The organism is Enterococcus sp. DIV2371 (genome assembly GCF_050498525.1).
Lineage (GTDB): Bacteria > Bacillota > Bacilli > Lactobacillales > Enterococcaceae > Enterococcus_B > Enterococcus_B mangumiae.
In genome coordinates, this window is the sequence record NZ_JBIPAJ010000001.1 from 1 (window position 1) to 115,343 (window position 115,343).

Below are 115,343 nucleotides of genomic sequence, written 5' to 3' on the forward strand. Positions count from 1 at the left end.
ATGGTATCCCTCGATGCTTTATGGACAGAATTAAAAACGACTTATCAAAAAGAACTGTCGCCAGCAAGTTACAATACTTGGATCGAGACAGCACAACCTAAATCATTAGAACAAAGCCAATTAGTGGTAACTGTTCCAAGTAAGATCCATAAGGAATATTGGGAAAAAAATCTCGCGACAAAGATTGTTGAGGTCGGCTACATGTTAACGGGAAAAGAAATCATTCCACGTTTTGTGACCGGTGAAGAAGCGGAACAAGAAGAAGTAGAAGAAATCAAAACAATGAAAGTTCCCCCCATCACACCAATCAAAAAAGCGATGTTGAATCCTAAGTATACCTTCGACACATTTGTGATCGGGAAAGGCAACCAGATGGCACATGCTGCTGCTTTGGTCGTCGCGGAAGACCCTGGTTCCATCTATAATCCATTGTTCTTCTATGGAGGCGTCGGACTTGGTAAGACTCACTTGATGCACGCGATTGGTCATCAAATGTTGTTGAGTCAGCCAAATGCAAAAGTCAAATATGTCAGCAGTGAAACGTTTGCCAATGATTTTATCAATTCGATCCAAAACAAAACGGCCGAAGAATTCCGCCAAGAATATCGTAATGTGGACTTACTATTAGTCGATGATATTCAATTTTTTGCTGAGAAAGAAGCGACTCAGGAAGAATTTTTCCATACATTCAATGCGCTTTACAATGAAGGAAAACAAATCGTATTAACAAGTGATCGTTTACCAAACGAGATCCCTAAATTGCAAGAACGACTCGTTTCTCGCTTTGCTTGGGGACTTTCAGTAGATATTACGCCGCCGGATCTAGAAACAAGAACAGCTATTTTAAGAAAAAAAGCCGCAGCAGAGCGCCTAGAGATCCCCGACGATACATTAAGTTATATTGCCGGACAGATCGATTCCAACATTCGTGAACTCGAAGGCGCACTTGTACGTGTCCAAGCGTTTGCTACGATGAATAGTGAAGATATATCAACTAGTTTAGCTGCTGATGCACTTAAAACATTGAAATCTGGTAAAGGCCATCCGCAACTCTCGATTTTGCAGATCCAAGAGGAAGTTGCGAAGTACTACCATATCCAATTAAAAGATCTAAAAGGAAAGAAACGCGTCAAATCGATCGTTGTCCCTCGTCAAATCGCAATGTACTTGGCTCGGGAATTGACTGATAGCTCTCTTCCTAAAATCGGCGCTGAATTTGGCGGTAAAGACCATACCACAGTCATCCATGCGCACGAAAAAATCCAGCAGCTGATCGATTCAAGTGTCAGCATGCAAAATGAAGTGTCAGAAATCAAAAATTTCTTATTAAATTAAAACAGATGCTCGATAGAAAGAAAAAATGTATTGTGGATAAAAACAGAAATCATTCAAAAGTTATACACATATTTTCCACAGCTGTTTTTTCTTTTCTCTTCTAGCATTTTTATAGTTTTCCACAGTATCAACAGTACCTAATACTTTTATTACTTTATTTAACTAATAATAAAATAAATATACGGCAAAGGAGATCCACAATGAAAGTAACCTTAAACCGCGCAACATTTATGCAAGAACTGCAAACTGTTCAGCGTGCGATTTCAAGCAAAACGACAATCCCTATTTTGACTGGGGTAAAAATCACCCTTAATCAAGAAGGTCTGACTTTGACAGGAAGTAATGCAGATATTTCGATTGAAACATTTCTATCTGTTGAAAATGAAAAAGCGCAAATGCAAATCGAAGCAACTGGAGCGATCGTCCTACAAGCTCGTTTCTTCAGTGAAATCATTCGTCGATTGCCCGAAGAAACTTTTACACTAGAAGTATTAGAAAACAAACAAGTAGCCATCACTTCAGGCAAAGCAAATTTCCTAGTCAATGGGTTAGATGCAGATAACTATCCTCATCTTCCTGTTGTTGAAAGCCATAACCAAATGAAATTACCTGTCCACGTCTTGACAAAATTGATCAATGAAACCGTGTTTGCCGTTTCTCAACATGAAAGTCGTCCGATCCTTACCGGTGTTCATTTCATTTTGAAAGACAACTCATTATTGGCAGTAGCAACTGACTCTCATCGTTTGAGCCAACGAGTGATCCCGATCGAACAATCCGCTGATCAATTTGATATCGTGATCCCTGGAAAAAGTTTGACTGAATTATCTCGTTCTTTGACAAATGAAGAAGAAATCGTCGAAATCAGTATTATGGAAAACCAAGTACTATTCAAAACGGAAAATATGTATTTTTATTCACGTCTGTTAGAAGGAAACTATCCTGACACGAATCGTTTGATTCCTTCAAGCTTCAATACAGAAGTTGAATTTTCTGTCCCAAGCTTTTTAGCAGCGATTGAGCGTGCTTCTTTGCTATCACATGAAGGCCGTAACAATATCGTTCGCTTATCGATCCAGCCTGATTCGGTTGTTCTCTATGGAAACTCTCCTGAAATCGGGAAAGTAGAAGAAAGCTTGAACTATACGACTAGCACGGGTGATCCATTGGATATTTCATTCAACCCAGACTATATGAAAGCCGCATTACGTGCATTTGGTGACATGAGTATCAAAGTGAAATTCATTTCTGCCATTCGTCCATTTACGTTAGAACCGACAGAAGATGGGGTCCAATTTATCCAATTGATCACCCCTGTACGTACAAACTAAAATTATCATTGAAAATAAACTGAAAAAATAATCCATTTTTAACAGAAGGCCCTAAAATCAATTTTAAGGCTTTCTGTTTCTTTTTGTTTAAAACACCTTTTTTCATTTAAATCCGCTCATATGGAAAAATATATGGATAAATTTGTTTTCTTGCGAAAAAAAGGGTATAATAAAGTATACTTTTAATAATGAAAATGAGGGATGAAGAGTGAAACAACAAGTCATTCTAAAAACTGAGTTTATGACGTTGGGTCAAATGCTTAAAGAAGTCACAGTCATCGGCAGTGGCGGACAAGCAAAATGGTATTTAGCAGAAAACACGGTTTTGGTTGATGGCGAGCCAGAAAATCGTCGTGGACGAAAGCTTTATCCCGGTATGATGATCGAAGTTCCAGAAGCAGGAACTTTTTTTATGGTAAAAAAAGGGAATAACGATAATGAGGCTGAATAAGCTGCACCTCAAAAATTATCGGAACTATCAAGAGTTACAGATTGATTTTTCCAAAAATCTCGTCATTTTTTTAGGGGAAAATGCCCAAGGAAAGACGAATCTTTTGGAAAGTATTTATGTGCTTGCAATGACAAGAAGCCACCGGACGAATAGTGAACAAGAATTGATTGGATGGAACGACGAACAGTCGATGATTCAAGGGGAGATCACACGAGGGACCTCTAAGATCCCTTTAGAGATCCAATTGTCTAAAAAAGGCCGCAAAACAAAGATCAATCATATCGAACAAAAGAAACTAAGTAGTTACGTTGGACAATTGAATGTCATCTTATTTGCTCCTGAGGATCTATCTTTAGTCAAAGGAAGCCCACAGATCCGACGCAAATTTTTAGATATGGAATTAGGTCAGATCAACCCGATCTATCTGTATGATCTTGTCCAATATCAAGCGATCTTAAAACAAAGAAATCAATATTTGAAACAATTGAATGAGAAAAAACAAACGGATTTACTTTATCTAGATATTTTATCCGAACAACTAGCAGAATTTGGCAGCAAAGTTTTAAAGGCAAGGGCGCAATTTATCAAGCGTTTAGAATATTGGGCAAATTCTTTGCATCAACAAATCACGCATCAAAGAGAACAGTTGGCAATCGAATATGTCACGTCCCTCTCTTCTTTAGACACTCTGACAGTTCAAGAGATCCAATCACAATTTTTAACGTTGCTCGAACAAAATAAAAAGAAAGATCTCTTTCGAGGGACAACAACTGTCGGTCCTCATCGAGATGACCTTTCTTTTTTTGTCAATGAAAAAAACGTACAAAATTTTGGTTCCCAAGGCCAACAACGAACGACAGCATTAAGTGTCAAATTAGCAGAAATCGATTTGATCAAAGAAGAAACAGGCGAATATCCGATTCTATTACTAGATGATGTGATGAGTGAGTTAGATGATCAACGTCAACTCCATTTGCTAGAAACGATCGAAGGGAAAGTCCAAACGTTCTTAACGACCACCACCCTTGATCACGTTAAAAATAAAATGACTGTTGAACCTGAGATTTTTTATGTTCAGCAGGGGGAAATAAAAGGAGAATAATCATACATGACAGAAGAAAGAAGTTTAGTCGAGCGCGCAAAAGAATATGATGCCAGTCAGATTCAAGTGCTTGAAGGTCTTGAAGCCGTTCGAAAACGTCCGGGAATGTACATTGGTTCAACAAGTTCAGAAGGACTCCACCACTTAGTTTGGGAAATCGTCGACAATTCGATCGATGAAGTCTTGGCAGGATTTGCGACAAAGATCCAAGTGATCATTGAAGAAGACAACAGTATCACTGTAGTCGATGATGGTCGTGGGATTCCGGTCGATATCCAAGCGAAGACTGGTCGCCCAGCTGTTGAGACTGTCTTCACTGTCTTACATGCAGGTGGTAAATTTGGCGGAGGCGGCTACAAAGTATCCGGTGGTCTGCATGGGGTTGGATCTTCCGTTGTTAATGCATTATCGACATTGTTAGATGTCAAAGTCTACAAAGACGGCAAGATTTACTATCAAGAGTATCGTCGTGGTGCAGTCGTCGATGATTTAAAAGTCATCGGTGACACTGATTTGAGCGGAACGACTGTCCATTTTATCCCAGATCCAGAAATTTTTACGGAAACGACAACTTTCGATTTCAACAAATTAGCGACTCGTATTCGTGAGTTAGCTTTCTTGAATCGTGGCATGAAAATCTCGATTGAAGATCGTCGCGAAGAAACGCCTGTCTTGAAAGAATACCACTATGACGGCGGAATCAAGAGTTATGTCGAATATTTAAATGCAAGTAAAACAGTCATCTTCCCTGAACCTGTTTATTTAGAAGGGGAGCAACAAGAAATCACTGTTGAAGTTTCGATGCAATATACAGATGGTTATCATTCCAATATCATGAGTTTTGCCAACAATATCCATACGTATGAAGGCGGAACCCATGAATCAGGATTTAAGACAGCTTTGACACGTGTCATCAATGATTACGCGCGTAAGCAAAAATTGATGAAAGAAAATGATGATAATTTGACGGGTGAAGATGTCCGTGAGGGATTGACAGCAGTCATTTCGATCAAGCATCCAGATCCGCAGTTTGAAGGACAAACGAAGACAAAACTAGGAAATTCAGAAGTACGTACCGTTACTGATCGTTTGTTCAGTGAGCATTTTATGAAGTTCTTATTGGAAAATCCAAGTGTCGGCCGTCAAATCGTCGAAAAAGGCCTACTTGCTTCTAGAGCCCGCTTAGCAGCGAAACGTGCGCGTGAAGTGACTCGAAGAAAAGGCGCACTAGAAATCAGTAATTTACCTGGTAAATTAGCCGATTGCTCAAGTAATGATCCGGAAAAATGCGAATTATTCATCGTCGAAGGAGATTCTGCCGGCGGTTCAGCGAAACAAGGACGAAGCCGTGAATTCCAAGCGATTTTACCGATTCGTGGGAAAATCTTGAACGTGGAAAAAGCAAGTATGGATAAAATTTTAGCGAACGAAGAAATTCGCTCATTGTTTACAGCGATGGGAACAGGTTTTGGTGAAGATTTTGACGTGTCTAAGGCACGATATCATAAATTAGTTATCATGACCGATGCCGATGTCGATGGTGCGCACATCCGTACGTTGCTATTGACACTCTTTTATCGTTACATGCGCCCAATCGTGGAGGCTGGCTATGTTTATATCGCGCAACCACCACTATACGGTGTCAAACAAGGAAAGAAAATCACGTATGTCCAACCAGGGAAAAATGCAGAAGAAGATTTGAGAAAAGTCATCGAATCACTACCAGCAACACCAAAACCAAGTGTCCAACGATACAAAGGGCTTGGTGAAATGGATGATCATCAACTATGGGAAACGACAATGGACCCAAGCAAACGGATGATGGCTCGTGTCAGCGTTGATGATGCGATTGCTGCCGATGAAGTATTTGAAATGTTGATGGGCGATCGAGTGGAACCTCGTCGTGCATTTATTGAAGAAAATGCGCATTATGTTAAAAATCTAGATATTTGATCATGAAGGAGGAAGAAAAATGAGTGAAGAAATCAGAGAAAACATCCATGATGTCAATCTAACCAGCGAAATGAAAGACTCCTTCATTGATTACGCCATGAGTGTCATCGTTGCTCGGGCTTTACCAGATGTTAGAGATGGATTGAAACCAGTTCACCGCCGTATTTTATACGGCATGAACGAACTCGGTGTCACACCGGATAAAGCGCACAAGAAATCAGCCAGAATCGTTGGGGACGTTATGGGTAAATACCATCCCCACGGTGATAGTGCGATCTATGAATCAATGGTCCGTATGGCACAGCCATTTAGTTACCGTTACATGTTAGTTGACGGTCATGGAAACTTTGGCTCAGTGGATGGCGATGGCGCAGCTGCGATGCGTTATACCGAAGCAAGAATGAGTAAGATCGCGACAGAAATGTTACGAGATATCAATAAAAACACCGTTGATTTCCAAAGCAACTATGATGATACGGAAAAAGAACCGGTTGTTTTACCGGCACGTTTCCCTAACTTATTAGTCAATGGTACGACAGGGATCGCGGTTGGGATGGCGACGAATATCCCGCCACATAACCTGACAGAAGTGGTAGCAGCGATTGATCTATTGATGGAAAATCCCGATGTCACAACAAATGAATTGATGGAAGTCTTACCTGGACCTGATTTTCCTACAGGCGGATTAGTGATGGGTAAATCTGGTATTCGTCGTGCGTACGAAACGGGTAAAGGTTCGATCACTGTTCGCGCAAAAGTAGAAATCACAGAAATGCCAAACGGAAAAGAGCGGATCTTAGTCACTGAATTGCCTTATATGGTCAATAAAGCGAAATTGATCGAGCGAATTTCAGAATTGCACCGTGATAAACGAATCGAAGGTATCACTGATCTAAGAGACGAGTCTTCTCGTGAAGGAATGCGTATCGTGATCGATGTACGTCGAGATGCAAGTGCTTCTGTCATTTTAAACAATCTCTACAAACTGACATCCTTGCAAAACTCATTTGGTTTCAATATGTTAGCGATTGAAAAAGGTGTGCCGAAAGTTCTTAGCTTGAAGCAGATCCTTGAAAATTATATCGAACACCAACGCGAAGTAATCACACGTCGTACCGTGTTTGAAAAGGACAAAGCAGAAGCAAGAGCGCACATCTTGGAAGGGTTGCGAATCGCTTTAGACCATATCGATGAGATCATCGCGATCATTCGTGGGTCTAAATCTGATGAAGAAGCGAAAAATACGATGATCGAACGCTTTGAGCTTTCTGATCGCCAATCTCAAGCAATCATGGATATGCGTTTACGTCGTTTGACAGGTTTGGAAAGAGAGAAAATCGAAAATGAGTACCAAGAATTATTGACACTCATTGAAGATTTAGCTGATATTCTTGCTCGTCCTGAACGAGTGACAGAAATCATTCAAACCGAACTTGCTGAATTGAGTCAACGATTTGGCGACAAACGTCGTACAGAATTACTGGTCGGTGAAGTCTTGAGTTTAGAAGACGAAGATTTAATCGAAGAAGAAGAAATCGTGATCACGTTGACGAATAACGGCTATATCAAGCGTTTAGCTAACAATGAATTCCGCGCACAACGTCGTGGCGGTCGCGGGATCCAAGGAATGGGCGTCCATAATGATGATTTCGTGAAAAATCTCGTTTCTTGCTCGACACATGACACATTGTTGTTCTTTACGAATAACGGAAAAGTGTATCGTGCGAAAGGATATGAGATTCCAGAATACGGACGTACAGCAAAAGGTATCCCGATCATCAACTTGCTTGGGATTGATTCAAGCGAGAAGATCCAGGCCATCATTGCAGTGACTGGCGAAGCAGAAGAAGGACATTATTTATTCTTCACGACACGCCAAGGAACAGTCAAACGTACAACTGTCACTGCATTTGCGAATATCCGCAGTAATGGGTTGATTGCGATTGGCTTGAAAGAAAATGATGAATTGGTGAACGTATTATTGACGGATGGCAAATCAAACATCATCATTGGCACGCACGATGGGTATTCTGTGACATTTGCAGAAGATGCCGTTCGTGATATGGGACGTACAGCCTCTGGTGTTCGTGGTGTTCGTTTGAGAGAAGACGATTATGTCGTAGGAGCAGCCTTGATGAATGACGATCATGAAGTCTTGATCATAACAGAAAAAGGTTACGGTAAACGAACGAAAGTTTCTGAGTACCCAGTCAAAGGCCGTGGAGGTAAAGGAATCAAGACGGCCAATATCACTGAGAAAAATGGGCCATTAGCTGGATTGACGACTGTGACCGGTGAAGAGGATATCATGTTGATCACAGACAAAGGCGTGATCATCCGCTTCAACGTTTCAACTGTTTCTCAAACAGGTCGGGCAACGCTAGGCGTACGTTTGATCAAGATGGAAGCAGAAACAAAAGTTGTGACGATGGCAGCGGTAGAACCAGAACCCGCAGAAGAAGCAACTGTTGAAGCAGACACAACGGATGTAGAAACAGACAACACAGAAGAATAGAAAATAGACGTAAACGAGTAGTGAACGTCTTAACTATCAGAGCCTCCGAGACTAGGTAAAACTAGCTTCGGAGGTTTTTGCCCGTGGCAAAAGAAAACTTTATAAAAAGCAGAACACTCGCTTGCTTTTCTAGTGCGTTGCGTGTATAATTGAGGATTGTGAGTAGTCTAATTTATTAGAAAACTCTCCTTGCTCTCGGGAAAGCTGAGGGCCGAAAGTCCATAGGGAGGTGAAAAATCAATGGAAAACACGAAATACGAAATCATGTATATTATTCGTCCTAACATTGATGAAGAAGCAAAAACTGCTTTAATCGAACGTTTCGATTCAATCTTGAAAGATAACGGAGCTGAAGTTATCGAATCAAAAGATTGGGAAAAACGCCGTTTAGCATACGAAATGAACGGTTACCGTGAAGGTATCTATCACATCGTTAAAGTATCTTCTCCATCATCAGCAGATGCAATCAACGAGTTTGATCGTCTTGCTAAAATCAATGACGATATCGTTCGTCACATGATCATTAAAGAAGAAGCTTAATTATTGTTTCACGTGAAACAGTAACACAACGATGAGAGGAGATGACCATTTTGATTAATAACGTTGTACTAGTTGGACGTCTAACAAAAGATCCAGATTTACGATATACATCAAGTGGCACTGCTGTAGCAACGTTCACTTTAGCTGTCAATCGTAACTTCACGAGCCAAAACGGCAACCGTGAGGCGGATTTTATTAATTGTGTGATTTGGCGAAAATCAGCAGAAACACTAGCAAACTATGCACATAAAGGAACTCTTTTAGGTGTAACTGGTCGTATTCAAACGCGTTCTTATGATAATCAACAAGGACAACGTGTGTACGTAACAGAAGTAGTTGCTGAAAACTTCCAATTATTGGAAAGTCGTGCAGCATCTGAAAACCGTCAACAAAGCGGTGGCTACCAAGACACTGGTCAATCGACAAATAATTTTGGCGGAAACAATAACTATAATCAAACATCTCAATCATCCAACGGTATGCCTGATTTTGATCGTGATTCTTCTGATCCATTTGGGTCAAGTTCAACGATCGACATTTCAGACGATGATTTACCATTCTAAACGAATTTGATAGGAGGGAAATAGAATGGCACAACAAAGAAGAGGCGGACGTAAACGTCGTAAAGTAGACTATATTGCTGCTAACCATATTGAATATATCGATTATAAAGATATCGAATTACTAAAAAGATTTATCTCAGAACGCGGTAAAATCTTGCCACGTCGTGTAACAGGTACAGGCGCTAAAAACCAACGTAAAATTACGATTGCAATCAAACGCGCACGTATCATGGGATTACTACCATTCGTTGGCGAAGAATAATTCGCTTTAGGAATGATTTTGTAGGAATACCTAATCGTTTCAACCATTACAGAGGAAGTTATGACTACTGTCGTGACTTCCTCTTTTTGTTCCATTCAGGTGTTTAGTCGCTTACATGACATGAGTTATGGTAAAATTAGGCTAATCAGTTACGGGAGGAAAGACATGGATAAAGAAAAAATAAAAGTAAGCCCGAGCCCTCTGCTCATTCTTTTATTGATCCTTGCAGAAGTTTTGGTTGTATTAGTGATGCCATTTCGGCCGATCAGTGCATTGTTCATACTGTTCGTGAACATCTTTTGTATTCGTTATGGTTTAAAGGTGAAACGTTGGTTGACTTTGAGGAATCGTGAGAAGATCCAACAAGCTTCAACCGTCGCAGAATCCAATTTGAATTATGTTTCTGAAATCATGCCAGTAGGGATCATCTCTTATCAACCAGCGACACAAACCGTTGATTGGCTGAATCCTTTCGCATTGAACGTGAAAGATCAAAGTTCACTCTTAGATGCAGACTTGTTAGAAACCTTTTTTTCAGCAAAAGAAAAAAAGAAAAATCAAGTCTATTTAGCCGACAAAACGTTTCAATTCGAATTGGATACGGTAAAAGGTGTTGTTTATTTTATTGATGTGACACAGAATCAGTTACTGAAGATCCATCAAGTAAACAGCCAACCGATCATCGGTATTCTTTCAATTGATAATTATGCAGATACAGTGGATAAATTGGATGAAAAAGAAGTTTCTTATTTGAACTCCTTTATTACGACATTGATCTCTGACTGGATGAATGAATATCACGTATTTTTTAAACGCATCAATTCAGAGCGCTTTTTCTTCTTTGGACAGATGAGCGACTTGAAGAAAATGATGGATAAGAAATTTGATCTTTTAGATCGCTTACGATCAGAAGCAGAAAGACAAAACCATCCGTTGACGCTTAGCATGGGGATCGCCTATGGGCAACAGTCACTAGAAGAGATTGGTAGTGAAGCTCAAAACAACCTAGATATTGCCTTAGTTCGTGGTGGGGATCAAGTCGTGGTGAAAGAAGTTCGCGAAGGCGCAAAACCCACTTATTATGGGGGGAAATCAGCGACAACGATCAAGCGTACGCGCGTTCGTTCAAGAGCCATGAGTACTGCCTTACGGAAAATATTTGATGAAACAGGCGATGTATTTATTATGGGGCATCGATTCCCTGATATGGATGCGATTGGTTCAGCCGTTGGTGTCAGTTGCCTAGCACGCTTCAATCAGAAAAAAGCATATATCGTCATCGATGAAAAAGAAATCATTCCAGATGTGGAACGCTGTTTGGAAGAAATTCATAAAGAACCAGAGTTGGAGATGCAATTGATTACGCCAGAACGCGCGATGGAGCTCAAGAAAGCAAAGGATCTACTCGTAATGGTCGATTACCATAAACCTTCGCTATCGATCTCTCAGAGCCTTTATGAGCAATTTGATAAGATCGTGATCATCGACCATCATCGTCGAGGAGAAGAGTTTCCAAGTAAGCCACTTTTGACGTATATTGAGTCCTCTGCCTCTTCTGCCTCTGAATTAGTCACAGAATTGATTCAATACCAAAGCAGTCGAACCAATCGGATCAGCCGTTTAGAGGCTACCTTGTTGTTGGCAGGGATGACCGTGGATACGAATAACTTCAATGTCCGAACCACAGCACGCACTTTTGATGTGGCAAGCTATTTAAAGACTTGTAGTGCAGACGCATCCTTAGTACAATATTTATTGAGCTCTGATTTAGCCACTTATCTCGAAATCAGCCACTTGATTGCACACAATGAACAAGTGACGGAGGATATAGTGGTGGCAGCAGGGACGGATGAAAAAGAGTATAATAGTGTTATCGCAGCAAAAACAGCAGATACGTTGCTTTCAATGGTCAATATCAATGGCGCTTTCGTGATTACCAAACGAACAGATGGCTTAGTTGGTATCAGCGCTCGCAGCACAGGAACGATCAATGTCCAACTCATCATGGAATCTCTAGGTGGTGGCGGACATTTCACCAATGCCGCAACACAATTGGAAAATGTGACTGTCGAAGAAGCAAAACAACAACTGCTCGCTGCTATCCAAGAAAATATGCAACAATTATATAAAAAGGAGTAGATGAAATGAAAGTCATTTTCTTACAAGATGTCAAAGGCAAAGGCAAAAAAGGCGATGTCAAAGAAGTGCCTACAGGCTATGCACAAAATTATTTGATCAAGAACAACCTAGCAAAAGAAGCAAATAAAAGTAGTATCAGTCAGTTAGAAGGACAGAAAAAAGCGCAAGAAAAACAAGAAGCAGAAATCCTTGAAGAAGCAAAAAAACTAAAAGAATTTCTTGAAAAAGAAGAAACAGTCGTTGAATTAAAAGCCAAAGCAGGAGAAGATAGCCGCTTGTTCGGTTCAATCCCATCGAAACAAATCGCTGAAGGTCTGAATAAACAATACAAAGTAAAATTGGACAAACGTAAAATCGAATTGAATAACCCGATCCGTACATTAGGTTACACGAACGTACCAGTGAAGTTGCATCATGAAGTAACGGCAACGATCAAAGTACATGTTGTTTCTGAATAAACGAAAAGAACCTATGACGAAAGGTCATCCCTTCGAAAAACAGCCGCAGAGGTCAAAAATAGCTTTTGATTATTTTTGGCCTCTGTGGCCTATTTTCGAAGGCACAGCTTTTGGAACAGATGTTCATTTTAGGGATGACTTTTCTGCCATTTTCTTGTAAAATGAAGCAATTGAAAGCAAGGAGCGATAGAATATGAGTGAAGTGTGGCAGGATCGAATTCCACCGCAAAATATTGAAGCTGAACAAGCGGTTCTAGGTTCTGTGTTTCTAGACGCTGAAACGATTATTGATGCCATGGAGTACATAGAACCGAAAGACTTTTATCGTCGGGGACATCAAATCATTTTTGAGATCATGATCGAATTGAATGACCGTAGTGAAGCCATTGATGTTGTGACAGTCAAAGATCGTTTAGAGCAACGAAATCTACTGGAAGATGCTGGCGGCGTCAGCTATTTATCTGACCTAGCCTTAGCGGTACCAACGGCAGCAAACATCGTGTACTATGCAAAAATCGTGGAAGAAAAATCGTTACTTCGTAATTTAATCCAAACAGCAACAGGCATTGTCACTAGAGGATTTGAACAAGGAGAAGAAGTCCAATCGATCTTGGACGATGCGGAACGTAGTATCCTTGAAGTATCAGAAAAACGTAATCGCAGCGGATTCTTATCCATTGCGGACGTCTTGAATTCAACGATTGAAAATATCGACCAGTTAGCACAAAACAATGAAGAAATCACCGGTTTACCTACGGGTTACCAAGGATTAGATAAAATGACTGCTGGATTCCAAGCAGAAGAGCTGATTATTTTAGCTGCTCGTCCGGCGGTAGGTAAAACAGCCTTTGCCTTGAATATTGCCCAAAATGTCGGTACAAAAACGGATCGTTCCGTAGCAATCTTCAGTTTGGAGATGGGGGCAGAATCACTAGTCAATCGGATGCTTTGTGCGGAAGGGTCGATCGAAGCGAGTCACCTACGTACAGGTCAGCTTTCAGAAGAAGAATGGTCCAATTTGATCGTTGCGATGGGAAGCTTATCTAAAGCCAATATCTTTATCGATGATACCCCAGGGATCAAAATCTCTGAGATACGTGCAAAATGCCGAAAACTTGCGCAAGAAAAAGGAAATCTAGGTTTGATCCTTATCGATTACTTGCAGTTGATCGAAGGAAACGGCAAAGAAAACCGCCAACAAGAAGTCTCTGATATTTCTCGTCAGTTAAAGAAACTGGCAAAAGAATTAAAAGTACCCGTCATTGCCCTTTCACAGCTTTCTCGTGGGGTAGAACAACGTCAGGATAAACGCCCTGTATTGAGTGATATCCGGGAATCTGGGTCAATCGAGCAGGATGCCGATATCGTTGCTTTCTTATATCGTGATGATTACTACGAACGTGAAGGCGGCGAGGACAGCGATGCACCAGAACCGCAAAATGACAATGTCATCGAAGTCATAATCGAAAAAAACCGTAGTGGTGCAAGGGGAACAGTCGAGCTGCTCTTCATCAAAGAATACAATAAGTTTTCTTCCCTTTCACCGCGAGAAGAATATTAATCAGAATCAATCAAAAATACATCCGAGAAACGAAGGTAGGACTACTTTCGTTTCTCGGATTTTTTTGAAATACCCCTTAATTGAGCTTTTTCTTCGCGATGGTGAGTTTGAAGAAATTACACTATATTGTTCGTTTTTCAATCGTTTTCACTAAATTATTCCAAATATCATTCGATTTTAGTTGAATAAAGTGTCAATCATTGTTACAATAATTCAGGATTAAATAATATTAAATGAGGTGTTCAAATGTCATCTGTAGTAGTAGTGGGTACACAATGGGGCGACGAAGGGAAAGGAAAAATTACTGACTTTCTTAGTGAAAATGCTGAAGTGATCGCACGGTACCAAGGTGGCGACAATGCGGGACACACAATTAAATTCGATGGTGTTACGTATAAACTGCACTTGATTCCTTCGGGGATTTTTTACAAAGATAAAATCAGCGTGATCGGGAATGGTGTAGTAGTCAATCCGAAATCTTTAGTCAAAGAATTGGCTTATTTACACGAAAAAAATGTGACGACAGATAATTTACGTATCTCTGATCGTGCACATGTCATCTTGCCGTATCATATCAAATTAGACCAATTGCAAGAAGATGCAAAAGGGGAAAACAAAATCGGAACGACCATCAAAGGGATCGGACCTGCTTATATGGATAAAGCCGCACGTGTCGGTATTCGTGTAGCCGATTTATTGGACAAAGAAATTTTTGAAGAACGTTTACGCATGAATTTAGACGATAAAAATCGTCAATTTGTGAAAATGTTCGATTCAGAGCCAATCGATTTTGAAGAAATCTTTGAAGAATACTATGAGTATGGTCAACAAATCAAACAATATGTGACAGATACATCTGTCATTTTAAATGATGCGCTAGATGCAGGAAAACGTGTACTATTTGAAGGCGCACAAGGAGTTATGTTGGATATCGATCAAGGAACCTATCCTTTTGTTACTTCATCCAATCCAGTTGCTGGAGGCGTGACGATCGGTAGTGGTGTCGGCCCTTCTAAAATCAATAAAGTGGTCGGTGTATGTAAAGCCTATACGTCACGTGTGGGTGATGGCCCGTTCCCAACAGAATTGTTTGACGAAACAGGTCAACGAATCCGTGATATCGGTCGTGAGTATGGTACAACGACAGGGCGTCCACGTCGTGTCGGCTGGTTTGATACAGTCGTGATGCGTCATTCAAAACGTGTATCAGGTATCACGAATCTATCTTTGAATTCGATCGATGTCTTGAGCGGCTTAGAAACAGTGAAGATCTGTACAGCGTACGAATTAGACGGTGAACGAATCTATCATTACCCAGCGAGTCTGAAAGAATTGAATCGTTGCAAGCCAATCTATGAAGAATTACCAGGCTGGTCAGAAGATATTACTGCTTGCCGTACGTTAGCAGAACTACCAGAAAATGCGCGTAACTATGTAAGACGTATCTCAGAGCTTGTAGGCGTGCGTATTTCAACATTTTCAGTCGGTCCTGACCGAAACCAAACAAATATCCTAGAAAGCGTGTGGGCGCAAATCTAGGCCTTTCAGTGACTATTCGCTAACAGGAACATTCTTTCAAGAATGAGTGAAACACTGGAATCACGATAAACAGATAAGAGGGGAAAACGGGGAATCGAACGTTTTTCCCTCTTATCGTATCTATTCACCCTTTCGTTTGAACAGTTCATGCCAAGTAGAATGTCTACAAGGGTTGAAGTTATTTAAAATTCTAGGAGTTTGCTATAATAGACAACGATGAAAAGTGGAGAAAAAAGGAGTTGGAACGAATGTATCAAATAGTCACAGATTCATGTTGCGATCTGCCATATCAGGTATTAGCAAATGCAAATGTTGATTTTTTATCTATGGAAATCCAGATAGGTGAGGAGATCCTGATCGATGATCTAGGAAAAACATTTGATTATGAAGGGTACATCCAACAGTTACGTGAAGGCGCAATGCCTACGACCTCACAAATCAATGTTGGTCGTTATTTAGAATTCTTTCGTAGCTATGTAGAAAAAGGAATCCCTGTTTTGTACGTTGCTTTTTCGAGTGGCATGAGTGGTTCTTACAGCAGTGCCTTACAAGCAGTGGAATTATTGAAGGAATCATACGAAGACCCACAAGTTTATGTATTTGATACAAAAGCCGCAAGCATCGGTGAGGGATTGTTGGTATTAGAAGCAGTTCGCTTGAAACAAGCAGGCTCTTCTCTAGAAGAAACACTGACTTGGCTAGAAAACAATTACCTCAAGGTTCATTCTTGGGTAACAGTCGATGATTTAAAACATTTAGAACGTGGTGGCCGTATTTCTAAAGCAAGTGCCACTATTGGTAGTCTTTTAAGCGTAAAACCAATCATTACCGTTGAACCAGGTGGTCATCTATCAAATGTCGATAAAGTACGCGGTAGAAATAAATCCATTCAAAAAATCGTGGATGAAACCGTCAAATCGATTGTCGCGCCACTTGAACAAACGGTGTATATCGCTTATGCAGGTGATCTAGAAAGTGCTGAGAAAGCCAAAAAGCTGCTGGAAGAAAGCATCAAAACAAAAGAAATCAAGCTCTATCCCTTAGGACCAACGATCGCAAGTCATACAGGCTATGGCTGTATCGCGATATTCTCAATGGGCGTCAGCCGATAAAAAGAAAAACAGGTGTATCACGTAAGAATACTTACGCTGTACACCTGTTTTTTTGTTGATGTTGAAAGGCTTAGTTCCAAAGTTGTTCCAATTGTTTTTGGATGTCTTTGTTCTCTAAGAATTCATCATAAGTCGTATCTGCACGGTCGATCACGCCTTTATCAGAAACAGCAATGATGCGATTTGCTAACGTTTGGATGAATTGGTGGTCATGAGAAGCAAATAGGATCGAACCTGAAAATGCCATCAAACCATCATTCAATGCAGTAATCGATTCTAAGTCTAAATGGTTCGTTGGATCATCTAAGACAAGGACATTTGCTTTTGAAAGCATCAATTTAGAAAGCATACAACGAACTTTTTCGCCCCCAGAAAGGACATTTACTGGTTTTAATACTTCTTCACCAGAAAACAACATACGGCCTAAGAAGCTTCGTAAGAATGTGTTGTCATCTTCTTCTTTACTTGCATATTGGCGTAACCAGTCAAGGATCGTTAAGTCTGTATCAAATTCTTTTGTTGTATCCTTTGGTAGATAAGCATTGCTTGTTGTTACACCCCAACGGACAGTACCCGTATCCGGTGTTAAATCGCCCATGATCACTTTGAATAGCGTTGTAGTTGTTATATCATTTTCGGCAACGAATGCTACCTTGTCTTCTTTATTCAAAGTGAATGATATATCATCTAAAATCTTCTTACCATCAATCGTTACACTGATATTTTCAACTTGTAGTAAGTCATTTCCGATTTCACGTTCCGGTTTGAATCCAACAAAAGGATAACGACGTGAAGATGGTTGGATATCGTCCAACGTGATTTTTTCTAACATTTTCTTACGAGATGTTGCTTGTTTTGATTTTGACGCATTTGCACTGAAACGTGCGATAAAGTCTTGTAGTTCTTTGATTTGTTCTTCTTTTTTCGCATTGGCATTCGCTTGTAGCTTAGTCGCTAATTGGCTTGATTCTAACCAGAAGTCGTAATTTCCTACATAAAGCTTGATTTTTCCAAAGTCTAAATCTGCCATGTGGGTACATACTTTATTCAAGAAGTGACGGTCATGGGAAACAACGATCACTGTATTCTCAAATTCAATCAAAAATTCTTCTAACCAGTTGATCGACTGGATATCTAGTCCGTTTGTCGGCTCATCTAGAAGTAATACATCTGGTTTACCAAATAGTGTTTGTGCAAGCAACACTTTCACTTTTTGTCCACCTGTTAGTTCGCTCATCAATTGATGGTGTAACTCTTCAGGAATATTCAATCCTTGAAGTAAAACAGCTGCTTCTGGCTCTGCTTCCCAACCATTTAATTCTGCGAACTCGCCTTCTAATTCTGCGGCACGAATCCCATCTTCATCTGTAAAATCTTCTTTCATATAGATGGCATCTTTTTCTTTCATTACTTCATACAAACGTTTATGCCCCATGATCACTGTTTCCATTACAGTATATTCTTCATAGTCAAAGTGGTTTTGTTTCAAAACAGCCATACGTTCATCAGGTCCTAATGTAACAGAACCTGTTGAAGGTTGTAAGTCTCCAGATAATACTTTAAGGAATGTTGATTTACCTGCGCCATTTGCTCCAATTAAGCCATAACAATTGCCGGGAGTGAATTTTATATTAACATCATCAAATAGTTTGCGATCTGAAAAGTGCAAACTTACATCATTTACAGTAATCAATTTTTTTCCTCACTTTATGTTTATAATATTTGCCAAGTCTTCTAGAATTATATAGGGGAATGTTGAAAGTTTCAAGGAAATCAGTGATTCTTTACGTTTCACGTGAAACAATTAAAGGAATAAAAGATGGTAAACGTTTTTTTACCACTAAAGCATTTTCATAGGTGCTAAATTTTTGAAGTTATTTTAATGGGGGCGTAAGATAGAAATAGATAAAGAAGAAAGTAGGGATAAAAAATGAAAGAAAGTAGAAAAGTAGATTGGGGTTCACTGATATTAGGGATATTATTTGTTTTAGTTTCCTTGATTTCTTTTCGTGATCCAGTAGGTAACTTGGTTGCCATCGTTATTGTATTTGCTGTTTTTGCTATTATAAAAGGGTTATTTGAGTTATTTATGCGCAAACAAGTAAAAGAGCTGACAGGTTATAAAGGCAAGATGCCATTGGTCGTCGGGATCATTGATATTTTGATTGGGATCTTTTTCATCTTCAATATTGGCGCCGGTGTTGTAGCATTACCATTTGTCTTCGCTATTTGGTTCATTATTGATTCTGTTTTAGCTTTAGTTACGGCTGATTTATTTAGAGGAATCAGTGAAGGTCATTATTGGTTCACCGTAGTCATCAACATCTTGGGTATCTTATTAGGGATCATTTTATTATTCAATCCTTTATCCTCTGCGTTGACGCTAAGTTTTTTAGTTGGTTTTTACTTTATGGTGGTTGGGATCAATCAGATCGTTTATGCGTTTAGATGATTTCTAGAAATATAAGAATAAAATCAATTAAATTTAAGTTGTTAGAAGTGATTGGCAGATGATCTTAATCATGAACTAAGTTTACACTTAAAAAAGTGCAATAGCTGACCAAGTGATTCAATCATTGAGTTACTTGGTTGGCTTTTTTATTGATTAAGAGAAGGTGTGTATAGATTTTTTGTAAATTAACAATTATATTACAATTAGTTGAATAGAAGGGGAGGGATCAATAGTATGGGTATAATAACGATAAGATTGAATGATCAGGAAGAAGCTTTCTTTCAAAGCTATGCAGAATTAACGGGTCAACCTTTATCTACTTTGATGAAACAAGCATTGACTGAAAAAATTGAAGATTATCTTGATTTGCAAGACGGATATGAAGTATTGAAAAATCTAACTAATGAATCAGCTAGTCTCCAAAATATGTTGAAAGAAGAAGGCTTATGACTTAACTTGTGGAATTTTACTCTGGCGTTACCGTATAGGTAAATACAGACTTATTTGCATCATCCATGATGATTGTGCTCTTGTGCTTGTTATCAAGTCAGGAAAGCGTGAGACAATTTATAGTATTTAGTCGATGTAATTATTACATATTTTTATAGTAATATTCAGCTTTCATGTTTTTAAAAGCCTATCCTTTGGAAAAAACCTCATAAAGCCAAAATAGTTTCCATATTTTGGCTTTATGAGGTTTTTAAATTTTTTGTTCTGCTAACTTTGGGATTTTCTTGATTCACTTGGAAGAACTTTTACAACTGTTTAGAAAGATGTTGCGTATATATTTCATGAAGCACAGGCATATCATGGACCTTATATTTTTCTTTGAAGGCCTCGATTTCTTCTTCGCTATATTTTCTTGGATCTAAGTGTAAGTCTTCGACAGGTAAGGGACGTTTATTGGGGATTTTCACATCGATTACGACTGGGCGATCGGATGCCGCCGCCGCATCGAAAGCCGGGCGTAATTGCTCGTAGTGTGTAATCGTGAATCCATCCGCACCTAAGGCTTCACATGCTTTCCCAAAATCCGCTTGTTCAAGTAAGACGCCAAATTTTTGTTGTTCAGTGTCTTCTTGTTCGGCTTCGATAAAGCCAAATGAATCATTTGAGAAAACGACATTGATGACTGGTAACTGATAGCTGACTTGGGTCAAGATATCTTGCATCACCATAGCAAAGCCACCGTCACCGCTCAAAGTAAAGACTTGTCGATCGGGAAAACTTAATTGAGCAGCTATTCCGCCTGGCACCCCATTTCCCATCGTCGCAAACCAACCAGAAGTAGTGTGTAGCTGCTCGCCGTTCATATTCAATAAGCGGATGGAGTGAATGGTCGTGTTTCCAACATCTGTCACAAAAACAGCATCGTGTTCGGCAATCCGGTTGATTTCTTTGTAGACTGCTTCTGGGCGAATCGATTGCTCAGTCGGTTCTTCAAACGATTGTAACCAACGCCGCCAATTTTGGACATTTTCTTGGTTGGCTAAATACCAAGTATCTTCTGTTCGCTCTTCGCCCTGTTCAACTAATTTATCTAACGTTATTTTTCCATCGCCTAAAATGGCTAAATCTGCGTGATGACGGCGGCCAAACTTGGCTGCATCAATATCGACTTGGATAAAAGCTGCCTCAGGATTGAAGAACGTCCGCCCAAAAGGAAAGTCACTTCCTACGAATAAAATCAAATCGGCTTCTGCCAACGCTTCATTTGCAGGTTTTGTCGCTACCCGACCCGCAAAACCAAGAAAGTTTTTGGCTTCATCTGGCACAATTCCTTTAGCTAAAACAGAAGCAACTATCGGCATCTTGAAATATTCGGAAAATCGCTTGATCTGCTCATACCCATGACGGACACCTTGTCCGATGAATAAGACGGGTTTTTGGGCTTGTTTGAGATATGGTAAAGCTGCGTTTACGTCTTCTGTGTCAGGTAAGATCACTCCTGTTTTGTACGTATGAGCGTTGGAAACCTCTTGCCACTCAATTTCTTCAAAACCAAAATCAACAGGGATCGTCACGACTGCGACGCCTTGATGCGCATATGCTGCCTTGATGGCTTCATCAACCACATGGGGTAAACTTTCAGGTGTCATGACTGTGCGGTTGTAGACACTCACATCAGCGAAAATCGGATTTTCATTTAACTCTTGAAAAGCAGTATAATTCATTGAAGTTGAAGCCACTTGTCCTAAAAGAGCGACGACTGGGACATGGTCCATTTGAGCATCGTAAAGTCCATTGATCAAATGTGTTGCGCCAGGCCCAGCAGAACCAAAGACAGCACCTACTTTCCCTGTTAATTTGGCATCAGCAGCCGCAGCTAACGCGCCGACTTCTTCATGACGTACTTGGATATAATCGATTTTTTCTTTTTCTTTGTACAACGCATCCATAATGGAATTGAACGAACCACCTGGAATCCCATAAATATGATCGATTCCCCAGCTTTCAAGCACTTTTACCATTGCAATACCGGCATTTATTGTTGACATTTTGACACACTCCTTAAAAAAACGAATTATATTTATTGTTTAAAGTATAAATCTTCCTTTTCAAAAGCCCAACTAAAGCGACTTTTCAGCTGTGCGACTTGTAAGTAAATTATGAAACTATGGTATAGTGAGGTCAAAAAGTGAGGAGGAAGCGTATGCTAAAAATCGGTATCATGAGTGGCGCGTCGATCGTGCCACGTTTTGTTGAGGGGATCAAAGAAAGTGGTGTGGCGCAAGCTGCAGCGATTGCTACACGTCGCTTAGAAAAGGCACAGCAGTTAGCAACAGAGTTAGGAATCCCAAAGGCTTATGGCAGTTATGAAGCATTGCTTGCTGACAACGAGGTAGAATTGATTTATATTCCACTGATCAATCATCTTCATTTTTCTGCAGCGAAAGCCGCCATTCAAGCGAAGAAGCATGTGCTTTTAGAGAAACCTTTCACATTGCATCCAGAAGAGGCACAAGAACTCTATTCACTGGCGCAACAACACGATGTTTTTCTTATGGAAGCACAAAAAGCAGTGTTTCTCCCAGCAATCGAAGACGTGAAAAAAACGATTGATTCAGGAAAAATCGGTCAAGTGCAATTAGTAGATATTCGTGATGCTCGCCCGGGGTCAGAAAAGATTCCTTGGTTCTGGGATATGGAAAAAGGGGGAGGCGTATTGATCTCTAATGCTTCCTACCCGTTAAGTGTCAGTCAATATTTCTTTGGAACAGGCTTTGATGGCTATAACGGTATATGTGTTGAACACGGCTCAGGTCAAACAGACGAGCAATGTATGATCAACTTGAAACAGAAAGATCTTTTGATCAGTTTATTTCTAACAACAAAAATGTCTTTTACTAGTACGTACTCAATCATTGGCGAAAAAGGTACGATCATTATTCCTAATTATTGGAAAACGGACCATTATACGATCCAAATGAACGATGGAGAAGTAGTGAAAAAAGATTTTCCGATGAATAGTGAATTCGTCTTTGAGATCCGTCATGTCGCCGATTTACTTTCCTCAGGCAAGAAGCAAGGGACAGTGGTAGATCCGAACATGACGATCACAAATGTTCAAGTCGTTGACGATCTTTACTACAAGTGGTTTGGGGATGCTTGGCGAAAGGGATCATCAGATAAATAGTAGTCACATTTTTGCCAATATGCTAGAGTAAGAATAAAAGGTTGAAAGGAGATTTGTATGGTTGATTGGCTGCTGAAGCTAGAACCTTGGCAGCAAGCGTTGACGGGTACAGCGTTTACTTATTTTATGACTGCGCTTGGGGCTGGCTTAGTTTTTTTCTTTAAAGAAATCAAAAAAGATGTACTTAATCTGATGTTAGGATTTGCTTCTGGTGTGATGATCGCTGCCAGTTTTTGGTCTTTGTTAGATCCGGCAATCACAAAAGCAGAAGAAAATGGCGACATTGCTTGGCTTGTCGTTAGTATTGGTTTTGGGCTAGGTGGATTATTCTTATATCTTGCGGACAAAACTTTACCACATATGCATTTTGGTCCAGCACATGAAAAAGAAGGATTACCGACACATTTAAAACGAACGATTTTACTTGTTTTTTCGATTACTTTGCATAATATTCCAGAGGGCTTAGCCGTAGGGGTGGCATTTGGTGCGGCAGCCACTTCGGAGAACCCAACGACTGCGGTGCTGGCAGCGATCTCTGTTGCGCTAGGGATCGGTATTCAAAACTTCCCAGAAGGAGCAGCTGTTTCGATTCCTCTTCGCCAAGAAGGATTGAGTCGGACAAAAGCTTTCGTCTATGGACAAGCATCAGGTGTCGTTGAACCGATTGCAGGAGTCATCGGAGCAATCTTGGTGACGAAAGTTTCGGTCTTGTTGCCGTATGCTTTAGCTTTTGCAGCGGGTGCAATGATTTATGTCGTAGTGGAGGAATTGATTCCAGAAGCGCAACAAACACTTTCCAGTAAACGACACTATGCCGTTTTCGGTGTCATGTCTGGCTTTATTATCATGATGATTTTAGATGTAGCACTTGGATAAAATGATATATCATTTAGTAAAACAAAAAAAGAGGCAGAAAATTTCTGTCTCTTTTTGTTTTTGTTGAAAGGGAATTAGTAGTATTTTCTTTGTTGCGTTGCGCGAGTGATCCAACGGACTAACCAAATCGCAATGGCTGCTGGAATCAATAATTTGATACCTAACCATAGCAAGCTGCTGATTACGCTAACGAATAGGCTGAGGACAAAGCTAGCTACGACTAAACCGATAACCAATAGGATGATCGTTTGGAACGCATTTCTTTTTTGCATGTTGATCGCCTCTTTTCTCTATTTGGTAAACTTCTCACTAGAAGCTTCACTTGTTCTTTTCGATAAAATAAGTATAGCAAGGATTTTTTATGATGACCTCCACCTAGAGGCCGATTTCTACTTGCTACTTTGGTGTGAAAAGGTTGCTTTTTTATCCTTTTTACGAATAAAATGAAGCGAAAGGAGAGGAAAGTCATGCCGAAAAATCGACTAGAAGCCTTTACAGATGCAGTAATCGCCATCATCATGACGATTTTAGTACTGGAGCTACATGAACCACATTCAGATACCTTTCAAGCATTGATGACACTTGCTCCACGCTTTCTTATCTATATCATTAGTTTTTTCACTTTAGGTATTTACTGGAATAACCATCATCACTTGTTTCAAGCCGTTCATAAGGTCAATGGCCGAGTGCTGTGGGTGAATAGCTTTTTTATTTTTTTCCTATCGCTGTTTCCTTTTGTTACATCATGGATCAGCGAATACAGTAACAGCCTTGTCCCTGAAATCACCTATGGCGTGGTGATATTAGGTGCTAATCTCACCTATTACGTGTTAGCACGGACATTAGTGGCCTCAGAAGAAGACGAAAAAGCATCCATCAAAGAGCTGTTCGGTAATTACCGTAAATCATATTTATCGATAGGCTTGAACGTTGTAGGACTGATACTGGGAGTTTTGGTTGCGCCAATTGCCGTACTATTGGTCAATGTCGTGATCTTGGTTGCTTGGTTGATCCCAAGTCGTAAAATTGAAGCCTACTATCGTTAACTACCTAGCTAAAACGTACAACAAAAGACATGTAAGAGTGAAAGGCGTAATTCCTCACTCTTACATGTCTTTTGTTGTATAAACGTCGAACTGGTTTATCAGTCATTTGGAGGAAATTTAATAGAAAAATAAGTAAAATACAAAAAAACAATCGAAATTTTAAGGCATACTAGTGGTTAAAGAGGGATGTCGTATGAGAAAAAGGGAAAAATTTTATCCAGCCATCGTGACAAGTGTCATTACCATACTTATTTATGTAGAGCAATCGAGAGGGAGTCTGCTAGTTCTCTTATTGTCAATTTTACTTACGTTAATCGTCACGCTCAAAGGATGATCAGTCATTCAAAGAACATCTACAGTTTTCTGTGGACAAGCAGAGAGAAACGGCAAGTTATCCACTGTGGATAACTTGGTGGGACACTCAAATTTCAGGAATAACAATAACTTTTGTTAGGTTCTGTTATTTTAAATAACGCAAGAGAAAATAAACACATAAACTGGTTAATAATTTATTGGAAACAATGCAAAAAAATAAACTGAAACAAGAGAATGAATGCTCGTTTCAGTTTGTTAACTGGTGTCCATAGATCAATATCAATGTACCCTGGGAGGGTATGAGAAAGATCGATATCAACGTGTGTTGTAAGGATCTCCTTCTGGGGGTACATTATTTTTATAGGCAAAGTAATGATCATTTTTCTTAGCAATGCCAAATGTATCAGAGACATGAATGTTTTGTGGAGAGAATTTTATTGCTGGAATCGAGAACGATTGTTCTTTTGGATCAGTCACTCTGATTTCAAAAGATAGTTCGTCTTCCTCTTCTTTTGTTAGTATGATATGTGGTGTATCATTAAAATTGATTTCTGTAACTTCGTAGATGCCTAAAAAATCGACTGAATCACCAATGCTTTTCAATAACTGCTTTTTTGTTGGAACATATTCCATTTTAATTTCGTCATTTTGGGTCATTTCAGCTTTGGAGGTAACATCTCGAACAGGAGAATTCAAAAAATGAACAAAAGAAAATAAGCCGACACATCCAAATAAACTACTAATGATCAAAATAATTTTCTTCATTTCCTTACTTCTATCCTTTCTAGATTCTCCAACTTATGTGTTTGATTTAAAATCAATAAAACTTTATGTAACAATAAATTTGTATCATTTTTTGTTATTAAAAATGATTTCTTTCATAGTATAAATTTAAAATACAAAAAAATAAAGTAGATTTCCTAAATTCTTTGCGTAGATGAAAAGCTTTTAATTTTAGAATAGTGAAAACTCGCTTGTTTATTACAAATAATGGTGGTTATTATTAATTAACTATAATAATATGATCGTTATTTAATAATTTATAATAAATTCTGCTTGTTTAACCTATGAAAATTGGTGTTATACTAGACAAAGTAAACTCGTTTTGATTTTTCTTTGAAAAAACTCCTTTCACATCCAATAGTTGATCGATTTCTTTGATCTTCATCTAAATAGACAAGACATCCTTAAGGCGAAAACGATTTTTATACACATTTCAAAATAAGGAGGTTTTTTATGGTTAAATCCTATTTTACATTTAACAAAATCCAAGATAATCCATATCGTATCATGAACTTGATGGTGTTGATCTTTCTCGTTTTATGGATTGGCTACATCAAACACAATTTTTTGATATCAAGTTTCTCCTCTCTAGGGATCTTTACATTCTTTTACTACCAGAACAGTCCAATGAAGCAATTATTAAAGCGCATGTTTTTGATTGGCTGTGGCTTATTACTGGCATTTACATTAGGGTTGTTGTCTACTTATGTCATCTGGCTTGAACCCTTTGCTGTTGGCGCCGTGGCGTTTTTCAGCCGTTTTATTTTACGTTTGTTTCATATTTCTAAACCCGGAGGCTTATTCTTTGCGATGTTAGCGGCGATGGGTACGAGCATGTCGATTCCGCTTTCCCATTTGCCGACAGCAGCTACTTTTTTCTTCATGGGTGTTGTATTCTCCCTGATTGCCGCATTTCTTACGAAGAAATTGGATTCACGTCCAGAACAGGAAGTGATCAAGGTATCACTGAAGGAACGGTTTCATCAAGAACCTTTAGTGATCATTGATTCGATTTTTTATAGCGCGGCATTGTTTCTCTCAGTCTACGTAAGTCATGGCTTGAATATGAAAAACCCTTATTGGCTGACACTGTCTTGCGCCTCGATTTTATTAGCGGAAAATCTAGATGCCATGAAACATCGACAAGTTCAATATTTGATCGGCTCGATGCTAGGATTATGTTTATCTGCGGTGCTATCATTGATCCCGTTTACGCAGCTTGAAACAATAGGCTTGATTACTCTTCTTTATGGCATTTCACAATTTCTAGTCGCTAGAAACTACGCAGTAGCGAATATCTTCTTGAATCCCATGGCCTTGATGCTTTCGACACTGGTCAGGAACACCTATTTGATCTCATTGATCGAGTATCGTTTTATCGGTATCGTCATCGGCAGTTTCATCGGTCTAGGTGTCGCTTGGGTGATGAATATCGGTTTACAACATTATTTAGCAGTTGTCAAAGAAAAATACGAAGCATAAAAAAAGAAAGGCGGTCACGACACTGAGGTCGGATCGCTTTTCTTTTTTGATTGTTAAAGCTGTTCGCCATTCGTTTCAATCACTTTTTGGTACCAAGCAAAAGAATCTTTTTTCAGACGTTGCAAAGTTCCTTTGCCGGTATTATCTTTATCGACATAGATCATGCCGTAGCGTTTTTCCATTTCACCGCTGCCAAAGCTGACGATATCGATGATTCCCCAAGGCGTATAGCCTAATAAAGGAACACCATCTTCGATCACTGCTTTTTTCATTTGTTCGATATGTTCTTTTAAATAATTGATTCGGTAGTCATCATGGATCTCGTTTGAATCGGTCAACTGGTCGTATGCGCCGAAACCATTCTCAACGATAAATAGCGGAAGATCGTAGCGTTGATATACGGTATTCAATACATAGCGCAACCCGACAGGATCAATGGGCCATCCCCAATCAGAAGCAGTGATATAAGGATTTTTAACAAGTTTAGCGGAAGGAATATCTTCTGTTTGATTGCCCTCTACGTCAGGAAGTGTTGTGATCGTTCCCGACATATAGTAGCTAAAACCGATATAGTCAACTGTTCCTTCACGTAAGAGTTGTCGTTCGTTTTCACGGATATCGATCGTAATCCCTTTTTGTTCCCAGTATTTCGTCGTGTAGGTAGGGATTTCGCCACGGACATGAACATCACTGTAGAAGAAGCGACGTTCGTTCGCTTTGACTGAAGCGATCATATCTTCTGGCGCACAAGAATAAGGATAGATTGGGACATAAGCCATCATACAGCCGATCTGAAAATCAGGATTGATCTTTTTCCCTTCGCTGACAGCCCAAGCACTGGCAATTAGTTCGTTGACTCCTGCTTGGAAGACTAACGCTTCTTTATCTTGACCCTCTTCGATGATCATCGCAGAATTGGTCCAAACATGTACTGGTTCTTGCCCATCTGCTTGGTTATTGATTTCATTGAAGGTCATCCAATAAGTGACTTTGTCTTTGTAACGTTCAAAGACACACTTGGCAAATTTTACAAATAAAGGAATAACCGCTTTATTGGCAAAGCCACCGAAATCTTCATAAATGGCATAAGGAATCTCAAAATGAGACAACGTAACGACTGGCTCAATTCCATTTTTTAAACACTCATCGAAAAGATCATCATAAAATTTTAACCCTTGTTCATTTGGTGTTTCTTCTTGACCAGTAGGAAAAATGCGACTCCATGAAATCGAGGTACGTAGACATTTTAATCCTAGTTCTTTAAATAATTGGATGTCTTCTTTGTAGCGATGATAAAAATCAATCGCTTCGTGATTTGGATAATATTCTCCTTCAAGGATGCCTTTAGTGATTTTTCGAGGAATCCCATTTCCGCCAGCAGTCATAACGTCAGCGATACTTGGGCCCCGTCCATCAATATTCCAAGCGCCTTCTGCCTGGTGAGCAGCGATCGCGCCACCCCATAAAAAATCTTTTGGTAATTCTCTAAGCATAATAAATCCTCCTACGATTATTCTGTACGCTGTGCGCGGTTCGAAGCAATGACAAAAGGTAGATAGATCAAAATGGAGATGGCTAAACATAGAATCCCGATAACGATCCCCATGATGTTACCACCCGTTCCTAAAAACAAATTGATGATTCCGGGTGTGGTCCACGGTAAACCAATCGCCGGTGAGGGCATGATCGGCCATACTACTGTAACGAAATAACCAACAAGAATATTGACCATTGGTGTTAGAACAAACGGAATGATCATGATTGGATTCAAGACGATCGGTAAACCAAAAATCATCGGTTCATTGATTTGGAAAATACCTGGTACGAAAGATAGTTTGGCAATTTCTCGATGTTCGGGTCTTCTTGACGCAATAAAAATCGCAATGATCAAGCCTAGGGTCATACCAGTACCACCCATATTCGCAAACATATCGTTCAAGATGCCCCAAGTTTCTTTGAAAGGGACGTCCCACAGTGAACCGCCATCATTGATAAATTGTAGATTGGCTAAGTCTTGTTCGGTAAAGATCGCTGAACGAACAGCATTCAACGTGTTTGGACCATGGATACCGATAGAAAATAGCAGCGTTTGGATAAAAGCTAAAAGAAGTACGCCAACCACATTTCCACCTAGATCGCGCAAAGGCGTCTGAATACCGGCATAAATCAACTCGTTAATCCCTTCTGGTGCAATCATCAAGACGAAGAAATTGATCAAAGCTGCCATAGCAACGATGATGATGATCGGAATCATACCAGAAAAAGAACGAGAAACAGCTGGTGGAACAAGTTCTGGCATCTTGATTTGTAATTTTTTGACTTTGAATAATTTCGGTAAGAATTCTCCGACTAAGCAAGCGACGATCATCGCCACGAACAAACCTTGAGCCCCTAAATATTGCGTGGAGATAACGTTCATCTCGTCGACCGAAAAAGAAGTAGGGTAGAAGATCATAAAGCAAGCGACACTCGTTAATCCAACTAAGGTGGCATCCGCTTCAAAGTGTTTCGCCAAAAGCTGAGCGACTAAAAACGCAATAAACAAGCTCATGATGTTGATCGTTCCGTTGGCTACAGAAGCAAGGACTTGTTGGGCGCTTTCTAAATTTGGAAAGATACGTGAAAGTTGAAATAATTGCACGATAAAGCTATCTTTTGAAAATAAAATATTATTGACTAAGATCACTAATGATGAAGAAATCGTCAATGGAAAAATAAGCATAAATGCATCTCGTACGGCTGCAATGTGTCGCTGGTTGTTTAACCGTGTTGCAATCGGAACAAGACTTCGATCTAATAAATCATTGAATTTTTGCATAAGAATAACACCTTTCGCTATATGATGCATTCATTATAGCGAAAGGTGCAAAAGAAAAGTAAGCGCATTCTTATTTAGGATAAAAATTTGGAACAATGAAAATTATTTCGTGGGAGGAACGTAGTGTTCCAAGTCGCTTCTATTGGCAGGTTGATTCCTCTAGGTAACCGATCAGTGTTTCAAGAATTGCCATGGCAGGCAGTTGGCTAGTCAAATCAAGAAAGATATCTTTGCGTTCTTCTTTGATGGCATAGTCGATCGAATAATCACACAACTGTGCCAATGAACTTTCTTTATGCGCAGTAATACAATATTTATGCACGCTATCAGCATGAGCTAATCCTGAAATGACTTCGATCAGTTCTTTTGTTTCACCTGAAACACTCAAAAAGACCAACGCATTTTTTTGATCCTTACGCAAAAAACTACGAATGGGATAAGTCAGTTCATCTAAACTGATACAAAAATAACCGATATTTGCTAATTTTCGTGCGACATATTGTGCTAATGCCCCTGAAGCACCCATGCCCATGAACAGAATAAAATCCGCTTGCTGCAATGTTTTTGCCATTTTTTTGATTTGATATTCAATGTCGGGATGAAAAATCGTCATGTTCAACTGACTGATTCGTTCCTCTAGCTTGACTTGTTTTTCATCTGTTTCATAGTGGGCTTTTTCTAAATGATTTTTGATATAAAAACGAAACTCCGGAAATGAATCAAAGCCAACTTTTTGGATAAAGCGAAAGACTGAGGTCGAAGAAACATGCGCATCTGTCGCGATGTCTCGTACCCGCATATAAGGTATTTTCTCGAGGTTATTAACGATAAATCGATAAATCTCTTGTTCGACAGAAGACAATTTATTTAAGCTGAGATTTTCAAAGATAGCCATGCGTTCACCTCAAGATTCTTTTTATTTAGAGTATAGCATGATGAGAAGGGATTTTGTAAGAATTCTTGAAAGGAGATAGGGACTACTCGCTAAATCGCTTCTCTAATTTCTGTTGATGGTGATGAATGATTTCTTCAAAGGTCAGTCCATATTTATCAGCAAGAATCAGCACATTATCCAGCACATCGCCCAATTCCTCCATCAGATTTTCTTTGTAAAATTCGGTTGTTTGTACAGACTCATCCGGGCGATCTCTGCCGATTTCGAGACTTCGAACCGCTCTTGATACTTCGCCAACTTCTTCTGTTAAAAAGCCGATACGGATAAATGGATCGTAGTCGTACCAATTTCTTTTTTTATAAAATTCAACTACCCATTTATTATAATCTTTGATATTCATGTTGAGGATAACCACCTTTCAATTATATAATAGCATAAGCTGTAAAAAACTTGAGAGGGGTCACGGCGATGAATATTGCAGTATATTGCGGAGCAAGTAAGGGGAATTCCCCAGAGTATGAACGAGTGACGAGAAAATTAGGTGAGTGGATCGGCAGTAATGAGTATCAGTTAGTTTATGGCGGTGGCAATGCGGGCTTGATGGGGATCATTGCTGATTCAGTGCTTGAATCTGGTGGGAAAGTAACAGGGATCATGCCGGACTTTCTAGCAAAACGAGAACTCGCTAAAAAAGATGTCACCTCTTTGATGATCGTTTCGACCATGCACGAACGGAAACAAAAGATGATTGAATTATCAGATGTCTATATCGCTTTACCCGGTGGACCTGGAACGGTTGAAGAGATTACGGAAGTGATTTCTTGGGGAAGGATCGGACAGCATGTCAATCCATGTGTGTTGATGAATCATCAAGGTTTTTTCGATCCACTGAAGCAACAGTATCAAGCCATGGTCAATCAAGGCTTTTTGACTAAAGAAGATTTCGATAAAATTTTGTTTGCGAACACATTGACAGAAATCCAGCCGTTTGTGGATCAGTATGTTCCACCGAAAATCAGGGAGTATAAATAAACGGTTACTGGAATAATTTTTACAGAAAAAAATTTTGTCTATCATTGTTATTTAGAAACTCTGCTGATCAATGTTGGAACATTCCTGTAGAAATTTGACAATTACGAGTATATTCTATAGGATATATTTATAAATTCAACAGAAAAAGGTGATGAATCCGGCATATCAGATGTTATAAAATCAGTAACATGGATATGACTGGAAGCGAGTAAATAAAATCAATTCAATAGGTAAAAAATTGAGCTGAGATCCAGCTTTATTTAGCGTACCTATGTATTTGATTTTATTTTACTCGCATCTTCGCCTTATGCAGGGAAGCCGTAGAGTAAAATCTACGGCTTTTTTCTTTTGTTTGAATTTATAAAAAAGAATGAGGAGATGGATACAATGATTGAAACACTTTTAAGCAAACCAACACTTTATCAACAAACGAAAGGAGCTTTTTGGGATGATCGACACATCTCGAAGCAAATGCTTCAAGCGCACCTTGATCCTGAATTTGAAGGGGCAAGTCGAAAAGCCCAATTCATCGATGAATCTGTTCGTTGGATCAATCAAATGCTCAAACCAGAAGACTATCCGACATTACTGGATATCGGCTGTGGTCCAGGGATCTATGCAGAAAAATTTAGTCAGTTAGGTTATCAAGTGACGGGGCTTGATTTTTCTAAACGATCCATTTCTTACGGTAGAAAATCTGCGGAAAGCCAACACTTACCGATCACTTACCATTATGCGGACTATTTAAAGATGGATTTAGGCAAACAATACGACATCATCACGATGATCTATTGTGACTTTGGCGCATTAGCAATGAGTGATAGAAAGAAATTATTGGAAAAGATTTATCAGCATTTAAAACCAACAGGAAAAGTTTTATTGGATGTCTTTTCTATGGCAAGCTATCAACTGTTTGAAGAAAAACAAGTATGGGATACTTGTCCAGACGGAGGTTTTTGGACAGCAGAACCTCACGTTGCATTGCAGTATAATACAAAATACAATGAACGAGTCACTTTAGAACAAACAACGATTCTTACTGCAAATGAATTCAAAAATTATTATTTGTGGATGACGTATTTTACAAAGGAAACGTTGCAAGCCGAAATGGCGGCTTCGGGTTTTGCTGTCTGTGGTTTTTTTGGTGATGTAAAAGGGACTGACTATGAAGAGGATTCGCCAACGTTAGCAGTATTGTTAGAAAAGAAAGGGTAACGAATTTCTTTTGAATTTGAAATAGCAAAGATCGTCCTTAAGAGGCAAGTAGAAATCCCCAAAAATCTTTCGTTTGATTTTTGGGGATTTCTTTTTTGCGGAGATTTGTGATCAGCATGATTCGATCGTCTCAACATGAGAGGAGATTTGAATGAATTTATTGGCAAAATTTTTATTCTCCTTATCATGGGAGGTGAATAAAATGATTTTATTCTTACGTACGTCAATGAGTGTTTTGAAGATAGCATCCGCAGAGTCTTTATCAATACTACTCGTGCTTTCATCTAGAATCCAGATCCTGCTGTCTTGGAGCATCATACGGGCAATGAACACGCGTTGTTTTTCTCCGCCAGAAAGATTTGCGCCATTGTCAATGATCAAAGAATCCCAGTCTTTATTTTTAAAAATCGGTGCAAGCAGGGATGAATTTCTCAGTTCTTCTTTTTTTTCATCTGAAATCGGCTGACCGAGAGTGATGTTGTATTCAAGTGTATTTGAAAAGAGCAGCGTGGTTTGAGAAAGATAAGTCATCTGTTCTCTGATGAAACTCAAGTCCAGTTGTTCAATCGGCAACTCATTGATAAAGAGATACTTGCTTTCATAAAAACCTAAGATTGCTTTTATGAGGGTCGATTTTCCAGAACCTGAAGGACCTTCGATATAACAAATATCGCCTAAATGCAACGTTTCAGTTAACGATAAATGGATTCTTTTGGCATTTGATGCCATCGTGATTTGCGGATTGGCAAATCTGATGCTGGTGATCTGATCGATGGCTGTGCCAGAGGACCTCTCTTGGTGTAATTCTAAGTTTTCTTGAACAAATTGTTGATTCGCTACGACCGTTCGATAATCGACATTGATCTTTGATAAATCAGAAAGTGCCGTGAAGAAAATAGGCATCAAAATACTGACGACCATCATATTGTTCAACTGAAGTTGCTGATTATAGACTAAGTAGCTGATCGTGATAAAAATAATATTTTGAGAAAGCTGATTGATAAATGAAACCGTGTAACTAGTGATCTGAGCGAATTTATTTGTTGCTGCCAAGCTTGTATACATATTTTTGAGTGTATTTGAAGTTAGTTGTTTGACGGTATCAAAGCTAGGTAACATCTTAAATTGTTCGGGATTACCTAAGAGCAAAATCAAATCTTTTTGCGCATGAGCATTTTCATCTTGCATCGTTTTGATTCTTACATTCAGTGTTTTATTAATAAAGAGATAAGAAAAAAGATTAATTGGGATCAAAAGAAGAGTGATTAGGAAGATAACTGAATCGAGTGAAAAAAAGATACCTAACACAATGAGAATAGAGATGGCCGATTTCAGTACTAAAAAGAAACTTGTTGTCATAAACAGATAAGTCGTATCCACAATTCGAAACATTCGACTGACTAGATTTCCTGATTCTAACTTGATGTATTTCTCAAATTTCAAGGTATATACGTTAGCTAATAAATCAAAAAATGAGTTCAAATTGAATTTTTTTGCAAAATTTTCTCGATAAATGATCAAACCAACTTGAAAAATATAAGAGAGTGACATGGCACCGATTATTAGGAAAATAATAGGAAAAATAGCATTAATTTCATAACTATTGATACTATTTAAGATAAATGGCGCAATCAAAGTGGTTAGTACGGTTACTAAGACTAATAACATTGATATAAATAGGTAAGTATAACCTTTTTTTGTGAGAAACTTCATTTTTTATTACACTCCTTGAGTACATGATTGACAAATGATTATAAAGAATATTATACTTTATTTAGGAAAAAAAGTGAATATTTCGTTTTCTCTTTTTTTCATAGTTTGAGGTTATGTAATGTACAGAGAAACTGTTATAAAACTTAATGGATTGTCTGTTGTTCCATGATCTTTTGCTGACGTTCGTCATCAATACATAAAATAAAGGAGGGGTGCAAATGTTTAAAAAACCTGAGTTGAAGAAAATTACAGGTACTTATGCCGCACCATGTTCTTGTGGTATTATCGCAGGTCAAGGATCGTAAGTGAGAATGAGACAAGGTCAACCTGTCTTGTCTCGAGAAATAAGCTGAGGATTACGAGAATTGTTTGTGCAATTTTTGTAGTTCTCAGCTTTTTTGAAAAGGTTTTTATTTCCAGTGTTCGCCGTTTTTAGAAAGGAAAAAGCGGGTGAGTACTTATTTTACGTGGTAGAAATGAGTTTTTCGGCTTAAAAAATGAGGTGATCTTATTCGAATCAATGATAATCTTTATGCCTATCAGTTCAATGAAGAATTTATTGTACATAATGTCTCGCGAAGTACGTGGATATTAGTGGATCAAGAAGAATTAAGCAAAATAAGAAAGCAAGATTACATGAATTTAAGAACAGCAACTCAAAAAAAGATGAATCTTTTTCAAATCCTTTTAGATGACCCATTAGAAGTAGAAAAAGCTACCTATACGATACCGGAAACCGCTTATTTGGTGATGACACATCGTTGCAATTTGAAATGTGTTTACTGCTATGCGGAAGCCAGTCCTGAAAAGGAGTATGAAGATAGTTTAAGTTTTATTGAATGGATCGATGTACTCAATCAATTGAAAGATTGTGGCGTGAAGAATATTGTCTTCACTGGAGGGGAGGTCGGTTTAAGTAAAGATGCATTAAAATATATCGACTATGCCAAAAAAATTGGTCTATCTATCGGCTTGATCACCAATGGCACATTGTTACGAAATGCCAATGATGCAGCATTTTTAGCGGAACGATGTGATTCGATCACCATCAGTTTAGATTCGATCGATCAAGTGGAAAATGACAAAAATAGAGGAAAAGGCTGTTATCGCCTCGCAATGAGAGGAATCCAAAATCTATTGAACTTGAAATATCCTAACATTTCAGTCAATACGATTATTACAAATAACAATTTTGAGAATATTGACGAAACCATTCACTTTTTAAAGAAGAATCATATCAATTATAAATTAGGAGGCTTTAGCGAGCTAGGACGTGCAAAAATGGCAGAGATTTCCTTGACTGAGAAGGAAAGAGTGGCAATCGAGTTAAAAGAAAAGAACGAGACCCGCTCTCCTTTTTTAAAACCTTTTTCAATCAAGGAGTCATGCGGTCTGGGTGTTGGAGAATTTGCAATCAATCCTGTAGGCGATATCTTTGCCTGTAAGCTTTTAGAAACCGCTGATTACAAACTGGGAAATATCAGGGAAAAGCAACTTAGTGCTATTTTTGATGAAGAGAACATTGAATTGATTCGCTCTCAAAGCATTGATCGATTATCAAAATGCACCGACTGCTCATTCCGATATTTATGTGGTGGCGGATGTCGAGCGCATCATTATTATGCAACGAACGATATCCATGGTGTAGATGATGCGGAATGTACCTTGATCAAGGAAACCTTAAAGCATCAAATGGTTCGCAGCTGTACCAATGAATAACGAAAAGAGTGAGAGATATGAAACTTAGCGAGAATATCACTTATGAAAAAATGGGTAATGATCTATATATCATGATTGAAGATGAACGTTTTATATTGGACAATGAGGTATCAATCGACGTGTTTGATTTGCTAAAGGATGAGTGTACAAAAGAGAAAATAAAAGCCTTTGTGCGAAATAAATATCGTCTAGATCAAGAATTTACAGATGCTGAAAAAGATGGGTATGTAGAAGAATTTTTAGCTGTACTCAAGATGAATGGAATCATTACAGAAACTTGACCATCGTTTAATCGAAAAAAATAAGCAGAAGCCCATAAAATCGTTGGGCCTCTGCTTATTTTTTTCGAGGCAGAACAGTTTTGCTCTGACCTCTCTTGTGGCTACTAAATGTGGCACGTCATGCACATTATATGGATGCCATACACTAGAATTACTTCCCCAAATAATTTTTAGTGCTACTTCTTTTCATCCATATTAGTTGTATTCGGATAGTCTTCATTCGCTCGTTTATCAACAATCTGTTTTTTGTTACAATATAAGATAACGAATAAATCAATATTTTATAACTTATGTAACTATCCGTTATCCAGAGTATAGCATCTTTCGCTGATGTACATTTACTTATTTTTTTCTAATTGAATAAAAATAGGATAGGGAAAAATTCTTTTTGTAAAAAAATATTTATATGTTAACGATACAAAAAACGAAAACAAATGAGTAGAAGGTTTGCGATCTGTTTGTGACAAGCATCATCGTATTTTTCAATTTTTAATGGTACAGAAATAAAAACAGATTATATTTATTGGTGAGTAAAAAAGTTGCTTTTTGCTTCCATTTAATGGATTATAAAAACAGAAGATTTTGCATTTGCCTTGCTTTTTTATAAAAGTAAAGCAATCTTTGGTAAACAGTGGAATTGATACAGTTTTTTTCTTTGTATTAATTTTGGGAATTGCTTTATAGACTGGAGGAAAAATGTGATTGAGCTAGTAAATGTGTCGAAGCAATATGATAAGACCAAGTCGCTGCATCAAATCAGTTTTACAGTAGAACAAGGAGAAGTGATCGGGATCGTTGGTAAAAGCGGTTCTGGCAAATCGACTTTATTACGCTTATTGAATTTGATGGAAACGCCTACTGAAGGCACGATCAAGCTAAATGGTGTAGACGTCCAGTCGTTATCAAAAAAAGAATTGCGGCAACAGCAACAAAAAATAGGCATGATTTTTCAACATCATAATTTGCTTGAAAACCTACGTGTCTATCAGAATGTCGCACTTCCTTTAAGACTGCAAAAGAAGAAAAACCCTAAAAAAATCAATGACTTATTAGATTTTGTTGGGATGAGTCATAAAGCAGATAGCTATCCGGTCAAACTCTCTGGTGGCGAAAGACAACGGGTTTCGATCGCAAGAGCGTTGAGTAGAGATCCGCATTTGTTACTTTGTGATGAGGCCACCAGTTCTTTAGATGAAGAAAATACAGAGAGTGTCGTTCGTTTACTACATAAAACACACGAAGAGTTCCAACCGACTATTTTTTTTGTTAGTCATGAACTTGAAACCGTTAAACGCTTATGTAAACGAATCTTGGTCATGGAGAATGGCCATCTGATCGGTGAATTGACGAATGACCCGCAACAGTATGAGGAAGAGGATCTAACCTATTTTGAAAAAATAAAAAGGAGTTTGTCTGATGAACCTACCAACAGCACTTATTGAATATTGGCCGTCTTTAATCAATAGTTTGAAAGAAACTGGCATCATGATGGCTATTTCCATGTTCGTTTGTGTGTTGGGAGGATTGCCAGCAGGCTTGGGCTTGTACTTGACGAATCCTAAGGTCAGAAGGACAAAAGGGGCCCATCCTTGGTTATACTGGTTACTCAATTTCATCGTGACTGTCGTTCGCTCGTTTCCTTACCTCCTGTTAGTGATTGCTTTGATCCCAGTGACACGCGCGATTTTAGGAAGGGCGTTTGGTCCAGTTCCTTCATCCATTCCTCTGAGCATTGTCGCAGTAGCGATTTTTGCTCGTTTAGTTGAACAAGTATTGTTAGATGTACCTGAAGAAATCTATGCGCTGTCAAATTCATTAGGTGCCTCTCGGTTTCAATATATCTGGCATTTTTTATTTGTCGAAGCACGAAGCGGCTTAGTGTTAGCTTATACCACGACGACAGTCAGTATGATTTCTTTTTCCACTGTCATGGGCGTCGTAGGTGGCGGCGGAATTGGGGATTTTGCTGTACGTGTAGGTTACCAACGGTATGAATATGGTGTGATGTATGTTGCCATTGTGATCATGATCGCTTTGGTCTTCATTTTGCAAATGTTAGGAAATTTTGTTGCACAATCATTAGATAAACGAAAGTAGGAGAAAAATCATGAAAAAGTTTTATTTATTCACGTTAGCTTTAGCAAGTGTACTTGTCTTAGCAGCCTGTGGGGGAAGCAATGAGACAGAAGAAAGCAAGAAAGAAATCACTGTAGCCGTGCAATTGGAATCATCAAAAGATATTTTAGAAATTGCCAAAAAAGAAGTAGAAAAATCAGGATATACGATCAATATCATGGAAGTCAGTGATAACGTTGCTTATAATGATGCGGTGCAACATAATGAAGCAGATGCAAACTTTGCACAACATGAGCCATTTATGGAACGCTTCAATCAAGAAAAAGATGCGGATCTAGTAGCTGTTCAACCAATCTATTATTTTGCGGGCGGGTTTTATTCCAAAGAATATGATGATGTGAATGATTTGCCAGAAAATGCGAAAGTGGGTATCCCTAGCGATCCAACAAATGAAGGTCGTGCGTTAGCGATTTTGAATGAGAATGGCGTTATTACATTGAAAGATGGTGTCGGCTTTGATGGGACAGTAGCAGACATTGTAGAGAATCCTAAAAATCTAAATTTTGAAAGTATCGATCTTTTGAATTTGGTCAAAGCTTATGATGAGAGTGATATCGCTATGGTTTTCTGTTATCCAGCTTATCTAGAACCAGCAAACTTGACGACAGCAGATGCTTTATTACTAGAGGATGAAGAAGCAAGCAAACATTATGCATTGCAATTAGTTACTCGAGAAGAAGAAAAAGACAGCGAGAAAATCAAGGTATTGAAAGAAGCAATGACAACACCAGAAGTCGCTGACTATATCAAGAACAATACAAAAGGTTCAAATATCCCAGCATTTTAAACAACGGGCGAACTATAACAAATAATGATGTAAGTAACAGCGTGGCTTGTTATGTACAAATGAATCGTCCTTATTGGGTGATTTCTATAATCAAAGTGAAAAAGATACGACATTCGGTCGTATCTTTTTATTTTATCTGAAAAAATATATGGACCAATTTACATGATAAATCCGCATTCTTTTGGTCAGTACGCATTGTTTCTTCAAGTTATTTTACAGTAGGCGTTTTTATTTTTTTGTTATGTATCCAAAAATATATTTTTTCAGAAAAAAATGTTTTTTTATTGTCTCATTTTTCAGTTAGTATTTTTAGAGGGCGAGATAGATTATGTTTTACAGTTCACTGTATAACGAACTATTCGCTACAAAAAAATCTATAAGGAGCTTGAGATGAAAAAAAACAATTTGAAAAAAATTGCAGCAGCAAGCATGTTACTACTTACATTAGGAGGACCAGCGGTAACATTTGCGACAAGTCAATCAACAGGTGACTTGGCCAGTATCAGTAGTCAGGTAGAAGAGCAGTTAGCAATTAAAAACGGTGATTTCAATGATGGATTGAACAACTGGATCGTATCGAATCCAGGGACACAAAATCCGAAGATCGAAGAATTAAATGGAAATAAGTACGTGGTCGCAACATATGGAGAAAACATTCATCAATATTTGACATTGAAGCCAAACACGACCTATACATTTGGTTATGATGTCGCAGGAAGTGCTGATTTCCCAGCGAAAGTTGAATTCGGTACGATGAATCATGATGAAGGATTCGTTTCATTAGAAGAAACAGCCCACAACAACGAGAACTGGACACGCAGAGAATTTACGTTTACGACACCTGCAACAGAAAATACATACATTCTTCGTTTTTCTTCAACAGGAAACGGTTGGGCAAAATTTGACAATATCCAAGTAGAACCAGAAAAAACAGAAACGAACTTATTGACTGTAGGTACACAAGATCGTGAAGCGTATGCGTATTTAAACTTAGATTCAGAACGTTTCAATAGCTCAGAAAGATTGATGGTTTACGTGGATGGCCGCTATCATTTTGAAACATACAAAGGCAAAGCTTACTATTCCTTCACAAGTAAAAAGGATGGCGGAACTCAAGTCCGTCGTAGTATTTCCGGAGTCAAAGGACAAGTGATCGAAGTATATACTGCACCAAACTCACCTGGTCATAGTTCAACAGGCAAGCGTTTATTAGAGTCGATCACGTTAGAAGAAGATTTAGCAGTTGACACTTCTTTATTAGATCATGCGGTAAAGAACATCAAATTATCAGGAAGCCGACTAGATATTGATTTCGATCGTGCAAGTTTTGAAGGAAAAAATCGAATGATGATCTATAAAAACGGCAAATACATTGCTGAAGTCTACAAAGGCAAAGCATACTATTCATCTGTACGTGAGAAGTTAACTGATAGTATCAAAGTAAGTAAATCTTCTGATTTTAAATCCGGAGATGTGATTTCAGTGGAACTACGCAGCGGCACTCCTGGTGGTTCGGCTAAGTTGATCCAAGTATTAGCAACATTTGAAGTAGAATAGAGAAAGAGTAGTGTCTTGTCCTGAGCCGTAAGCTAGAAAATTGAAAAGTATGTTTATCTTTTATCATTTTTTCGTTTAGTGTTGAAGGTCAACTTCTGGCACACCGTTTATTCGGTGTTAGGTGGGTGAAACATATTCTTAAAATAAGGCGGTAGCTATGAATTCTTTCATGGTTACTGCCTTATTTTTTGATTACTTAGGAGAAAATGTAGCCGTCATGTAATTTTCAGAGAATACCTCATTTACTCGTGCGTTTACCTGAGATACGTTACAATGTTATTGTAATGAAAAAGGAGGGCGTATGGTTATGAAATCTTCAATGGTATTAATTATGGTAGCTGTATTTATTCTTACTGGATGCGGTGGAAAAACAAATGATGAGAAAAGTGCTTCTTCAGACTATTCGACAGAGGAAACACAGGAAACAGCTTCGTCGTCTCAAGTAGCAACGAGTGAATCTAGCAGTCAATCGGCTGAAACTTCTACTAGCACTAGTTCAACTATCACGACAACAACCTCTTCTGAAATGATCGAAGAGACAAATCCCTTAGCCGGTTATACGGATGATCAAATCGAGTATGCCAGAGTTTGGTTGACGATCATGGGAACCAACTACAAGTCTGATCTCGCGAACAATGAATTTGAGCTTAATGTCCGACGTGCGCCAGCAGGATTACCGATCAATCCTTATGATGAAAGTAGTTTGACGTTTCCGAATGAGACAGTCATGATATCAGGAAAATATGGCTATCAAAGTGGTATCGTTTACTCCAGTAATCACGATGGCTCAATCACCTACTATCCTGTACCAAGTCATTTCCAACAGCCAGATGATCAAGCTATTTTGAAGGAAGAAGAACAAAATATACTCAATAATGCACAACGGATAAATATCCCTACCGGTAATCCTGAAGATATCAAGGAATTGATCCGTGTGATGAACATCGAAAATTAATGTGTCACTGGAAGCTTGAATTTGATTGAACGAAAATCTTGACTATTCGGGTTAAGTAAATCACGTAGATAATAGTATTCGATATTAATTGTTTGAACGTTAGTGTTTTTCATCTCTTCGTCTAATACAAAGTAAGCTTGGACAACTCCTGTAGAGCCTATTTCCAAAGCATCAGTTGCCGGCTGATCATCTGGTTGGTTCTGTAATGTAGGATCGACATGGATATTATCTTCTGTAGTGATCTCAAAGTTTCTGTAAAACTTCGAACCATTATTAAAATCTTTTACTGAGTGATTGGTCATGCGAATATCAAGTCTAATGATAGTATCCATAGGGTAAGCTAAGTACTCTTGTTCTTGAATGATATCATTAGCTTGGGCACTGGCTTTGATAATTTCGATCGTAACTGCAGGTTTTCCATTTAAAGATATCGTGGCTGGATCGTTTAGTCCGTGAATCGTTGTCGTATCGTTTGATGGTTCGCTCTTTGAGTCCGAGGGATCAAACGATGGTGTAGATGATTCCGTGGCAGTCGTTTTGGTAGTAGTCATTACTGAAGATTTTGTGTGTGGCATCGTGTCATTTATTGAATGGCAACTTGCTAACGTAAACAAAAAAAACAAGCTACTAACTGCTAAAAAAGCTTTATTTTCCATATACACATTAACTCCTAATTGATAAATATAGTATGAACACACATTATTATAACAACCGATATTTTAAAGTAAAGAAGAATCTAGAACGTTATTTATGGTAAGAAATAGCAACAAAATAAATAGCGACTCAAAAACTTGAAAAAAGTTTTGAGTCGCTATTTTTTGTATTCAGCAAACATCTGTGAGATTTATCCTAGTTTCTACCACTGCTTAAATAAAAATAGTTTCACATACTAGTGAACTCGCGCATTTTTTTCCGATAATTTGACGGAGTCATTTGTGTTTCTCGTTTAAATAAGCTAGTGAAGTAATTGGGATCATCGAAACCCGCTTCTAATGCAATATCGATAATTTTCAAATCTGAATGCAGCAGTAGGTACTCTGCCTTTTTGATTCGCATTTGATTTAAATACGTAAAGAAGGTCATGCGAAAATGTTTTTTAAAAAAGCGACAGAAATGTTCTTTACTGTAGCCGATATGACTACTGATCGCTTCAAGGGTGATCGTATTTTGATAATTTTCTTCAATGTATAGAATGATTTTTTTGCAGCGATACGTATTGAGTTTCTTTTTACTGTCAACTAATTTTGCAGAAGTTACTTGTGTGCTGTAACGCGAAAAATGTTTGATCAGTAGTAACAATTGGGCTTTGATCGTCAGTTCAAATCGTGATTCTTTCAAGGCAAAAGTATCGATGATCGTGGTAATGAGTTGTTGGATAGCTAAAATATCAGAGCAATTATTTGTAAAATGGATGGTTGATTGCTCCATTGAATGGAGCAACGGATCAAGATAGGTTTGCTGGATATGGTCAGAAATCCGACTTTCGATGAATGACGCATCAAACACGATTGCAAAAAAAGCACAGGCATTCATTTGGTAATTGAGAGCTTCATGTAATTGGTTCGCAGGTATAAACAAAATATCCCCTTCTCGAACAACGTAAGACAAACCTTCTACTTTTACTTCCATGAGTCCGCGGTAGACGTAAAGAATCTCCAGCTCTCGATGCCAATGGGGATGGATCATATTTTCCTGGTGTACTGGGTGGTTCGTATAGTGAACAGCTACTGGAAACAAACTATCACCATGTTCGGTCATTTCCTTTAGCGTTGTATCAATATCTTGTTGACTAGGGTTGGGGGTAAAAATATCGTTTGGTCTAAACATCACATTTCCTCCATTTTGATCAATATTACAAGGTATTTCGACTAAGATAGCGATTACATACCGTTGTAGATATCAATATAATCAATTTATGAATAAGTTGAGGAGGACAGATCATGAAGAAACAACGAGGATTTTTGGTACTTGCTTTTGCCATGTTGTTAGGAATTGCCGGCTGTGGCACGACACAAAGCGGGCGTTCAGATGATGGTAGTGTAACATTAGAGATTTTCAATATCAAGACAGAAACGGCCGAGCAAATGGATGCATTAGTGGAAGCGTTCGAGAACGATCATCCGGAAATCAAGATCAATTTGACCACAGTCGGTGGAGGGACAGATGCGACAGCAGCATTGCAATCGAAGTTTTCCTCTGGAGATGAACCAGATATTTTTATGTTAGGTGGCTTAGCAGATACACAGATATGGCAACATAAACTCTATGATCTTGGGGAAACAACATTAGCAAAACAAGCAATCGAAGGGACATTGGAAGGCGCGACTCTCGATGGAACGATTTATGGTGTCCCGATGAATATCGAAGGATATGGCTGGTTGATCAATCAAGAGATTTTTAAAGAAGCAGGTATTGATAATGATTCAATCAATACATTTGAAGCATTTGAAGAAGCTGTTCAATTATTAGATAGCAAAAAAGAAGAACTAGGGCTACAAGGCGTATTTGGTTTTAGTGGGGCAGAAACATGGGTGTCCAGTCAATATAGTTCGAATTTTTTTGCTCCAGAGTTTGATGATAGCTTAGAAAAGACCTATGAAGCGCCTGAATTGAGCGTGGATTATGCAGAACAAATGAAAAACTACACGGATCTAGTCATTGAATACAACGCACAGCCAATGGAAGCAATGGATTACAGTACGTCTGTTGAGGAGCTATTTGCGAGTGGAAAAGTCGCTATCATCCATCAAGGCAATTGGATCGTTCCAACCTTGGATAGCTTAGATGAGACTTTTACAAAAGAAAAACTAGGCATCATCCCGATGCAGATCGAATCTCCAGAAGAAAGTAAAATCGTCGCAGGTCCAGCCTGGTATTGGGGGGTCAATAAAGACAAGGACCAAGAAATCATTGACGCTTCGATCGAATTTCTAACGTGGATGTATACCGATGAACAAGCGATGACGGCAATCATTGATGAGTTTCAATTCATTCCAGCTTATACTAATTTCTCAAGTGAAGCGATTCATGATCCTTTATCTAAGGAAATCTACACCTATTTAAGTGAAGGACAGACTGTTCCGTGGGTCCACAATTCCTATCCAGACGGATATGGGCAAAATATTTTTGGTGTGCAGATCCAAGCATATGCAGCTGGACGAATCTCTTGGGATGAATTTATCGATACGTTGCAAACCAGTTGGGCACAAGAGCGGGAGTAAGAAACAAGGAGGATTTTTATGTTAACAAATCGCACAAAAGCTTTTTGGTTATTACTTGCACCCGCGTTATTGGCGCTAGCGATCGTCTTGTTCATTCCGCTACTGACAGGTGGCTATTATTCCCTGACCAACTGGAATGGCAATACGGTGGGTGAATTCGTTGGGTTCGAAAACTATCTTCGCGCATTTAGTGACCAAGGATTTATCGACAGTTTACTGTTTACCGCGAAATTTTCATTTTTTAGTGTGCTTTTGATCAACGTCGTGGCGTTAGGACTCGCGATGTTCGTGACTCAAAAATTAGGCAGATGGACGACTTTTTTCCGTACGATCTTTTTTATGCCAAATCTGATCGGTGGGATCATCCTAGGATTTATTTGGCAGTTCATCTTTAATAAAGCATTTGAAAGTCTGGCAGCCATGACAGGTATCGAATTTTTTGCCGGTTGGTTGAACACGCCAGAAACGGGTTTTTGGGGACTGATTATTTTATTTGTTTGGCAAATGAGTGGGTACATGATGCTGATCTACATCTCATTTCTCAATAATATTCCAGAAGAGATTTTGGAAGCGGCGGATATGGATGGGGCGAATCCTCTGCAAGTCTTTTTCCGTATCAAATTACCGATGTTGATGCCGGCTTTCACCGTCACGTTGTTCTTGACGTTGTCCAACGCATTTAAAATCTATGATCAAAACTTAGCCCTGACACAAGGTGGCCCATTCAATTCCACACAAATGGTAGCGATGAACATCTACAATGAAGCATTTGGAATGCGAAAAATGGGGTATGCTCAGGCGAAAGCAGTGATTTTTCTCGTCATTATCGTGATCATCTCAGTGGTTCAAATCTCACTGACACGTAAAAAGGAGGTCAGCGCATGAAGCAATCAAATGTGAAACATTCACGACAGTTTAAGAAGACTTTGCTGATTTTTGGCGGGTTGTTGCTTGCTAGCTTGTGGTTTTATCCTTTTTTCTTGGTGGTGATCAATTCGTTCAAGACCAAAGCGGAGATTTTTCAAAACACGCTCACTTTACCAGCGGAACTGACACTGGAAAATTATATTGATTCATTTGCGCGCTTAGATTTTTTGAAAAGCGCAGCCAATTCATTATTGATAACGGTTGGGTCCTTAGTGTTGATCGTGTTCGTTTCTTCGATGGCGGCGTATGCCTTATCAAGAAATACGAGTCGTTTAAGTTCATTACTCTATTTTATTGTAGCGATTGGTTTATTGATTCCATTTCAAGGAATCATGATTCCTTTGATTTCACTTTTTGGGCAAGTCAGTATGTTGAATCAGCCTGGTTTGATGGTGATGTATCTAGGGTTAGCAACAAGTATGTCGACCTTTTTGTATTATGGTGCTTTAAGAGGTATTCCGAAATCATTAGATGAAGCGGCATTGATCGATGGGGCAAATACCTTCCAAATCTACTGGAAAGTCATTTTTCCTTTATTAAAACCTACGACGGTGACTGTGATCGTGTTGAACGCTTTGTGGTTTTGGAATGACTATCTGTTGCCTTCATTAAGCATCAATAAAGCGGGCATGTACACAATCCCTTTACGAATGTTTTATTTCTTCGGCGAATTCAACAAGCAGTGGCACTTAGCACTGGCTGCGCTAGTGATCGTCGTTTTACCAATTATTATTTTATTTGTTGTCTTGCAAAAACATGTCGTAAAAGGCATTTCAGATGGCGCAGTGAAGTAGGAGGAAAAAAATGAAATTTACAAATGGCTATTGGTTGGCAAAAGAAGGGTTTCATCTTGAACACCCGAACCATGTATATGAGGCTCAAGTGGATGAGGAAAAGCTGACGTTGTACTTACCATATAAACCGATCCACACAAGAGGAGATACCTTGAATCTAGGGATGACAACGTTGACCTTTGAGTCACCAAGAGAAGATATCATCAAAGTGCAACTGGTACATCATGACAAAGCACAAACAGGTCCTCATTTTCACCTTAATAAGCAATCGCCTTCTGTCATGATCGATACAGAAAATGAGGAAACTTACATCTTCAAATCAGGTAAGCTAGAAGCACGAGTAACAAAAAATGCAGCGTTCCAAATTGATTTTCTCGCAGAGGGGAAGTGTTTGACGTCTTCTATGCCAAAAGCACAAGCAATGATTCAAAGCAGTGACGGTACGCAATACATGCGCGAACAGTTGTCACTAGACCCTTACGAATACGTCTATGGTTTAGGAGAACGATTCACCCCTTTTATCAAGAATGGACAAGTCGTTGATTGCTGGAATCAAGACGGTGGCACGGGGAGTGAACAGGCATATAAAAATATTCCTTTTTATTTAACGAATCAAGGCTATGGCGTGTTCGTCAATCATCCTGAAAAGGTATCATTTGAAGTCGGTTCGGAAAATGTCTCTCGGACACAATTCAGTGTCGCCGGTGAACGGTTGGAATACTATATCATCTATGGGCCAGATATGAAAACGATCCTAAAGAAATACACCGATTTAACTGGCAAACCTGCATTGCCTCCTGCATGGTCATTTGGGTTGTGGTTATCGACTTCCTTTACGACGGATTATCGCGAGGAAACAGTCATGCGATTTATTGAAGAAATGCAGACACGAGAGATTCCTTTTGATGTCTTCCATTTTGATTGTTTTTGGATGAAAGAATTTGAGTGGTGTGGTTTTGAATGGAATCATGAGCTATTCCCAGATCCCCAACAATTGATTGAAAAAATCCACCAGAAAGGGTTGAAAGTCTGTGTATGGATCAATCCTTACATCGGACAAAAAGCGGCGGCCTTTCAAGAGTGTAAAGAAAAAGGGTATTTCATCAAAGATACAAACGGTGAAGTATGGCAATGGGATCTTTGGCAAGCGGGTCAAGGGATCATTGACTTTACCAATCCAAAAGCTCGTGACTGGTACAAAGAACGGCTGAAGGAACTCATAGAAATCGGTGTCGATTCCTTCAAGACGGATTTTGGTGAACGCATACCAACTGATGTGAAGTATCACGATGGTTCTGATCCGAAAAAAATGCACAATTATTATGCGTATCTTTATAACGAAGTCGTCTTTGAATTATTAGCAGAATTACGTCCAGATGAAGCGGTCGTCTTTGCTCGTTCCGCTTCGGTCGGTTCACAAAAATTCCCAGTCCATTGGGGTGGTGATAATCTATCGGAATATCCATCTATGGCAGAATCATTAAGAGGTGGACTCTCATTTGTTTTATCCGGTTTCGGCTTTTGGAGTCATGATATCGGTGGGTTTGAAGAAAATGCTTCAGAAGACATCTATAAACGCTGGACTCAATTTGGACTGCTATCGACACATAGCCGTTATCATGGAAACATCGAATACCGTGTGCCATGGAACTTTGGCGAAGAAGCAGCCTTAGTCAGTCAACGATTTTCAAAATTAAAAAATCGCCTGATGCCTTATATTTATGAGCAAGCAGTAGAAACAGCGCAAACAGGCATACCAATGATGCGCCCAGTGATGCTGGAATTTCCAGAAGATTATACGACACATACAATCGATAAACAGTACATGTTTGGTGAACGCTTATTGATTGCGCCGATTTTCAATGCACAAGGGCAGGTCTCATTTTATTTACCAGAAGGACGTTGGACGAATTATTTAGATAATCGGGTATATGAAGGACTACAATGGCACACACAGACCTATGATTATTTTAATCTACCGCTGATGGTTCGCCCTAATTCACTGATCATTGAAGGTTCCGTCAACACGACCGCTGCATATGATTATACAAAAGACTTGACCGTACACGTTTTTGAACTGACTGAAGAAGTGACACAGCGAGTGGTGGATCAACATGGGATTCCAGTTGGGGCGATCACCGTTACTCCTGAAGATGATAGCTATCAGATCAAAACAGAAGGGTTAATAAATGTTCAAGTAGTATTTAGAAATCGGCAAATACCAGGAGCAAACGATCATCCGTTGGGGTGTTCAATCGTCGTTGAACACTAGAAGAGTCGTTTGGCTCAGATGACAAAAAAGACGAAACTACAGCCTCATCTCAACCAATGGGAGTCGGTAGAGAGAGTGTGGTTTCGTCTGTTTTGTCTAGCCATCAATGGTGGATCAGGAATGAATGGGAAACCCCGCGGAAGAAAATTATTCTCCCATCACCATGATGTGACATGTTTGGTTTCTTACACGATTTTGATCAAAGTCTACGAAGTAAATATAGCCAACAGAACCGATCTCTAATTTTCCTTCGCTCAAAATAAAGCTTTCGCTTGCGCCGAAAATAGAAGTGTGTAATTGAGATAAGCCGTCAAGTTAAAAAATAGGCAATATTTTTTAACTTGACGGCTTATTAAAGAAAAAATTTTAGTAACTTACAGAATGTCAGAAGAATGCGTTATAGGGTTCAATTATCCTTATTTTCGACTAGGTGAAAAATGGATAATATTTGAATGATAATATTCTGCTCGAATCGTATCGTTGAATTTTGCTAAGAAGTTTTCATCGACACTGAGTAGGTTAGCTAGAAATGAAAGCTCAATATTGTATTTATCCAAAAAGTCATTTAATAAAAGAAGTTGATTTTCAAAAACAAAATGAAGAAGTGCTCGAATTTTACCCGGTTGGACAATTGGAATATCTTCATCTAGAGGTTCTTTTTGGCGCATATTGTATTTATTGAGCGAAGCATAAAAATATCTGTTTTCTTCAAAACTTAGTAACCCTAACTTATACGCACGATACTCTAAAGCAATGATTGAGACTAGGTATTTCATTTTCAATTCCACATAAGAGTATGGGTTCGATTTCTTTTTGATTTGTTTAAAATCATTGATAAACTCTTGTTCTGGAAGTAAGAAATAAGAGGCGAAGTCATTTGCTTCTTTTTCAATGACCTTATGCCCCTCTTTAGAAAGACTATCCATATCAATCAATCGATGCATCAAAAGGTGGCCTAGTTCATGTGCTAGATCAAAATTTCTTCTGACAGAAGATTTTTTTTGATTTCCTAAGATGATTAAGGGGCGATTTTCTTTCGTCCAAACACTATAGGCATCAATTTGTGCGCCCATATTTTTTTCAAGAATCGAAACCCCAGCCATTTCTAATTTATACAATAATTCTTTATTATTTTTTATTTTTAATTCAATTCTAGCTCTTTCTGCTAGGTGTTGGATAATCATTTTTTTATCAGTAGTTTTAGAAGTTGCATAATACTCTTCTTCAGATGCTTGTCTTAAGTGGTAGATCGTTTTTGGCGGCTCCTCCACATTCGCTTCAAAGGCTAAAATGAAATGACTAACGAAATTTAGATACGTTGTTTCCATCTTTGCTTTTTTTCTAGCTTCGCGATCTTCTGCTCTATAGGCAATCTGTTCCATGGTGGCTATGTTTTTAGTGAAAGTTTCAGTATAAAAGAATTGTGGTTTTACATAAAAAATTTGTTTGAATTCATTTACGATCTCGAATTTAGGCGCAGTATAGCCATTTTCATACTGCCATATCGCTTGCTCGCTGACATTGACTAGATTAGCGAGCTCTTTTCTGGAGAGACCTTTTAATTCTCGAACAGCTTGTAATTTCTCTCCGAAAAACATGGTTAACACATCCTAACGTTTTAATTTCATTAAATTTCCTTCTCTGCTATCTCTACAGCGACAGAAAGCCCAAAAGCATTTGGTTCTCCGGAAAAGATTGTTTGATCGGTCGTTTTTTCTTCTTTGATGATCGCTACATCATCATAGGTAAGCTCATACGGGCTAGTAACTATATAAGTAGATAAATCTTTTATCGAAACCAAACACATTGACTCACTATTTGGCATCATTAGATGGATAGAGTCAATTATTTTGGTGTCATCATTGATTTCGTATGTAACTATGTAAAATCGAGAACAAGCATGTTCAACTGCTAAAGAGCGACCTTCTTGGATAGCCTTGATTTCTTCGGGGTAATTTAATTCTAGTTCGATCTGTTCAGATTTTTCTAAAAGGGACAATCCTGATTTTTTAAATGCGGGAAGATTGAGATCGGCTAAGTCTGTTAGGTAATTTTTTTCTTTTTTTATCACGCCATCAAACGTTTGGCGGATCCGCCGAGAGTTCTTGACGATCAACATAAAAGTATCGGCTTCTTCATTTAGGGTGAACTGTAAATATTCCCATGTATAGCCAGCTTTTTCCACTGTAAAATCAATACCAGCACTTTGCCCTATTTTTGCTACTTGATCATCAATATGATTCCCTTTCGTCCAAGCATATGCACCGCTAACCAACATTTCCTTCTTCTTTGCTTTACGTTCATCAAGATAGTGTAAGTATCCTTTCAAAGTACCATCAACGATTGCTTGATAAATGCCTTCACTTAACTCGAATTCGTTCATAAAAACCTTCTATTTTTCAATTGATAGGAGTATTATACAATAATTTAGAAAGTAAAAACATTTATTTCGTGTTTTTTTTAAAGTGAAATGGAATTTGTTTAGGGGGATGACATTAGTCATTTCGCTTCTTCTAAAATTGGAATAAACGTTGCTAAAGAAGTAACTCCTCCATAAATAATTTCAAAATTCAAAGATAAATTATCGGCTTTTGATATGATTTCTTAAATTCGAGCAGCATTGCCCCAACCTCATGGACGATTATGACCCCAAAAAGGTATTTTCTGACTAATATGGGAAATCATCGGCAGAAAATGATATAAGTGATGTATATCTATTTGTGAAGAAGTTAAATAGTTAGTCTATGTAAAACATCTATTTTGGAGTTGATACGAACATGAAAATCATACTAAGCAATATATTAAGAAACGTGATACTTGCGTTATATGCGAGTGTAATGGCTATTGGCATCGCAAAAATATTGTCAAAACAAGAGTTAGTTATATTGCACCCAAGTACTATCGGATTGATTTTAGGATTAGCTACACTAGGAGAACAAACTATTCAACAAAAACTTGGCAAACTCAAAGTATTTTTACTGTTGTTTCTTCTGTCATATACATTTGAAAAGACATTGGAATACCTGGATAGTATAAAAATCAGTGTACCACTTCATGATTATCTATGGATCATGTCCATCGCTTCTTTAGGGGCTTGTTTTTATTATCTAAGGCATTACTTTGTAAAAAAAGAGCAGAAATCTTAACTTACTTTTAGACACATCTAGTCAAAGATAATAAAAGGACTGTAGAATCATGTTAGATTCCGCAGTCCTTTTATTCTGTCAACAATAGAGTAAGCGCTTAAAATTTACGAACTTGATGTTTCTGCTTCATTTGTTTATCTAGATAGGTTTCTTGAATCAGGAAGAGTAGTTCTTTCCATCTTGTTGCATTATCTAGTGAATCTAAATAAAAAATCTTCTTATTCGATGTAGGCCGTTCTAGCATATCTGTGATGACGATGTCTGATAGAGAATAATTATCTGTGATCATAATTTGCTTTTCATTAAATAAATGTCTAAGCTGATTTTCAACAAAAAAGCTTGCAGTAAAGTCTTTGGATAGGTGCAAATAGATTTTCACTTCTGACTTCATTTCAGAGGTGAAAAGAGTATATAGTTGATTTGCTAAGTAATGTTTGTGCTTTTCATTCATAGTAAGGGGAGATAGGTTCGTCTCAATGATCGACATGTATTCATTTTTTACCTCGGAATGAAACGACCAAGAAGGGATAAATAAATCAGAAAAGCAATCTAATGTATCGCCAACTAGAAAATAAAAAGTATTGAATAATGTTATATAGTAGTTAAATAAACATCGTTCTTCCTCTAGAATACCCTCTTCGATCAACATCGTGTTCATTCTAAGGACATCATTAGACAGCGTACAGTAAGGATGGATTTCATTCACGAAAGCTTTTCCTAAATTGATTTTTTCCTTTGTTTGAATGACATCTGAAATAAAAATACGTGCAAGAAAGTTAAAATATTGAATTTCCGTTTTCTCCACATTTCTTTCGAGAGTGCCAAAGGTGTCCTGTTCAAAAATTGAAGCTACACCAATAATCTCATGAATAATCGTGAAGAGCGTTTGGATCAATTGGTCTTTTGGTTGGGGAACGTAATTCTGGTTCCTGATCCTGATTTGCAAAATAGCATAGAGAATACATAGCGATCTATTTTTTATATTTGACCGTTGATGCGAGTAAATCAAAATGTCTTCTGGAATATTCTCTAGAATACTTTCGAGGGGCATGTCGTAGAATGGCCATTCGATATCTTGAAAAGAATCTTGCAAGAATAAATAAGAAAATAAGCGTATATTCATTTCATTTCCCTTTAAAGAAAAATTTCCTTTTGAAATAGTGATCATGAAATCAAAAGATGAAAAGAAGTTATTTAAATGTTGTGTGATTTTATTCAAATAACTGTTCGAGATAAAAAGTTCATTTAGAATGGTAGCCTTGTCCAGTGAAGTTCGAGTAAGTATTAGAACAGTATAATTAAAAATCGTATTTGTTTTAAGTAATTGCAGCTTTAAATTGTATGCTACATCGATTGCTTCTGATTTAAACGTGGGATGGATGTGAATCATGCCAGATTTTTTTATTACGATAAAGTCTTTAAGTCCTTGATGCTCTTCCAAATGTTTTTTTATCGTTGAAATTGTTTCTCTAATGGTTCTTTTAGATAACTTCAAATCTCGTGAAATCTCATCAGTCGTTGTTTGATCTTTATTTACAATGAAAAATAGAACTGCCAATTCTTTTCTTAAATAGTCCGGTATCATTTGCTAACTTACTCCATTTCTTGAATACAATTTTTGTTGTTTGTTCTACAAAAATTGTGGATAGTAGTCGTTTTTTCGTCATGTTATTATATCACTGTTGGTATAGATATGTAAAATGATATAATGTTATTTTTTAAAATATTAACCTTGAATTTCAAGCTTTTTTATTTTTATTAACGTTATTTTTGGAGTGGTTGAAAAATACATTTATCAAATTTACATACCTGAATTGAGAGATATGGTTGAAAAAGAAATGGAGAGAAGCAATGAAAAAGAAATGGATAGCTATTTTTAGTGCCGTGTTGTTAGTAAGCCCTTCCTTAATAGGGACAGGACAAGTAGTGGCGGAGACTATTGAAACAGAGCAGTCACAGGAACTAGAGACACAAGAGAGTAGTGAAGGGGATATAGCTACTGGTAGTGCTGAAAGAACTCTTGAAGATAGCACAACTAGTGAACCAATTGAAAGTATCGTAGAAGATTCTACCGATCAATCCGGTCGTCCTGAGGGAATAAATGAGTCACCAATTTTAAGTGAAGATCCAACTTCCATGACAGAAACGGTAGATAGTTCCTTGGCTAACGCAGTTGAAGAGGATTTAGTGTCGCAAGAAGACACAACAACTGGAGAAGTCAGTTTAACAGCTAATACAGTTACATCTGGTCACTTGGGTACAGTTGATTGGGAAATTGACGCCGATGGAACTTTACACATTGGGGCGGGTCAACTATCTTCATCGGTTATGTCGAATGGTAGTTCACCGTTTTTTTTCTATAGTGATCAAATTACTTCAATCATTTTTGACGGAAAGGTAACAGCAGGGGATTCTTTAGAAATGCTATTTTATGGTTTGAACAAAGTGACAAAAATAGAAAACCTAAGCTATCTTGATACGAGTCAAACGACTAGTATGCATTATATGTTTTGCAATATGTCTGCGCTAACTTCCATTGATGTATCAAGGTTTGACACAAGTAAAGTAACGGATATGAGACAGATGTTTTCTGGGGCAAGTAGTTTGTCGACCCTTGATGTATCAAAATTTGATACAAGTTCTGTCATATATATGGGGCAAATGTTCTATGACATGAGAAGTTTAACATTCCTTGATTTATCAAATTTTGAAACACCTAATCTGACGAATATGATGGGCATGTTTTCCTATGCAAGTATAAAATCACTGGACATATCAAATTTTAATACCTTACAAGCAACTATGGGTCCAGATACTTTTTGGCAAACACCGCTCGAACATATCAAGTTAGGAGAAAATTTTGTATTTAAAGATTCTTTATTAGGCGCACCACCAATTGATACTACTTATATTGGCAAATGGCAGAAAGATCAGTCTGGTCCTCTTTACACTTCTTTAGAGTTAGCAACTAATTATATGGGTGCGACTATGAAGGGAGATTGGTATTGGGCAACTTCACAAGAAAGTATTGAGGTGATTGATTCCTCTATTTATGAAGGTGATAAATGGGAAGCAAAAGATAATTTTATTGATGCAAAAGATAAAGACGGGAATCCAGTGGCTTTCGAAGATTTAACAGTGGAAGGCACAGTGGATACAACGAAAGCCGGCACATATGAAGTGAAGTACAGCTATGACGAAGTGACTAGTATTGCTACAATCACAGTCAAAGCAATCCAAACGGCAGTGAATATCCATGATTCCATCGTGTATATCGGTTCAAATTGGCGTGCAGAAGATAATTTTGACAGTGCGGTCGATAAAGACGGCGGCCTAGTAGATTTCGAAGCTGTGACAGTTGAAGGTACAGTGGACACTACGAAAGCCGGCACATATGAAGTGAAATACAGCTATGACGGAGTGACAAGTATTGCCAAAATCACATTACAAGCGAACCAAACAGTAGTGAATGTCCATGACTCCACGCTCTATATAGGCATGGACTGGAAAGCAGAAGATAACTTTGATAGTGTGCTTGATGGAAATGGCGATCTTGTAGATTTTGGAGCTGTGACGGTTGAAGGTACAGTAGACACTACGAAAGTTGGCACATATGAAGTGAAATATAGTTATAATGGTGTGACGAGTTTCGCTACAATTATAGTGCAGGCGAATCAAACGGCAGTAAATGTCCACGACTCTACACTCTATATCGGAACGGATTGGAAAGCAGAAGACAACTTTGATAGTGCAGTGGATAAAGATGGCAACTCAGTAGATTTCGGAGCTGTGATAGTCGAAGGTAGTGTAGATACAGCGAAAGTCGGCACGTATGAAGTAAAATACAGCTATGACGGAGTGACAAGTAGTGCTACAATCACAGTCAAAGAAATCGGTACGACAGCAGTAAATGTCCATGACTCCACAGTTTATATTGGATCCAATTGGAAAGCAGAAGATAATTTTGACAGTGCGGTTGATGAAAATGGTGACCCAGTAGGTTTCGAAGCTGTAACAGTCGAAGGTATGGTGGATACAACAAAAGTCGGCACGTATGAAGTAAAATACAGCTATGACGGAGTGACAAGTAGTGCTACGATCACAGTCAAAGAAGTCGGTACGACGGCAGTAAATGTTCATGATTCCACGCTTTATATCGGAACGAATTGGAAAGCAGAAGACAATTTTGACAGTGCAGTTGATGAATACGGCAACCCAGTAGGTTTCGAAGCTGTGACAGTCGAAGGTAGTGTGGATACAACGAAAGTCGGTACGTATAGAGTAACCTATAGCTATGCCGGTGTAACGAGTACCGCTGCAATCACTGTGAGAGATAAACAGAAAACTGGAACTACAAATAATGGTAATAAAGGTCAAAATTCTCAAAATATTAGCAATACAAGCAAGAATACAAGCAACAAAAAAACTAGCAATAAAAATTTTCCTCATACCGGAGAGCAAACAAACAATATATGGCAACTCGCTGGAGTATTCACGCTTCTTTTTTCATTGTTCTATTTAGCAAGAAGGAAGAAAGTGGATTAAGGTGAATTTATATTATCCTTCCTACTTTATTTGTAGGAAGGTTTTTGTGTGTAGTCTTAAAAAGAGTAGAGTACAAATTGATCAGAGCCGGTGATATAAAATTGTATTTCTTGATGTATGTATAAAGATTGCTCAATTTAGATGAAATATTTAGCAGAAATTAATAAACAAGTAGACGTCATTTCATTGAAAGTGACGTTTATTTTTGTTTGTTTGTGTTTTTAAAGAACGTAAATGTGTTGAATTATGTTTATAAATGTTCTATAATGTTTTTTGAGGTTGATATTATGTTTGTTTTAGAACAGTTCTAAAAATAATATTTATTTTAAATCGGAGTCGTGATTAAAGGAGGAGATTGTTTTGCGTGTCGTAATTGGATCAGATCAAGAAGGAATGGAATTAAAAAATGAGGTTAAAGTTTACTTAATTGAAAGCGGTTTTGAAGTCGTGGACAAAAGTGAGAAAGCAGCATCAGATTTTGTACATTCAACGTTGGACGTTATTCAAGAATTGCTAGCGGATAAAGAAAGTTTAGGCATCGTTTTTGATGGATATGGCGCAGGTAGTTTTATGGTAGCAAGCAAAGTAAAGGGGATTATAGCAGCTGAGGTTTCCGATGAACGTTCAGCTTATATGACAAGAGAACATAATAATTCTCGTGTGATCACTCTTGGCGCAAATATTGTTGGTAAAGTATTAGCAAAAAATATTGTGCGAGAATTTCTTCAAGCAAATTATGATGGTGGTCGACATCAAATACGAGTTGATATGTTAAATAAAATGTGCGAATAAGAGGGAGATGAAGGGATATGAAAATAGCAATCGGATGTGACCATATTGTTACAGATACTAAAATTGCTGTATCAGATTTTTTGAAAGCTCAGGGATATGAAGTTGTTGATGTCGGAACTTATGATTATACGCGCACTCATTATCCTATTTATGGCAAAAAAGTAGGAGAAGCCGTAACGAGTGGAGAAGCTGATTTGGGTGTTTGTTTATGTGGGACGGGTGTTGGTATCAATAATGCTGTAAATAAGGTGAAAGGGATACGAAGTGCGTTGGTTCGGGACATGACAACCGCAGTCTATGCGAAAGAAGAGTTAGATGCTAATGTGATTGGATTCGGCGCTAAAATCACAGGTGAGTTTTTGATTTGTGACATTATTGAAGCGTTCATTAAAGCCGAGTATCAACCAACGGAAGAAAATAAAAAGCTGATCGCTCAAATCAAATCATTGGATCATCAAAGTGAAGAACAATTACAGCAAGATTTTTTCCATGAATTCATTGAAAAATGGGATCGTGGAGAATATCACGATTAGAGGAGAAGAAGGATGATTTTGACGATTACGATGAATCCATCGGTTGATATTTCTTATTCATTTGAAAGTTTTTCTGAAGATACAGTCAACCGTGTCGATAAGGTAAGGAAGACAGCTGGTGGAAAAGGATTGAATGTGACACGTGTGCTAAATCAACTTGGGGCAGAAGTGAGCGCTAGCGGCTTATTAGGTGGATTTTTAGGAGAGCAAATCAGGAGTGAGCTAGACGAAAGTGGCATCAATCAATCGTTCACTCAGATTAGTGGAGAGACGAGGAACTGTATAGCGATTTTGCATGAAGGAAGACAGACTGAAATTTTAGAAAAGGGTCCGACGATTACAGAAGAAGAGGCAACCCTTTTTTTGGAAGAGTTTAAGCGAACGCTCCGTTCAGCAGATTTGGCTGTCTTTTCTGGTAGCCTTCCTGCGGGAATTGAAAAGAATTTTTATGTAAACATACTTGAAATCTGTGCAGCGCAAGGTAAACCTGTTGTCTTGGATTGTGCGGGAGATCCGTTGAAGACAGTACTTGCAAGTCCAATAAAACCGCTGTTGATCAAGCCGAATACAGAAGAACTATCTGATTTATTAGGAGTCGAAGAAACGAATGATCCAAACAAAGTAAAACAAATGTTGAAAAATTCAATTTTCAAAGGGGTCGAATGGATCATCGTTTCTATGGGCGCAAAAGGAATGGTAGCAAAACATCACGAAATTTTTTATGATGTGACAATACCCAAAATCGATGTCGTTAATCCAGTTGGCTCAGGAGACGCTACAGTTTCTGGTTTGGCGTACGCATTATCTAAACATAAGGATGATGAGACGATATTAAAAACGGCGAATACTTTAGGAATGTTAAATGCCAAAGAGCCAACAACTGGTTATGTAAACCTAAGTAATTTTGATCAACTATTTGAAACAATCGAAGTCAAAATATTTTGAGACAAGGGGAACTGATGATGGAAAGATCAAGTGGAAAAAGAGAATATATCAAAAAGCTGAGTAATGAAGATTCAATGATCGGCGCTTTAGCAATCGATCAACGAGGCGCATTGAAAAAAATGTTTGCGAAATTTCAAACAACTGAAGTGAAAAATGAACAGATTGAACGATTCAAAGAGATCGTTTCTTCGGAGCTGACTCCTTATGCTTCATCTATTTTATTAGATCCGGAATTTGGTTTGCCAGCAGCGTCGGTTCGTGCAGAAAATGCAGGGTTGCTGTTAGCATATGAAAAAACGGGTTATGATGCGTCAACGCCTGGACGTTTACCAGATTCATTGGACGTATGGTCAGTGAAGCGTCTAAAAGAAGCTGGGGCAGATGCTTGTAAATTTTTGCTTTATTATGATATCAATGAGAGCGATGAAATCAATGATCGGAAAAAAGCTTACATGGAACGGATTGGCGCAGAATGTGTAGCAGAAGATGTTCCTTTCTTTTTAGAATTGCTTTCTTATGACGCAAACATCACGGATGTCTCGTCTAAGGAGTATGCAGCAGTGAAGCCCGAAAAAGTGATCAAAATGATGGAAGAGTTCTCGAAGCCGCGATATAACGTAGATGTTTTAAAAGTGGAAGTTCCTGTAAATATGAATTATGTAGAAGGATATTCGAATGATGAAATCGTCTATTCGAAAGAAGAGGCAGCTAGGTACTTTAAAGAACAAGCAGAAGCAACCGATTTGCCATTTATATTCCTAAGTGCCGGAGTATCAGCAGAATTGTTCCAGGAAACATTGCGTTTCGCGAAACAAGCAGGATCGACATTTAATGGTGTACTTTGTGGAAGAGCCACTTGGGCGAATGGCGTAGAACCTTTTGTTTTAGATAATGAAGAAGTTGTCAGGGATTGGATGAAAAAAGAAGGCAGAAAAAACATTCAGGAACTGAATGCAGTTATCAAAGAAACAGCGACATCTATTCGAGGATAGTAGTTTCAATTAAATAAAGAGAAACTTTACTAGAAGTTTTCAGCTTCAAGAAATAAACGGTGCCGCTCAAAATGGGAGATGATATTTTGGGTGGCACCGTCAATTCGTTCCACATCAATAGACTGTAATTGTCGAGTCAATCGAATGTTTCGAGTCAGCCTCTTCACCTGTAATCAAAGCCGTTAAGTTACTTAAGGAGAAGAACGTGTAAAAGTCTTCGCAATCGAGTTTAGAAGAGTCGACTAAAAGGTAACGTTCGGATGAATTGTTCAACGCAATTTGCTGTGTTGTTCCTTCTTCTAAAGTAGCGGTCATAATTCGATTGTCTTTTACTGCATTGGCGCCAACAAATGCTTTACCGAAGCGAATATCAGCTAATACTTTGTTTGCCATTTCGCCTAAGAAAGCACCTGTGAGTGGACGATATTGCCCACCAACTAAGTAGATTTGGTAATCTTCATGCTTGGTTTGCAAAATGTTGAATACTGGGAGACTATTTGTTATGATCCTAAGATGTTTGAAATCTAGTATCTGTGCGAGCAATTCAATCGTCGTACCTGGCCCTAAAAAAATAGTATCTTCTTCCGCGATAAATTTTTTTGCTTTTAAAACAATCTCTTTTTTCTCTTCAGGATTCAAAATCATTTTTTTCTCATGAGATAGTTCTTCTTTTTTATAGAAATTCATGCTTTGTGCACCACCATGAACACGTTTCAACTTCCCGGTTTTTTCTAATTCACCTAAATCTCTGCGAATCGTCATGTCTGAAACGTTTAATTTGGCCATCAATTCATTTACATCAACTACCCCGTTGATATTCACCAATTCTAGTATTTTATTTAGCCTTTCTTCTTTTAACATTTTTCGTAAACGCTCCTTTTATTAAGATTGTATAACACAATCATAGAACATGAGGTGTTTTAAATCAACAAAAACAAACACATCATAAAATAAAGTTTGTGAAAATTCTTTTATTTGCTTGATTATGTTTACAAATGTTTGTTTATGGATTATAATAAACAAGTAAAGTGGTGGAATTAGTGAATCAAAACAAAAATGTTCATCTTCATTTGAAGTAAATCATTTCTGTATAGGCCGCTTTATTAGTTTTAGGATTAGTAAAAGAGAATTTATTTTGTGGTACATGGTCATTTAGAAGTTTTAGTGCAATTTTAGTAACAATGATCCACTACATCTTTTAGCTACTAGTCATTACAACATGCTTATCAGTACAGTACTAAAAAATGTATGATCCGAGAATTAGAAAAAATTTTGGGAGGAAATTCAGTATGAATAGAGAAGAAGTTGCAATGATTGGTTTTGAGGTAGTTGCTTTCGCAGGAGAAGCTAGGTCTAAATTAATGGAAGCGCTAAACTATGCAGAACAGAAGAATTTTGAGTTAGCAGATCAGTTAGTTGAAGAGGCGAATAATAGCTTGATCGAAGCGCATAAATCACAAACGCAGATGTTAGCAGCAGAAGCAAGTGGTGAAAATATTGAGGTAGGCTTCATCATGGTCCATGCACAAGATCACCTGATGACGACAATGTTGCTAAAAGATACGATTAAACATTTATTTAATATTTATAAAAAATAGGGAGATGAGATTTTTATGAATAAGTTAGTTGTGCAGATCGAAAAAATGAAACCGTTTTTTCAGAGGATTTCTAATAATCCTTATTTGCGAGCGATACGTGATGGATTTATTAGTTTGATTCCAGTGATTCTTTTCTCCAGTATCTTTTTACTAGTCGCTTATGTTCCCAATATTTTTGGTTTCTACTGGAGTTCCTCAGTCGAAACTAATTTAATGAAAGCGTACAACAGTTCCATGGGATTGTTGGGGATGCTGATGGCTGCCACAGTCGCAAAAAGTTTAACTGATAACTTTAATAGTGATTTACCAAAAACGAATCAAATCAATAGTGTTTCCACAATGATTGCCGCGATTATTGGTTTCGTTTTGATAGGGGTAGATCCAATAGAAGCCGGTTTTGCTTCAGAGTATATGGGAACTAAGGGCTTATTGACAGCTTTTGTGGTTGGTTTTATTGTTCCTAATGTCTATCGTTTCTGCATAAAGAAGAATATTACGGTCAAAATGCCAGAGGAAGTTCCAGGTAATATTTCACAGACATTCAAAGATCTTATTCCTATTACGATTTCAGTTTTTATTTTTTGGTTGTTTGATTTAGGATTTCGTAGCTTAATGGATGTTGGTTTCTCAGAAAAAATCATCGAAGTATTCCAACCGATTTTTAGTGCCGCTGATGGTTACTTAGGTTTAGCACTCATTTTTGGTGCAATGGCCTTCTTCTGGTTTGTTGGTATTCACGGTCCGTCAATTGTAGAGCCAGCAGTTGCTGCCATTTATATTACGAATGTAGAAATGAACCTACAAGCATTTCAAAATGGGGAACAAGCGACGCGTGTTTTATCACAAGGCGTGCAATACTTTGTTGCGACACTTGGAGGGACAGGTGCAACGTTAGTGATCACATTGATGTTTGCTTTCTTAGCTAAGTCCAAACAAATGAAAACAATCGGGCGTGCGTCATCTGTACCAGTATTATTTGGGGTCAATGAACCGATTTTGTTCGGCGCCCCTATCGTTTTGAATCCTGTCTTTTTTATTCCTTTCATCACAGCACCAATTGTAAATGTTTGGTTGTTTAAATTCTTTATTGATGTATTGGGAATGAACGGGTTTATTTATAACTTACCGTGGACAACACCGGCTCCTGTAGGGCTGATTTTAGGAACAGGTTTCGCTGGCTTTGCTTTTGTTTTGATGCCACTGTTACTGATTGTTGACTTTATTATCTATTATCCATTCTTTAAAGTTTATGATAATGATTGCTTGAAAAAAGAAGAAGCACAGAAAGTCGAGCAAGAGAGTATGGTAAATGATAAAAAAGACGAAGTGGTCATTGAATTACCTACGGATACATCAAAGAAGAACGTTTTAGTTCTGTGTGCAAATGGTGCCACTAGTTCAATGTTAGCAAATGCAATAAAAAAAGGAGCAGGTTTAGAAGGTATTGATCTTGATTCCATAGCAATGGCGTACGGGCAGCACAAAGATGTTATTGGAGATTTTGATTTGATCGTCTTGGCTCCTCAAATGGCTTCAATGTTAAAAGAATTAGAGAAAGATACTGAAAACTATTCAACCAAGGCAGTTTCAACTTCCGGCGCAGAGTATGTTTCTTTAGCAAGAGAACCAAAAGAAGCAGTGCGCTTTGTCTTTAAAAGTATCGATTGATCATTAGGAGGAACAACAATGAAGAGATTTCCAGACGATTTTGTTTTTGGCGCAGCAACCGCTGCATTCCAAGCGGAAGGAGCGATTACTGAGGGCGGCAAAGGAGAAACTTATTGGGAGAAATATCTAGCCGACCAAGGGGCGTTTGATCCAAGTCAAGCGAGTGACTTTTATCATAAGTATCCAGTCGACCTACAGCTAGCAAAGGAATTTGGTATCAATGGGATCCGAATTTCTATTGCTTGGTCAAGGATTTTTCCTGAGGGTGTAGGTGAACCTAACCAAGAGGGTGTCGACTTTTACCATCGCTTAATCGACGAGTGTCGGAAAAAGAATGTTGAACCGTTTGTGACCTTGCATCATTTTGATACACCTTATGTGCTTTATAAAAAAGGGGATTGGCTTTCAAAGGAAATGGTTGATGCGTATGTAAGTTTTGCTCGCTTTTGTTTTGAAGAGTATGGTGATAAGATTCATTATTGGATCACGATCAATGAACCATGGTCAGTTGTGGCAGGGCAATATATCATCGGTCATTTTCCACCTAATATCAAATATGATTTACCAAAAGCCATCCAATCAATGCACAACATGATGGTTGGACACGCGAGAGTCGTTCAAGCTTTTAAGGAGAAACAAATAGATGGTGAGATCGGGATCGTGCATATTTTAGAGTCAAAGTATCCAATCACCGATACACAAGAAAATAAAAAAGCAGCGACGTATGAAAACATTTTAGCAAATCAGTTCTTATTAGATGCTACGCTTAAAGGGGAATATACACCGGAAACCCTGTCCGTTATCCGTTCGATTTTAGAAGAGAATAATGGTGAATTAGTGATCGATGATGAAGAGGCGCTTTTATTGAAATCCGCCGCGTCAGCAATTGATTTCTTAGGGATCAATTACTATGCTAGTCACTTCCTACAAGAATACAATGGAGAATCTCAAATCTTGCATAATGGGACTGGAGAGAAGGGGAGTAGTATTTTTGCGCTGAAAGGAGTCGGTGAACGAGTAAATAATCCTGAAATTCCGACAACTGACTGGGATTGGCCAATCTACCCTCAAGGATTAGAAGATATGCTTACCTACATCAAAGAACGTTATCCCAATTACAAAAAAATATATATTGCAGAAAATGGTTTGGGTGATAAAGATATATTAGAAGGTGACACGGTAGTCGATACGAATCGGATCGACTATGTGCGTCTACACTTACAATCAATCTTGAATTGTTTGGAGAAGGACATCAATATCTCCGGTTACTTTATCTGGTCATTAATGGATGTATTCTCATGGACAAATGGTTACAATAAACGTTATGGATTATTCTATGTTGATTTTGCGACACAAGAACGTTATCCAAAGGAAAGTGCCTTTTGGTATAAAAAAATTAGTGAGGAAAGAATTCTGTCCTAGGGATACTGTAAGAGGGGCGAGTGAAATAGACTTTGGATAGTTATAAAGCAGGAAAAAAATATTGATTAGGCATATTTTTTCCTGGCTTTGTTTGAATACTACTATTAGGAGATATGCTATAACATACTCTAAAAAGTCAAAAGTTTTAATGATTACCACTATCTAATCTTAGTCGAGAAGATAGTGGTCTTTTTTTATTTCAGGATGAAAGGAATCAATATTTCGAAAAGTAAATTAGTCTGATAACAAAAATTACTAATAAAATGAACGAAAAAGCAAAAATGAAATCATTAAATGAACTTTAAAAGGTAATAGATTTTGGGCTATCCTACTTTTTTTATACACTAAAATGGTGTATAATAGGTGTATGGTTAGGAGGGATTACATGTCAACAAAAGAAAGATTGAATGTTAATTTGGATTCTGAGTTAAAGAAAAATACAGCAGAAACATTAGAAACATTGGGACTTGATTTTACAACTGCCATTAATATCTATTTTAAACAAATAGTAAGCAAACAAAAAATTCCTTTTGAAATATCCGCTCAAAAATATTTCTCTGCCGAAGAAGTTATGGGGGAAAATTGGAGAGAAGACCTAGATAGCGTTGAGGACGAATGGGAATGAGTTACAAAATAAAGTATACCCCTGCTTCAAAAAAAGATTATGACAAACTCGACAATAGTCAAAAATTGCAAGTAAGGAAGTCTTTAAAAAAAATTGAGGAGTTTGGATTAGACATTGGACAACCTCTTAAAGGAAAACTAGTAGATTGCAAAAAAATGAAGCATAAAAAATTAGGATTACGAGTGATATACAAACAATCTGATTTAGGTATTGAAATAATTGAAATTGTAGTGATTGGTAAACGGGAAGAAAAAGAAGTCTACAGGGAAGCTGAAAAAAGATTAGGTAGATAGAAGATTATTATTTTAAAAAGGGATCAAAAACTTAAAGTTTTTGATTCTTTTTTTAGATGGTTCTACTGATAAATGAATAGCATAGTATGCTTTTATATAATGGGAGAATGGTACTATTTTCGTTATTTACTCCAACTTTCATTCAGTTGATTTGATAGGGTGCTAGTTATTTAAGAATAATTTTTTTAAAAGGGAACTACTTGTATGTTTTTTTCTCTAATATAATACGGATATAGAACTCACCTATGAAAATGAAGGTAAGTTGAAAGAATCTAACTTATTGAAAAGCAGTTTGTCAAGTGACGGGAAAGTTCTTTGGTATTTTGATTTTATTGGGTATGATGAGCAAGATGTATTAAGTGTTCAAATTGATGGAAAAGATGTCATTATATTGAAAAAATAGGTGAGTGAACTAAAATTTTTTTACAAAGCACTATTTTTCTATAAAAATAGTGAACACAAGAATTAGATTTTTTGTTTCACTTTCAAGGACAGCTTTTTCCTAAAAATAAAGAAAAAAACCGTGAATCCCTTCATTAACAAAGGTTTCACGGTTTCTTTGATTATCCTATTCCCACTCCACAGTTGCTGGTGGTTTAGAGGTAATATCATACACGATACGGTTCACGTGTGCGACTTCATTGACGATACGTACAGAGATTTTTTGTAGTACATCCCATGGGATACGCGCAAAGTCAGCTGTCATGCCGTCGATCGAAGTGACTGCACGGATGCCGACTGTGTAGTCATACGTACGTCCATCGCCCATTACACCCACAGAACGGATGCCTGGTAAGACAGTGAAGTATTGCCAGATGTCACGGTCAAGACCGGCAGCGGCGATTTCTTCACGTAAGATCATATCTGATTCACGGACGATCTCAAGTTTTTCTTCAGTGATTTCACCTAAGACACGGATACCAAGACCTGGTCCAGGGAAAGGTTGACGCCAAACGATTGAATCAGGCATACCAAGCTGTGTACCTAATTCACGGACTTCGTCTTTGAATAGTGTATTCAATGGTTCGATCAATTCAAATTGCATATCCTCAGGCAAGCCACCTACGTTGTGGTGTGATTTGATCGTTTGGGCAGTTTCTGTTCCACTTTCGATTACGTCTGTGTAAAGTGTTCCTTGTGCTAAGAAAGATACGCCTTCTTCGCCAGCAAGTTTTGTTGCTTCGTCGTCAAACAAGTAGACAAACTCATTACCGATGATTTTACGTTTTTGTTCAGGATCAGAGACACCTGCAAGTTTATCTAAGAAACGCTCTCTTGCGTCTACTTTGATGATGTTCAAGCCGAATTTTCCGCCTAAGCTTTCCATGACTTGATCTGCTTCACCTTTACGCAATAGACCGTGGTCAACGAAAATCGATGTTAATTGATCACCGATCGCTTTTTGTAAAAGGACACCAACGACACTTGAATCCACTCCGCCAGATAAACCAAGTAGGACTTTTTTATCGCCGACTTGTTCACGGATTTTTTCGATTTGCATGTCGATGAAATTGTTCATTGTCCAATTTCCTTCACACTGACAAATGTCAAAAGCAAAATGACGTAATAATTCGATTCCGTATTCTGAATGACGAACTTCTGCGTGGAATTGGATACCGTAGAAGTTACGTTCTTTGTCTTGGATCGATGCGATCGGGCAGTCGTTACTTGTAGCAACAGTTTCAAAACCTTCTGGTACTTTCGTCACTAGATCTCCATGGCTCATCCAAACGGTTTGTTGTTTTGGTGTTTGACTGAATAGTGCCGCATCATCTGCTGTTACTTCAAGTAATGCTTTTCCGTATTCACGGTTTTTCGCTGGCTCAACAGAACCGCCAAGTTTGTACGTGATCAATTGCATACCATAACAAATCCCTAACACTGGAATCCCTAAATTGAAGATTTCAGGATCAATGCCAAAAGCATTTTCGTCATAGACACTGTTTGGACCTCCAGAAAGGATGATCCCTTTCGGATTCATGGCTTTCACTTCTTCAGCTGTAATGCGGTGGCTCAATAATTCAGAAAAAACACCTAAATCACGGATGCGTCGTGTAATCAATTGATTATATTGACTACCGTAATCTAGTACGATGATTTTTTCAACGTTTGTCATATCGGCAACGTTCGTCACATTTATTACCCCTATCCCTTTAAAATTTATCTCAAAATAGTTGAACTATTTTAAAATGCTAATATTTTCGCATGAAAATCGAATCGATGATATGATTTTCAGTTTTATGGAGAATTATATCGGCTCTTCCACGAGTAGGCAAGATATATTCGTTTAAATTCTTCAAATTCACATTTTTCCATACATCTCTTGCCATTTTGAATGCATCCTCACGATTGCCAATGGCAAATTGATAGTAATAGTTTTGTGGATGTTGAAAAGCTGTATCAAGTAATGCACCAAAGCGATCCAAATACCATTTTTCGATCAATTCAGAATCTGCATCCACATAAACAGAAAAATCAAAAAAATCACTGACGTAAATTTGTTGATTGGCTGGCAGTTGGAGCGTATTGATTCCTTCGACGATCAAAATGTCCGGTTGTTGGATCAGTTCATATTCATCGGGAATAATATCATAAACATCGTGAGAATAGACCGGTACTTTCGTTGTTTCTTGACCAGATTTTACTTGGTTAAGAAAGTCGATCAGCATTTCCATGTCATAGCTTTCTGGAAATCCTTTCCGATCCATGATGCCACGTTCTTTTAAGACTTTATTCGGATACAAGAAGCCGTCGGTAGTGATCAACTGGACATTTCTTCGTTTGAATGTTCGAGACAAGATCATTTGTAATAAGCGTGCAGTCGTACTTTTACCAACTGCGACACTTCCGGCAATCCCAATGATAAACGGTGGAACTTGGACGTACTTGTGTAGGAATAACCCTTTGCTCAGAGAGAGGGATTCAAACTCTTTCATATGAAGAAAGATCAAGTGTGCAAGTGGTACATAGATGTCGCGAACATCTTGCATGGAAATACGGTCGTTCAAACTTTTTATACTATTTAGTTCATCTTGTGTCAATGGAGCTTGACCATTTCGGTAAAATTCGCGCCACTCTTCTCTTGCCACACGGTAATAATTCATTGGATCATTCATACATAGCCTCCTGGATTCTCCCATCAATGGACCTATTTTAACATAAAAGAGCATCAAACCCTACCACTTAGGCGAGAAACTCATTGGTTTTTCTCAAATCAAAGGATGGAAGAATAAGTATTCCGTTTTTTTTCATAACAGAAAGGCGGGGAGGGCATAGATGGGATTTCAGTAAATAAAAAAGAAACATCCACAAAATTTTGAAGGGTAGATTTCGTGGATGTTTACTTATTTTATGAGGTTAAATATTTCTGTGTTGGCTTCTTGCCTGCATTTATTTTTGATCTTGGGTTCCTTGTCTTAGTTTGACAGTAAGGCTTATCGTTTTGACAAGTAAGAGGGTTGATTCTCTATCGAGGTTCTTTCTAAAGTTTTGTGACATTTTTGAGTAAAGATTGCTTGGATTTCTTTTTCAACTTCTGGATAGAAGTAAAAGTTTTTTGATTCACTATTTTTATAAAGATAAAAATGAATGGTCGGAAATGTTGGTAAAGAGACAAAACAAACGGGTTCAATGGTTAAGAGTTCTTGTGCAAAGGGATTGACTAATAACATTCCTTTGCCTTCTGTGATCATCTTCATTGCCCCTAAGCTATCTGGACAAACAATATATTTTGGTTCGCTCGTCAGCTGTTGTGCTACTTTTTTTGTGATCACTTGATGTTCGACATGATCGAGTAAAAAGATAAAAGGTAGCTCTTCAAGTATCTCCGTGGACAATGCACCATCTGGTTTTAGTAAATATTCACTGACTGCTACTTTGAGTTCTAAAGTCGCCAACCTTGTTTGAACAAATTTCGGGTGATCTAAGGTGGCAGAAGTAATCGCAAAATCGATTTCTTTCTGGCTTAGTTTATTCAATAAGTCCAATGAAGGAACATAGCGGTAGTCGATCGTAAAGCTTTGATGATGAGTTGGATACTTGTCTGCTTCAAAGATAAACGATGCATCACTTGTGCCAACACGCAAAGAAGGATAATCTACTGATTCATTTAATGAGATATTCAATTTCTTCGCTTCCGCCAAAATCAATTCTACGGAAGGAAGAATCGATTTCCCATGGCTACTCAACTTGATTTTTTTGCCATGACGTTCGAATAGTTCAGCCCCGATTTCTTGTTCTAAGCTTTTTAACGAACTACTTAATGAGGAAATACTGACATGGAGCTCTTTTGAAGCTTGTGAAAGACTATTGAAACGGGCAATCATATAGAAATACTCTAATTTTTCGATCGACATACACCTATGCCTCCTTTAACATTTTATTCTCCCCCTAAATTTCTCATGCGCCTTTTTAAAAAACAAGGGTTATATAGCAGGGCGCATAGAGATTAAACAATCCTTAATAAATGTGAAACGAATCACTATTACTTTTAATAGGAAATGAAACGTGACAGTTTAAACGGTTGCTAGTTGATTTTTATGCGAGTCAATGATTCATAGACTCTAGATCGAAGGCTAGTGATTGATAGGTTGCAATGGATGAAGTGAATCTCAACCAGGAAAGGGAATCAACACACCTAAGAAAGCAAAAGAATGTGGAATAAGACACGTTTACTTAAAGCGGTTTTCTACTGATTTTTTGGTGGCGTGTGGTTTTCTGACAACATAAAAAAGCCTCCTTAATATATAAAGGGCGGCGTACTCAAATAAACATTGGATAGTGTAATTTGCAATTGTAAGGCGCAATTGTAATCACGTTAATTGAGCTTTGGCTTTCTGAGACGTAAGAAACAAGTTCTAGTTATCTTGGAAAAGCCTTAATCCGACAATCCCTGCTTTACTCGTTACTGTCTCTCGACATTTCCGAGCGATAACCTATGTTCTTCAGAGTAACCTCACCTAATATGATTATTTTTTCATCCATATCATAAAGGGCAGTGGAAGTAATAGTCAATCATGCGCGTTTCATGAATAGAGATATCATGGAGATATTTGTCTTCTTAAAAACGATAATAGTAGGGTTTATGGGACTTCCATTGGTATTTTCTCTACTTTCACGAAACAGATTACACAAATACCGAAAAAGGAGAAGAGTGAGTAGCTAAGAAAAGTTTTTTCTTCCGTATCGCGATTAAATGGTTTTATTTATAAAAGAAAACCGAAGAAACACAGTTTCGCTTGCACCTTCTCAAGTAACACGATAGACTATGAACATCTAATAGATGAGAAGGATGGAAACTATGACGAATCATTATTATTCCGAACACCCAGAGACTGCTCATGAGTTTGATGAATGGTCATTTGAGTTAAGAGGAAAAACCTTTCAGTTCGTAACAGACTCGGGCGTGTTTTCACGTGAAACAGTCGACTATGGCTCACGCGTATTGATTGATGCTTTTGAATGGACGCAGTTACCTGAAGGCAAAATTTTGGATGTTGGTTGTGGCTATGGTCCAATCGGGCTTTCTCTTGCATATGCGAGTGAACGTTTTGTGGAGATGGTAGACATCAATGCTCGAGCAGTGGACTTGGCACAAGGAAATGCGAAGCGCAATCAAATCAAAAATGTAGCGATCTACCAGTCAAACATTTATGATGAAGTGGCAGAAACAGACTATGCTGCAATCGTCAGCAATCCGCCGATCCGTGCAGGCAAAAAAGTCGTACATGAAATCCTGACTGGTGCCTATGCCCGTTTGCGTACAGGTGGTACTTTAACGATCGTCATTCAGAAAAAGCAAGGCGCACCTAGCGCGCAAAAGAAAATGCAGGAAACATTTGGTAACGCAGAAATCGTGATCAAAGATAAAGGATATTATATTATCCGAAGCGTGAAAGAAGATTAAAAATAATCGCATAAAAACAAGGAAACAGTCGAAGGAATGAGTAGTCATTTCTTTAACTGATTAAGTGTACCAGGATGTCAAAACACCAATTAGCTCAGAAATATTGAGTTTAATTGGTGTTTTATTGTATGGTTACAATTTGCAAAAGGGTGTGTGGCCCAATGTACAAGATGCGCACTTATATCAAGTGGTTTAGTCATTGGAGGAAGGTAAATAAAGTTAACTGACGGGAAAGTGAGAGGTAACCTTGAAAAAGAACACGTCGTTTATCAAGTTTACCTAGCAAATAGTTATAGGTTACTGATTTACTTTTGGACAAGCCCTTTTTTCCTCTATCCATTTCGAAAACCATTTGGTACACTGTTAAGGAATTTACATATAAAAAGGGGGAACAAAGGTGAAACTGACAATTCGGGATATTGCTGAGATGGCGGGGGTTTCAGTGACGACTGTGTCACAAATCTTAAACAATAAAGGTAGTCGTTTTAGTGAAAAGACACGAAAAAAAGTATTAGCAATCGTGAACGAGCATCATTATAAACCAGATTATTTTGCTTCTAATGTGATCAATCGTCACTCAAAAACAATTGGCATGATCGTGCCAGATGTGACGGATTTCTTCTTTTCAAAAGTGATCGAAGGAGTCGAAAGCTATTTGAATCCACTTGGATATGTCATCATTCTTTGTAACTCCAGACATAGTCAAGAAAATGAGTTGAAATACTTGAGAGAGCTTTCTCATCGAGCGGTGGACGGCTTGTTACTGGCTACGCCAAATGTGTTGCCCCAAGAGTATGCACTGGATAGTGGTTTTTATAATAATATGCCGATCATCCTGATCGATCGTGGATTGAATCGTCGGGATAATGGTCGTTTGATCGTGAAAGAATATGAAGGCGCTTATCAAGCAGTCTCATTGTTGATCAAAAACGGCCATACGAAAATTGGTATGCTAAAGGAAACAACTGGGTATTATCAATTAGAGGAGCGATTTAACGGTTATCGTCATGCGCTGAAAGATCATGAGTTAGCGTTTAACGGGAAGTTTATCGAAGAAGGCGACCTGACTGTTCAAGGCGGATATGAAGCAAGTAAGCGTTTGTTACGTCACAAAGATGTAACGGCGGTATTTTGTGGGAACGATGCAATGGCAATCGGTTGTTACCAAGCCATCCATGAGATGGGCAAGCGCATTCCAGAGGATATTTCAGTGATTGGCTTTGATGGATTAAAATTGTCTGAGTATATGATCCCTAAGCTGACAACGGTCAAGCAACCAAGTTTTGATATCGGTTTTTATGCGGCTCGCTTTTTGATTGATACGATTGAATTTCCACAAAGAAAAGTTCCGAACAAAGTGTTCGAAACAAAATTAATTATTCGTGAGAGCGTAAAAACATTGACAAAGGTCTAGTTGGGCGTTATATTGCTTATGTAAGTGTTTACAAAGCTGGTAAGATACAATGCGAGAAACTAGTAAACCGGTTTACTAAAGTGGTTTACCTTTTCCGAATTTCCTGTATAATACCGAATGAAGACGAGGAGGATTACGTCATGCGGATGGTCGATTTGATTGAAAAAAAGAGAGATGGGCACCAGTTATCTAAGGAAGAAATCTCGTACATTATCACGAATTACACAAATGATAAAATCCCTGATTATCAAATCAGTGCATTATTGATGGCTATCTTTTATCAAGATATGACCGATGAAGAAATTACTGAGCTAACATTAGCAATCGCTCATTCTGGCGATGTGATCGATTTAAGTTCATTAGAAGGAATAAAAGTCGACAAACATTCTACCGGAGGCGTGGGAGATACTACTACATTGATCTTAGCACCTTTAGTAGCAAGTGTTGGCGCCACAGTGGCAAAAATGTCAGGACGTGGGCTTGGTTATACAGGCGGTACATTAGACAAATTGGAAGCTATTCCTGGATTTCGTATCGAGCTGTCTGACGAAGAATTTATACGTACGGTGAATGAAAGCAAAGTCGCTGTCATTGGGCAATCAGGTAATCTTGCTCCAGCAGATAAAAAATTATATGCCTTGCGTGATGTGACCGCAACGGTTAACTCGATCCCATTGATCGCTAGCTCGATCATGAGTAAGAAAATTGCTGCGGGTGCGGATGCGATCGTGTTGGATGTGACTACAGGTGACGGTGCCTTCATGAAAAATATTGATGATGCGAGACGTTTGGCGAAGACCATGACAAGAATCGGCAAGTTGGCGGATCGCCAAACAGTGGCAGTGATTTCTGATATGTCTGAACCGTTGGGCGAAGCAATCGGCAATAGCTTAGAAGTCGTTGAAGCAATCGAGACACTTCAGGGGAACGGACCGGAAGATTTAGTCGAAATGTGCTATGCTTTAGGTAGTCAAATGGTTGTGCTAGCAGGTAAAGCAACAACGATCGAAGAGGCTCGTGCGTTGCTTAAAGAAGCGCTCGAATCTGGAAAAGCTTTGGCGAAATTTAAAGAGATGATCAAAAACCAAGGGGGAGACCCGACGATCGTCGATCAACCAGAACGTTTGTTGACTGCTCGTTATACCTATGAATTGCCGGCAAAAGCGTCAGGTGTCGTTACAAAAATCGTAGCGAACGAATTAGGGATCGCAGCAATGATGCTTGGTGCAGGACGTAAAACGAAAGAAGACTCGATCGATCATGCTGTAGGGTTGCGATTGAATAAAAAAATCGGCGACAAGGTAGAAGAAGGGGAATCCTTATTGACGATCTACAGTAATGAAGAAGAAATCTCGTCAGTGATCGACTTGTTATATAAAAATATTGAAATTGGAAATAAGGCTGAGAAGCCAATATTGATACACGACATTATCACAGAGTAGAAGGAGAAGAGACATGGAATTAAATCGAATGATCGACCACACAATTCTAAAAGCAGATGCTACAAAGGCTGATGTAATGCGTATTATTGAGGAAGCAAAAAAACATCATTTCTATTCAGTATGTATTAATCCAACATGGGTTGCCTTAGCAAAAGAAGAATTAAAAGGTGAACCAGTTGCCGTTTGTACCGTCATCGGTTTTCCTTTGGGAGCGAACACAGCTGAAACAAAGGCATTTGAAACAGCGAATGCGATTGAAAATGGTGCGGATGAAGTAGATATGGTCATCAATATCGGTGCATTGAAATCTGAGCAAGACGATGTCGTGAAAAAGGATATCGAAGCAGTAGTTGAAGCAGCAAAAGATCGCGCGTTAGTGAAAGTGATCATCGAAACAGCATTGTTGGAACAAGCAGAGATCATCAAAGCTTGCGAATTGGCGAAAGCTGCGGGCGCTGATTTTGTGAAGACTTCTACTGGATTCTCAACAGGTGGAGCAAGAGTGGAAGATATTCGCTTGATGCGTGAAACGGTTGGGCCAGAGATGGGTGTTAAAGCTTCTGGCGGTATCCATAATGAAGCGGAAGCTGTTGCAATGGTCGAAGCGGGTGCGACAAGAATCGGCACAAGTGCAGGTGTAGCAATCATGTCCGGTTCAACTGGCGAAGGCTATTAATTTCTAAGGAGAAAAAGATGTCAGAAATCAAACAAGAATGGATCGATATCGCGATCGACGCTTTGGATAAAGCGTATGTTCCTTACTCCAAATTTCCAGTCGGTGCTTGTTTAGTGACAGCCTCTGGGAAAACCTATCAAGGATTGAATATCGAAAATGCGTCATTTGGTTTAACGAATTGCGCAGAACGTACCGCATTTTTTAAGGCAGTATCCGAAAAAGAAATGGATTTTGCTCATCTAGTCGTTGCAGGACACACGCCTGAGCCGATTTCTCCATGTGGCGCCTGTCGCCAAGTCATGGCAGAATTTTGTGACGCAGAGATGCCAGTCACGTTGGTAGGCGACCACGGTGTGACGAAAACAATGACCGTGAGAGAGTTATTACCTTACGCATTTTCAGAAAAAGATTTATAAACTATGTTCAATTCAGTCAGCTGACTGTTGAAAAAACAACTACTTTAGGGGGCTTTACAGAAATGAAAAAAGCAAAATTATTTGGTTTAGGTGCTATCGCACTATCAGCCGGCTTACTTTTAAGCGCATGCGGTAACGGCGGTTCAGATTCTACTGATTCAACAGGTGGAAACAGTGCATCAGGAACAGCAACTGCAGCATTGATTACAGATACTGGTGGCGTCGATGACCGTTCATTCAACCAGTCAGCTTGGGAAGGGTTAGAAGATTGGGGTAAAGAACAAGGCTTGTCTCGCGGAAATGACGGCTTCCAATACTTCCAATCATCAAATGAATCAGATTATATTCCAAATATCGATCAAGCGTTGAACGCAGGCTTCAAAACAATTTTTGGGATCGGGTTTAAATTAAAACCAGCGATCGAAGAACAAGCAACAAGTAATCCTGAAACAAACTTTGCGATCATTGATGATGTCATTGAAGGAAAAGACAACGTAGTTTCAGCAACATTTAAAGACAACGAAGCTTCTTACCTTGCAGGAATCGCAGCAGCTTACACAACTGAAACAAATGTTGTTGGCTTTATCGGTGGAGTTAAAGGTGAAGTAATCGACCGCTTTGAAGCTGGTTTCAATGCAGGTGTGAAAGCCGGCGCTGAAGCGTTGAACAAAGAAATCGAAGTATTGAACCAATACGCTGGTGACTTCTCAGCTCCAGATAAAGGACGTTCAATTGCACAAGGTATGTACGCACAAAATGCCGACATCATTTTCCATGCTTCAGGTGGTACAGGTAACGGTGTCTTCCAAGAAGCAAAATCATTGAATGAATCAGGCGACAAAAAAGTTTGGGTAATCGGTGTTGACCGTGACCAATCTGACGAAGGTAACTACACATTAGATGGTGAAGACAAAAACTTCACATTGACATCAACACTTAAAGGTGTAGGAACAGTTGTAAAAGATTTAGCACAACAATCAGCAGATGGTAATTTCCCTGGTGGCGAACACACTGTTTATGGTTTGAAAGAAGACGGTGTAGGTATCACTGAAGGACAACTTTCTGATGAAGCGAAAAAAGCAGTAGACGAAGCGAAAGAAAAAATCATTTCAGGTGATATCGAAGTTCCAGAAACTCCTGAAAGCTAATAAATTCCATTTCTATAGCCTTGTTGGACAATTGTTTAACAGGGCTATCGTTTAGTTATCATCTATTGTTGTTTTTTTATTCAAGTTGTTGGCTACCCCGATTTGGATAAGGGAACAACTCGTTTCAAGTAGCTGAACTCCTTGGATTTTGGTTATTCGATCGTAGGCGTTTTTGTGAACGAATATGATCGTCCCTTTTATTTTTTAGACAATGTCGCCTGGATATAAATTGTTAGGATGTGAAAAATGTGGATCAAGAAAATATTGTCATCGAAATGCGAAATATCACGAAACAATTCGGTACTTTCAAAGCAAATGACAACATCAACCTTCAAGTAAAAGCAGGAGAAATCCATGCCTTGCTTGGTGAAAATGGTGCAGGTAAATCAACGTTAATGAATGTTTTATCAGGTCTTTTAGAGCCAACATCTGGTGAGATTTTGATGCACGGCAAAGAAGTAAACATCACGAGCCCAACGAAAGCGAATCAATTAGGGATCGGAATGGTGCATCAACACTTTATGTTAGTCGATGCATTCACAGTAACAGAAAATATCGTATTGGGAAGTGAGCCAAGTGCAGGCGGTATCTTGAATCGCAAAAAAGCCCGTGAAGAAATCAAACGATTGTCTGAACAATACGGCTTAGCAGTGAATCCAGATGCATACGTTCGTGATATTTCTGTCGGTATGGAACAACGTGTTGAGATTTTGAAAACACTCTATCGTGGTGCAGATGTCTTGATTTTTGACGAGCCGACAGCTGTATTGACGCCACAAGAAATCGATGAATTGATCGTGATCATGAAAGAATTAGTTAAAGAAGGAAAATCGATCATTTTGATCACACATAAATTAGATGAAATCAAAGCAGTTGCTGATCGTTGTACCGTTATCCGACGTGGACAAGGTATCGGAACTGTCAATGTGAAAGATGTTTCTTCTCAGCAGTTAGCTGATATGATGGTCGGAAGAACCGTTTCATTCAAAACAATGAAAAAAGAAGCACGTCCGCAAGAAGTCGTACTTTCTGTCGAAAATCTTGTAGTCAAAGAAAACCGTGGATTAGAAGCGGTAAAAGACTTGAGCTTAGAAGTGCGAGCAGGTGAAGTGTTGGGGATAGCTGGTATCGACGGCAATGGACAGTCGGAATTGATCCAAGCGTTGACCGGTTTACGTAAAGTGGAAAGTGGCACGGTTCGCCTGAAAGACGAAGACGTGACAAATAAAAAACCACGTAAAATCACAGAAGCTGGGCTAGGACATGTACCGGAGGATCGTCATAAATATGGCTTAGTCCTTGATATGACTTTATCTGAAAATATTGCGATGCAAACGTACTATCAAAAACCATATAGCAAAAATGGCTTATTGAATTACGGCGTGATGAATGAGCATGCCAGAGACTTGATCGATGAGTATGATGTACGAACGACGAGCGAATTAGTACCAGCGAAAGCATTATCCGGTGGGAATCAACAAAAAGCCATCATTGCACGTGAAATCGATCGTGACCCTGATCTATTGATCGTTGCGAATCCGACACGTGGGTTAGATGTTGGGGCGATCGAGTTTATTCATAAACGCTTGATTGAACAACGGGATAAATTCAAAGCAGTCTTATTGATCAGTTTTGAATTAGAAGAAATTTTAAACGTGTCAGATCGTATTGCGGTAATCCATGAAGGAAAAATCGTAGGGATCGTTGATCCAAAAGAAACATCTGAAAATGAGCTAGGTCTATTGATGGCGGGCTATACTTTAGAAGAAGCAAGAAGAGAGTTAGAAAAGGTGGGTGACGCACATGAATGATCGTAGCGAAAGGTTTCGTAATCTGCTAGTACCTATATTTTCAGTTATTTTAGGTTTGATTTTAGGTGCGATTTTGATGGTTGCCTTTGGTTACCATCCAATTCAAGGATATTCTTCGATGTTGAATGCTTCGTTAGGTTCTCAACGAAGTATCGGTGAAACATTAAGAGAAGCAACTCCTTTGATTTTTACAGCATTAGGTTTTTCTGTTGCCAATTCAGCTGGATTCTTTAATATCGGGCTTTCTGGGCAAGCATTGTGTGGTTGGATCGTGAGTATCTGGACTGCATTAGCGTTTCCTGATTTACCCAAAGCTGTTTTGTTACCAATGTGTGTGATCTTAGGCGCACTTGCTGGAGCCATGGCTGCAGCGATTCCAGGATTGTTGCGTGCGTTCTTCGGCACAAGTGAAGTAATCGTGACGATCATGATGAACTATATTTTGCTTTATTTAAGTACGTATACACTTCATGAAGTTATGCCGGAATCTTATCGTTCTAGTTTGGACTCTTCAAATATGATCAGTCAGAATGCTTCGTTACGTATTCCTTGGTTGACCCAGATGTTTGGTGGTTCCCGCGTGAATGGTGGACTGTTCTTGGCGTTGATCGCGTTAGTAGTGGTATGGATCGTTATGAAGAAAACAACATTAGGATTTGAGATCCGTTCCGTTGGATTGAATCCTTTTGCCTCTGAATATGCAGGGATGAGCAGTAAACGAACAATTATCTTATCAATGGTCATTTCTGGTGGTTTAGCTGGCTTAGGTGGTGTGGTAGAAGGTCTAGGAACGTATCAAAACTTCTTTGTCCAAACGACTTCTCTATCAATTGGTTTTGACGGTATGGCCGTTTCATTATTAGGTTCTGGCTCTGCCATCGGTATTTTACTATCTGCGCTATTATTCAGTGTTCTAAAAATTGGTGGATTGGGGATGCAAACAGGTGCTGGTGTACCGTTTGAGATCGTCAACGTGTCGATTGCCTTGATCATCTTCTTCGTTGGTATCAACTTCTTGATTCGTTTCCTTATGGCGAAATTCTTCCAAGGGAAAAAACAAGAAGAGATCGTTGCAACGATTGAAACGGAACCGAATCATCAAAATCAAGAAGGAGGAGAGCTGTAATGTCAACAGTAGAACTGATCTCTTTGATCCTTACATCGACACTCGTTTATTCGACACCGTTGATCTTAACTTCATTAGGCGGAACGTTTTCTGAACGAAGCGGAATCGTCAACGTTGGGTTAGAAGGCATTATGGTAATGGGTGCGTTTAGTGCAGTCGTCTTTAACTTGACGATGAGTGATACCCTAGGCTCAATGACTCCTTGGATCGCTATTTTAGTCGGCGGTGTGGTCGGTGTCCTCTTTTCATTGATTCATGCAGTCGCTACAGTCAGCTTACGAGCAGATCATATCATCAGTGGGACGGTCATCAATTTGATGGCACCTGCTTTAGGTGTATTTTTGATCAAAGCGTGGTATGGTAAAGGTCAAACAGACAATATCTCACAAAACTTAGGTTACTTTTCATTTCCTGGGTTGGCAGATATTCCAGTAATTGGACAAATTTTCTTTAGAAGTACATTTCTACCAGCATATTGTGCAATTTTGATTGCTGTTATTGCATGGTTCATTATCTTCAAAACAAAATTTGGTTTACGTTTACGTTCTGTTGGGGAAAATCCGCAAGCTGCGGATACATTAGGAATCAATGTTTACGCGATGCGCTATTCAGGTGTAATGATTTCTGGTCTTCTTGGAGGAATGGGTGGTGCTGTTTTTGCTCAATCAATCTCTGGGAACTTTTCAGCAGGAACGATTGTCGGTCAAGGGTTCATCTCGATGGCTGCCATGATTTTTGGTAAATGGAATCCTTTAGGTGCGATGGGCGCTTCATTATTCTTTGGATTTGCGCAAAGTTTAAGTATTATCGGTGCGCAATTACCAGTGATCTCATCGATTCCACCAGTGTTACTACAAATTGCGCCTTATCTATTGACGATCATCGTTTTAGTGGCGTTCTTAGGTAAAGCATCTGGACCAAAAGCAAACGGTAAGAATTATATAAAATCCAAATAATCGTTTAGTGATTAAAAAGGGCGGGTTACGGGAAGTTTTTTTCGTCTCGCCCTTTTTACTTTATAAAGAAAATAAATAGAAAGAAGGAATACTCATGTTTAAACGCGTACATTTGATCGTCATGGATTCAGTCGGAATCGGAGAAGCACCTGATGCTGAAAAATTCGGAGATAAAGGCTCGGATACGTTAGGTCATATTGCCAAAGAAGCTGGGTTGACGATACCGAATTTGGAGCAACTTGGATTAGGGACGATCCGTCCATTAGAAGGTGTTCAAGCGATAGAAGACCACCAAGGCTATGCAACGAAATTAGAAGAAGTTTCTGTCGGTAAAGACACAATGACTGGTCACTGGGAAATCATGGGTTTGAATATCAAAACGCCATTTCGTGTTTTTCCAAACGGCTTCCCCGACGAATTACTGAAGAAAATCGAAGACTTCTCTGGACGTAAAATCGTTTGTAATGAACCGTATAGCGGAACAGCCGTCATTGACGACTTTGGTGAGCATCAAATGAAAACAGGTGACTTGATCGTTTATACGTCAGCTGATCCAGTATTACAAATTGCTGCACATGAAGAAATTATTCCTTTAGAAGAACTGTATCGAATTTGTGAATATGTTCGTGAGATTACAAAAGATGATCCTTATATGATCGGTCGAATCATTGCACGCCCGTATGTGGGAGAACCCGGCAACTTTACACGAACAAGCAACCGTCACGATTACGCATTAGATCCATTTGGTCATACAGTTTTAGACTCATTGAAAGAAGCAGGCAAAGATGTCATCGCGGTAGGTAAGATCAATGATATTTTCAATGGTCAAGGCATCACTGATTCTGTTCGTACGAAGAGTAATATGGATGGCGTCGATCAATTATTGAACGTGATGAAACAAGACTTCACTGGGTTGAGTTTCACTAACTTAGTTGACTTTGATGCGTTATACGGCCACCGCCGAGATGTGGTTGGTTACGCGCGTGCGATCGAAGATTTTGACTTGCGTCTTCCAGAATTATTCGATGCAATGGCAGACGATGACTTATTGTTGATCACCGCTGACCATGGGAATGATCCGACCTTTACTGGTACTGATCATACTCGGGAATACGTGCCGCTACTTGCTTATAGTAAACAGATGAACGAGCAAGGCAGTTTATCACAAGGCTATTATGCGGATATCTCTGCAACGATTGCCGAAAACTTTGACGTAGCAGCTACTGAAAATGGCGAAAGCTTCTTGAAATTATTGAAATAAGCAACAGCAGCATCCACTTGTGAATCATCATTGGCTTTATTATGTAAGATCGAACAATCAAAATTTTATATATAGGAGAAAAACAATGAAATTAAATGAGATGTTACAAGAAACGACAGCGTTTATCAAAAGTAAAGGGGTAGGCACCATCGATTTCGGGATGATCCTCGGTTCAGGCTTAGGAGAATTAGCAGAAGAAATCGAAGAAGCAATCGTGATTCCTTATGACAAGATTCCTTTCTTCCCAACTTCGACAGTTGTTGGGCATGCAGGACAGCTTGTCTACGGGACCCTTTCAGGGAAAAAAGTATTGGCGATGCAAGGACGCTTCCATTTTTATGAAGGTCATTCCATGCAAACCGTCACTTATCCAGTACGTGTAATGGCTGCATTAGACGCTCATTCAGTTGTCGTGACGAATGCGTGTGGTGGAGTGAATGAATCATTTGCACCAGGAGATTTGATGTTGATCACCGATCATATCAACTTTACAGGCCAAAATCCATTGATTGGACCAAATGAAGAAGAAATGGGGCCTCGTTTCCCTGATATGAGTGAAGCCTATACAAAAGCCTATCGTGAAATTGCAAAAGCAGCAGCGGCCTCATTAGATGTAGAATTAAAAGAAGGTGTGTATATGGGTTATTCTGGACCAACGTACGAAACACCAGCTGAGATTCGGATGTCTCGAGTGATGGGGGCAGATGCAGTCGGCATGTCGACTGTACCAGAAGTCATTGTTGCAGCACATAGCGGTTTGAAAGTCTTAGGTATCTCTTGTATCACCAACTTGGCTGCGGGTATGCAAGCGAACTTGAATCACGAAGAAGTCGTTGAAACAACTGAGAGAGTCAAACAAACATTTAAATCATTGATCAAAGAAACACTTTCTTTACTATAAAAAATTGATTGCGAGGTTTGAAAATGAGTGTTCATATTGAAGCAAAGCCAGGAGAGATTGCAGATAAGATTTTACTTCCTGGAGATCCACTAAGAGCAAAATATATTGCAGAAACTTTTTTAGAGAATCCGGTTTGTTACAACCAAGTACGCGGTATGCTTGGGTATACTGGAACGTATAAAGGAGAAAGAGTATCTGTTCAAGGAACAGGGATGGGGATGCCATCAGCGATGATCTATGCCCATGAGTTGGTAAATTCCTATGATGTAAAAAAATTGATTCGTGTAGGAACATGCGGTGCCTTGTCAAAAGACGTACACGTCCGTGACCTAGTATTAGCACAAGGAGCTGCGACAAGTTCTTCTATGATCGAAAAGAATTTCAATGCATTCCACTTCCCGCCAATCTGTGATTTTGACTTGCTGTTGAAAGCATACGAAGTGGCAAAAGAAAAAGGCTTTACTACCCACGTTGGTAACGTGCTATCAGAAGATTCTTTCTACAAAGACGATTTGACAGAAACATTCAAGTTAGCAGAACTTGGCGTGATGGGCGTTGAAATGGAAGCTGCTGCGCTGTACTATCTAGGTGCAAAATACAAAGTACAGACACTAGCAATCATGACAGTCAGTGACCATCTGATCACAGGCGAAGAAACAACAGCCAGCGAACGCCAAACAACATTCAATGATATGATCGAAGTTGGATTGGAAACAGCGATTCAAGGGTAAATAAGAGTTAAATAGCAAGAAAAAATGACTGCCTAACTTTCTTTTAAGAGAAATTGGCAGTCATTTTTTTAACAATTTAAAAAGACTAGAAAGAAGAAAGTTTCTTTCTAGTCCAAAAAAGTTAGGTTTGCTATCAACAGTAGTTGCTAATTATTTGAAAATTAAATATCAGTATCTAAAGTCAGTGATTCTAATAATACTCGTCCTGTTGTGCTTTGTCCTGGATGCCCAGGTACTCTATAAACTCGGATGACTTGACCTGAAGTACCAGCAATAGTTTGTCGTACTTGGATGTTTCCATCAACTGTTCTTCTAGAAGAATAGTAGTTGGTTCCATTATATGTTTCAAAAAGATATCTTCCATTAACAGTAACCATTAATCTTTCTCGACTGTTAAAACGTTCAGGTGTCAATGTTAAATAAGCAAGCGCTCGGCTTCCTTCTCTTCCTACAGACAGCAATCTTGTTTCCGTCACGTCTGACTCAGTCGTAACTTCGATATTGTCATATGTCGCCCACCCATTCCATGTAGAAGCAAAGCGCACAAGGTATGTATTTTCAGCGTCTGGCGTCGTAAATGTAAGTTTGCCACGTTCCCAGTCCTCATTATTATGTTCACTACGTTCTAATACATCAAACCCTACACCATGAGTCATGATTCCTAATTCAACACGACCTGGAGAAGATTCGCTTGCGGCAACATCATAACTAAATGTATAAGTCGTATTTGGTTTTAATGTGACATACTGGTGAACGTTTTCGCCATTTTTTGCTAATGCAAAGTTATTTCCATTAACTGTTTGAAGTGTTGGATTATTTGTGGCTGGGTCACTAACGATCCAACGATCAAATCCTGCATCAAAGTTCCCATTATGGATATATAGTTCTTGTTCAATTGCCTGTTTGCTTGTGCTAACTAAGTCAGTTGTGGATAGACTTGTTGCAAATGTTGAAACGGACCCTCCTAAACTCAAAAATACCATACCTGCTACCATCATTGTTTTTAAATTGTTTTTGATCATCTTGTCTCTCCTCTATCTATATATGAATTTTTTTATTTTTTATTTCGTTTGTAAGATGCAATCATTTGATCTGTCTGTATCTCACAAATTAATAATAACCTGGAAAATAACATTTATGTAACCGCTTTTTTCCGGATAACCATCGTTTTTAGAAAAAAGTGGTAAAATAAGAAGGATTATGGTTGAGTTGGTCTCAGTTTGTTTTATTTTTGAATAACGAAAGGGTAGTGGGGGGAATACATCCGTTTGTGATTTTTGCGAATCGATCATTTAGAAAAACATGCAAATATTGTATGGATAAAAATTATCGAATAAGTTTACTTTTCTGGTATCCTGCTATACTAAAAAAAGAAAAGGTATAATCATTAAGTAAGGGTTAGCATTTTGAGATGATTGAGAAAGTTGGTGGTGAAAGAATAAACAGTACTTTTACATAGTAAGATGCTCCTGTGGAAGAGCGATAGGAAGAAGAATGCAGAATGTTCAATCGCCCGATTGGTTAGTGGTTTAGATGGAGGTAGATAGTATTCAGTTAACTCTAAAAAAAAAGTATCATTCTGACTATATGGGTAATCATTTTTTCTATAATAAACTTTGGAATCATAAGAAGTAAGGCCATTCTCATGCTATTAGAAAATAATCAATTGGGTCTAAATTTGCTAATGATCCTATTTATTTACGTACTTTGCATGCCCGAATTAAATCGAGCCTTAAAAGGTCTGAATCTGTCAATGATGAAACAAGTAGGATTCACTTTGCTACTTTTGTTAGTGATGAATTTCATATATATGATACTTCTATTTGGCAGATTTGAAGTAGTCTCACAAAATTTCGATAGTGTTGTTCTATTTTCTGTCATCGTGATTGCCCCAATAAGAGAAGAATTAGTTTACCGTTACCTATTTTTGAGTATAACTGCTTCTAATTGGTTAAAAATAGTTTTGGGTTTGGTTTCAACAGGATTCTTTTTCTATGGGCATAGCTTTACATATGGTGGAAATCTATTCGCAATGGTCCAAGTTCTCTTTTTGACTTTAGGTACAACATATCTATATGTGAAAACCAACAATATATTCCCTGCTATTATGTTACATAGCTCGTATAATCTATTTGTTCTTTTGCTGTCGTTATTCAAATAAAAATCCCAGTCTAGAAAGAATATCTAGGCTGGACTGTCAGTAAAGTATCTTACGTAATAGTCTATTTTGAGTCAATCAGAAATAATTACTGATTGGTTTATCACTTGGAAAAGAAGAAAAGGTTAAAGTATAAAAAGGTAAATTCGATTTATTAATGTGTAAACAACTAAACTAATTCTCGTTAATATTGTTTCTTTCGAACGATTTTTACTAGTACATTCATATAGTTAGTATGTCATTTAGTACCATTAGTATTAAGTAGCGAATTCTGCATCCACCCAATATCTAAAAAACAGCCCCATCATCTCTTATAATAATAAAAGATGATGAGGCTGTTTTACTTATAATAGAGTATCTATTATAAGTAGTATTTTTTGATAACAGTCAAGTCGTCGTTTAATTCATAAACAAGTGGTTGACCTGTTGGGATTTCAAGATCCATGATGTCTTCATCAGAGATTCCTTCGATGTGTTTTGCTAATGCGCGTAAAGAGTTACCGTGTGCAGCAACTAAGACAGTTTTGTTGTCTAACAAAGCTGGTGCAATTTCGTCTTGCCAGAATGGCAATGCGCGTTCTAAAGTAACTTTCAAGTTTTCGCCACCAGGTACGTCGCGTTTGTCTAACATTGCATAACGACGATCGTTTGCTGCTGAACCTTCATCAGTTGCTTCCATTAATGGAGGAAGAGTGTCATATGAACGACGCCAGATGTGAACTTGTTCGTCACCGTATTTTTCTGCTGTTTCTTTTTTATTTAGACCTTGTAATTTACCATAATGACGTTCGTTTAAGCGCCATGATTTGATTTGTGGTACCCAAAGTTGATCTGAGTATTCTAAAATCAAGTTACAAGTTTTGATAGCACGAGTTAATACAGAAGTATAAGCAACATCAAATTCAATTCCAGCTTCTTTGATTTTACGTCCGCCTTCTTTTGCTTCTTCGATTCCTTCTGGTGCTAGGTTTACATCAGCCCAACCAGTAAATTGGTTCAATGCATTCCATTCGCTAAGACCGTGACGAGAAAAAACTAATTTTGGCATGTTTAACTCTCCTTTTAAAAATAAGTGATATTTCTGAAAATTTCAGTTCTGCCTTATTGTACAATGTTTTTCATAAGATTTCCATTGTAAAATGAAAGCAGTTTGTCCAAAAGGTCACAGGATAACTAAAAAAAAGGCTGTGAAACAAGCGTTATTACAGAGCTTTGCTCATAAAACTTGTCTAACAACCTTTTTTATAAATAAGTAAAATAATTTCTGTTTGGTGAGTGGGTGTAGCTTCTAGCTATCAGATGATGAAATCCTCGAAATTCCACTCGCTCACTAGTTGAATAATTGCTGAATCTCTTTTTCAGGTAGATTGATGTATTTGTAGCAAGTGCCGACTGAAACGCCGCATTTGGAAGAAATAAATTGGATCGTTTCTTTCTTTTCATAGTAAAGTCGACGAATTTTTTTGATTGTTTTGGCATCGATTTTTGGTCGACCGCCGATTTTTCCTTTTTTACGTGCTTCTTCTAATCCAATCAGTGTGCGTTCTTTGATCAATGCACACTCCATCTCAGCTAATCCTTCCATCAACTGGAAGTAGACCGTCCCCATAGGTTCGCGAGTATCGATTTTTTCTGTGATGCTGACTAGATGTAACCCACGGTCTTTGAATAATTTCGTGAATTCTGTTAATTGTCTTGTCGATTTTCCTAAATGGTGAAGTTGGCAAATAACCAATGTATCGCCTTGCTCCATTTTATCGATGACTTTCTCTAAGCAAATTGTGTCAGATAAAGTATCTTTTTGACCATAAGTTTCGTGAAAAATTTCGTGACAACCAAAATCAGAGAGTTTTTGCATTTGAGCCGTCAAATCGACATCATTGATAGTTGTACGTGCATAACCGATAATCTTCATGGTGATTCCTTTCTAGCAAAGTTTTCTAAGTGTTTGAGACAAGTAAAAATGTAGCATAAAGTAACTGAAAAAGATAGTTTTTTTAGGTATTTTCAACGAATCTCTTTACCATTATTTTTGAAAGGGAGTATCAAGTACATCCACGCCATTTTCAGAGGCAACGACTACCTTTGAAACCATATTTAAAAACAAGCCGTGTTCGACCACACCGACTAATTGATCCAAGTAAGCCGCTAATTTTTCAGGGTCTTCGATTCGTTCTAAATGAAGGTCAATAATATAATGACCGCTATCTGTTACGACGGTCTCTCTAGCTTCCGTTTGGCGTAAGACAGGTTGATAGTTTTTTTCTTCAAAAAGATGCATCAATTGTTGAGAACCATAAGGGATGACTTCGACAGGGAGTGGGAAGCGTCCTAATTGATCCACCATTTTTGACCCATCAACGATCCAGATCGTTTGTTTGGAATACGTTGCAACGATCTTTTCAAACAATAGGGCAGCACCGCCACCTTTGATTCCTTGGAAATCCGCGCTGATCTCATCGGCACCATCGATCGTCAAATCGACCATCGAAACTTCATCGATACTTTTCAAAGGGATACCTAAGCCTTCTGCTTGTGCTTTTGTGCCGCTAGAAGTAGTGACCCCAGTGATTTTCAATCCTTCTTCACGCATGCGACGTCCGATTTCTTCTACCATATAATAAGCAGTTGATCCAGTTCCTAGTCCAACGATCATCCCGTCTTCAACAAATTCTGCTGCTTTGATACCTACTAATTGTTTTAAGTTCATTCCTATCCCTCCAGCAATTTTGTAGCTCTTTACTTGCTATTTTAGCTTGATTTCAGCGAAAAAGATAGGGAGCATACCAGAAATTTTATGTGACAGAAAAAAATGTATATGTTTGGTTGACAATCTTTTTTATCCATGATATTCTAACCAAGGTGCTTTATCTACAGGTCTCTATTTAGGGACGTGCTGACTGTTTATCAAAGCATATTTGATAAAGATGCATAACTTGCATTTATTTTTTATCGCAAAAAAAGAACCACCTGGATGTGTGGAACTAGATGTGAATCGTGGGAAGGAGGAACTAGGAATGCCTACAATTAACCAATTAGTACGTAAACCTCGTAAATCAAAGGTGGAAAAATCTAATTCACCTGCTTTGAACAAAGGATATAACAGCTTTAAGAAAACTCAAACAAACGTGAACTCTCCTCAAAAACGTGGGGTAGCTACACGTGTGGGTACAATGACACCTAAAAAACCGAACTCAGCTTTACGTAAATATGCTCGTGTTCGTTTGTCAAACTTAATTGAAGTTACTGCTTATATCCCAGGGATTGGTCACAATTTACAAGAACACAGCGTGGTACTATTACGCGGTGGACGTGTAAAAGACTTACCAGGGGTACGTTACCATATCGTTCGTGGTGCACTTGATACTGCTGGTGTAAACGATCGTAAACAAAGCCGTTCTAAATACGGTACGAAAAGACCTAAAGCTTAATTTTAATTATTTACTACAAATGAAAATCGAACCTACTATATAATAGTCGTTCGATCAACTATGAAGAATATTTCGGAAGGAGGAGTTACGGATGCCACGTAAAGGTCCTGTTGCAAAACGTGATGTTTTACCAGATCCTATTTATAACTCAAAATTAGTAACTCGCTTGATCAACCGTGTAATGGTTGACGGAAAACGCGGTGTTGCTGCTAATATTATCTATAATGCCTTTGATTTGATCAAAGAATCTACAGGTAACGATCCATTAGAAGTGTTTGAACAAGCAATGAACAATGTTATGCCTGTTCTTGAAGTTAAAGCACGTCGTGTTGGGGGTTCAAACTATCAAGTACCAGTTGAAGTTCGCCCTGAACGTCGTACGACTTTAGCGCTACGTTGGGTAGTTAACTACGCTCGCTTGCGCGGTGAACACACAATGGAAGAACGCTTAGCGAAAGAAATCATGGACGCTGCAAACAACACTGGAGCTTCTGTTAAAAAACGCGAAGATACACACAAAATGGCAGACGCGAACCGCGCATTTGCTCATTATCGTTGGTAAGATCCTCTCTGTCTGTCGGCTAACCCCGCAGCAGAAAGTCAATTTACAATCGATTTAAATAAAGAGAGGAGTAAGAAAATGGCAAGAGAATTTTCGCTAGAAAAAACTCGTAATATTGGTATCATGGCTCACGTTGATGCAGGTAAAACTACAACAACAGAGCGTATCTTGTACTATACTGGTAAAATCCATAAAATCGGTGAAACTCACGAAGGAGCTTCACAGATGGACTGGATGGAGCAAGAACAAGAACGTGGTATCACAATTACATCTGCTGCCACTACTGCGCAGTGGAAAGGTTACCGCGTAAATATCATCGATACACCAGGACACGTAGACTTCACAATCGAAGTTCAACGTTCTCTACGTGTATTGGATGGTGCTGTAACTGTACTTGATGCACAATCAGGTGTTGAACCTCAAACAGAAACTGTTTGGCGTCAAGCAACTGAGTACCGAGTGCCTCGTATCGTATTCTGTAACAAAATGGATAAAATCGGTGCAGACTTCTTATACTCAGTAAAATCATTGCACGATCGCTTACAAGCGAACGCGCATCCAATCCAATTGCCAATTGGTTCTGAAGATAACTTCACAGGTATCATTGACTTGGTAACGATGAAAGCAGAGATCTACACAAACGATCTAGGCACAGACATCCAAGAAACTGAAATCCCTGAAGAATATGCAGAACAAGCACAAGAATGGCGTGAAAAATTAGTCGAAGCTGTTGCTGAAACAGACGAAGAACTAATGATGAAATATCTTGAAGGTGAAGAAATCACTCAAGAAGAATTAGTTGCTGGTATCCGCCGTGCAACAATCAACGTTGAGTTCTTCCCTGTATTGGCTGGTTCAGCATTCAAGAATAAAGGGGTCCAATTGATGTTGGATGCTGTTCTTGATTACTTGCCATCACCACTAGATATCGAAGCAATCAAAGGTATCGACTCAAAAACAGACGAAGAAACAACTCGTCCTGCAGATGACGAAGCTCCTTTTGCTTCATTAGCATTTAAAGTAATGACTGACCCATTCGTAGGTCGTCTAACTTTCTTCCGTGTCTATTCTGGTGTCCTTGAAAGTGGTTCATACGTATTGAACGCATCTAAAGGCAAAAAAGAACGTATCGGTCGTATTCTACAAATGCACGCAAACACTCGTCAAGAAATCGACAAAGTGTATTCAGGTGATATCGCCGCTGCTGTTGGATTGAAAGATACAACAACAGGGGACACATTGTGTGCGTTAGACGCGCCAGTTATCCTTGAATCAATCGAATTCCCAGAACCAGTTATCCAAGTCGCTGTTGAGCCTAAATCAAAAGCTGACCAAGATAAAATGGGTATTGCGTTGCAAAAACTTGCAGAAGAAGATCCTTCATTCCGTGTTGAAACAAACGTTGAAACAGGTGAAACAGTTATCTCAGGTATGGGTGAGTTGCACTTGGACGTATTAGTAGACCGTATGAAACGCGAATTTAAAGTTGAAGCAAACGTTGGTGCGCCTCAAGTTTCTTACCGCGAAACATTCCGTGAAGCAACTAAAGCGGAAGGTAAATTCGTACGTCAGTCTGGTGGTAAAGGTCAATACGGTCACGTATGGGTTGAATTTACACCAAACGAAGAAGGAAAAGGCTTCGAATTCGAAAACGCAATCGTTGGTGGTGTGGTTCCACGTGAATACATCCCAGCAGTTGAAAAAGGATTAGAAGAATCAATGAATAACGGTGTTCTTGCTGGTTATCCATTAGTGGATATCAAAGCAAAACTTTACGATGGTTCATACCATGACGTCGATTCAAATGAAACAGCGTTCCGTGTTGCTGCATCTATGTCTCTAAGAGCTGCTGCAAAACACGCACGCCCTGTGATCCTTGAACCAATGATGAAAGTTACGATCACTGTACCAGAAGATTACTTAGGTGATATCATGGGACACGTAACAAGCCGTCGCGGACGTGTTGAAGGAATGGAAGCACACGGTAACTCACAAATCGTTAATGCAATCGTTCCATTGGCAGAAATGTTCGGATATGCAACAACATTGCGTTCAGCAACTCAAGGACGTGGTACATTCATGATGGTATTTGACCACTACGAAGACGTACCGAAATCTGTTCAAGAAGAAATCATTAAGAAAAACGGCGGAAAAGCTGAATAATTTCTTAAGGCAAGGTAGTCTCGTGAAGAGATTTATCTAGAGACTGTATTTTTTATGCAGTTTCGTGTAAAATAACTTTTGATGATACGGGCATGTGATTGGCAGTTTTGTCCATCACATACCTATCAGACAAATAAAAAATTAAACTGTAATTTTAGGGAGGATATTTTAAAATGGCAAAAGAAAAATTTGACCGTTCGAAACCACACGTTAACATTGGTACTATCGGACACGTTGACCATGGTAAAACAACTTTAACAGCTGCAATCACAACTGTACTATCTAAGAAAAACGGCGGCCAAGCAATGGCTTACGATCAAATCGATGGTGCTCCAGAAGAACGCGAACGCGGAATCACTATCTCAACAGCTCACGTTGAGTACGAAACTGACGCACGTCACTACGCTCACGTTGACTGCCCAGGACACGCGGACTATGTTAAAAACATGATCACTGGTGCTGCTCAAATGGACGGAGCAATCTTAGTTGTTTCTGCTGCTGACGGCCCTATGCCTCAAACTCGTGAACACATCCTATTATCTCGTCAAGTTGGTGTACCATACATCGTTGTATTCTTGAACAAAGTAGATATGGTTGATGATGAAGAATTACTAGAATTAGTTGAAATGGAAGTTCGTGACCTATTAACAGAATACGAATTCCCTGGTGACGATGTTCCTGTAATCGCTGGTTCAGCTTTAAGAGCTTTAGAAGGCGACGCTTCATACGAAGAAAAAATTCTTGAATTGATGGCTGCAGTTGACGAATATATCCCAACTCCAGAACGTGACAACGACAAACCATTCATGATGCCAGTTGAGGACGTATTCTCAATCACTGGTCGTGGTACTGTTGCTACAGGACGTGTTGAACGTGGACAAGTTCGCGTTGGTGACGTTATCGATATCGTTGGTATCGCAGAAGAAACAGCTCAAACAACAGTAACTGGTGTTGAAATGTTCCGTAAATTACTAGACTACGCTGAAGCAGGCGATAACATTGGTGCGTTACTACGTGGTGTTTCACGTGAAGACATCCAACGTGGTCAAGTTTTAGCTAAACCAGGTACAATCACACCTCATACAAAATTCTCTGCAGAAGTATACGTGTTGACTAAAGAAGAAGGTGGACGTCATACTCCATTCTTCACTAACTACCGTCCACAATTCTACTTCCGTACGACTGACGTAACTGGTGTTGTTGAATTACCAGAAGGAACTGAAATGGTTATGCCTGGCGACAACGTAACAATGGAAGTTGAATTAATCCACCCAATCGCTATCGAAAACGGTACTAAATTCTCAATCCGTGAAGGCGGACGTACAGTTGGTGCCGGTGTCGTTACAGAAATCAAAGCTTAATTCATTTTAAGCCTAATGAAGTAACATCTATTCGGACGTTAAAGTTCGAGGTAAGGATCTTGATCCTTTGCCTCGAACTTTTTTTATGTAAAAGATGCGTGTCTTGTTTTGGCGAGCGTTTCCTCTTAATTAAATCCTGTGATCATGTGTGTGCTGTCCCCACCCAAACAATGACATAGATGAAAACAACACAAGCATTCACCTCCTTGTTCGTTTATAATTGATTTTATGGAAAGAAACATTCTACTATAAAATATATACCATCATGCTTTTTCTAGGAGGCTGTCGTTCGATGAAAATACTTAGAGAATACAAGGCTACAAAACAACCGACAGATGATTTTCTCTCATGGCTATTTATTAGAAGAATAAATCTAAGAGTAAAATTGTTGTTTATTGCAATTTTATGGATAGGTTGGTTAAGATTTTCTTTCGACCTAGTATTCATGGTTCGCTTCTTTCAATTTGTCTTTATAGGATTTCTTATTTATTTAATGTATCTTTTGGTACTGCTTATCAAAAAAATAGCAAAGTTCATTGTTCGCCGTTGATCCTTCACTTTTGCAAGTAATACATAAAGAAATGTTTTGAGCCAACTCTCCATGTTGAGGGTTGGCTTTTTCTGGCATAGTTGGAAGAAACTAAAAGAAAAACAGCAAATTCACTTGTAAATAGAGAAGGATTTCTCTTTTCTCAATAAAATGAAAACTTATGAAAATAAAATGTTTTTTACAGCAAAAAAACCTTGCGTTGTGCATTTAGATATATTATAATGACAAAGGTGCGTTTACCTTAGGTGAATGGCACAGACGAAATCAAAATGATTTTGTCGGCTAAGAAACGAGAGGTTGCGACACGCCCGGACGCTTTGCCACGAACGAGCGTGACGGAAATTTTCGTGGAGCTATGTCTACTTTTCAAAATAGGCGAAGGAGGGAACAAGATGGCAAAACAAAAAATTCGTATCCGTTTAAAAGCGTATGAACACCGTATTTTAGATCAATCAGCGGATAAAATCGTGGAAACTGCAAAAAGAACTGGAGCTGGCGTTTCTGGTCCAATTCCATTACCAACTGAACGCAGTCTTTACACAGTTATTCGTGCGACGCACAAATACAAAGATTCACGCGAACAATTCGAAATGCGTACACACAAACGTCTTATCGACATTGTGAACCCAACACCAAAAACAGTTGATGCTTTAATGAAGCTTGACTTACCATCAGGTGTTAACATCGAAATCAAACTATAAAAACTAAACTAATAATAATGGAGGTGTACTCATGACCAAAGGAATCTTAGGGAAAAAAGTGGGAATGACACAAATCTTCACTGAATCTGGCGAATTAATTCCAGTTACTGTTGTAGAAGCTACGCCAAACGTAGTACTACAAGTAAAAACAATGGAAACTGATGGCTACGAAGCTATTCAAGTTGGTTACCAAGATATGCGTGAAGTTTTATCAAACAAACCTGCGAAAGGTCATGTTGCAAAAGCAAACACGGCTCCTAAGCGCTTCATTCGTGAATTCAAAAATGTTGAGCTAGGAGAATATGAAGTAGGAAAAGAAATTACAGTTGATGTTTTCCAAGCAGGAGACATTATTGATGTAACAGGTACTACGAAAGGTAAAGGATTCCAAGGGGTTATCAAACGTCACGGCCAAAGCCGCGGACCAATGGCTCACGGTTCTCGCTACCATCGTCGTCCTGGGTCAATGGGTCCAGTTGCACCTAACCGTGTATTCAAAAACAAACGTCTTGCTGGCCGTATGGGTGGCAACCGCGTAACTATCCAAAACTTGGAAGTTGTACGTGTAGATGCTGAAAGAAACGTAATCTTGATCAAAGGTAACGTTCCTGGAGCGAAAAAATCATTAATCACTATCAAATCAGCTGTGAAAGCTAAATAATAGTAGGAAGAAAGGAGGAACTAAGGAATGCCGAATGTAGCATTATTCAAACAAGATGGAAGCCAAAACGGTGAAATCACTCTTAACGAAGAAATCTTCGGAATTGAACCAAATGAAAGTGTTGTATACGACGCAATCGTTATGCAACGTGCATCATTAAGACAAGGAACTCATGCGGTTAAAAACCGTAGCGCTGTTCGAGGCGGTGGCCGTAAACCATGGCGCCAAAAAGGAACTGGTCGTGCTCGTCAAGGATCAATCCGTTCACCACAATGGCGTGGAGGTGGCGTAGTCTTCGGACCAACACCACGTTCTTACAGCTACAAACTTCCTAAAAAAGTTCGTCGCTTAGCAATGAAATCTGTATTGTCAGAAAAAGTTGCTGAAAACAACTTGGTAGCAATCGAAGGATTAAGCTTTGATGCACCAAAAACAAAAGAATTCAAAGAAGTTCTTGCTAAATTATCTATTGACTCTAAAGTATTGGTTGTACTAGAACCTGGTAACGACTTTGCAGCTTTATCTGCACGTAACTTATCAAACGTTTCTGTAGTAACTTCTGATAACGTTAGCGTTCTAGATGTTGTATCAAATACAAAAGTTTTAGCAACACAAACTGCTCTTACTCAAATTGAGGAGGTGCTTGCATAATGAACTTACTAGACGTAATCAAACGCCCAGTGATCACTGAGAAATCAATGCTTGCCATGGATGACAAGAAATATACTTTCGAAGTAGACACTCGCGCAAACAAAACTTTAGTAAAACAAGCGGTTGAAGCTGCTTTTGACGTAAAAGTCAAAAACGTGAACATCGTGAACGTACGTGCGAAATTCAAACGTATGGGCAAATATGCAGGATATACGAAAAAACGTCGCAAAGCGATCGTTACATTGACTGAAGATTCAAAAGAAATCCAATTATTCGATGCTGCTGAATAAGCATTGCTCGATGACTGATTAAATTAGGAGGGGAAAACGTGGCGATTAAAAAGTACAAACCTACCACAAATGGCCGTCGTAACATGACAGGTTCTGATTTTGCTGAAATCACAACATCAACACCTGAAAAAACATTGTTACAGCCATTGAAAAACCATGCTGGACGTAACAACAACGGCCGCATCACTGTACGTCATCAAGGTGGCGGACACAAACGCCAATACCGCGTGATCGATTTCAAACGTAACAAAGACAACGTTGTTGCTACTGTTCAAACGATCGAATATGATCCAAACCGTTCAGCTAACATCGCGTTAGTACATTATGAAGATGGAGTGAAAGCTTACATCTTAGCACCAAAAGGACTACAAGTTGGAATGAAACTTGTTTCAGGTCCAGAAGCAGATATCAAAGTCGGAAATGCTCTTCCTTTAGAAAACATTCCAGTTGGTACTGTGATCCACAATATTGAAATGAAACCTGGTAAAGGTGGACAATTGATCCGTTCTGCTGGTACAAGTGCTCAAGTACTTGGTAAAGAAGGCAAATACGTATTGATCCGCTTAAACTCTGGTGAAGTTCGCATGATCTTAGCTGCATGCCGTGCAACAATCGGTTCTGTAGGTAACGAACAACACGAACTTATCAATATTGGTAAAGCTGGCCGCTCTCGTTGGATGCGTAAACGCCCAACTGTACGTGGTAGCGTAATGAACCCTAACGATCACCCACACGGTGGTGGTGAAGGTAAAGCTCCAATCGGACGTAAAGCTCCAGTTTCTCCTTGGGGTCAACCAGCTCTTGGTTACAAAACTCGTAACAAGAAAGCTAAATCAGACAAACTTATCGTTCGTCGTAAAAATAAATAATTACTTTGACCATGTGTCGCACATTTTGAGAGGAGGTTCACCATGGGTCGTAGTTTAAAGAAAGGGCCTTTCGTTGATGAGCATTTAATGAGTAAAGTTGAAGCTCAAGCAGGGGCCGAAAAGAAAAAAGTAATCAAAACTTGGTCTCGTCGTTCGACAATTTTCCCAAGTTTTGTTGGATATACCATCGCAGTATATGATGGACGTAAACACGTACCAGTTTACATCCAAGAAGATATGGTAGGACACAAATTAGGTGAATTCGCACCAACTAGAACTTATCGTGGGCATGTTGCTGACGACAAGAAAACGAGACGCTAATTCGAGGGGAGGATAAAAGCAAATGGCAGAACAAATCACATCAGCTAAAGCAACTGCAAAAACAGTTCGCACTTCACCTCGTAAAGCGCGTCTAGTAATTGACCTTATCAGAGGTAAAAGTGTTGCGGATGCAATTTCAATTTTGAAATTCACACCAAACAAATCTGCTGGGATCATCGAGAAAGTATTGATGTCAGCAATTGCAAATGCAGAAAACAACTTTGACTTAGATGTTGAGAACTTGGTAGTATCTGAAGCATTTGTCAACGAAGGACCAACAATGAAACGTTTCCGTCCACGTGCAAAAGGTTCAGCTTCACCAATCAACAAACGTACAAGTCATATCACGGTAGTCGTATCAGAAAAATAAGGAGGGATAATCTGTGGGTCAAAAAGTACATCCAATTGGAATGCGTGTAGGCATCATCCGCGACTGGGATGCAAAATGGTTTGCTGAAAAAGAGTATGCAGAGTTCTTACACGAAGATTTAAGAATCCGTAAATTTATTTCAACTAGACTTGCTGATGCTGCTGTATCAACAATTGAAATCGAACGCGCAACTGGCCGCGTAAACATTTCAATCCACACAGCTAAACCAGGTATGGTTATTGGTAAAGGCGGATCTGAAGTCGAAAACCTAAGAAAAGAATTAAACAAATTAACTGGTAAAAGAATCCATATCAACATCGTGGAAATCAAAAAACCAGATTTAGATGCTAAATTAGTAGGTGAAGGAATTGCACGTCAATTAGAAAACCGTGTTGCATTCCGTCGCGCTCAAAAACAAGCCATCCAACGTTCAATGCGTTCTGGCGCTAAAGGTATCAAAACTCAAGTATCTGGACGTCTAAACGGTGCGGATATCGCTCGTTCAGAAGGATACTCAGAAGGAACAGTTCCTCTTCACACTTTGCGTGCGGATATTGATTACGCATGGGAAGAAGCAGATACAACATACGGAAAACTAGGAGTTAAAGTGTGGATCTATCGTGGAGAAATTCTTCCAACTAAAAAAAACACTGAGAAAGGAGGGAAATAAACATGTTAGTACCTAAACGTGTAAAACACCGTCGTGAATTCCGCGGAAAAATGCGTGGTGAAGCAAAAGGCGGAAAAGAAGTAGCATTCGGTGAATACGGCTTACAAGCTGTTGAATCACACTGGATCACAAACCGTCAGATCGAAGCTTCTCGTATTGCTATGACTCGTTACATGAAACGTGGCGGGAAAGTATGGATCAAAATTTTCCCTCATAAATCATATACATCTAAAGCGATCGGCGTTCGTATGGGTAAAGGTAAAGGGGCTCCTGAAGGATGGGTTGCACCAGTAAAACGTGGTAAAATCATGTTTGAAATCGCAGGCGTATCTGAAGAAGTAGCTCGTGAAGCATTACGTTTAGCTTCTCACAAATTACCAATGAAAACTAAGATCGTAAAACGTGAGGAAATGGGTGGTGAATCGAATGAAGGTTAAAGAAATCAGAGAATTAACCACTGCCGAAATGCTTGATCAAGAAAAACAATTAAAAGAAGAATTGTTTAATCTTAGATTCCAATTAGCAACAGGTCAATTAGAAAACACTGCACGTATTAAAGAAGTACGTAAATCGATTGCACGCATCAAAACAGTTTTGCGTGAACAAGCTAAGTAATTATGGAAGGAGGCCATTAAGCGTATGACTGAAGAAAGAAATCAACGCAAAGTTTATCAAGGTCGCGTGGTATCAGACAAAATGGATAAAACAATTACCGTTGCTGTCGAAACAAAGAAAAACCACCCTATTTACGGTAAACGCATGAACTACTCTAAGAAGTACAAAGTACATGATGAAAACAACACAGCAAAAGTTGGCGACATCGTGAGAATTATGGAAACTCGTCCATTATCAGCTACAAAACGTTTCCGTTTGTTGGAAATAGTCGAAGAAGCAGTTATTATCTAATAACACGAGATTTTCCTATGTAGATTGAATGCAAAATCTGAAAGGAGGATACACAACGTGATCCAAGCAGAAAGTCGTTTAAGAATCGCTGATAATTCAGGCGCACGTGAAATTTTGACGATCAAAGTCCTTGGTGGAGCTGGTCGCAAAACTGCGAATATCGGTGATGTGATCGTTGCTACGGTTAAACAAGCAACGCCAGGTGGGGTTGTCAAAAAAGGTGACGTCGTTAAAGCCGTTATCGTTCGTACAAAATCAGGAGCTCGTCGTGCAGACGGTTCATACATCAAATTTGATGAAAATGCTGCAGTGATTATTCGTGATGATAAAAGCCCTCGTGGAACACGTATCTTTGGGCCAGTTGCACGTGAACTACGTGAAAACAACTTCATGAAGATCGTTTCTCTAGCACCAGAAGTTTTATAATCTTGAGACACTTAACAAAGGAGGTGCGAAACAGTATGTTTGTTAAAAAAGGCGATAAAGTTAAAGTGATCACCGGTAAAGACAAAAACAAAGAAGGCGTTGTATTAGCAGCGTTTCCTAAACAGGATAAAGTGGTTGTCGAAGGTGTGAACATGATCAAAAAACACCAAAAACCTTCTCAAGCTGCTCCTCAAGGCGGGATTGTTGAGATGGAAGCGCCACTTCACGTTTCTAACGTGATGGTCATCGACTCTACTGGTGTAGCTGGCCGTGTTGGCTACAAAGAAGTAGACGGAAAAAAAGTCCGTGTTTCTAAAAAAACCGGTGAAGTTTTAGATAAATAAAAAGTTTAAGGAAGGAGGGTCTTACTGAATGAACCGCCTAAAAGAAAAATATCTTAAAGAAGTAACTCCATCATTGATGGAAAAATTTAACTATAGCTCTGTTATGCAAACACCTAAAGTTGAAAAAATCGTCATCAACATGGGTGTTGGTGATGCGGTATCAAACGCTAAAAACTTAGACAAAGCAGTTGAAGAACTAACTTTGATCACTGGACAAAAACCAATGATTACAAAAGCTAAAAAATCAATCGCTGGATTCCGTTTACGTGAAGGAATGCCAATTGGTGCAAAAGTTACCTTGCGCGGAGAAAGAATGTACGAATTTTTAGATAAATTAGTATCAGTTTCTCTACCACGTGTACGTGACTTCCATGGTGTAAGTAAAAAAGCCTTTGATGGTCGTGGAAACTACACTTTAGGTATTAAAGAACAATTGATCTTCCCAGAAGTAGATTATGATTTAGTAGATAAAGTACGTGGTATGGACATCGTTATTGTAACAACAGCGAACACAGATGAAGAATCTCGTGAGTTGTTGACACAATTAGGCATGCCATTCCAAAAATAATTAAAGGAGGCGAACTACGTGGCTAAAAAATCAATGATTGCTAAAAACAAACGTCCTGCAAAACATTCAACACAAGCTTATACTCGTTGCGAACGTTGCGGACGTCCACATTCAGTTTATCGTAAGTTCCATCTTTGCCGTATTTGCTTCCGCGAACTTGCCTATAAAGGTCAAATTCCCGGCGTGAAGAAAGCTAGCTGGTAAAAAAGTAAATTCGCATAAGAAGGAGGTAAAAGTTCAATGGTCATGACAGATCCAATTGCAGATTTTCTAACTCGTATCCGTAATGCAAACATGGTTAAACATGAGGCTTTAGAAGTTCCTGCATCAAAAATTAAACGTGACATCGCTGAAATCTTGAAACGTGAAGGTTTCGTTCGTGATGTTGAATATATCGAAGATGACAAGCAAGGCGTGATCCGTGTTTTCCTAAAATTCGGTAAAAGCGGCGAACGTGTTATTACAAACTTAAAACGTATTTCTAAACCAGGTTTACGTGTTTATGTTAAAGCTGGCGAAGTGCCAAAAGTTTTAAATGGCTTAGGTATCGCTATTATTTCGACTTCTGAAGGTGTTGTCACTGATAAAGAAGCTCGTGAGAAAAACATCGGCGGCGAAGTTATCGCTTACGTATGGTAATCAAGTAGAATCTACAAGGAGGTGTCTTTAAGTGAGCCGTATTGGAAATAAGATCGTTGTGATCCCTGAAGGAGTAACAATCACTCAAGATGGAAACAACATTACAGTTAAAGGACCAAAAGGGGAATTGACTCGTGAGTTTTCTGCTGATATCAAAATGAATATCGAAGGAAACGAAGTGACATTCACTCGTCCAAACGACAGTAAAGAAATGAAAACTATCCATGGAACTACTCGTGCTAACTTCAACAACATGGTTGTAGGTGTTAGTGAAGGATTCCAAAAAGGATTAGAATTAATCGGGGTTGGGTACCGTGCGCAAATGCAAGGAACAAAACTTGTATTGAACGTTGGTTACTCACATCCAGTAGAAATCACACCACCAGCTGGCATTACTGTTGAAGTGCCATCTAACACACAAGTAATTGTGAAGGGTGCGAACAAAGAAGAAGTTGGCGAATTAGCTGCGAACATCCGTGGTACTCGTCCTCCAGAACCTTATAAAGGTAAAGGTATTCGTTATGTTGGCGAATTCGTACGCCGTAAAGAAGGTAAAACTGGTAAATAATCGTTTCGAAAAATTGCATAGAAGCCAGCAGCAGGAAAAAAGGATTTTGCTGAAGTATTTCTTCATTAAGAGAGAGTTTACTTGTGCCGCAGCTTCTATTTTTTCAAAACTGATCATTTCTACTGCATGACAGTAGAAAAAATAAAAATAAAGAGGTGACAATTGTGATTACAAAACCAGATAAAAACAAAACACGTCAAAAGAGACACCGTCGTGTACGTAATACTATCTCTGGTACTGCTGAGCGCCCACGCTTGAACGTTTTTCGTTCTAACAAAAACATCTACGCGCAACTTATTGATGACGTAGCGGGTGTAACGCTAGCAAGTGCCTCTACCTTGGATAAAGAAATTTCAGGTGGAACAAAAACAGAAGCAGCACAAGCTGTCGGTAAATTAGTTGCTGAACGCGCAACTGAAAAAGGCATTAAAGTCGTAGTCTTTGACCGTGGTGGATACCTTTACCATGGCCGTGTGCAAGCTTTAGCTGAAGCTGCTCGCGAAAATGGACTAGAATTTTAGAAGAAGGAGGAATACCATTCATGGTTTATATCGATCCAAAACATTTGGAATTAGAAGACCGCGTTGTTGCAATTAACCGTGTAACAAAAGTTGTTAAAGGTGGACGTCGTCTACGTTTTGCTGCTTTAGTTGTTGTCGGTGACAAAAACGGACACGTAGGATTTGGTACTGGTAAAGCACAAGAAGTACCTGAAGCAATCCGTAAAGCAATTGAAGATGCGAAGAAAAACTTAGTTGAAGTACCTATGGTTGGTTCAACAATCCCACACGAAGTAATCGGTGCTTTTAGTGGTGGTAGAATCCTAATGAAACCTGCTGTTGAAGGTTCTGGGGTTGCTGCTGGTGGACCAGTTCGTGCCGTATTAGAATTAGCAGGGGTAGCAGATATCACTTCTAAATCTTTAGGCTCAAACACACCAATCAACGTTGTTCGCGCAACTGTTGAAGGTTTGAAACAATTAAAACGTGCTGAAGAAGTTGCAGAACTTCGCGGCAAATCAGTGGAAGAATTAATCGGATAAGGAGGACAAACATAATGGCTGAATTAAAAGTAACTTTAAAACGCAGTATTATCGGACGTCCTCAAAACCAACGCGCAACTGTTAAAGCGCTAGGTCTTACAAAGATTAACAGCTCAGTGGTTAAGCCTTCTAACGAAGCAATCAAAGGCATGATCAACACTGTTTCTCACTTAGTGGACGTTGAAGAAGTTTAATTAAACAATTAAAATAAGAATTAGGACAATTAAGGAGGTGCCAAACCTATGAAACTTCATGAATTAAAACCCGCTGAAGGTTCACGCCAAGTACGTAACCGTGTTGGTCGTGGTACTTCTTCAGGTAACGGAAAAACTGCCGGACGTGGTCAAAAAGGACAAAAAGCTCGTTCAGGCGGTGGTGTACGTCTAGGATTCGAAGGGGGACAAACACCATTGTTCCGTCGTTTACCAAAACGTGGATTTACAAATGTTAACCGTAAGGACTACGCAGTCGTTAATTTAGATGTCTTGAACCGCTTTGAAGACGGAGCTGAAGTAACACCTGTTGCTTTAGTAGAAGCTGGAATCGTGAAAAACGAAAAAGCTGGGATCAAAGTATTAGCTAACGGAGAATTGAACAAAAAGTTAACTGTGAAAGCAGCTAAATTCTCAAAAGCAGCACAAGAAGCAATCGAAGCGGCTGGTGGCTCTGTTGAGGTGATCTAATGCTTAAACTATTAAAGGACGCTTTTAAGGTCAAAGATATTAGATCGAAAATCCTTTTCACTGTATTTGTTCTCTTTGTCTTTCGTCTAGGGGCACATATTACTGTTCCTGGCGTAAATGCGAGCTCATTACAAAACCTTTCTAGCTTGCCATTTTTCAACATGTTGAACTTGGTCAGTGGTAGTGCGATGCAAAACTTCTCGATCTTTTCGATGGGGGTTTCGCCATACATTACTGCATCGATCGTGATCCAGTTATTACAAATGGATATCGTTCCACGTTTTGTTGAATGGTCAAAACAAGGTGAAGTTGGACGTAAAAAATTGAACCAAGCAACACGATATTTGACATTAGTATTGGCATTTATCCAATCTGTCGGTATCACTGCTGGATTCAACCAATACGCTCAATTAGGTTTTGTCAATAATCCAAACATCTCTACTTACGTGACGATCGGTTTGATCTTAACGGCAGGAACGATGTTTGTGACTTGGTTGGGTGAACAAATCACTGAAAAAGGTATCGGTAATGGTGTGTCAATGATCATCTTTGCAGGGATCATTTCAAGATTACCGGAAAGTGTGCGAGAAATTTACGAAGATTACTTCGTAAACATCGACTCTTCCAATCTTTGGAGATCTGCGATTTTCGTTGCCATCTTACTTGTTGCGGTTCTAGCAATCGTGACATTCGTAACATTTTTCCAACAAGCTGAACGTAAGATTCCGATTCAGTACACAAAACGTGTAGCAGGTGCGCCAACAAGTAGTTATCTACCGTTGAAAGTGAACGCTGCTGGGGTAATTCCGGTTATCTTTGCAAGTTCATTTATTGCAACACCTAATGCTGTATTACAAGCGTTGAGTGGCCGATTTGGATCTGAAAACTGGTATAAAATAATGATGGAGATCTTTAACTATAATACGGTGCCTGGCGCAACGATTTATACGGTATTGATCGTCGCATTTACGTTCTTCTATGCCTTTGTCCAAGTTAACCCTGAGAAATTAGCGGAGAACTTACAAAAGCAAGGAAGCTATATACCAAGTGTACGCCCTGGTAAGGGAACTGAAGAGTATGTCTCAAGCTTATTGATGCGATTAAGTACAGTCGGAGCACTATTCCTTGGTTTAGTGGCATTATTGCCAATCATTGCACAAATGGTTTGGGATCTGCCGCAATCAATCGGATTAGGTGGTACAAGTCTGTTGATCGTGATCGGTGTGGCTTTAGAAACTGCGAAACAGTTAGAAGGCTTAATGCTGAAACGTAAATATGTTGGCTTTATTGAGTAAGAAAGCGTGTTGAGGTTTTTTCCTCAACACACGTTCTCACATTTATTAGGAGGGAAAGCAATGAACCTCATTTTAATGGGGCTGCCAGGTGCAGGTAAAGGAACTCAAGCGGAAAAAATCATTGACGCTTACGGGATTCCTCACATCTCAACAGGAGATATGTTTCGTGCAGCTATCAAAAATGAAACAGCTCTTGGCTTGGAAGCAAAGTCTTATATGGATAAAGGTGCATTAGTTCCTGATGAAGTAACAAATGGAATCGTAAAAGAGCGTTTAGCAGAACCCGATACAGAGAAAGGCTTCTTATTAGATGGTTTTCCTCGTACGATCGAGCAAGCAGAAGCTCTAGATGCAATGCTAAAAGATTTAAATAAACAAATTGATGCTGTCATCGATATCCACGTGGGTGAAGAAGTTTTGGTTGAGCGTTTAGCAGGCCGCTTCATTTGCCGTAACTGTGGAGCAACTTACCATAAAATTTTCAACCCTACAAAAGTTGAAGACACATGTGATCGTTGTGGTGGGCATGAATTCTATCAAAGAGAAGATGATAAACCTGAGACGGTTAAAAATCGTCTGGCTATCAACATCAAAAATAGTGAACCAATCTTGGCTTATTATAAAGAACAAGGTTTGCTAAACACTATCGATGGTGATCGTGAAATCGATGCTGTATTTACTGATGTCAAAAAAATCATTGAAAAATAGCACGATTGCCCGTAGCCGACTTGCATTAAGCAGTTACTCTTGTCAAGTTCAATAAATTATGATAGAATATGTCAGTCCGACTTCTAGAGAATCCTCTAGATGATCCATTTTGAGAATTTTGAGGTGGGAACTGCAGTTTCCGCCATTTTATCGTGTGAAAATGCGAAACAAGTACAAGGAGGTACTGTGCGTGGCAAAAGAAGATATGATTGAAGTCGAAGGTACAGTCGTCGAAACTTTGCCGAATGCAATGTTTAAAGTTGAACTAGAAAACGGACACCAAGTTCTTGCTACTGTTTCAGGTAAAATTCGTATGCACTACATTCGTATTCTACCTGGTGACAAAGTGACGGTTGAATTGTCTCCGTATGATTTAAACCGTGGCCGTATTACTTATCGCTTTAAATAATTGTACTCCGTAAAACTACAGGAGGTATTATCATGAAAGTAAGACCATCAGTAAAACCAATGTGTGAACATTGTAAAGTAATTCGTCGTAAAGGACGCGTTATGGTGATTTGCCCAGCAAATCCAAAACATAAACAACGTCAAGGATAATTGGAGGTGCACTAAATATGGCTCGTATTGCAGGAGTAGATATTCCTCGTGATAAACGTGTAGTAGTTTCACTTACTTATATCTATGGTATTGGTAACACTACTGCGAAACAAATCTTAGCTGATGCTGGCGTATCTGAAGATGTTCGTGTTCGTGAATTAACGAATGAACAAACAGATGCTATCCGTGCAGAAGTAGATAAATTAAAAGTTGAAGGGGATCTTCGTCGTGAAGTGAACTTAAACATCAAACGCTTGATGGAAATCGGTTCTTACCGTGGAATCCGTCACCGTCGTGGATTGCCTGTTCGTGGACAAAACACGAAAAACAATGCACGTACTCGTAAAGGCCCAGCTCGCGCTATCGCTGGCAAGAAAAAATAATTCTTAAGTGAAGGAGGTTAAATCTTCATGGTAGCAAAAAAAGTGAATCGTAAACGCCGTGTGAAAAAGAATATAGAAGCTGGGATTGCACATATCCACTCTACATTCAACAACACAATCATCATGATCACTGATACTCACGGAAATGCTTTAGCGTGGTCATCAGCTGGTTCATTAGGTTTCAAAGGAAGCAAAAAATCAACTCCTTTTGCGGCTCAAATGGCAGCAGAAACAGCTACAAAAGCAGCAATGGAACACGGATTAAAAACTGTTGAAGTAACAGTTAAAGGACCTGGTTCTGGACGTGAAGCAGCAATTCGTTCATTACAAGCGACAGGTTTAGAAGTGACTGCAATTCGTGACGTGACTCCAGTTCCTCATAATGGTGCCCGCCCTCCAAAACGCCGTCGTGTTTAATGAGTGCCTCTCATTTTGAGTTCTATTAGTAACGTCATTGAACAAGACACTTTTCGTTTTGAAAGGGGTAAAGATAAGAATGATTGAGTTCGAAAAACCAAGAATCGCAAAAATTGATGAAGAAAAAGATTATGGCAAGTTCATCGTTGAACCTCTTGAAAGAGGGTATGGGACTACTTTAGGGAATTCCCTACGTCGTATTTTATTATCTTCTTTGCCAGGTGCTGCCATCACTAATATTCAAATCGATGGTGTGCTGCATGAATTCTCTACCATCAAAGGTGTTAGAGAAGACGTCACTCAAATCATCTTGAACATTAAAGGTTTAGCACTGAAAATGTATGGTCAAGAAGAAAAAACCCTTGAAATCGATATTACCGGACCTGCTACAGTAACTGCTGGCGATATTATCGTTGATAGTGAGGTAGAAATTCTTAACAAAGATATGTACATCTGTAGTGTATCTGAAGGTGCTACGTTCCATGCTCGCTTAACAGTGAAACCAGGACGTGGTTATGTTCAAGCAGATGAAAACAAAAAAGAAGATATGCCAATCGGTGTTCTTCCAGTCGATTCAATCTACACGCCTGTACGTCGTGTCAACTACCAAGTAGAAAACACACGTGTTGGACATCGTGAAGACTTTGATAAATTGACGATGGAGATCTGGACAGATGGTTCAATCGAACCATTGGAAGCAATGAGTTTATCTGCAAAAATCATGACTGAACATTTAGACATCTTTGTCAACCTAACTGATGAAGCGAAAAACGCTGAAATCATGGTCGAAAAAGAAGAAACACAAAAAGAAAAAATGTTAGAAATGACAATTGAAGAATTAGACTTATCTGTTCGCTCTTACAATTGCTTAAAACGTGCAGGAATCAATACTGTACAAGAACTTACGAATAAATCTGAGCCAGAAATGATCAAAGTCCGTAACTTAGGACGTAAATCATTAGAAGAAGTTAAAGCAAAATTGCATGACTTAGGTTTAGGTTTACGTAAAGAAGATTAAACCTTTTACGAAGGAGGGAAACCAACGTGAGTTATCGTAAACTAGGACGCACATCTAGCCAACGTAAAGCGATGTTGCGTGATTTAACAACTGACTTATTAATTAATGAACGTATTGTGACTACAGAAGCTCGTGCGAAAGAAGTTCGCTCAACTGCTGAAAAAATGATCACTTTAGGCAAACGTGGGGACTTACATGCACGTCGTCAAGCTGCGGCTTTCGTACGTAATGAAGTTGCTAGCGTGCGTGAAGAAAATGAGGAAATCGTTATCGAATCAGCTTTACAAAAGTTGTTCAACGATATTGCACCTCGTTATGCTGAACGTCAAGGTGGCTACACTCGTATCTTGAAGACAGAACCAAGACGCGGAGACGGTGCACCAATGGTTGTCTTAGAACTTGTCTAAAATCACACTAATAACATCACTTTATGGATGATTCTTTTAGAGTGTTATGATGTTGGAAGTTACTTATTCCGAGTCTAGCTCAGCGCTACTCCCCAGGCGATCCGTTTGGGGAGTATGCACTCATCATAAAGTGTTTTTTTGTACCTTCAATTAACTGTCAAGACAGCATTGAAGGTATAAAAAAACATTTTAAAAATCAGAAATGATTGAAAACTCAACGTTTTTTTGATAGTGTTAGTAGGAACTTTAGGATGAGGGGAGTACTTATGGAGCCGATTATTGAATTAGGAAAGATTAATTACAAATACCAACCAGAAGATTTACGACCAGCATTGAAAGATGTTTCTTTCACGATCAACAAAGGAGAATGGATCGCGATTATCGGGCACAATGGTTCTGGAAAATCAACGCTTGCGAAAACGATCAATGGATTACTCCTGCCAGAATCTGGAACAGTCAAAGTTGGTAACCAAACACTAAATGAAGAGAATATATGGGCGATTCGTCAAAAAGTCGGCATGGTTTTTCAGAATCCAGACAATCAATTTGTTGGATCAACAGTCGAAGATGATGTTGCTTTTGGATTAGAGAACCAAGGTATTCCTCGCGAAGAAATGGTCGTTCGAGTAAAAGATGCCCTTGAAAAAGTACGGATGTCTGATTTTGCGACAAGAGAACCCGTTCGTCTTTCTGGTGGGCAGAAACAACGTGTGGCGATTGCCGGTGTTGTAGCACTCCGACCAGAAATCATTATTTTAGATGAGGCGACAAGTATGTTAGATCCTGAAGGTCGTGAAGAAGTTATCACGACGATCAAAAAGATCAAAGAGGAAAGCCAATTGACCGTTATTTCAATCACGCATGATATCGATGAAGCAGCGAATGCCAATCGTATCTTTGTGATGAAAGAAGGCGAATTAGTGAATGAAGGAACACCTAAAGAGATTTTCTCTGCTGGACCGGAACTCATCCATCTCGGCTTAGATTTGCCTTTCCCTGAAAAACTAAAAAGTGCCTTGAAAGAACGCGGCATTGAAGTGCCTAAAGAATACATGACAGAAGAAAGGATGGTGGATTGGTTATGGACATCCGTTTTGAAAAAGTAAACTTTACGTACCAACCGAATACACCATTCGAGCAACGAGCGTTATTCGACATTGATTTGTTGATCAAAGAAAACAGCTATACTGCCTTAGTTGGTCATACAGGAAGCGGGAAATCCACCTTGCTTCAGCATTTGAATGCGTTGATCAAACCAACAGAAGGAATCGTTCAAATCGGCGATCGTCAAATCAAACCGGATACAGATAATAAAAATTTGAAACCGATTCGAAAAAAAGTTGGTATTGTTTTTCAGTTTCCAGAAGCACAGCTATTCGAAGAAACGGTAGCAAAAGATATTGCTTTTGGACCTAAAAACTTTGGTGTTAGCGAAGAAGAAGCGATGTTACTAGCAAAAGAAACATTAGAGCAAGTCGGCTTAGATGAAACGTATCTAGAACGCTCCCCATTTGAGCTGTCTGGGGGTCAAATGCGACGTGTAGCGATTGCTGGCGTCTTAGCAATGAAACCAGAAGTACTCGTGTTAGATGAGCCTACAGCGGGGTTAGATCCACAAGGAAGAAAAGAAATGATGGATATGTTCTGGCGGTTGCATCAAGAACATCAAATCACAATCGTATTGGTGACACATTTAATGGATGATGTAGCAAATTATGCTGATTTTGTTTATGTGTTAGAAAAAGGCCGGATCGTTAAATGCGGAGAACCTAAAGAAGTGTTCCAACACCTTTCTTGGTTAAAGGAACGCCAATTAGGAGTGCCAACAGCTACTGAATTTGCAGAGGATCTACGAGCAAAAGGGATTCCTTTTGATGAACTGCCGATCACTGCAGAAGCACTAGCAGATCAACTGGTAAAACTGGTTGGAGGTACCGCTCATGATGAATAAACTGATTTTTGGTCGTTACATGCCTGGAGACTCATTTATCCACCGATTAGACCCACGAGCAAAGTTATTAGCGAGTTTCTATTTTATCGGCATTATTTTCTTAGCAAATAATTGGCAAACCTATGCCTTATTAGCAGTGTTTACTTTATTCACTGTCTTTTTGTCAAAAGTAGATATTAAATTCTTTATTCGTGGAATCCGACCGCTGATTTGGTTGATCTTATTCACAGTTGCTTTGCAAGTACTGTTTACTAGCGGTGGAGAAACTTATTGGAGTTGGTGGATTTTTAACATTACTGAATTCGGTGTAATGAATGGACTGTTTATTTTTTGTCGTTTTGTCTTGATCATCTTTATGTCTACATTGTTGACACTGACAACACCGCCTTTGGAATTGTCTGATGCGATTGAATATTTGTTGCGCCCATTGAAGGCTGTGCGCTTTCCTGTACATGAGGTTTCCTTGATGCTTTCGATTGCTTTACGTTTTGTTCCGACATTGATGGATGAAACAGAGAAAATCATGAATGCACAACGCGCTCGTGGTGTCGATTTTGGTGAAGGCAGTCTAGTGCAAAAAATGAAAGCAGTGATTCCTTTACTGATCCCACTATTTGTCAGCAGTTTCAATCGTGCGGAAGATCTAGCAACAGCGATGGAAGCAAGAGGCTATCAAGGTGGAGAAGGACGAACAAAATACCGTGTGCTTCACTGGCACTTGCAAGACACGATTGTCATGCTTGCCTTTGTGGTCGTGACGGTCGTGCTAGTGTTCCTTCGCAGCTAAACGGATCAAAGATGAACGAGAACAGGGGAAGAAGAATGGTACGCTATAAAGCAATCATTGCCTATGATGGTACACAGTTCAATGGGTTTCAGAAACAACCTAACGGACGAACTGTCCAAGAAGAACTGGAAAAAACATTAAAGAAGATGGCAAATGGAAAAGAAATCACGATTTTTGGATCTGGTAGGACAGATGCAGGGGTTCATGCACTCGGCCAAGTCATTCACTTTGATTATCCAGAAGAGCGACCTTTGGAACGGATGCGTTTTGGGTTAGACACACAGTCGCCAGAAGATATTGCGGTAAAAAGTGTGGAGATCGTGCCGGAGACCTTTCACGCACGCTATCTCGTTAAAGAAAAGACGTATCAATTCAAAGTGGATATCGGCAAGCCACGTAGTCCTTTTCGCAGACATTATGCGAGCTATTTTCCTTATCCTTTAGATTTAAAGAAGATTGAGCGAGCATTGCCTGATTTACTTGGTACGCATGATTTTACTTCGTTTTGTGCTTCAGGAAGCTCGATCGAAGACAAGGTTCGGACAATCTATGAAGCGAGTTTGCAAGTCAATGAAGCTGGCGATGAGCTGACGTTCACGTTTCGTGGTGATGGCTTCCTGTATAAAATGATCCGTATTTTAGTCGGAACATTATTAAAAATAGGCAACGATCGTTTGCCGGAAGATTGTCTGCCGGAGATCATTGCTAAAAAAGACCGCAATGCTGCCGGTCCTACTGCGCATCCTGAAGGTTTGTATCTCTATGAAGTAAAATACGAATAGTATAAATAAAAAGCGTTTCGGCAATCACCGAAACGCTTTTTTCTTTTTATCTTGCTCTACGACGCTCACGTCTTGGACGCTTGTCATCACTGCCGTTTGTAGGATCGATGATACCGCCAAATGGCTGTCGTTTAAGATACCATAGATATAAGAGGAACAAGGAAATACATCCAATAAAGAGAAGTAAGCCAGGGATGAAACCATTTGGTAGATAGCTAAAGGTGATCGTATGCTCGCCTTTAGGCACTTCGATCATAATAAAGGCATCTTGGAATTTCTTTACAGGGACTTTTTCACCATCGATCTTAGCTGTCCAACCGCCATCGTAAGGGATCGTGGTTGCTACCATCGTTTTCTCCGTCGCATTCACTGTACCTGTGGCTGTTCGGCCAGTCGTAGTCATCTCTACACCATTATTTCTGATTTGGTTGACTGCTGCTTGATAAGCCACTACGTCAAGTCCCACCACTTTTGGTTCCATAAAGCTGACTTCTTTTGTTCCGTAGAAGCTTGCAGTGAAAGTGACAGTCGTATCTTGTGGGTAATAGCCTAAATCATAATATTGACCAGTGATATTGAGTTGAGATTTTCTAGATACTCCATTCACGGTAATAGTTGCTGTAGAGCTTTCTAACTGGGCAAAATTCGTCGGGAATAAACTGAGATACGCTTGAGTATTCGCCGGTACTTGAACTTCCCAAGTTAAATCTTTTGGTAAATTATTTGCTGTTTCTTTATACGTGACCCCATTTGTCGTGTTGACGATTTCTGTGTTTTCATGACTTTTTAGGGTCGGTGTGTAGAACGTAAAGAATTGTTGATTCAATCCAGAAAGAGCATTCATCAAATTCGTTTGACTCGTTAGGTTATCGGACACCGGTTGCTCGATCTCATTGATCGTCAAGGGTGCTTTAAACGCCAATGGCACAGCATTGTTGTTCTCGAACAACGTGTAGTTTTCCGTTTCTTTGACTGGTTGGAAACCATATTTATTGAAACTACTATCATTTTTAGCGATGTTGTATTTGATTCCCGTAAATCCATCCATCAGCAAGGTATTATTATTGTAGCGAATATTTAAATTTGTTCCTCTTGAACGGAAGCCTAAAGTGTCCAGATAGGAGGAAGAGTTTCGATTTCTGATGGAGGAGAACATGCTGATCCCGCTATAACCATAGTTGATCGAGTCATTTGGGGAAACAGGATCAAGATTTTCTAAGCGGTAAAAAGCATCTGAATCTTGTTTCGATGCGTTCACTAATGTTTTGATCTCAGGATATGGCTCTGTAAACAAACTTCGTGAGGCATAGTTCCAATCATCGAGGATCCCATGGATCATGCTATTTGTATTGACTGCTGCTTCGGCTGTCATTACTAGGAGCAGGAGGATACTCAATCGTTTCCAGTCAAATGGATGTTGTTGGAACAAGCCGATCGTCAAAGCATACAGTCCTAAAAAGACCAGCGTCAAAATAAAGGACGTAAGCGTGACATACGTATAGCTGTCAGCTGGTTTGATTCCCCAAGCGGTAGCAAAAGCAGCTGCTAGTACGATGATAACTCCTAGCAATCGTTTGTGATCGTTCTCTTGTACCTTTTCCCAACTTTGGGCTGCTAATAAGAGGACGAGGAAAGAAAACAGGTACGAATAGCGGAACAAAAACATATTTGGCGCGTGCATCCCATGCCAGAATAAATTTAAAGGTACTAAATAGAAGCTAGCAATTAAGATTGCAAATAATCCACCAAATAGCAACTTATTCTTTAACGGGAATTTACGACTGACAAAATAGAAGAGACACAATGCCAAAGGAAGTAACCCAGCATAGATAAAAGGAATCGAACCATATTTTGTCGTATCATAGACACCGACCATATTTTTCATCAATAGATCTAAATAAGAAGTCGCTTCTGTCTTCAAGGACGTGATCTGCGTCAACGCTTCGCCATTGGAACGTAGATCGAGGATAGCTGGCAAGATGATCACCATCGAAGCGCCTCCTGCTAATAAGGAAGTGATGCCATAGGGTAAGATCGAACCTTTGTATACCCGCCAATTCGTCAGTAGTCGTGTGACAAAATATAAAAAGGAAAAAACACCGACCATGAAGCCCATATAAAAACTGGACAGGAATAAAAGCAAGTAGCTGACAAATAATAAAACGGGTTTCTTTTGATCCATTACCCGATGGATACCTAAAATGATCAGTGGAAGATAGATAAAGGTGTCTAACCACATAATGATCTGTGAATGGGCAGTGATAAATGAAATCGACGCATAACTCACACTTAATGCGACTTGTCCCCAATTTGGAATGCGATAGCTACGTGCTAAAAACCAGAAAGACAAGCCTGCGAAACCAACCTTTAGTAAGGTGATGACATATAAGGCATCTGGCATCAGCTGATTAGGGAACAATAAAACGAGTGGGGTGAAAAGTCCACCTAAATAATAAGAAATCAATGATAGATAATTTAAACCAAGTGAAGCATTCCACGTGTAAAAAATGCTTTGTTTCCCTAACAACATGTTACGGAAGCTTGCATGAAAGTTTGAAAATTGTGAGAAAGCATCACTTGCTAGGATACTTCGATCACTTCCTGGATAAATACCGATACTTAAATATACCAATAAAAGAATCAGAAAAGGGATAAAGAAGCTAGCAGCTGCATAGCGGCCGTTTTCTTTTAAGAATTTTTTCAATGTTGTTTTCATTACAATTCAGTCACCAAATTTCTATAAGAAGTTATATTTAGTTTATCACATTCATGATTTTACTTGCTGAAAATACAATCAAATTCATAAAAAAATTACATTTAAAATTAAATAACATCAGTCTGTTTAAATTACATTTCTATTAAGAAAATAACATAAAATAAGAAAACACTTTCTACTTTAAAATAAAGTGTTGACAGGCGTTTGCAAATGCGTTATGTTTTATTTGTAACAATTATAAAAAAACATATACCTATCACTATCTTA

119 protein-coding genes, 1 pseudogene and 1 riboswitch are annotated in these 115,343 nt (G+C 38.8%); of the genes and pseudogenes, 96 read left to right on the forward strand and 24 right to left on the reverse strand.

Going from position 1 to position 115,343, the window contains the following annotated elements; translation table 11 throughout:
• The 14 genes from dnaA to IGL24_RS00070 form a co-directional block, all read left to right on the forward strand.
• Positions 1 to 1,335, forward strand: a 1,335-nt coding sequence (dnaA, locus tag IGL24_RS00005; RefSeq protein WP_023518857.1) for a chromosomal replication initiator protein DnaA, incomplete at its 5' end; no start/stop codon positions are given.
• Positions 1,336 to 1,535: 200 nt separating this feature from the next.
• The gene (gene dnaN / locus IGL24_RS00010) at positions 1,536 to 2,666 is read left to right on the forward strand and encodes a DNA polymerase III subunit beta (RefSeq protein ID WP_019723042.1); all 1,131 of its coding nucleotides are present in this window, start codon (positions 1,536 to 1,538) and stop codon (positions 2,664 to 2,666) included.
• A 208-nt stretch (positions 2,667 to 2,874) separates the two neighbouring features.
• Complete coding sequence (yaaA, locus tag IGL24_RS00015; protein ID WP_019723041.1) at positions 2,875 to 3,117, forward strand: S4 domain-containing protein YaaA; 243 nt, start codon at positions 2,875 to 2,877, stop codon at positions 3,115 to 3,117.
• Positions 3,104 to 4,219, forward strand: coding sequence for a DNA replication/repair protein RecF (recF, locus tag IGL24_RS00020; RefSeq protein ID WP_206856682.1), 1,116 nt, complete (start codon positions 3,104 to 3,106; stop codon positions 4,217 to 4,219). Before yaaA ends, recF begins: the two co-directional genes overlap by 14 nt.
• Positions 4,220 to 4,225: 6 nt before the next feature.
• Positions 4,226 to 6,172, forward strand: a complete 1,947-nt coding sequence (gyrB, locus tag IGL24_RS00025) for a DNA topoisomerase (ATP-hydrolyzing) subunit B (RefSeq protein WP_206856681.1) — start codon at positions 4,226 to 4,228, stop codon at positions 6,170 to 6,172.
• Between the two features lie 19 nt (positions 6,173 to 6,191).
• Positions 6,192 to 8,687, forward strand: a complete 2,496-nt coding sequence (gene gyrA, locus IGL24_RS00030; protein ID WP_207114800.1) for a DNA gyrase subunit A — start codon at positions 6,192 to 6,194, stop codon at positions 8,685 to 8,687.
• A gap of 240 nt (positions 8,688 to 8,927) precedes the next feature.
• A complete protein-coding gene (gene rpsF, locus IGL24_RS00035; protein WP_206857206.1) occupies positions 8,928 to 9,227 on the forward strand; it encodes a 30S ribosomal protein S6 in 300 nt (99 codons plus the stop codon).
• A gap of 50 nt (positions 9,228 to 9,277) precedes the next feature.
• Positions 9,278 to 9,790: a single-stranded DNA-binding protein gene (gene ssb / locus IGL24_RS00040; protein WP_161642285.1), complete on the forward strand. Its 513-nt coding sequence runs from the start codon at positions 9,278 to 9,280 to the stop codon at positions 9,788 to 9,790.
• A gap of 25 nt (positions 9,791 to 9,815) precedes the next feature.
• A complete protein-coding gene (gene rpsR / locus IGL24_RS00045) occupies positions 9,816 to 10,052 on the forward strand; it encodes a 30S ribosomal protein S18 (protein ID WP_010734555.1) in 237 nt (78 codons plus the stop codon).
• 165 nt (positions 10,053 to 10,217) lie between these two features.
• On the forward strand, positions 10,218 to 12,191 hold the full coding sequence (locus tag IGL24_RS00050) for a DHH family phosphoesterase (protein WP_206857205.1): 1,974 nt from the start codon (positions 10,218 to 10,220) through the stop codon (positions 12,189 to 12,191).
• 5 nt (positions 12,192 to 12,196) lie between these two features.
• Positions 12,197 to 12,649, forward strand: coding sequence for a 50S ribosomal protein L9 (rplI, locus tag IGL24_RS00055; protein ID WP_010734553.1), 453 nt, complete (start codon positions 12,197 to 12,199; stop codon positions 12,647 to 12,649).
• Between the two features lie 193 nt (positions 12,650 to 12,842).
• A complete protein-coding gene (gene dnaB / locus IGL24_RS00060) occupies positions 12,843 to 14,210 on the forward strand; it encodes a replicative DNA helicase (RefSeq protein ID WP_206857203.1) in 1,368 nt (455 codons plus the stop codon).
• A gap of 246 nt (positions 14,211 to 14,456) precedes the next feature.
• Positions 14,457 to 15,749, forward strand: coding sequence for an adenylosuccinate synthase (locus IGL24_RS00065; protein WP_206857202.1), 1,293 nt, complete (start codon positions 14,457 to 14,459; stop codon positions 15,747 to 15,749).
• A 248-nt stretch (positions 15,750 to 15,997) separates the two neighbouring features.
• The gene (locus IGL24_RS00070; protein ID WP_207699741.1) at positions 15,998 to 16,861 is read left to right on the forward strand and encodes a DegV family protein; all 864 of its coding nucleotides are present in this window, start codon (positions 15,998 to 16,000) and stop codon (positions 16,859 to 16,861) included.
• A gap of 70 nt (positions 16,862 to 16,931) precedes the next feature.
• Here IGL24_RS00070 and IGL24_RS00075 read toward each other — a convergent pair whose 3' ends face one another.
• Positions 16,932 to 18,554 carry an ABC-F family ATP-binding cassette domain-containing protein gene (locus IGL24_RS00075; protein ID WP_207699740.1) on the reverse strand — a complete coding sequence of 541 codons (1,623 nt, stop codon included), beginning with the start codon at positions 18,552 to 18,554 and terminating at the stop codon, positions 16,932 to 16,934.
• Between the two features lie 237 nt (positions 18,555 to 18,791).
• On the opposite strand from IGL24_RS00075, the gene IGL24_RS00080 reads away from it, so the two are divergent.
• Both IGL24_RS00080 and relB read left to right on the forward strand, forming a co-directional pair.
• A complete protein-coding gene (locus tag IGL24_RS00080; RefSeq protein WP_206857195.1) occupies positions 18,792 to 19,313 on the forward strand; it encodes an HdeD family acid-resistance protein in 522 nt (173 codons plus the stop codon).
• A 234-nt stretch (positions 19,314 to 19,547) separates the two neighbouring features.
• Positions 19,548 to 19,763 carry a type II toxin-antitoxin system RelB family antitoxin gene (gene relB, locus IGL24_RS00085; protein WP_206857194.1) on the forward strand — a complete coding sequence of 72 codons (216 nt, stop codon included), beginning with the start codon at positions 19,548 to 19,550 and terminating at the stop codon, positions 19,761 to 19,763.
• Between the two features lie 305 nt (positions 19,764 to 20,068).
• Here relB and spxB read toward each other — a convergent pair whose 3' ends face one another.
• Positions 20,069 to 21,811 (reverse strand): pyruvate oxidase, encoded by a 1,743-nt coding sequence (spxB, locus tag IGL24_RS00090; RefSeq protein WP_207700032.1) that lies wholly within the window; start codon positions 21,809 to 21,811, stop codon positions 20,069 to 20,071.
• A 155-nt stretch (positions 21,812 to 21,966) separates the two neighbouring features.
• Here spxB and IGL24_RS00095 point away from each other — a divergent pair, with 155 nt between their 5' ends.
• Positions 21,967 to 22,950 (forward strand): Gfo/Idh/MocA family protein, encoded by a 984-nt coding sequence (locus tag IGL24_RS00095; protein ID WP_207700031.1) that lies wholly within the window; start codon positions 21,967 to 21,969, stop codon positions 22,948 to 22,950.
• A 57-nt stretch (positions 22,951 to 23,007) separates the two neighbouring features.
• Entirely contained in the window at positions 23,008 to 23,826 is an 819-nt protein-coding gene (locus tag IGL24_RS00100) for a ZIP family metal transporter (protein WP_206858862.1), read from the forward strand.
• A gap of 74 nt (positions 23,827 to 23,900) precedes the next feature.
• Here IGL24_RS00100 and IGL24_RS00105 read toward each other — a convergent pair whose 3' ends face one another.
• A complete protein-coding gene (locus tag IGL24_RS00105) occupies positions 23,901 to 24,098 on the reverse strand; it encodes a hypothetical protein (RefSeq protein ID WP_207700030.1) in 198 nt (65 codons plus the stop codon).
• A gap of 195 nt (positions 24,099 to 24,293) precedes the next feature.
• Here IGL24_RS00105 and IGL24_RS00110 point away from each other — a divergent pair, with 195 nt between their 5' ends.
• On the forward strand, positions 24,294 to 24,872 hold the full coding sequence (locus IGL24_RS00110) for a TMEM175 family protein (RefSeq protein WP_207700029.1): 579 nt from the start codon (positions 24,294 to 24,296) through the stop codon (positions 24,870 to 24,872).
• Positions 24,873 to 25,502: 630 nt separating this feature from the next.
• On the opposite strand, the gene IGL24_RS00115 is transcribed toward IGL24_RS00110, so the two are convergent.
• Complete coding sequence (locus IGL24_RS00115) at positions 25,503 to 25,952, reverse strand: hypothetical protein (protein WP_206854766.1); 450 nt, start codon at positions 25,950 to 25,952, stop codon at positions 25,503 to 25,505.
• A 471-nt stretch (positions 25,953 to 26,423) separates the two neighbouring features.
• Between IGL24_RS00115 and IGL24_RS00120 the strand changes: the two genes are divergently transcribed.
• Complete coding sequence (locus IGL24_RS00120; protein WP_207699947.1) at positions 26,424 to 27,452, forward strand: FUSC family protein; 1,029 nt, start codon at positions 26,424 to 26,426, stop codon at positions 27,450 to 27,452.
• Positions 27,453 to 27,505: 53 nt separating this feature from the next.
• Here the strand turns inward: IGL24_RS00120 and IGL24_RS00125 are convergent, their stop codons facing one another.
• From IGL24_RS00125 to IGL24_RS00140, 4 genes are all read right to left on the reverse strand, one after another.
• Positions 27,506 to 28,945 carry a 6-phospho-beta-glucosidase gene (locus IGL24_RS00125; protein ID WP_207699948.1) on the reverse strand — a complete coding sequence of 480 codons (1,440 nt, stop codon included), beginning with the start codon at positions 28,943 to 28,945 and terminating at the stop codon, positions 27,506 to 27,508.
• Positions 28,946 to 28,962: 17 nt separating this feature from the next.
• A complete protein-coding gene (locus IGL24_RS00130) occupies positions 28,963 to 30,270 on the reverse strand; it encodes a PTS sugar transporter subunit IIC (protein WP_206854760.1) in 1,308 nt (435 codons plus the stop codon).
• Positions 30,271 to 30,409: 139 nt separating this feature from the next.
• Positions 30,410 to 31,165, reverse strand: coding sequence for a MurR/RpiR family transcriptional regulator (locus IGL24_RS00135; protein WP_207699949.1), 756 nt, complete (start codon positions 31,163 to 31,165; stop codon positions 30,410 to 30,412).
• Between the two features lie 82 nt (positions 31,166 to 31,247).
• A complete protein-coding gene (locus tag IGL24_RS00140) occupies positions 31,248 to 31,565 on the reverse strand; it encodes a MazG nucleotide pyrophosphohydrolase domain-containing protein (RefSeq protein ID WP_207699950.1) in 318 nt (105 codons plus the stop codon).
• Between the two features lie 68 nt (positions 31,566 to 31,633).
• Here IGL24_RS00140 and IGL24_RS00145 point away from each other — a divergent pair, with 68 nt between their 5' ends.
• Together IGL24_RS00145 and IGL24_RS00150 are read left to right on the forward strand one after the other, a co-directional pair.
• Positions 31,634 to 32,197: a TIGR00730 family Rossman fold protein gene (locus IGL24_RS00145; RefSeq protein WP_207699951.1), complete on the forward strand. Its 564-nt coding sequence runs from the start codon at positions 31,634 to 31,636 to the stop codon at positions 32,195 to 32,197.
• 387 nt (positions 32,198 to 32,584) lie between these two features.
• A complete protein-coding gene (locus IGL24_RS00150; RefSeq protein WP_429966262.1) occupies positions 32,585 to 33,412 on the forward strand; it encodes a class I SAM-dependent methyltransferase in 828 nt (275 codons plus the stop codon).
• Between the two features lie 111 nt (positions 33,413 to 33,523).
• On the opposite strand, the gene IGL24_RS00155 is transcribed toward IGL24_RS00150, so the two are convergent.
• A complete protein-coding gene (locus IGL24_RS00155) occupies positions 33,524 to 35,080 on the reverse strand; it encodes an ATP-binding cassette domain-containing protein (RefSeq protein ID WP_429968366.1) in 1,557 nt (518 codons plus the stop codon).
• Positions 35,081 to 35,761: 681 nt separating this feature from the next.
• Here IGL24_RS00155 and IGL24_RS00160 point away from each other — a divergent pair.
• The 7 genes from IGL24_RS00160 (at position 35,762) to IGL24_RS00190 (ending at position 42,560) form a co-directional block, all read left to right on the forward strand.
• Positions 35,762 to 36,844 (forward strand): radical SAM protein, encoded by a 1,083-nt coding sequence (locus IGL24_RS00160; protein WP_429966264.1) that lies wholly within the window; start codon positions 35,762 to 35,764, stop codon positions 36,842 to 36,844.
• Between the two features lie 17 nt (positions 36,845 to 36,861).
• Positions 36,862 to 37,125 carry a hypothetical protein gene (locus IGL24_RS00165; protein WP_206854723.1) on the forward strand — a complete coding sequence of 88 codons (264 nt, stop codon included), beginning with the start codon at positions 36,862 to 36,864 and terminating at the stop codon, positions 37,123 to 37,125.
• A gap of 698 nt (positions 37,126 to 37,823) precedes the next feature.
• Positions 37,824 to 38,567 carry an ATP-binding cassette domain-containing protein gene (locus tag IGL24_RS00170; protein WP_207115267.1) on the forward strand — a complete coding sequence of 248 codons (744 nt, stop codon included), beginning with the start codon at positions 37,824 to 37,826 and terminating at the stop codon, positions 38,565 to 38,567.
• Positions 38,542 to 39,222 (forward strand): methionine ABC transporter permease, encoded by a 681-nt coding sequence (locus IGL24_RS00175; RefSeq protein WP_206854719.1) that lies wholly within the window; start codon positions 38,542 to 38,544, stop codon positions 39,220 to 39,222. Before IGL24_RS00170 ends, IGL24_RS00175 begins: the two co-directional genes overlap by 26 nt.
• A 10-nt stretch (positions 39,223 to 39,232) precedes the next feature.
• Complete coding sequence (locus IGL24_RS00180; protein WP_207115266.1) at positions 39,233 to 40,048, forward strand: MetQ/NlpA family ABC transporter substrate-binding protein; 816 nt, start codon at positions 39,233 to 39,235, stop codon at positions 40,046 to 40,048.
• Between the two features lie 390 nt (positions 40,049 to 40,438).
• Positions 40,439 to 41,605: a carbohydrate binding domain-containing protein gene (locus IGL24_RS00185; protein WP_207115265.1), complete on the forward strand. Its 1,167-nt coding sequence runs from the start codon at positions 40,439 to 40,441 to the stop codon at positions 41,603 to 41,605.
• Positions 41,606 to 41,924: 319 nt separating this feature from the next.
• Positions 41,925 to 42,560, forward strand: a complete 636-nt coding sequence (locus IGL24_RS00190; protein WP_429968367.1) for a hypothetical protein — start codon at positions 41,925 to 41,927, stop codon at positions 42,558 to 42,560.
• Here IGL24_RS00190 and IGL24_RS00195 read toward each other — a convergent pair.
• Positions 42,557 to 43,111: a hypothetical protein gene (locus IGL24_RS00195; RefSeq protein WP_429968368.1), complete on the reverse strand. Its 555-nt coding sequence runs from the start codon at positions 43,109 to 43,111 to the stop codon at positions 42,557 to 42,559. The two genes, IGL24_RS00190 and IGL24_RS00195, sit on opposite strands and share 4 nt — an antisense overlap.
• A gap of 331 nt (positions 43,112 to 43,442) precedes the next feature.
• A complete protein-coding gene (locus tag IGL24_RS00200) occupies positions 43,443 to 44,387 on the reverse strand; it encodes a helix-turn-helix transcriptional regulator (protein ID WP_207700200.1) in 945 nt (314 codons plus the stop codon).
• A gap of 113 nt (positions 44,388 to 44,500) precedes the next feature.
• Here IGL24_RS00200 and IGL24_RS00205 point away from each other — a divergent pair, with 113 nt between their 5' ends.
• From IGL24_RS00205 to yicI, 4 genes are read left to right on the forward strand one after another with little or no spacing between them, the layout of a single operon-like run.
• A complete protein-coding gene (locus IGL24_RS00205) occupies positions 44,501 to 45,781 on the forward strand; it encodes an ABC transporter substrate-binding protein (protein ID WP_429966266.1) in 1,281 nt (426 codons plus the stop codon).
• Between the two features lie 18 nt (positions 45,782 to 45,799).
• Positions 45,800 to 46,666: a carbohydrate ABC transporter permease gene (locus IGL24_RS00210; RefSeq protein WP_207115261.1), complete on the forward strand. Its 867-nt coding sequence runs from the start codon at positions 45,800 to 45,802 to the stop codon at positions 46,664 to 46,666.
• On the forward strand, positions 46,663 to 47,502 hold the full coding sequence (locus IGL24_RS00215) for a carbohydrate ABC transporter permease (protein ID WP_207700403.1): 840 nt from the start codon (positions 46,663 to 46,665) through the stop codon (positions 47,500 to 47,502). Before IGL24_RS00210 ends, IGL24_RS00215 begins: the two co-directional genes overlap by 4 nt.
• Before the next feature lie 10 nt (positions 47,503 to 47,512).
• Positions 47,513 to 49,774, forward strand: a complete 2,262-nt coding sequence (yicI, locus tag IGL24_RS00220) for an alpha-xylosidase (protein WP_429966267.1) — start codon at positions 47,513 to 47,515, stop codon at positions 49,772 to 49,774.
• 147 nt (positions 49,775 to 49,921) lie between these two features.
• Here yicI and IGL24_RS00225 read toward each other — a convergent pair.
• The 3 genes and pseudogenes from IGL24_RS00225 to IGL24_RS00235 all read right to left on the reverse strand — a co-directional run.
• Positions 49,922 to 50,065: pseudogene (locus IGL24_RS00225) on the reverse strand (YjbQ family protein); the annotation flags it as partial.
• 125 nt (positions 50,066 to 50,190) lie between these two features.
• The gene (locus IGL24_RS00230; protein WP_207699918.1) at positions 50,191 to 51,372 is read right to left on the reverse strand and encodes a helix-turn-helix domain-containing protein; all 1,182 of its coding nucleotides are present in this window, start codon (positions 51,370 to 51,372) and stop codon (positions 50,191 to 50,193) included.
• 29 nt (positions 51,373 to 51,401) lie between these two features.
• Positions 51,402 to 52,157, reverse strand: a complete 756-nt coding sequence (locus tag IGL24_RS00235; protein WP_242699760.1) for a hypothetical protein — start codon at positions 52,155 to 52,157, stop codon at positions 51,402 to 51,404.
• A 394-nt stretch (positions 52,158 to 52,551) separates the two neighbouring features.
• Here IGL24_RS00235 and IGL24_RS00240 point away from each other — a divergent pair, with 394 nt between their 5' ends.
• On the forward strand, positions 52,552 to 52,920 hold the full coding sequence (locus IGL24_RS00240) for a hypothetical protein (protein WP_207699917.1): 369 nt from the start codon (positions 52,552 to 52,554) through the stop codon (positions 52,918 to 52,920).
• Between the two features lie 97 nt (positions 52,921 to 53,017).
• Here the strand turns inward: IGL24_RS00240 and IGL24_RS00245 are convergent, their stop codons facing one another.
• The gene (locus IGL24_RS00245) at positions 53,018 to 54,505 is read right to left on the reverse strand and encodes a helix-turn-helix domain-containing protein (protein WP_207699916.1); all 1,488 of its coding nucleotides are present in this window, start codon (positions 54,503 to 54,505) and stop codon (positions 53,018 to 53,020) included.
• A 266-nt stretch (positions 54,506 to 54,771) separates the two neighbouring features.
• On the opposite strand from IGL24_RS00245, the gene IGL24_RS00250 reads away from it, so the two are divergent.
• The 5 genes from IGL24_RS00250 (at position 54,772) to lacD (ending at position 60,727) form a co-directional block, all read left to right on the forward strand.
• The gene (locus tag IGL24_RS00250; protein ID WP_429968369.1) at positions 54,772 to 57,465 is read left to right on the forward strand and encodes a bacterial Ig-like domain-containing protein; all 2,694 of its coding nucleotides are present in this window, start codon (positions 54,772 to 54,774) and stop codon (positions 57,463 to 57,465) included.
• A gap of 360 nt (positions 57,466 to 57,825) precedes the next feature.
• Positions 57,826 to 58,257 (forward strand): galactose-6-phosphate isomerase subunit LacA, encoded by a 432-nt coding sequence (gene lacA / locus IGL24_RS00255; protein WP_207699914.1) that lies wholly within the window; start codon positions 57,826 to 57,828, stop codon positions 58,255 to 58,257.
• Between the two features lie 17 nt (positions 58,258 to 58,274).
• A complete protein-coding gene (lacB, locus tag IGL24_RS00260) occupies positions 58,275 to 58,790 on the forward strand; it encodes a galactose-6-phosphate isomerase subunit LacB (RefSeq protein ID WP_207115944.1) in 516 nt (171 codons plus the stop codon).
• 12 nt (positions 58,791 to 58,802) lie between these two features.
• Complete coding sequence (lacC, locus tag IGL24_RS00265) at positions 58,803 to 59,735, forward strand: tagatose-6-phosphate kinase (protein ID WP_207699913.1); 933 nt, start codon at positions 58,803 to 58,805, stop codon at positions 59,733 to 59,735.
• A 17-nt stretch (positions 59,736 to 59,752) separates the two neighbouring features.
• Complete coding sequence (gene lacD, locus IGL24_RS00270) at positions 59,753 to 60,727, forward strand: tagatose-bisphosphate aldolase (protein ID WP_207699912.1); 975 nt, start codon at positions 59,753 to 59,755, stop codon at positions 60,725 to 60,727.
• A gap of 114 nt (positions 60,728 to 60,841) precedes the next feature.
• Here the strand turns inward: lacD and IGL24_RS00275 are convergent, their stop codons facing one another.
• Positions 60,842 to 61,588: a DeoR/GlpR family DNA-binding transcription regulator gene (locus IGL24_RS00275; protein WP_207115947.1), complete on the reverse strand. Its 747-nt coding sequence runs from the start codon at positions 61,586 to 61,588 to the stop codon at positions 60,842 to 60,844.
• Positions 61,589 to 62,016: 428 nt separating this feature from the next.
• On the opposite strand from IGL24_RS00275, the gene IGL24_RS00280 reads away from it, so the two are divergent.
• The 6 genes from IGL24_RS00280 to IGL24_RS00305 all read left to right on the forward strand — a co-directional run bounded on the left by IGL24_RS00280 (position 62,017) and on the right by IGL24_RS00305 (position 66,736).
• Positions 62,017 to 62,325: a PTS lactose/cellobiose transporter subunit IIA gene (locus IGL24_RS00280; protein WP_207115948.1), complete on the forward strand. Its 309-nt coding sequence runs from the start codon at positions 62,017 to 62,019 to the stop codon at positions 62,323 to 62,325.
• A gap of 15 nt (positions 62,326 to 62,340) precedes the next feature.
• Positions 62,341 to 63,993, forward strand: coding sequence for a lactose-specific PTS transporter subunit EIIC (locus tag IGL24_RS00285; RefSeq protein WP_207699911.1), 1,653 nt, complete (start codon positions 62,341 to 62,343; stop codon positions 63,991 to 63,993).
• 18 nt (positions 63,994 to 64,011) lie between these two features.
• Positions 64,012 to 65,415 carry a 6-phospho-beta-galactosidase gene (lacG, locus tag IGL24_RS00290; protein ID WP_207699910.1) on the forward strand — a complete coding sequence of 468 codons (1,404 nt, stop codon included), beginning with the start codon at positions 64,012 to 64,014 and terminating at the stop codon, positions 65,413 to 65,415.
• 385 nt (positions 65,416 to 65,800) lie between these two features.
• Positions 65,801 to 66,040, forward strand: a complete 240-nt coding sequence (locus tag IGL24_RS00295) for a type II toxin-antitoxin system RelB/DinJ family antitoxin (protein ID WP_207115951.1) — start codon at positions 65,801 to 65,803, stop codon at positions 66,038 to 66,040.
• Entirely contained in the window at positions 66,037 to 66,333 is a 297-nt protein-coding gene (locus IGL24_RS00300) for a type II toxin-antitoxin system RelE family toxin (protein ID WP_207115952.1), read from the forward strand. Before IGL24_RS00295 ends, IGL24_RS00300 begins: the two co-directional genes overlap by 4 nt.
• A 262-nt stretch (positions 66,334 to 66,595) precedes the next feature.
• Entirely contained in the window at positions 66,596 to 66,736 is a 141-nt protein-coding gene (locus tag IGL24_RS00305; RefSeq protein ID WP_429966268.1) for a hypothetical protein, read from the forward strand.
• Between the two features lie 165 nt (positions 66,737 to 66,901).
• Here IGL24_RS00305 and guaA read toward each other — a convergent pair whose 3' ends face one another.
• From guaA to IGL24_RS00320, 3 genes are all read right to left on the reverse strand, one after another.
• A complete protein-coding gene (gene guaA / locus IGL24_RS00310; protein ID WP_207115374.1) occupies positions 66,902 to 68,467 on the reverse strand; it encodes a glutamine-hydrolyzing GMP synthase in 1,566 nt (521 codons plus the stop codon).
• A gap of 58 nt (positions 68,468 to 68,525) precedes the next feature.
• Entirely contained in the window at positions 68,526 to 69,449 is a 924-nt protein-coding gene (coaA, locus tag IGL24_RS00315; RefSeq protein WP_206854670.1) for a type I pantothenate kinase, read from the reverse strand.
• 318 nt (positions 69,450 to 69,767) lie between these two features.
• Positions 69,768 to 70,688 (reverse strand): LysR family transcriptional regulator, encoded by a 921-nt coding sequence (locus tag IGL24_RS00320; protein WP_207115373.1) that lies wholly within the window; start codon positions 70,686 to 70,688, stop codon positions 69,768 to 69,770.
• 450 nt (positions 70,689 to 71,138) lie between these two features.
• Positions 71,139 to 71,306, reverse strand: a riboswitch (M-box (ykoK) riboswitch).
• 326 nt (positions 71,307 to 71,632) lie between these two features.
• Here IGL24_RS00320 and IGL24_RS00325 point away from each other — a divergent pair.
• The 12 genes from IGL24_RS00325 to deoD all read left to right on the forward strand — a co-directional run bounded on the left by IGL24_RS00325 (position 71,633) and on the right by deoD (position 84,120).
• Positions 71,633 to 72,238 (forward strand): class I SAM-dependent methyltransferase, encoded by a 606-nt coding sequence (locus tag IGL24_RS00325; protein ID WP_207699908.1) that lies wholly within the window; start codon positions 71,633 to 71,635, stop codon positions 72,236 to 72,238.
• A gap of 397 nt (positions 72,239 to 72,635) precedes the next feature.
• Entirely contained in the window at positions 72,636 to 73,652 is a 1,017-nt protein-coding gene (locus IGL24_RS00330; protein WP_207699907.1) for a substrate-binding domain-containing protein, read from the forward strand.
• A 140-nt stretch (positions 73,653 to 73,792) separates the two neighbouring features.
• Positions 73,793 to 75,094 (forward strand): pyrimidine-nucleoside phosphorylase, encoded by a 1,302-nt coding sequence (locus IGL24_RS00335; RefSeq protein ID WP_207115371.1) that lies wholly within the window; start codon positions 73,793 to 73,795, stop codon positions 75,092 to 75,094.
• Between the two features lie 13 nt (positions 75,095 to 75,107).
• Positions 75,108 to 75,770 (forward strand): deoxyribose-phosphate aldolase, encoded by a 663-nt coding sequence (gene deoC / locus IGL24_RS00340; protein ID WP_206854651.1) that lies wholly within the window; start codon positions 75,108 to 75,110, stop codon positions 75,768 to 75,770.
• Positions 75,771 to 75,787: 17 nt separating this feature from the next.
• Positions 75,788 to 76,186: a cytidine deaminase gene (locus tag IGL24_RS00345; RefSeq protein ID WP_206854649.1), complete on the forward strand. Its 399-nt coding sequence runs from the start codon at positions 75,788 to 75,790 to the stop codon at positions 76,184 to 76,186.
• 62 nt (positions 76,187 to 76,248) lie between these two features.
• Complete coding sequence (locus IGL24_RS00350; RefSeq protein WP_206854646.1) at positions 76,249 to 77,334, forward strand: BMP family lipoprotein; 1,086 nt, start codon at positions 76,249 to 76,251, stop codon at positions 77,332 to 77,334.
• A gap of 248 nt (positions 77,335 to 77,582) precedes the next feature.
• On the forward strand, positions 77,583 to 79,145 hold the full coding sequence (locus tag IGL24_RS00355) for an ATP-binding cassette domain-containing protein (protein ID WP_206854644.1): 1,563 nt from the start codon (positions 77,583 to 77,585) through the stop codon (positions 79,143 to 79,145).
• The gene (locus IGL24_RS00360) at positions 79,138 to 80,271 is read left to right on the forward strand and encodes an ABC transporter permease (RefSeq protein ID WP_207115369.1); all 1,134 of its coding nucleotides are present in this window, start codon (positions 79,138 to 79,140) and stop codon (positions 80,269 to 80,271) included. Before IGL24_RS00355 ends, IGL24_RS00360 begins: the two co-directional genes overlap by 8 nt.
• Positions 80,271 to 81,227, forward strand: coding sequence for an ABC transporter permease (locus IGL24_RS00365; protein WP_206854638.1), 957 nt, complete (start codon positions 80,271 to 80,273; stop codon positions 81,225 to 81,227). Before IGL24_RS00360 ends, IGL24_RS00365 begins: the two co-directional genes overlap by 1 nt.
• 94 nt (positions 81,228 to 81,321) lie before the next feature.
• On the forward strand, positions 81,322 to 82,488 hold the full coding sequence (deoB, locus tag IGL24_RS00370; protein WP_207699906.1) for a phosphopentomutase: 1,167 nt from the start codon (positions 81,322 to 81,324) through the stop codon (positions 82,486 to 82,488).
• Positions 82,489 to 82,573: 85 nt separating this feature from the next.
• Positions 82,574 to 83,389 (forward strand): purine-nucleoside phosphorylase, encoded by an 816-nt coding sequence (locus tag IGL24_RS00375; RefSeq protein WP_206854631.1) that lies wholly within the window; start codon positions 82,574 to 82,576, stop codon positions 83,387 to 83,389.
• 23 nt (positions 83,390 to 83,412) lie between these two features.
• Positions 83,413 to 84,120 (forward strand): purine-nucleoside phosphorylase, encoded by a 708-nt coding sequence (deoD, locus tag IGL24_RS00380; RefSeq protein ID WP_206854629.1) that lies wholly within the window; start codon positions 83,413 to 83,415, stop codon positions 84,118 to 84,120.
• A gap of 161 nt (positions 84,121 to 84,281) precedes the next feature.
• On the opposite strand, the gene IGL24_RS00385 is transcribed toward deoD, so the two are convergent.
• Positions 84,282 to 85,142 carry a carbohydrate binding domain-containing protein gene (locus IGL24_RS00385; protein WP_206854627.1) on the reverse strand — a complete coding sequence of 287 codons (861 nt, stop codon included), beginning with the start codon at positions 85,140 to 85,142 and terminating at the stop codon, positions 84,282 to 84,284.
• A 788-nt stretch (positions 85,143 to 85,930) separates the two neighbouring features.
• On the opposite strand from IGL24_RS00385, the gene IGL24_RS00390 reads away from it, so the two are divergent.
• A complete protein-coding gene (locus IGL24_RS00390; protein ID WP_429966353.1) occupies positions 85,931 to 86,281 on the forward strand; it encodes a CPBP family glutamic-type intramembrane protease in 351 nt (116 codons plus the stop codon).
• A 358-nt stretch (positions 86,282 to 86,639) separates the two neighbouring features.
• Here IGL24_RS00390 and IGL24_RS00395 read toward each other — a convergent pair whose 3' ends face one another.
• The 3 genes from IGL24_RS00395 to rpiA form a co-directional block, all read right to left on the reverse strand.
• On the reverse strand, positions 86,640 to 87,326 hold the full coding sequence (locus IGL24_RS00395; protein ID WP_010734478.1) for a 2,3-diphosphoglycerate-dependent phosphoglycerate mutase: 687 nt from the start codon (positions 87,324 to 87,326) through the stop codon (positions 86,640 to 86,642).
• A 282-nt stretch (positions 87,327 to 87,608) separates the two neighbouring features.
• A complete protein-coding gene (locus tag IGL24_RS00400) occupies positions 87,609 to 88,193 on the reverse strand; it encodes a recombinase family protein (protein ID WP_206854625.1) in 585 nt (194 codons plus the stop codon).
• A gap of 111 nt (positions 88,194 to 88,304) precedes the next feature.
• A complete protein-coding gene (gene rpiA, locus IGL24_RS00405; protein WP_207699904.1) occupies positions 88,305 to 88,988 on the reverse strand; it encodes a ribose-5-phosphate isomerase RpiA in 684 nt (227 codons plus the stop codon).
• 307 nt (positions 88,989 to 89,295) lie between these two features.
• Here rpiA and rpsL point away from each other — a divergent pair, with 307 nt between their 5' ends.
• The 38 genes from rpsL (at position 89,296) to truA (ending at position 112,360) form a co-directional block, all read left to right on the forward strand.
• The gene (gene rpsL / locus IGL24_RS00410) at positions 89,296 to 89,709 is read left to right on the forward strand and encodes a 30S ribosomal protein S12 (RefSeq protein ID WP_010734475.1); all 414 of its coding nucleotides are present in this window, start codon (positions 89,296 to 89,298) and stop codon (positions 89,707 to 89,709) included.
• Between the two features lie 91 nt (positions 89,710 to 89,800).
• Positions 89,801 to 90,271: a 30S ribosomal protein S7 gene (gene rpsG / locus IGL24_RS00415; protein WP_010734474.1), complete on the forward strand. Its 471-nt coding sequence runs from the start codon at positions 89,801 to 89,803 to the stop codon at positions 90,269 to 90,271.
• A gap of 78 nt (positions 90,272 to 90,349) precedes the next feature.
• Complete coding sequence (fusA, locus tag IGL24_RS00420) at positions 90,350 to 92,434, forward strand: elongation factor G (protein ID WP_206854621.1); 2,085 nt, start codon at positions 90,350 to 90,352, stop codon at positions 92,432 to 92,434.
• Positions 92,435 to 92,607: 173 nt separating this feature from the next.
• Positions 92,608 to 93,795, forward strand: a complete 1,188-nt coding sequence (gene tuf / locus IGL24_RS00425) for an elongation factor Tu (protein WP_010734472.1) — start codon at positions 92,608 to 92,610, stop codon at positions 93,793 to 93,795.
• Positions 93,796 to 94,087: 292 nt separating this feature from the next.
• Complete coding sequence (locus tag IGL24_RS00430) at positions 94,088 to 94,345, forward strand: hypothetical protein (RefSeq protein WP_429966270.1); 258 nt, start codon at positions 94,088 to 94,090, stop codon at positions 94,343 to 94,345.
• Positions 94,346 to 94,737: 392 nt separating this feature from the next.
• Positions 94,738 to 95,046, forward strand: a complete 309-nt coding sequence (gene rpsJ, locus IGL24_RS00435) for a 30S ribosomal protein S10 (protein WP_010734471.1) — start codon at positions 94,738 to 94,740, stop codon at positions 95,044 to 95,046.
• Between the two features lie 31 nt (positions 95,047 to 95,077).
• A complete protein-coding gene (gene rplC, locus IGL24_RS00440) occupies positions 95,078 to 95,707 on the forward strand; it encodes a 50S ribosomal protein L3 (RefSeq protein WP_002290445.1) in 630 nt (209 codons plus the stop codon).
• Positions 95,708 to 95,734: 27 nt separating this feature from the next.
• A complete protein-coding gene (gene rplD / locus IGL24_RS00445) occupies positions 95,735 to 96,358 on the forward strand; it encodes a 50S ribosomal protein L4 (protein ID WP_010734469.1) in 624 nt (207 codons plus the stop codon).
• Positions 96,358 to 96,648: a 50S ribosomal protein L23 gene (rplW, locus tag IGL24_RS00450; protein ID WP_034689412.1), complete on the forward strand. Its 291-nt coding sequence runs from the start codon at positions 96,358 to 96,360 to the stop codon at positions 96,646 to 96,648. Before rplD ends, rplW begins: the two co-directional genes overlap by 1 nt.
• Before the next feature lie 38 nt (positions 96,649 to 96,686).
• Positions 96,687 to 97,517: a 50S ribosomal protein L2 gene (rplB, locus tag IGL24_RS00455; protein ID WP_010734468.1), complete on the forward strand. Its 831-nt coding sequence runs from the start codon at positions 96,687 to 96,689 to the stop codon at positions 97,515 to 97,517.
• 42 nt (positions 97,518 to 97,559) lie between these two features.
• Complete coding sequence (rpsS, locus tag IGL24_RS00460; protein WP_010734467.1) at positions 97,560 to 97,838, forward strand: 30S ribosomal protein S19; 279 nt, start codon at positions 97,560 to 97,562, stop codon at positions 97,836 to 97,838.
• Positions 97,839 to 97,860: 22 nt separating this feature from the next.
• The gene (gene rplV, locus IGL24_RS00465; protein WP_010734466.1) at positions 97,861 to 98,208 is read left to right on the forward strand and encodes a 50S ribosomal protein L22; all 348 of its coding nucleotides are present in this window, start codon (positions 97,861 to 97,863) and stop codon (positions 98,206 to 98,208) included.
• 13 nt (positions 98,209 to 98,221) lie between these two features.
• Complete coding sequence (gene rpsC / locus IGL24_RS00470; RefSeq protein ID WP_010734465.1) at positions 98,222 to 98,878, forward strand: 30S ribosomal protein S3; 657 nt, start codon at positions 98,222 to 98,224, stop codon at positions 98,876 to 98,878.
• A gap of 2 nt (positions 98,879 to 98,880) precedes the next feature.
• Positions 98,881 to 99,315: a 50S ribosomal protein L16 gene (gene rplP / locus IGL24_RS00475; protein ID WP_010734464.1), complete on the forward strand. Its 435-nt coding sequence runs from the start codon at positions 98,881 to 98,883 to the stop codon at positions 99,313 to 99,315.
• Entirely contained in the window at positions 99,305 to 99,493 is a 189-nt protein-coding gene (rpmC, locus tag IGL24_RS00480) for a 50S ribosomal protein L29 (RefSeq protein WP_002288664.1), read from the forward strand. Before rplP ends, rpmC begins: the two co-directional genes overlap by 11 nt.
• Positions 99,494 to 99,517: 24 nt before the next feature.
• A complete protein-coding gene (rpsQ, locus tag IGL24_RS00485) occupies positions 99,518 to 99,784 on the forward strand; it encodes a 30S ribosomal protein S17 (RefSeq protein WP_010734463.1) in 267 nt (88 codons plus the stop codon).
• Between the two features lie 57 nt (positions 99,785 to 99,841).
• Entirely contained in the window at positions 99,842 to 100,210 is a 369-nt protein-coding gene (gene rplN / locus IGL24_RS00490) for a 50S ribosomal protein L14 (protein WP_429968370.1), read from the forward strand.
• A 35-nt stretch (positions 100,211 to 100,245) separates the two neighbouring features.
• The gene (gene rplX / locus IGL24_RS00495; RefSeq protein ID WP_010734461.1) at positions 100,246 to 100,554 is read left to right on the forward strand and encodes a 50S ribosomal protein L24; all 309 of its coding nucleotides are present in this window, start codon (positions 100,246 to 100,248) and stop codon (positions 100,552 to 100,554) included.
• Between the two features lie 28 nt (positions 100,555 to 100,582).
• Positions 100,583 to 101,122 carry a 50S ribosomal protein L5 gene (gene rplE / locus IGL24_RS00500; protein ID WP_034689410.1) on the forward strand — a complete coding sequence of 180 codons (540 nt, stop codon included), beginning with the start codon at positions 100,583 to 100,585 and terminating at the stop codon, positions 101,120 to 101,122.
• Between the two features lie 18 nt (positions 101,123 to 101,140).
• The gene (locus tag IGL24_RS00505) at positions 101,141 to 101,326 is read left to right on the forward strand and encodes a type Z 30S ribosomal protein S14 (protein ID WP_002356214.1); all 186 of its coding nucleotides are present in this window, start codon (positions 101,141 to 101,143) and stop codon (positions 101,324 to 101,326) included.
• Between the two features lie 36 nt (positions 101,327 to 101,362).
• Positions 101,363 to 101,761, forward strand: a complete 399-nt coding sequence (gene rpsH, locus IGL24_RS00510) for a 30S ribosomal protein S8 (protein WP_010734459.1) — start codon at positions 101,363 to 101,365, stop codon at positions 101,759 to 101,761.
• A gap of 31 nt (positions 101,762 to 101,792) precedes the next feature.
• Complete coding sequence (gene rplF / locus IGL24_RS00515) at positions 101,793 to 102,329, forward strand: 50S ribosomal protein L6 (protein WP_206854614.1); 537 nt, start codon at positions 101,793 to 101,795, stop codon at positions 102,327 to 102,329.
• 164 nt (positions 102,330 to 102,493) lie between these two features.
• Positions 102,494 to 102,850 (forward strand): 50S ribosomal protein L18, encoded by a 357-nt coding sequence (gene rplR, locus IGL24_RS00520; protein WP_010734457.1) that lies wholly within the window; start codon positions 102,494 to 102,496, stop codon positions 102,848 to 102,850.
• A 20-nt stretch (positions 102,851 to 102,870) separates the two neighbouring features.
• Positions 102,871 to 103,371, forward strand: coding sequence for a 30S ribosomal protein S5 (gene rpsE / locus IGL24_RS00525; RefSeq protein WP_002288681.1), 501 nt, complete (start codon positions 102,871 to 102,873; stop codon positions 103,369 to 103,371).
• Between the two features lie 14 nt (positions 103,372 to 103,385).
• Positions 103,386 to 103,565: a 50S ribosomal protein L30 gene (rpmD, locus tag IGL24_RS00530; protein ID WP_206854611.1), complete on the forward strand. Its 180-nt coding sequence runs from the start codon at positions 103,386 to 103,388 to the stop codon at positions 103,563 to 103,565.
• 48 nt (positions 103,566 to 103,613) lie between these two features.
• Entirely contained in the window at positions 103,614 to 104,054 is a 441-nt protein-coding gene (rplO, locus tag IGL24_RS00535; protein WP_010734454.1) for a 50S ribosomal protein L15, read from the forward strand.
• A complete protein-coding gene (secY, locus tag IGL24_RS00540; RefSeq protein ID WP_206854608.1) occupies positions 104,054 to 105,349 on the forward strand; it encodes a preprotein translocase subunit SecY in 1,296 nt (431 codons plus the stop codon). The genes rplO and secY overlap by 1 nt, the downstream gene beginning before the upstream one ends.
• 60 nt (positions 105,350 to 105,409) lie before the next feature.
• The gene (locus IGL24_RS00545; RefSeq protein WP_206854606.1) at positions 105,410 to 106,057 is read left to right on the forward strand and encodes an adenylate kinase; all 648 of its coding nucleotides are present in this window, start codon (positions 105,410 to 105,412) and stop codon (positions 106,055 to 106,057) included.
• 190 nt (positions 106,058 to 106,247) lie between these two features.
• Entirely contained in the window at positions 106,248 to 106,466 is a 219-nt protein-coding gene (gene infA / locus IGL24_RS00550; RefSeq protein WP_002288695.1) for a translation initiation factor IF-1, read from the forward strand.
• A gap of 32 nt (positions 106,467 to 106,498) precedes the next feature.
• A complete protein-coding gene (gene rpmJ / locus IGL24_RS00555; RefSeq protein WP_002288710.1) occupies positions 106,499 to 106,615 on the forward strand; it encodes a 50S ribosomal protein L36 in 117 nt (38 codons plus the stop codon).
• 17 nt (positions 106,616 to 106,632) lie between these two features.
• Positions 106,633 to 106,998 (forward strand): 30S ribosomal protein S13, encoded by a 366-nt coding sequence (rpsM, locus tag IGL24_RS00560; RefSeq protein ID WP_206854604.1) that lies wholly within the window; start codon positions 106,633 to 106,635, stop codon positions 106,996 to 106,998.
• 27 nt (positions 106,999 to 107,025) lie between these two features.
• A complete protein-coding gene (rpsK, locus tag IGL24_RS00565; RefSeq protein ID WP_010734450.1) occupies positions 107,026 to 107,415 on the forward strand; it encodes a 30S ribosomal protein S11 in 390 nt (129 codons plus the stop codon).
• Positions 107,416 to 107,494: 79 nt separating this feature from the next.
• The gene (locus IGL24_RS00570) at positions 107,495 to 108,433 is read left to right on the forward strand and encodes a DNA-directed RNA polymerase subunit alpha (protein WP_005880735.1); all 939 of its coding nucleotides are present in this window, start codon (positions 107,495 to 107,497) and stop codon (positions 108,431 to 108,433) included.
• Positions 108,434 to 108,459: 26 nt separating this feature from the next.
• Positions 108,460 to 108,840 (forward strand): 50S ribosomal protein L17, encoded by a 381-nt coding sequence (gene rplQ / locus IGL24_RS00575; protein ID WP_010734449.1) that lies wholly within the window; start codon positions 108,460 to 108,462, stop codon positions 108,838 to 108,840.
• A gap of 266 nt (positions 108,841 to 109,106) precedes the next feature.
• On the forward strand, positions 109,107 to 109,946 hold the full coding sequence (locus IGL24_RS00580; protein ID WP_207115363.1) for an energy-coupling factor ABC transporter ATP-binding protein: 840 nt from the start codon (positions 109,107 to 109,109) through the stop codon (positions 109,944 to 109,946).
• The gene (locus tag IGL24_RS00585) at positions 109,922 to 110,791 is read left to right on the forward strand and encodes an energy-coupling factor ABC transporter ATP-binding protein (protein ID WP_206854599.1); all 870 of its coding nucleotides are present in this window, start codon (positions 109,922 to 109,924) and stop codon (positions 110,789 to 110,791) included. Before IGL24_RS00580 ends, IGL24_RS00585 begins: the two co-directional genes overlap by 25 nt.
• Positions 110,781 to 111,578 carry an energy-coupling factor transporter transmembrane component T family protein gene (locus IGL24_RS00590; protein WP_207115362.1) on the forward strand — a complete coding sequence of 266 codons (798 nt, stop codon included), beginning with the start codon at positions 110,781 to 110,783 and terminating at the stop codon, positions 111,576 to 111,578. The genes IGL24_RS00585 and IGL24_RS00590 overlap by 11 nt, the downstream gene beginning before the upstream one ends.
• A 35-nt stretch (positions 111,579 to 111,613) precedes the next feature.
• Positions 111,614 to 112,360 carry a tRNA pseudouridine(38-40) synthase TruA gene (gene truA / locus IGL24_RS00595; RefSeq protein ID WP_206854596.1) on the forward strand — a complete coding sequence of 249 codons (747 nt, stop codon included), beginning with the start codon at positions 111,614 to 111,616 and terminating at the stop codon, positions 112,358 to 112,360.
• A 46-nt stretch (positions 112,361 to 112,406) separates the two neighbouring features.
• On the opposite strand, the gene IGL24_RS00600 is transcribed toward truA, so the two are convergent.
• Complete coding sequence (locus tag IGL24_RS00600; protein ID WP_207699903.1) at positions 112,407 to 115,076, reverse strand: YfhO family protein; 2,670 nt, start codon at positions 115,074 to 115,076, stop codon at positions 112,407 to 112,409.
• Positions 115,077 to 115,343: the final 267 nt, after the last annotated feature.

What these genes read in the sequence shown, in the direction of transcription:
- dnaN (WP_019723042.1), top strand. Translation starts at nt 1,536, where the DNA reads ATGAAAGTAACCTTAAACCGCGCAACATTTATGCAAGAACTGCAAACT.
- recF (WP_206856682.1), top strand. Translation starts at nt 3,104, where the DNA reads ATGAGGCTGAATAAGCTGCACCTCAAAAATTATCGGAACTATCAAGAG.
- gyrB (WP_206856681.1), top strand. Translation starts at nt 4,226, where the DNA reads ATGACAGAAGAAAGAAGTTTAGTCGAGCGCGCAAAAGAATATGATGCC.
- gyrA (WP_207114800.1), top strand. Translation starts at nt 6,192, where the DNA reads ATGAGTGAAGAAATCAGAGAAAACATCCATGATGTCAATCTAACCAGC.
- rpsF (WP_206857206.1), top strand. Translation starts at nt 8,928, where the DNA reads ATGGAAAACACGAAATACGAAATCATGTATATTATTCGTCCTAACATT.
- rpsR (WP_010734555.1), top strand. Translation starts at nt 9,816, where the DNA reads ATGGCACAACAAAGAAGAGGCGGACGTAAACGTCGTAAAGTAGACTAT.
- IGL24_RS00050 (WP_206857205.1), top strand. Translation starts at nt 10,218, where the DNA reads ATGGATAAAGAAAAAATAAAAGTAAGCCCGAGCCCTCTGCTCATTCTT.
- rplI (WP_010734553.1), top strand. Translation starts at nt 12,197, where the DNA reads ATGAAAGTCATTTTCTTACAAGATGTCAAAGGCAAAGGCAAAAAAGGC.
- dnaB (WP_206857203.1), top strand. Translation starts at nt 12,843, where the DNA reads ATGAGTGAAGTGTGGCAGGATCGAATTCCACCGCAAAATATTGAAGCT.
- IGL24_RS00065 (WP_206857202.1), top strand. Translation starts at nt 14,457, where the DNA reads ATGTCATCTGTAGTAGTAGTGGGTACACAATGGGGCGACGAAGGGAAA.
- IGL24_RS00070 (WP_207699741.1), top strand. Translation starts at nt 15,998, where the DNA reads ATGTATCAAATAGTCACAGATTCATGTTGCGATCTGCCATATCAGGTA.
- IGL24_RS00080 (WP_206857195.1), top strand. Translation starts at nt 18,792, where the DNA reads ATGAAAGAAAGTAGAAAAGTAGATTGGGGTTCACTGATATTAGGGATA.
- relB (WP_206857194.1), top strand. Translation starts at nt 19,548, where the DNA reads ATGGGTATAATAACGATAAGATTGAATGATCAGGAAGAAGCTTTCTTT.
- spxB (WP_207700032.1), bottom strand. Translation starts at nt 21,811, where the DNA reads ATGTCAACAATAAATGCCGGTATTGCAATGGTAAAAGTGCTTGAAAGC.
- IGL24_RS00095 (WP_207700031.1), top strand. Translation starts at nt 21,967, where the DNA reads ATGCTAAAAATCGGTATCATGAGTGGCGCGTCGATCGTGCCACGTTTT.
- IGL24_RS00100 (WP_206858862.1), top strand. Translation starts at nt 23,008, where the DNA reads ATGGTTGATTGGCTGCTGAAGCTAGAACCTTGGCAGCAAGCGTTGACG.
- IGL24_RS00105 (WP_207700030.1), bottom strand. Translation starts at nt 24,098, where the DNA reads ATGCAAAAAAGAAATGCGTTCCAAACGATCATCCTATTGGTTATCGGT.
- IGL24_RS00110 (WP_207700029.1), top strand. Translation starts at nt 24,294, where the DNA reads ATGCCGAAAAATCGACTAGAAGCCTTTACAGATGCAGTAATCGCCATC.
- IGL24_RS00115 (WP_206854766.1), bottom strand. Translation starts at nt 25,952, where the DNA reads ATGAAGAAAATTATTTTGATCATTAGTAGTTTATTTGGATGTGTCGGC.
- IGL24_RS00120 (WP_207699947.1), top strand. Translation starts at nt 26,424, where the DNA reads ATGGTTAAATCCTATTTTACATTTAACAAAATCCAAGATAATCCATAT.
- IGL24_RS00125 (WP_207699948.1), bottom strand. Translation starts at nt 28,945, where the DNA reads ATGCTTAGAGAATTACCAAAAGATTTTTTATGGGGTGGCGCGATCGCT.
- IGL24_RS00130 (WP_206854760.1), bottom strand. Translation starts at nt 30,270, where the DNA reads ATGCAAAAATTCAATGATTTATTAGATCGAAGTCTTGTTCCGATTGCA.
- IGL24_RS00135 (WP_207699949.1), bottom strand. Translation starts at nt 31,165, where the DNA reads ATGGCTATCTTTGAAAATCTCAGCTTAAATAAATTGTCTTCTGTCGAA.
- IGL24_RS00140 (WP_207699950.1), bottom strand. Translation starts at nt 31,565, where the DNA reads ATGAATATCAAAGATTATAATAAATGGGTAGTTGAATTTTATAAAAAA.
- IGL24_RS00145 (WP_207699951.1), top strand. Translation starts at nt 31,634, where the DNA reads ATGAATATTGCAGTATATTGCGGAGCAAGTAAGGGGAATTCCCCAGAG.
- IGL24_RS00150 (WP_429966262.1), top strand. Translation starts at nt 32,585, where the DNA reads ATGATTGAAACACTTTTAAGCAAACCAACACTTTATCAACAAACGAAA.
- IGL24_RS00155 (WP_429968366.1), bottom strand. Translation starts at nt 35,080, where the DNA reads ATGTTATTAGTCTTAGTAACCGTACTAACCACTTTGATTGCGCCATTT.
- IGL24_RS00160 (WP_429966264.1), top strand. Translation starts at nt 35,762, where the DNA reads ATGAATTTAAGAACAGCAACTCAAAAAAAGATGAATCTTTTTCAAATC.
- IGL24_RS00165 (WP_206854723.1), top strand. Translation starts at nt 36,862, where the DNA reads ATGAAACTTAGCGAGAATATCACTTATGAAAAAATGGGTAATGATCTA.
- IGL24_RS00175 (WP_206854719.1), top strand. Translation starts at nt 38,542, where the DNA reads ATGAACCTACCAACAGCACTTATTGAATATTGGCCGTCTTTAATCAAT.
- IGL24_RS00180 (WP_207115266.1), top strand. Translation starts at nt 39,233, where the DNA reads ATGAAAAAGTTTTATTTATTCACGTTAGCTTTAGCAAGTGTACTTGTC.
- IGL24_RS00185 (WP_207115265.1), top strand. Translation starts at nt 40,439, where the DNA reads ATGAAAAAAAACAATTTGAAAAAAATTGCAGCAGCAAGCATGTTACTA.
- IGL24_RS00190 (WP_429968367.1), top strand. Translation starts at nt 41,925, where the DNA reads ATGGTATTAATTATGGTAGCTGTATTTATTCTTACTGGATGCGGTGGA.
- IGL24_RS00195 (WP_429968368.1), bottom strand. Translation starts at nt 43,111, where the DNA reads ATGACTACTACCAAAACGACTGCCACGGAATCATCTACACCATCGTTT.
- IGL24_RS00200 (WP_207700200.1), bottom strand. Translation starts at nt 44,387, where the DNA reads ATGTTTAGACCAAACGATATTTTTACCCCCAACCCTAGTCAACAAGAT.
- IGL24_RS00205 (WP_429966266.1), top strand. Translation starts at nt 44,501, where the DNA reads ATGAAGAAACAACGAGGATTTTTGGTACTTGCTTTTGCCATGTTGTTA.
- IGL24_RS00210 (WP_207115261.1), top strand. Translation starts at nt 45,800, where the DNA reads ATGTTAACAAATCGCACAAAAGCTTTTTGGTTATTACTTGCACCCGCG.
- IGL24_RS00215 (WP_207700403.1), top strand. Translation starts at nt 46,663, where the DNA reads ATGAAGCAATCAAATGTGAAACATTCACGACAGTTTAAGAAGACTTTG.
- yicI (WP_429966267.1), top strand. Translation starts at nt 47,513, where the DNA reads ATGAAATTTACAAATGGCTATTGGTTGGCAAAAGAAGGGTTTCATCTT.
- IGL24_RS00230 (WP_207699918.1), bottom strand. Translation starts at nt 51,372, where the DNA reads ATGTTTTTCGGAGAGAAATTACAAGCTGTTCGAGAATTAAAAGGTCTC.
- IGL24_RS00235 (WP_242699760.1), bottom strand. Translation starts at nt 52,157, where the DNA reads ATGAACGAATTCGAGTTAAGTGAAGGCATTTATCAAGCAATCGTTGAT.
- IGL24_RS00240 (WP_207699917.1), top strand. Translation starts at nt 52,552, where the DNA reads ATGAAAATCATACTAAGCAATATATTAAGAAACGTGATACTTGCGTTA.
- IGL24_RS00245 (WP_207699916.1), bottom strand. Translation starts at nt 54,505, where the DNA reads ATGATACCGGACTATTTAAGAAAAGAATTGGCAGTTCTATTTTTCATT.
- IGL24_RS00250 (WP_429968369.1), top strand. Translation starts at nt 54,772, where the DNA reads ATGAAAAAGAAATGGATAGCTATTTTTAGTGCCGTGTTGTTAGTAAGC.
- lacB (WP_207115944.1), top strand. Translation starts at nt 58,275, where the DNA reads ATGAAAATAGCAATCGGATGTGACCATATTGTTACAGATACTAAAATT.
- lacC (WP_207699913.1), top strand. Translation starts at nt 58,803, where the DNA reads ATGATTTTGACGATTACGATGAATCCATCGGTTGATATTTCTTATTCA.
- lacD (WP_207699912.1), top strand. Translation starts at nt 59,753, where the DNA reads ATGGAAAGATCAAGTGGAAAAAGAGAATATATCAAAAAGCTGAGTAAT.
- IGL24_RS00275 (WP_207115947.1), bottom strand. Translation starts at nt 61,588, where the DNA reads ATGTTAAAAGAAGAAAGGCTAAATAAAATACTAGAATTGGTGAATATC.
- IGL24_RS00280 (WP_207115948.1), top strand. Translation starts at nt 62,017, where the DNA reads ATGAATAGAGAAGAAGTTGCAATGATTGGTTTTGAGGTAGTTGCTTTC.
- IGL24_RS00285 (WP_207699911.1), top strand. Translation starts at nt 62,341, where the DNA reads ATGAATAAGTTAGTTGTGCAGATCGAAAAAATGAAACCGTTTTTTCAG.
- lacG (WP_207699910.1), top strand. Translation starts at nt 64,012, where the DNA reads ATGAAGAGATTTCCAGACGATTTTGTTTTTGGCGCAGCAACCGCTGCA.
- IGL24_RS00295 (WP_207115951.1), top strand. Translation starts at nt 65,801, where the DNA reads ATGTCAACAAAAGAAAGATTGAATGTTAATTTGGATTCTGAGTTAAAG.
- IGL24_RS00300 (WP_207115952.1), top strand. Translation starts at nt 66,037, where the DNA reads ATGAGTTACAAAATAAAGTATACCCCTGCTTCAAAAAAAGATTATGAC.
- coaA (WP_206854670.1), bottom strand. Translation starts at nt 69,449, where the DNA reads ATGAATGATCCAATGAATTATTACCGTGTGGCAAGAGAAGAGTGGCGC.
- IGL24_RS00320 (WP_207115373.1), bottom strand. Translation starts at nt 70,688, where the DNA reads ATGTCGATCGAAAAATTAGAGTATTTCTATATGATTGCCCGTTTCAAT.
- IGL24_RS00325 (WP_207699908.1), top strand. Translation starts at nt 71,633, where the DNA reads ATGACGAATCATTATTATTCCGAACACCCAGAGACTGCTCATGAGTTT.
- IGL24_RS00335 (WP_207115371.1), top strand. Translation starts at nt 73,793, where the DNA reads ATGCGGATGGTCGATTTGATTGAAAAAAAGAGAGATGGGCACCAGTTA.
- deoC (WP_206854651.1), top strand. Translation starts at nt 75,108, where the DNA reads ATGGAATTAAATCGAATGATCGACCACACAATTCTAAAAGCAGATGCT.
- IGL24_RS00345 (WP_206854649.1), top strand. Translation starts at nt 75,788, where the DNA reads ATGTCAGAAATCAAACAAGAATGGATCGATATCGCGATCGACGCTTTG.
- IGL24_RS00350 (WP_206854646.1), top strand. Translation starts at nt 76,249, where the DNA reads ATGAAAAAAGCAAAATTATTTGGTTTAGGTGCTATCGCACTATCAGCC.
- IGL24_RS00360 (WP_207115369.1), top strand. Translation starts at nt 79,138, where the DNA reads ATGAATGATCGTAGCGAAAGGTTTCGTAATCTGCTAGTACCTATATTT.
- IGL24_RS00365 (WP_206854638.1), top strand. Translation starts at nt 80,271, where the DNA reads ATGTCAACAGTAGAACTGATCTCTTTGATCCTTACATCGACACTCGTT.
- deoB (WP_207699906.1), top strand. Translation starts at nt 81,322, where the DNA reads ATGTTTAAACGCGTACATTTGATCGTCATGGATTCAGTCGGAATCGGA.
- IGL24_RS00375 (WP_206854631.1), top strand. Translation starts at nt 82,574, where the DNA reads ATGAAATTAAATGAGATGTTACAAGAAACGACAGCGTTTATCAAAAGT.
- deoD (WP_206854629.1), top strand. Translation starts at nt 83,413, where the DNA reads ATGAGTGTTCATATTGAAGCAAAGCCAGGAGAGATTGCAGATAAGATT.
- IGL24_RS00385 (WP_206854627.1), bottom strand. Translation starts at nt 85,142, where the DNA reads ATGATCAAAAACAATTTAAAAACAATGATGGTAGCAGGTATGGTATTT.
- IGL24_RS00390 (WP_429966353.1), top strand. Translation starts at nt 85,931, where the DNA reads ATGATACTTCTATTTGGCAGATTTGAAGTAGTCTCACAAAATTTCGAT.
- IGL24_RS00395 (WP_010734478.1), bottom strand. Translation starts at nt 87,326, where the DNA reads ATGCCAAAATTAGTTTTTTCTCGTCACGGTCTTAGCGAATGGAATGCA.
- IGL24_RS00400 (WP_206854625.1), bottom strand. Translation starts at nt 88,193, where the DNA reads ATGAAGATTATCGGTTATGCACGTACAACTATCAATGATGTCGATTTG.
- rpiA (WP_207699904.1), bottom strand. Translation starts at nt 88,988, where the DNA reads ATGAACTTAAAACAATTAGTAGGTATCAAAGCAGCAGAATTTGTTGAA.
- rpsL (WP_010734475.1), top strand. Translation starts at nt 89,296, where the DNA reads ATGCCTACAATTAACCAATTAGTACGTAAACCTCGTAAATCAAAGGTG.
- rpsG (WP_010734474.1), top strand. Translation starts at nt 89,801, where the DNA reads ATGCCACGTAAAGGTCCTGTTGCAAAACGTGATGTTTTACCAGATCCT.
- fusA (WP_206854621.1), top strand. Translation starts at nt 90,350, where the DNA reads ATGGCAAGAGAATTTTCGCTAGAAAAAACTCGTAATATTGGTATCATG.
- tuf (WP_010734472.1), top strand. Translation starts at nt 92,608, where the DNA reads ATGGCAAAAGAAAAATTTGACCGTTCGAAACCACACGTTAACATTGGT.
- IGL24_RS00430 (WP_429966270.1), top strand. Translation starts at nt 94,088, where the DNA reads ATGAAAATACTTAGAGAATACAAGGCTACAAAACAACCGACAGATGAT.
- rpsJ (WP_010734471.1), top strand. Translation starts at nt 94,738, where the DNA reads ATGGCAAAACAAAAAATTCGTATCCGTTTAAAAGCGTATGAACACCGT.
- rplC (WP_002290445.1), top strand. Translation starts at nt 95,078, where the DNA reads ATGACCAAAGGAATCTTAGGGAAAAAAGTGGGAATGACACAAATCTTC.
- rplD (WP_010734469.1), top strand. Translation starts at nt 95,735, where the DNA reads ATGCCGAATGTAGCATTATTCAAACAAGATGGAAGCCAAAACGGTGAA.
- rplW (WP_034689412.1), top strand. Translation starts at nt 96,358, where the DNA reads ATGAACTTACTAGACGTAATCAAACGCCCAGTGATCACTGAGAAATCA.
- rpsS (WP_010734467.1), top strand. Translation starts at nt 97,560, where the DNA reads ATGGGTCGTAGTTTAAAGAAAGGGCCTTTCGTTGATGAGCATTTAATG.
- rplV (WP_010734466.1), top strand. Translation starts at nt 97,861, where the DNA reads ATGGCAGAACAAATCACATCAGCTAAAGCAACTGCAAAAACAGTTCGC.
- rplP (WP_010734464.1), top strand. Translation starts at nt 98,881, where the DNA reads ATGTTAGTACCTAAACGTGTAAAACACCGTCGTGAATTCCGCGGAAAA.
- rpmC (WP_002288664.1), top strand. Translation starts at nt 99,305, where the DNA reads ATGAAGGTTAAAGAAATCAGAGAATTAACCACTGCCGAAATGCTTGAT.
- rpsQ (WP_010734463.1), top strand. Translation starts at nt 99,518, where the DNA reads ATGACTGAAGAAAGAAATCAACGCAAAGTTTATCAAGGTCGCGTGGTA.
- rplX (WP_010734461.1), top strand. Translation starts at nt 100,246, where the DNA reads ATGTTTGTTAAAAAAGGCGATAAAGTTAAAGTGATCACCGGTAAAGAC.
- rplE (WP_034689410.1), top strand. Translation starts at nt 100,583, where the DNA reads ATGAACCGCCTAAAAGAAAAATATCTTAAAGAAGTAACTCCATCATTG.
- rpsH (WP_010734459.1), top strand. Translation starts at nt 101,363, where the DNA reads ATGGTCATGACAGATCCAATTGCAGATTTTCTAACTCGTATCCGTAAT.
- rpsE (WP_002288681.1), top strand. Translation starts at nt 102,871, where the DNA reads ATGGTTTATATCGATCCAAAACATTTGGAATTAGAAGACCGCGTTGTT.
- rpmD (WP_206854611.1), top strand. Translation starts at nt 103,386, where the DNA reads ATGGCTGAATTAAAAGTAACTTTAAAACGCAGTATTATCGGACGTCCT.
- rplO (WP_010734454.1), top strand. Translation starts at nt 103,614, where the DNA reads ATGAAACTTCATGAATTAAAACCCGCTGAAGGTTCACGCCAAGTACGT.
- secY (WP_206854608.1), top strand. Translation starts at nt 104,054, where the DNA reads ATGCTTAAACTATTAAAGGACGCTTTTAAGGTCAAAGATATTAGATCG.
- IGL24_RS00545 (WP_206854606.1), top strand. Translation starts at nt 105,410, where the DNA reads ATGAACCTCATTTTAATGGGGCTGCCAGGTGCAGGTAAAGGAACTCAA.
- rpmJ (WP_002288710.1), top strand. Translation starts at nt 106,499, where the DNA reads ATGAAAGTAAGACCATCAGTAAAACCAATGTGTGAACATTGTAAAGTA.
- rpsM (WP_206854604.1), top strand. Translation starts at nt 106,633, where the DNA reads ATGGCTCGTATTGCAGGAGTAGATATTCCTCGTGATAAACGTGTAGTA.
- rpsK (WP_010734450.1), top strand. Translation starts at nt 107,026, where the DNA reads ATGGTAGCAAAAAAAGTGAATCGTAAACGCCGTGTGAAAAAGAATATA.
- IGL24_RS00570 (WP_005880735.1), top strand. Translation starts at nt 107,495, where the DNA reads ATGATTGAGTTCGAAAAACCAAGAATCGCAAAAATTGATGAAGAAAAA.
- IGL24_RS00580 (WP_207115363.1), top strand. Translation starts at nt 109,107, where the DNA reads ATGGAGCCGATTATTGAATTAGGAAAGATTAATTACAAATACCAACCA.
- IGL24_RS00585 (WP_206854599.1), top strand. Translation starts at nt 109,922, where the DNA reads ATGGACATCCGTTTTGAAAAAGTAAACTTTACGTACCAACCGAATACA.
- IGL24_RS00590 (WP_207115362.1), top strand. Translation starts at nt 110,781, where the DNA reads ATGATGAATAAACTGATTTTTGGTCGTTACATGCCTGGAGACTCATTT.
- truA (WP_206854596.1), top strand. Translation starts at nt 111,614, where the DNA reads ATGGTACGCTATAAAGCAATCATTGCCTATGATGGTACACAGTTCAAT.
- IGL24_RS00600 (WP_207699903.1), bottom strand. Translation starts at nt 115,076, where the DNA reads ATGAAAACAACATTGAAAAAATTCTTAAAAGAAAACGGCCGCTATGCA.